The organism is Terribacillus saccharophilus (assembly GCF_002272745.1).
In the GTDB taxonomy this organism is placed as follows: Bacteria; Bacillota; Bacilli; order Bacillales; family Amphibacillaceae; genus Terribacillus; species Terribacillus saccharophilus_B.
This window is the reverse complement of sequence record NZ_NPBD01000002.1, coordinates 575,474-690,816: the sequence shown is the minus strand read 5'-3', so window position 1 is coordinate 690,816 and position 115,343 is coordinate 575,474. Positions and strand designations below refer to the sequence as shown.

The window sequence follows — 115,343 nt, the reverse complement described above, 5'->3', positions numbered from 1 at the left end:
CTATCATCTGGTTCCTCAGCTACCGTTATAAAAAAACAATGACGGTTGACTACGTTCGCAGAAAGAAAGTTTCAACAATGGCGGCTATCGCTGCTGTAGTAGTAATAAACATCGGACTTGCGGAAGCAGAACGCCCGCAGCTGTTTACACGCGGATTCGACCGGGAATATCTGGTCAAGAATATTGGTTTGTTCAACTTCCATGTATATGATGCAGTCATGCAATCAAAGACGGAAGCACAGCGCGTGTTTGCTGACGGAAATGAACTTCCTGAGATCCTTTCTTATGTAAATGAAGAAGTGGAAACAGAAAAATCAGCTAAATTCGGGCAGGCAGAAGGAAAGAATGTCATCTTCATCTCTCTTGAATCCATGCAGAGCTTCCTGATCAATAATGAATTGAACGGGGAAGAAGTCACACCATTCCTCAACAGCCTGACAGAAGACAAAGATACGTATTACTTTGAAAACTTTTATCATCAGACAGAACAGGGAAAAACCTCTGATTCTGAATTCTTAGTTGAAAATTCCATTTATCCGCTGCCCCGGGGAGCTGTATTTTTCACCCACGGTCAGAATGAATACAACGGAACACCTGAAATCTTAGGTCAGAGCGATTATACAACTGCGGTATTCCATTCGAACAACTCCAGCTTCTGGAACCGTGATGTCATGTATGACAGCCTTGGCTATGACACTTTCTATGATGAAAACAGCTATGACGTCATCACTGAAGGAGAAGATCAAAATACTGTCGGATGGGGTTTAATGGATAAACCATTCTTCGAGCAGTCGATTCCATATCTTCAGGAAATGGATAAGCCGTATTATTCGAAGTTCATCACCTTGACGAACCACCATCCGTTTGATTTGCCGGAAGAAGAAGCGACGATTGATCAGTTCGACTCCAATTCCCAGACATTAAATAAGTATTTCCAAACAGCTCGCTACACAGACGAAGCAGTACAGCAATTCTTTGAACAGCTGAAGGAATCTGGTGAATATGAAGATAGCATCATCGTGATGATGGGAGATCATTATGGTATCAGTGAATATCATAATAAAGCGATGAGCCAATACTTGGGCAAAGACATTACACCATACCAGCAAGTACAAAACCAGCGTGTTCCGTTCTTCATCCATATTCCTGGTGATGGAAACGGACAGGTAATGGAACAAGTAGCTGGTCAAATTGATGTGAAGCCGACCATCCTGAGCTTGTTGGGAGTCGACGCTGAACATGACATCCAATTCGGTAATGATGTGTTTGCAGAAGATCGCAAAGACTTCACGGCCCTTAGAAATGGAGATTTCATCAGTGATGAATATCTGTTCACCAATGATATGTGCTACGACAGGCTGACTGGTGAACCAGCTGAAGATATAGAAGGAGAAGAAGCAGAGATATCCGGTGAAACTGGTGAACATATTGAAAGTGTTTGCGAACCGATTCAGGAACAAGTAACGAAAGAACTGAACTATTCTGATCGGATTATCTATGGCGACTTGCTCCGGTTCTATGATTTCCAAGAAGGTAAGGAAAAAGCAAGTTAACAAAAAGGATCGCTGCTTCTGCAGCGATCCTTTTTACAATGAATTATAATAAGTTCACAATGGAAAGAAACGTAATGACAATCACAGAAATAAATGTAAAGATCGCCTGTTTCACTTGTCTTTTTTTGCATTCGGAAATAAGTGTGCAAACACAAATAAATGCAATAAAAAACAAGATGATGGAAAGAATCACTTGCTTGCCCTCCTATGAGCAAAATAATTGGTTTCCTGCTATACTTGTGATAGAGGAAGCTTGACAAACCTTCTATATAGTATTACACACATATATACTTGTCGAGCCTTTTTTTAAAGGCATTCATCGGGAAGGAGCAGATGAGTAAAAATGAAAATACATACATTAGGTCTTGGACCGATGGGAACGAATTGTTACATACTTGAATCAAAGAACGACTGCCTAATTGTGGATCCAGGCGGAGATAGCGTCAAACTAATCGAATGGATCAAACAGAAAGAGCTGCGTCCGCAGGCAATTCTCCTTACACATGCGCATTTCGATCATATCGGTGCTGTGGATGATGCGCGTGATATTTACCACATTCCAGTTTATCTGCATGAAGAAGAAGTTGATTGGCTGGGAGACCCAGGGAAGAATGGTTCAAAAATGTTCCCAGTCAAACAGATTACAGTACGAGATGCGGATGAAAATCTGAGACCGGGTAATATGAAGCTAGGTCATTTTGAATTTGAAGTACGTCATACACCAGGGCATTCTCCAGGAAGTGTATCTCTCGTTTTCCACAAAGAAAAGTATGTTATTGTTGGAGATGCGTTGTTCCAGCGAGGCATCGGGAGAACGGATTTGTATCGCGGAGATTTACCGACGTTGATGCAAAGCATCACAGATCAATTATTAACGCTGCCTGACTTCTATGAAGTATATCCAGGTCATGGTCCAGAAACGACGATAGGGGAAGAGCAAGCGAAGAATCCTTTCCTAATATAAAAGAAGATCCCGCCTGTATGGCGGGATCTTTTTACTGGGCTAGCTGGATTCGAACCAACGATAACGGGACCAAAACCCGCTGCCTTACCGCTTGGCTATAGCCCATCGTACATAGACTATTATGCACAAATTTGTAGATCTTATACATCATGTAGAATATTTTTTTACAATTCATTGGCGTTTAGCTTCCTCATACTTAATACTTCAATGTTGTTAAATGTACACTTTTACGAACACTCTCATTCTAATTAAATAATAACCAAAATGACGTTCAAAAACATACAAAATTTAGTTTTTGGACGTTCTTCATTTTACATACACTTTTACGAACGCTTTTGATAGAATTAAGATAGAATAAAGTGCTGAGGTGTAATAATATGGAAGTGAGAAAATTTGGATACATACGAGTAAGCAGCAAAGATCAAAATGAAGGACGGCAGAAGGAGTCAATGAATAATCAGGGCTTGGATGAACGAGACATCTTCATCGATAAACAAAGTGGGAAAGATTTTAACCGAGTTAACTACCAGCTGCTTAAACGAATCATTAGAAAAGGTGATATTTTGTATATCCACTCCTTGGACCGATTCGGAAGGAATAAAGAAGAAATTCTGCAAGAGTGGAACGACATTACAAAAAATATCCAAGCTGATATCATTGTGCTGGATATGCCTTTACTAGATACAACCCAATATAAAGATAGCATGGGCACTTTCATTGCTGATTTAGTATTACAGATACTTTCCTGGATGGCTCAAGAGGAACGCGATCGAATACGAAAAAGGCAGCGCGAAGGAATAGATGTTGCATTGCAGAATGGTGTGAAGTTTGGAAGACCAAGGATCGATACAACAGAAGAGTTTAGGCAAGTATATAAACTCTGGAAGTCTGGAGAGGTAACAGCTGTTACCGCAATGAAGAAACTTGATTTAAGAAAAACTACTTTTTATAGATTGGTTAAGGAATACGAGACCGAAGAGCATATATAATAGAAGAAACTAGTCAATATTTCAATGGGGTTCAGTTCCTCACTTGTTTTCTGTGTAACTGAATCTGTTGATGTCTACACTATTGTCGAATACATTTTTTCCTATATAGTGACTCCTCACCTCGTTATCTGTAAATTTTTCTTCCTTTTCCTAGTAGATAACTATATTATGTATTTAACTAGATTGCACAAGTGAATAAATGGGGTGGATATATGACTGGTGATTATGAAAAATTTTCAAAAATAAAATCAAACTATCTCAGCTGCGCTCAGGCTATGTAGATTCAGAACGCGAGAAAGTATTTGATCATTTATATGAAGGAATATTTAATAGTGAAACCCAAATAGCAATATTCTCTGGTGTACATAGTCAGATTAATGAGTTATTCAATTTTATGAACGATAAAAACTTCCGTGGTGTTGGCGGTCATTTTAATGCACACGAAAGTAGAATATTATTAGAACTAAGATTTCATAATTCTGCAGAGTGCAGTATTGTTCCAATAGTGTTAATACTTGATCTTCTGTAACATCTTGTTTTGTTGTAGCAATAAAAATATGTCTAACATTCTAATTACCGTCTTTCTATAATGAAATACACGTCACAAGTTTAATTGTTGACATAATAGATTTGATTTTAACAAGCTAGTAAGAGTGAGGAGTGGTTCTGAACTTGAGAATAGTGACGAAATTATCACACACTGCTCAGAAGGAAAACTAATAAGATAATTGAAATAATTTAACGTTAAGTTCTACCGGCAAACTGAAGGACACTAAATGACGCAAAAGCGTTGTTTGGTGTCCTTTTTTATTTGAGGGGGATATCAGATGGATCCTAAGCAGCTAACACTCCTTCCGGAGATAAATAAAAAAAGGTCCATCAGATTGTTATAAAGGAGCTTAAGCAGTTTCGGCCCTGAAGATTAAGATAGAGAGCAACAGGAAACAGGTGTAGTTGGTTTATTCCCTTCTTTAAGGCGTGCTGATCAATTGAATAGCTATAAAGGTGAGGCAGTTGGAGCGGGCTTTGGAATGATTGCTGGATTTTATAGAGCGGCAAATTCTCGAGATGAAGTATCTTAATTTGATGGAGATAAACGACCTTAATTTCTTCATCGAATTAGGCATAATAAAGCCTAATTATTATCCAAAGAAAAGAATGGCCTTATTTGGTTTGACGACAGCTGTAGGGGTAATCTGAGTTCTCTTTAATGATATGGGTAAAATACCTTTTTATAGAAGGGTATAAAGATTGAAGCTACTGATTAAATCTGTAGCACTCACTGTTAATTCACCTAAAATATAATTAGCAGAAGAATTGGCGCAACATGCTAGTAGAATGTCATCTGCCGCTAGTTACAGGATGTCATTCATTTATTACAATTAAAACTGTTCAGCTGGCAAGAATAGCGCACAACCACGATACAGTTTAAGCGCTGAAGGAGGCAAAGATGTATGACGGCTCATTCCATAGACCGTATAAAATTCCCAACAGCTTGGTGGGCTTTGTTGCGGCAATTAGAAATTGAACCTTTTGATGTTTTGCGCAAAGCACAACTGCCACTGTCGATACTCACTGAACCAGCTGAAGTAACGACTGCAAACTATTTTTCAATTTGGCAGGCTATTTCCGAACTTCTTGGTGATCCTGCTACAGGCACTATAAAGCTTACAACAACATCTGTTCCCGCACAGTGGTCACCCAGCCTTTTAGCGCCTTATCATGCGCGTAATTATCGTGATGCACTACTACGTATGTCCCGGTATAAACAACTGTGTTCTCCGGAGCGACTTCAGATTGCTGAGGAAGGAGAAACCTGTACTATCCAAATAGGATGGCCCTATTTGGAACAGCCTGCACCTCCTTTACTAGTTTATATTACAATGGTCACTCTGCTGGAACTTGGGCAGCAAGGTACAGGTCATCGTTTGAATGCCAGACTGGTTGAACTTACACATCCGATTCCTGCTGGAAAAGTAGAAGCTCTCAAAGAATTCTTCGGTTGTGAAATGAAATTTGGCGCTCCTTATAATCGATTAACATTAAATTCAAGCGATTTGGATCGTCCATTTAGATCGTACAATGCAGAACTGTTAGAGATACTCATTCCCGCCCTTGAAGACTCGTTAAATAAGCAGCTGCACAACAATTCCATTACTAAATCGGTGAAATGGATTGTAAAGAAAAATCTATCCGCTGGTCGTCCTGATATTCATTCTATCGCCAATGAGTTGGGAATGAGTGATAGAACCTTGCAGCGCAGACTTACGGAAGAAGGAACAAGTTTTAAGCAACTATTAACTGAATCCAGAAGAGAACAAGCACGCACATTTCTGTCCGACCCTTCGCTTGATATAAAAGAAGTGGCATTTCTTCTTGGATATGAAGATCAGAATTCATTTTACAGAGCATTTCGTCTGTGGGAAGGTGATACACCTTCAAACTGGCGTTCAAGAGCAACAGATGAATTCTATAATACCTCCAATTAACTGATGATCCTTCAGATTAGGACTTTACGCCTGCCACTCACTATTAAGTGGTAGTAAAAGCAATGATATATACAGTACAAATAGCACTGAGGAGGAATTACATTGAAAAAAGTCACTTTAAATAATGGTGTGGAAATGCCAATTATCGGATTTGGCGTTTTCCAAATCACTGATGAAAAAGAATGCGAACAATGCGTCTACGATGCCTTGATGGAAGGATATCGTCTAATTGACACAGCTGCAGCTTATCTAAATGAAGAAGCGGTTGGCAGAGCGATTAAGCGCAGCGGAGTACCGAGGGAAGAGATATTTGTAACAACAAAGCTCTGGATTCAGGATGCTGGTTATGAAAATACAAAGAGAGCATTTGAAAAATCATTACAAAGACTTCAACTTGATTATTTGGATTTGTACTTGATTCATCAGCCTTATGGGGATGTCTATGGTTCCTGGCGTGCAATGGAAGAGTTGTATGCGGAAGGGAAAATAAGGGCAATTGGTGTCAGCAACTTTGAGCCTGGCCGTCTGTTAGATCTAATTATGAATAATGAGGTTGTACCAGCTGTAAATCAGGTGGAGGTACATCCTTTCTTCCAACAGACAGAAAGTGCCGCGATTATGAAAGAGAACAATATTCAAATAGAGTCCTGGGGCCCTCTTGCAGAAGGAAAAAATGATATCTTCAAAAACGAAATTCTTGTATCAATATCTGAAAAATACAACAAATCTGTGACTCAGGTTATCTTACGATGGTTGACACAAAGAGGAGTAGTGGCTATTCCTAAATCAGTACGCAAGGAAAGAATCATAGAGAACTTTAATATCTTTGATTTTGAACTAAGTGATGAAGATATGAAAATGATTGCTACATTGGAGACGAAGAAGAGTTTGTTCCATGACGTCAGCGATTATGAGCGAGCAAAAAGTCTCAATAGCTTTAAAATCAACATTTAATCAAGGTGGGATAACATGGCGGATACAAACAATCAAGTATGGTTGATAACTGGAGCAAACAAAGGTTTAGGTGTTGCGATTGCAAAGGAAGCACTAGCCAAAGGCTATAATGTTGTGGCTACAGCGCGTAACACAGCAGGCATGGAAGATGAGCTTGGTAAATCGTCAAATTTACTGATAGCTACTCTCGATATTACGAATAATGAACAAATAAAATCTACAGTGGACACAGCTTTAGAACAGTTTGGACGAATCGATGTTTTAGTCAACAACGCGGGTTATGGACAACTCGGTTATTTTGAGGAAACGACCGAAAAGCAAATACGCGAGCAAATGGAAACAAATGTATTCGGGACTATGAGACTTACTCGAGAGCTATTGCCAATCATGAGAAAGCAGCGCTCTGGTTCTATCATTACCGTTAGTTCTGTTGTTGGAATCACAGCAACAGAAGGTGGATCTGTGTATAGTGCCTCTAAGTTCGCCCTAGAAGGTTGGATGGAAGGATTAAACATTGAGCTTAAGCCATTTGGAATCCGGTGCATGCTTGTTGAGCCTGGTCCTTTTCGGACAGACTTTTCTAATGCAAAGACTTCGGCAAAATTCTCTGATTTAGAGATCGAGGATTATAACGAGCAACGAGAAAAGATGCAGAATTTCTATAATTCCTTCCACAAAAATGAACCGGGCGATCCAGAGAGATTAGCAAAGGCATTGATATCGGTACTTTTGGATAGCAATCCTCCATTCCGATTTATTGGCGGAACTGGAATGGTAGATTTTATCAATCAGTATCTTCAAAGACGCCAAACCGAGTATAACAACTGGCGTGAAGTTTCCGACAAAACAAATTTTGAGTGAGTAATACACGTTTACAACTAGTTAAAATGCAAATACTTTAATCAGCTTTCATTTAGGAGGAAGAATAAAATGCAAAACAATAAATCATTGGAAGAAAAACTTAATGAATTAGAAAACGTAAGGGCTTTGAGAGATTTGGTGGATAATTTCTCGATATTGGCAGATGAGAAAGAAGTTTGGAAGCAAACTGAACTTTTCACGAATGATGCAAGTGTTGAATCCTATGTGAACGGAGAATTAACTTCAAGTTTGAAGGGGACAAAAGAAATAGGAGAAGCATTTGACGGTTACCTAGCAAATTTTGAAACAGTTTATCACAGCAATGGTCAACATGTTGTAACGATAAACGGAAATAAGGCTGAAGGAACTCTATATTGTCGTGTAGATCTCATCAGTTCCGAGAATGGAAAAAAAATAAATAACACTTCAGCTGTTTCTTATAAAGATGAGTACGTTTATGAAAACGGAAGCTGGTTGATTGCTAAAAGGACATCCAATTTTGTATGGAATGAAAGAAAAGAACTGAATCAGTAATTTTGAGGCATGTGCCTTAATACAGATGGGTTAGCCATTCCAATGTGTTGGCCCATCTTTTGTTTTCTATAAAGTAGAATACATCTTTTAAAAGAAGGGGATTGTGATGGAAGCAAATAAACAATACAACACTAGGGGTATTATGGCGTCATTGCTCATATGCGGTTTCGTTGGAATTCTCAGTGAAAATGCATTAAATATTGCGCTCAGTAATTTGATGGAAGTGTTCCAAATCTCGGCTGCAACCGCTCAGTGGCTAACAACAGGTTTCTTGCTTGTTCTTGGTATTATAAGTCCAATAAGCGGATTATTGCTGCAGAGGTTTACAACTAGACAGTTATTTATCACTTCACTCACAAGTACAATCATCGGTACATTGGTTGCAGCTATTGGTTTGAATTTCGAAATGTTGATGGTGGCACGCGTTCTACAAGCAATCGGTATAGGTTTACTGATGCCTCTTATTTTCAATACTGTATTATTTGTCTTTCCTAAGGAAAAGCGTGGAGCGGCAATGGGTTTAGTAGGGCTTGTCTACATGTTCGCCCCAGCACTAGGACCAACAGTGGCGGGAGTAATCATACAATATTTATCATGGCACTACATCTTCTGGCTATCACTTCCGTTTTTAATTATCGGGTTGTTGATAGGTCTAAAATATGTGGAAAATGTAACAGAGGTTACGAAGCTTCGTATCGATCCGCTATCCGTCACATTTTCAACTATCGGATTCGGAGGAATCGTTTATGGGTTTAGTATGGCAGGTGAAGGCTCTGAAGGCTGGACAGGTCCAATAGTAATGACCTCAATAGGCATTGGGTTTGTTGCACTCGTATTATTTATACTTCGTCAGATCTTTATGAAACAACCACTATTGAATCTGCGTGTTTTCAAGTTTCCTATGTACATTGTTGGAGTGATACTTGTTGTAATGAGTATGATGATTTTTATGTCAACTATGATTATTTTGCCAATGTATTTGCAAAATCAAAACGGATTAGGACTTTCAACATTAGCTGCTGGGCTAATGCTGCTGCCTGGTAGTGCATTGAACGGAATCTTATCGCCTCGGATGGGAAGTTGGTACGATAAATATGGCCCTAAGTTACTTGTGATTCCAGGAGTCGTTATCATGGCGGTCATGCTATGGTTCTTTTCCAACATATCTACCGCTTCATCCGTGACTCTGATTGTAGTTTTGCATATTGGACTCATGATCGGCTCTGCCATGGTGCTTATGCCTGCACAAACTAACGGCCTGAACCAATTGCCGCCAGAACTATACCCTCACGGCACGGCTGTTATGAATACTGTGCAGCAGGTGGCGGGTGCGATTGGTACAGCTGTATCAATTAGTATCCTGACGAGCGGTATGAATAATTACTTGCACGACTCAACCGCGCCTACGCAGACGACCGAGTTAGCAAAAGCAATGACCTTTGGATCACATAATGTATTCTTGTTCACGATGATAATAGCATTGGTTGGTCTGGTCACAGCGATTTTCATACGCCGTGGCGATGCTTATCAATCAGAGGTACCTTCTAAGAATTAATATTTTAATCAGATAAATCAATCTATACGGAGGAGAATTTGATTCAAATATGAGTGATGACAAAGAAAAAATCCTAGCCGTTTACCAAAGGATTAATGAGGCAATGGTCAATAAAGATACTGAAATGCTAGATAACATTTTTAATAACAATCATAAATTTGTACACATGAACGGCTATCAACAAAGCAAGCAAGAATGGCTTAAACAAATAGAAAAAGAAGAAATGAAATACTTCAAAACTATGCCTCAAAAAATAACAGTCACGTTTAATGGAAATACAGCTATTCTCATTTGTATAATAAGATTGATGCGAGAATTTACGGAATTAGAAACACTTGGAGTATGAAAGTTAGAATGTATTTTGAGAAACGAGGAGAAGAATGGTTTCCGGTACGTGCATCAGAATCAACAAGTATTTAGATTAACAAGAAGAGGAGTTCTAAAGATGACTAATATCTTAATTCTTGGAGCAAACGGGTCAATAGCCCGTGCTGCAATTGATTTATTCTTAAAAGAAACAGATGCACAATTAACGCTTTATCTTAGAAATCCAAGTAAACTCCAAAACTTTAGTTCAGATCGTGTTCGAATAATAAAAGGCGATGTTTTAGATAGTGAGAAATTGAAAGAAGCAATGTCGGGACAAGATGTTGTATATGCTAATTTAGCTGGATCACTCGAACAGATGGCTAGAAATATAGTGGATGCAATGAATATAATTGGGGTTAAGCGTTTAATTTGGATCAGTTCAATGGGTATTTATGATGAAGTCCCAGGGCAGAGATATCACACTATGTTAGACCCTTATCGAAATTCGGCTGAAATCATTGAAGCCTCTGACCTTAATTATACAATTTTAAGACCTGGTTGGTTTACCAATAAGGATGAAATAGATTATGAGATTACACAAAAAGGCGAACCATTCAAAGGACATGATATATCCCGAAAAAGTCTAGCACACTTGATTGTTAAATTAGCTGTAACGGATGGATTGGAAGTTCGACACAGCATAGGGGTAAGTAATCCTAATATATGAGGATTTTATCTGCCACAGTAGTGTATACAAAAAGAAGGGTGATCTAATTCACCCTTCTTTTTAAATCATAAGCTTGATTACTGTGTGTTCTGAAGAGTACGAATCTATAGAACATATATGATAGAAGGAACTAGTTGAGACCAGATAAAGCGATAAAGGTATTCAAAATTTAAGCTCACTTATCCAAGAGAGGTGAGCTTTTTTTCTTGCTCATTTTTCGACAACGTACTCCATAAGCTGATAACTTCGTAGTGAATTATTCGTAAAATGGTTATGTAACTGATTTGATTTAATATGGAAATAGTCGAACAAACGGATACCTACGCCAGCAATTTTAAAGGTTCTGTTAAACAAATTATGGAAGTTCCAGATATAATAGATAGTGTAGAAGCACTTTTTAAATAAGGAGCTGTCATTTATTGAAGCACTGTTTATTAAGAGCGATTGAGGATAAGCGACATGAAATGATGGAGCACGGATTTGAGTACGGTTTAAACGATGAGAATACAGTTCGCTTGAGTCAAGAACTTGATCAACTTAATTAGATAACATAAATAAACCTTAATATATAGATTTAAAAGGGCTGTACTCTTGGGTGTAGCCCTTTTAAATTCATTGTTAACTCTAGTAATATTCTAGGTTATATGGGTATTTTATCTTGCATTACCATATACCTATATATTATTATTATATTGGTACTAAAACAAATTTCTAGGGGGATTACATACATTGTCCAAAGAGAAGAAAAAAAAGCCATTTTATAAGAAATGGTGGGTATGGCTTATTGCTATTATAGTTGTGGCTGCCGCTGCTGGTGGTGCCGGTTCCGATTCCGATGACTCTGCAGATTCTGGAAAAAAAGAAAGTACTGAAGCAACAACCGCTTCCGCTGAAACTACTAAGGAAGATAAAAAAGAGGATACGCAAGCTGAAACTGAAAAAGAAGAAGCTGAGAATAGTCCTAAAATGACTAAAGATGAGTTTAGCCAGATTAAAAATGGTATGACTATAGAAGAAGTTACAAACATAGTTGGTGGAGAAGGAGATCTGATGTCTGAAACAGGGGCGGAAGGCGACCAATTCTACACTGCTTTGTACACATGGGAAGGGGAAGGTGGTTTCGGCGCGAATGCTAATATTACCTTCCAAGGAGACCCTGCTGTCGTACAATCAAAAGCACAGCTAGGATTAGATGATGATGCATCCGAAGAAGACAAAGAAGAGACTGAAAAAGCGGAAGCTGGAAGCAGCTCTAAAATGTCTAAGGATGAGTTTGGTCAAATCAAGAACGGTATGACAATTGAAGAAGTGACAAATATTGTTGGTGGAGAAGGAGATCTAATGTCCGAGACAGGGACAGAAGGGGATCAGTTCTATACTGCTTTATATACTTGGGAAGGGGAAGGTGGTTTTGGAGCAAACGCCAATATTACCTTCCAAGGAGATCCTGCTGTCGTACAATCAAAAGCACAGTTGGGATTAGAATAAAAGAGCTGCCTATAGGCAGCTTTTTGTTATTTCCACCCCACATCTTGATAAGTAATCTAATGGGTCTGCAACTCCTCCTTAAAAGAGTAGTATTACATAGGTAATTATAATTAAATGTGGTCAAAGATGGGTCATATGGTCTATAATAGTACCTGATTCCAATTACATCCAGAGGAGGGTTAATAGAAAAAATGAAGAAAATATTGGGTTTAATATTCATACTGAGTATTGTTTTTTTAAGTGCCTGTGGCGAAGAAGAGAGCGCAGAAGGAAAGAATATCGAAGAAGGTAGTGTATCTGCTAGTTCAACTACTGAAGATGTTAAAGCGGAACCAGCTAGTTTTGAGCTAGAAGAAAAGATAGATCAGTTTGGGGGAGAAAGTTTAGAGGATATATACCCTGGAGATACAGATTTTGAGATATTAAAAGATGGTGACTATACATATTTATTTCAATGGGAAGCTCAAGTTGTAAATCCTAGCAGTTATTATGTTTCTGTAGCAAAGGATAATAAATGGGTAACAATACAGAACGAAGTTAATATCGCTGATGATAGTAATCTTTCCAATCGTACACATAGTGAGCCAGAAATAAAGAAATCAGGTAATTCTATCTTATTATTACTAAGTACTTGGGACGAAACAAACGGAGATTACAATACTGCATATAAGTTGACGTTTAATCCAGACGGCACAATGAATGCCAAGCTTATTCTAGATAATCCAGCTGAAGATGGCGATGAATTTAATACACTTTCGTTGAGATTCGTCAAAGGTAGTAACGAAAAGGTATTTATAGCTGAGAGAAATTTGGATAATGTTGGTACTATTTATGACGATGAAGGTAATGAAAAATATGTAGTGAATAATTTGGACGCGTCTTCTGTATGGGATTCCTCATACATAGACGTAGAAAAAAACATTCTCTATTTCGACGGTGGATCAATGTATGATTTGAGTAAAGATGATTATATGTGGACTGACGCAGGGGATAAAAAGAGAGATTCATCTTACTTAGCTCCACATAATGATGGTAAGTATCAATTACTCAGTCCCCTTGGTGAAGGATGGTCATTAGATTATTCTCTCTTAGAAAATGAAGAGTTTAAGTCACAAGATTCTGTTAAGATACCAGATGAATTAGATGCCAAAGATGCTAAAATGGTTGTAAATGAAAAATCTGTTGATGTCTACACCACTGTTGAATACAGAGGAAAACCAACAATTCAAAAATACACTTATAACAGAATTGACTTATAATATCTTTAAAACCCTTCCATTTAGGAGGGGTTTTAAAGATATATTAGAAAATCGACACAGAGCTTATTATTAATAAGGCATTCGGAAGATGATACAGAGAAACAAGCAGAAGCGGAAGTTTAGCCGTATAGGGTGGTTAAGATATCCAAGTTTATATAATATAGTTATAGAATGGGGATTAATCTATGAAACGCTTTTGGGATTTTATATCAAAGTATGGATTTACAATGTTTGTCGTACTTTATCTTTTACTACGTGACTACCCGTTCGGTGACACTTTACAAACGGTAGGTGATATCACTTTATTAGTAGCAATTATATTGTCTATTATAAGTTGGGTTATGAAAAAGAAAGTAGACAATGTGACGGGTAATACAAAATAGGCTTAGATTTCAGGTATTTGATGAGAAAATCAGCATAATTATATATCTGTAAATAACAAGAACCCCCTTTTCTAATGGGGGGTTCTTGTTATTTATAAGTTATTAGAATTTAGTTAGTTCAACTAAATGCGGTGTAATGCCTTAATCATATGCAGTTTCCTTACTGTTCACCAGTTTCAGCGTGCCGCTAACTACGATAATCTCTAAAATATAACGCAGAAGTACTGGAAGAAGGCTCTATTAACCTTTGTACTAGCTTATGACTTAAAGTACTGTAAGGTCTGCAGCAATCAGATATGAAATCTAATTTTTATAATTAAAAGATAGACAAGTGATGTCGATATAAGAATAAAAGGGAGCTCTAACTTAATTAATTGAGTAAGTGAACTTAAAAAGATTGGAATGTTATAACGGATGGATGGGTTAAGCACCTTAATCACTGGTTTAGTAGTAATGTTAGTAATTTATTGGTCAGTATATTTTATTACCACCGGCATTAAGATTTCTAGGATTAAAAAGAGTGGGATAAAAGACATAGACAAGATGAGTGGATCAAATTTTGAATTCTACTTAGCACAATTATATAAGAGTAGGGGCTATTCAGTTAAGATAACCCCAGGAAGTGGTGACTATGGTGCTGATCTGCTTATATATAAAAATAACGAGTATCGTGCCATTCAAGCGAAGCGATATAGTAAGCCTGTAGGTGTAAGGGCAGTGCAAGAGGTTATTGCTGCAAAGGTTTATTACGAGTGCAATGCTGGTACTGTAATTAGCAATAATAATTACACAAAAAACGCTATTATAATGGCCAACAAAACTGGTATAGAGCTTATTGGAAGAAACGAACTTATGAACATGATAATTGAAATGAAAAACACTAAAGCTGGTTGAATCATTCCTGCAAGAACCTATTTAGAAGGAGCATAACCGAATGCCTAAAAGAAGTATTGAGGAATCTATGAGAAGAGCACAAGCATCTAATGCCTTGTCAGGGAAATATGCAACTGAAGAACAAAGGAAGTTAATAAAGGCTAACCTAGAAGGTAAAATCACGGACGAAGAATTCCTAAAGAAAGTATTGGAACTAGCCTTAAAGTAATTACATCGAAAGAGGAGGGTTTTTGTATTAAGAAGATTCTGTTAAACTTAGTTATCTTATTATTATCTGTACTGGATGCTTAAGCGCAAATAACCCAGATGAAGAAGAACTTAGAGAAGAAGCTTTAGAAGCTATACCAGGTGATACAAAGGGAACAGTCACGCATGTTACAGATGGAGACACTTTTACAGTCGAATTAGAAAGTGGAGAAGAAGAATATGTTCAATTAATTTCGGTTAATGCTCCGGAAACATGCCATTACAATAGCCTATCTAATTGCGAGCCGGAACCTTTTAGTGAGGAAGCTGCAGCTTTCGCGAAGGAAACCCTTCAGGATGAAACTGTTTACCTGGAACAAGATGAATTTGACCGTGATCAATATGGACATATGCTGTTTTATGTGTACTTAGAAAGTACCGAAATGTATCAGAGCATGCTTTTAAGAGAGGGCTTGGCCGAGGTTGCTGTTCATGAACCAAATATTAAATATCAGCAAGAGCTTAAGGAATCTGCAGAGCAAGCCAAAACAGATAGTAAAGGAATATGGTAACAGTAACGGAGGAGAATGTAATGACGGTTAGTGAAATGATTGAGCTGCTAAAGAAGTGTAATCAAGAATCTGAAATCAAGGTACTTTTTCCTTTTCCAAATAGACCAACTGGTGGCCAATTAGAAGATATTTACGGAGTAAAGTCTATAATTGATCAAGACTCAAATAAAATTCATTACACTATTGATACAGGTATTGGAGAAGAAGGTCGATATCGCGCTTACATTTCTAATAAAGGCAATTAACTATGCCATTGGGAGAGTTCTAGAATGAAAAAGAAAATGAACTATTTAGTCTTACTTTTAACAATCATCTTCATGGTTGGTTGTACCAATGTAGAAGATGCAGCCACTACCGATAAAGAAACAGATCCAAAAGTAGCAGCCACAGAGAATTCAGATATAAAAAGTGAAAAGGAAGAAGCCGCTACAGATGTTGTGGAAGAATCAGAAGAAGAGGAGCCTGAAGTAGAGGAAACCACAACCAGAGTAAATGAAGAAGAGTTTGCGGGATACGATATCCTTGAAGTCGATGGTGGTGATTTGTCTGGATCTCGACAACCGAACGTAGTCGTTGACATTGGTTTTGGGGAACGTGTATATTGGGCGTTTACTAACGAATACGGGCAATTGGTACGTGTAATTGCTGATGAAATTATTATACAAGATGACAGTACCGAACCTGTAACATCGTCTGGCAGATACTACTCAGATGAAGCAAAAGTTCCTGGTGTCGAAAGAGCAGATTTAGATGAAGGACATATTATTGCTGATTCTCTCGGAGGGGTATCGAATGCTTATAATATTACTCCACAAGAAAGTACGCTTAATCGACATGGTGATCAAGCGTATATGGAAAAAAGTATCCGCGACGCAGGTGGAGCCACTAATTTTGAAGCCATTATCACCTATCCGGATACGGAAACGCAGATTCCTTCAAGTTATCAATATACCTATACTTTAATGGGTAACAAGATCGTTGATACATTTGACAATGTAAACCCTGATGAAGTAAACGAATCACTTGGACTAACCGAAAATAAGGACTCCGAGTCCGAATCAGCAAGTTCCTCCACAAATGAAGAGGATATTTCTAGTGTTGATACAAACGGTAATGGACAGGTTACAATCGCAGAAGCAAAAGCAGCAGGGTTCAGTATGCCAATAACGAGTGATCATTGGTTGTATAAGTATATGAAAGATAATGATAACGACGGTATGGTAGGCGAGTAAGCCTCTAGAATTTTAACAAATTGGTTCAGTTCAATATACTTGAAAAATTTGGAGCAAACGCTAATATAACCTTCCGAGGGGATCCTGCTGTCGTACAATTAAAAGCATAGTTAGAATTAGATAATAAAAAGGACTAATCACTGTTTTAGCGATTAGTCCTTTTTCATTCTTTCCTGCCCACATTTTAATGAGTCGCATAATGGGTTTGCGACCCCTTCTTATAACCCGTCAATAGGGGTGACGGCTCCTGTCTTATAACCCCGCTTCAGGAACTAGCGGCATTCTTTCAGTTGGCATACACTTAGAAACAAGCTAACACTAGGTCTTTCAAGGAACCCAAACTTACGCAGAAAGTTTCTATAAAGCAGTATACTGTATTTTGAGTATATTTTCCAATTGTTTATACGATTTTTGGGTTATTCCAACTAACAAATGAAGGTATTCGCAAATATCCTTTGCTGGTTAGGTTACGGTATTTTACTGTTCCTTGCAGGACCGGATCCAGATGGATGAAATCTTTTGTATCCTTAACAATATATTTCTGATATTCCGCGTAGAATTTTTTCTTATCATTCGTACTCATGAATTCGAGAATTCCTGCTGACGTGCCATCTTTAAAAGACATTAGGACACCGAATTTATCTTTGCGAAGTCCTGTAAAATAAACTTCTTCGAATTGATAATTTATCACCTTTAACCAATGAGGAGATCTTGTGCCTGGTTTATATAGAGAATCAGCCTTCTTTAAGACAATTCCTTCAAGCGCTTGAGCCTCTATTAATTCGAATAACTCTGCACCTTGACCTTCAAAATGCTGTACATATACAAACCTTTCATCTGCTGGCAGCACTTCCTGCAGCAACATCTTCCGATCGATCAAAGGCTTAAACATTACATTGGTTCCTTTATAGTAAAGAATGTCAAATACACAGTACTGCACGTGGTAATCTGTCTTACTCGAAAGAAAACGAGCCATCATTGCTTCGAAATCTGGTTTATCTTCTTCTCCCGGAACAATAATTTCCCCATCCAGGACAGTACCGTCTGGGATATCTATATCCAGCAACTCTTTGAAGCGGCTGGTCACTTCATTATTGTGTCGTGTATAGAGTTTTACGACCCCATCCCATTTGGAAAGGGTTAAGCGTATACCGTCGTATTTTAATTCGCTTAGGTATTCACCATCTGAGAATGCTTCGTCTGCGTTGTGCAATAACATCGGTGAAATGTACATATACAAACCCCCCCATTATATTCTAATAGGGGGTGAGCTTAATGTATCTAGTTGGTTAAAGGTAAATCAGGAAAATATGAGTACAAATACTGGTTAGACTAGATGTTATTAGAAATCAGTTAATTTGATAGAGTGCGGTGTAATACCTTTATCATAGGCAGTTTCTTTGCTGCTAACCATTCCAAGAGCCCCGCTAACTACGATTGTGGTAATCAATACTACAACAAACAATTTCTCTTTCATAAGAATCACCTCATTGTTTAATTTTTCTTCTCCATTATAGCAAGGGCGATTTTGTTATAGTGATTTGCTTCCTCAAAATTTGAAATACTTTCATAATAATCGGCCAATAATTTTGCGTAAACCGGAATATCATGATCCTTTTCATTGTCCAGGAAGTAATTGACCGCTTGAGAGAGTGTTTCCTCAAATTCACCAACTTCAAAGTGTGTGACTAATAATACGTTATAACGGTGAATGAAGTCTTGATTATGTAGCTTCGTTGCTAACTGAAGCCCTTCAGCTACATGATTGCTAGCTTCTTGCAGGTTATTGTTATGAACAAGGCTTTCGGTAAGATGGTAAAGAGACTCCAGCAAAAACGGCGGCTCTGTCGCAATTACCTGGTTAAAATATCGGATAGCTGCTTCATACATTCCTTGTTTTTTGTATAATAATGCGAGGTTATGATAAGCAATATATTGATACGTATCCTGGTTTAACTCCATATAATGCTTCAATCCGCTATGGATATATTCTTCAGCAAGTTCATAAAATCCAATGTCAGTATAATTAAGTCCTAATGAAACCTCTGCGTGGGCCAGCTGTTCCTTAAATACAGGCAGTTCCTTATAAAGATGATAAGCTTTTTCCAAATGGAAGAGGGACTTAGAGTTTAGGTCCATATGGTAATAAACAGTTCCCATCTCATACCGGTAGTCAGCTTCATCTGCTTGGTCGGTGAAGTGTCCGCTCAACTCTTCAGCAAGCTCATATTCCTTCAAAGCAGCAGAGAATTCATGCTTTCTATCATAGTACATACCTAAGAAGTAATGGAAATAGAATCGGAGCGGATCCGGCGCATTATCTATATCCTTCTGCAGTTCTTTCAATATGCTGAAAGCAGTTTCCCTTTCATTGCATAATAAATGATAGCGGCTTCGCATTAGGTTATAAAGAATATTATCCGACTTATCTAAACCTGTCACCAAGCTTTCCAGTTCATCTAGAAATGCTTTGGAAGCATCTTTTTTCTTCTGTTTAATAAGCATGTGCCAAATTTGAACGCGTTCTTGGAATTCTTCTGAAGTGATAGTGTTTATCTCTTTCATATTATACTCCTCTTATAAGAATCGACATTGAAAGCATAAGTAAATGATACCACTTTTAAATTAACCAAAAGTTGGGAAAGTGTAGTACTATAAGCGACAATTATATGGTGATTACACACCTAAATTTCTAAATTAAAGATACCGCGTATAGCTTTGGCTATTCATACAATCATGGTATGATTAATAACAACTTACAAGCGGAACGGAGAGATCAGTATGGAGCGTATGAACGCTACTCAATTAGAGCAGTACCAGTCATTAAAGAACTCCTTGCTGCAGGCAACCAGTGAATCTGAGGTCAAATATTTCGAAGAGCAAATACATTCGTTTCTTGATGAATTAGGTTTTCCTCAATAAAATGAAGAATAAACAAGACCAGGAGATAATCACCTGGTCCTTTTTTTCAAGCAATTCTCTCTTAAATCAAAGCATAATCATAGCAGCTAGAGAGAGAATCCAGAAGATTACACTAGGTTCTACTGATACTACTACTCCATCTAATCCTTTTTTATAATACACATTTATACCCCCTTTATCTTTATACATTTAATTTACTATAAAAAAAACGAGCTACCGGTCACATTCTTATCAAGGAGAAAAAAACTTTTAATTTTTCTACATTATTAGTAAGATAAAGAAGTAAACTCTTTATTTTTTCATTTCATTGCGACCATTCTATGGTTAGCTGTATCACAAAACAAACTCAAAGCGATCTTTGGATCGATGTTTAAGCTTTTTTGCTTATGCATCCTCCTAGATCGCTTTTTTTGTTTTGCAGAAAGGAGGGGGCTTAAATGATCAAATTAGTACTAATGGCAGGAATTATAGGCGGGGTAACCGGTGTTATATCTCATCTATTGAGAAACGGTAGAGTCCTAATTTATCCAAAAAGAAAACAGAGACCGAAAGGATTATATCTCGGGTTTATTGCTGATTTTCTGTTTGGATCCGCGGCAGCTATTTTTGCTGTAACATACCTGGTTTCTGACTCATTTGATGTAAAAACTATAGTAGGAATTTCTATCTTAGCTGGACTTAGTGCAGAGAACATCCTTTTACAAAAGGAATTGAACACTGAGCGGACAAAGATAGAGAGTATGGACAGGATTAACGAACGATTAAGTAAATAAAATAAAGGGAGAGTTGAACATTGGTGAATAAAGAACTTAATCGAAGCGATAAGCAGAAGTTAAGAGAGTTAATGGACAAACTTCGGAACGCAAGTACTGTAAGGGAAATTGTTCAGTATGAGAATCGAATAAACAGTCTGCTGGACCAATCTAATACCAGGAAGTTCAGAGTTAGAAAGGCGTACTTTGAAACTCCTACATACAGCGAGGTTAATAATAACAATCTTGAAAGAGTATAGATAAAAAAGGCGGCTCACTTCATGTGTAGCTGCCTTTTTTGTACGGAGAGAAAATATGAAAGCAACAAATATCTATCAAAGATCAGGTTTCACAGACACTAAACTAATTAGATAAAGGGCCTAGAGAGAATCCAACACATTACACACCGCTATTACTCCTTGCTTCTTCTAATCTTGCATTTAATATGAAATTAATAGCATCTAAGCTTCGTTGCTTAGATAGATCTCTAATAGCTATTCTATCAATTGTTTTTTCAACGCTTCCTGTATTTATAATCTTGTAAGTAAATAACCCGGATAAAACGAACAAAATCATTAATAATAGTAGTAATAGAACCTGTACCGGCTCTGATAAATTTCCTATCGGGAACTTGCCGATTAAAGCAAAAGCAGGGATAGTAGCTGTGAATACAGTAGTTGCTAGTATTATTTTTGTAAGGACATGAACTGGTGCTATATATGCACTTAATCTTAACTTAAGGTCAGTTAAACGCTCCGAATCGAATTTTGATAAGTAGTCATATAATTCCTGATCAGTAAAGTTATGAGTTTGTAAATTACTCAATAATGTTTTCGTATCTAATGTTGTAGGGCTCTTCAAAGTCTTACCTTCCTTCTATAATTTTGCGTTACATATGTGTGTTGCTAGAACTTAAATTCTCATTTATTATTTAGGATATGGCAACCCATAAAGGTATGATTAATATCAATTTAAAGGACTAAGCTTTAATTATAGTGAATACTACGTAAGCCTAATCCAGCAATCACTGAAAATAGGATAATACCAACGACAATTATTAAAAGGGCACCTAATACAAAACCAGATACTACCTTGAAGAAACCCAGAGGTGCTTTAATGCATAACGCAATAGCAGAAAATATTGCTATTATATTTAAATAAAAGTTGAATTCATAAAAAAAGAATAAGTAAAGTGATGATATTAATGAGAATAATCCATAATATTTTTTCATGATAGTCCCTTCTTCATCCCACTATATCCAGATTAAACCATAATTTGAAATAAAGAAACAGGGAAATCTAAGTTCTCCCATATGGAGAAAAAACAACAATATGTGAACAGAAGCATTAACATAGGGGATAGGATATTCACTATGTTAGTTCATTTATATATAAATTACATACAATACCAAATCAAAATATAGTATAATCTTAGTAAATACATACGTTAGGGAAAAGCCCGATTATTGCATTCTATCCAATGCATTAATCGGGCTTTTTTCTATCTGTTAGGAGAGAAATAATGAAAAAGTTGAAAGTTATAGTTATGATTTTGATGGTAAGTGTCCTATGCGTAGCGTGTTCATCTAAAGAGAAGGAGGAACAAACTGCAGAAGCTGCTGCAGGGCAAGCAGAGGTTGATTATGGAAAACACCTGGGACAGGTATTTTCCACCTCAGAGAAGCTGTTATCTTCTCTCAATAGTGCTTTAGATGGTCTTTATAAGGGTACTACCTCAGAAGCTCAGCTAAAGAAGATATTATCCGATAACGTAATTGATGACTCCAGGGAACTAGTAAAAACTGTAGAATCATTCGACGTTGATCCGAGTTTCTACGCGGTGGATCAGCTTGTAAGTGAATATATCAACATGCAGCATTATTTATTCCAGGATGCGATGGAAATGGTCAATCAAGAGAAACTGGATAAGGATAAAATACGTAAGAGTGTAGAGGAACTTAAAGCGATGCAATCAGAAATCAATAACCAGTGGCAACAACTATAATCCATAAATCACCCATAATTGGGTGATTTTTCATTGCTGCAATCTTACAAATAACAGTTAATATTTAGTAATATTAAGCTAGAGTTAGAGAGGGGAACATTAGTGAACAGGGACACGATAGAGATATGTATAATTGACCCGCAACCATTGTATAGAGAGGGAATAAAACTAATTTTATCCAATTGCAAGAACATAGTCATTAAAGCTGAGGGAGGCAATATCAGGGACGTAGAAGAGATATTAGATTATAGCGGCTCTACCATACTCTTATTTGCTACAAAGCATTCACGCGATCTCCAGGACATTGAAGTTATAAAAAGATATAATCCACACTTTCGGATAGTTTCATTGTCGGAGTACATTAATGAGAATATTGTTACAGAAGCAATTAAAAAGGGAGCGGATGGATTTATAGTGAAAGATAAGGCTGGTTCAGAGGATCTTATTACTGCAATACATTCCTTACATAATGATGGGTGTTATTTACATCCTTGTATCACCAAATTTGTTATAGATGAGTATAGGAAGCTTGTATTTAATACCGACAAGGAAAGCTACGTTAATAGTGTTTTGGGAGGTCAGCCTAACCTGACTACGAGAGAGGAAGAGACTTTACAGCTCCTGGCAGAAGGTCTCACAAACAAAGATATTGGGGAGAAATTAAACATTAGCGAAAAGACAGTGAAAAATCATGTAAGCAACTTAATGAGAAAATTGAATGTTAATGATCGAACCCAGGCAGCAGTATTGGCATTCAAAAACAACTGGATATAAAAATGAAAAGTCTCTGCATATGTTTTAATTTTCCATTACAATAAATATATAGGGGAATTAAATAATTGATTCAGGAGATGGTAATTTGAGATTAGCATATTCAAAAGTTAAACCGGGTAGAGTGACCGCTGAAGAAGTCGACAACAACCCTCACCTTAGAGAACACTTAAAATGCCTTTATTGTCCAATTAAAGTTACGTTCAATAGGAGTCACGAACGAAGCGCGGGGAAAGAGAAAGTATTTGTACGAGCTACCTTTAAGAAAGATAAAGGTAAAGAACATGAAGAATGTCGATATAATGCTAAATACCAAATGGACATCCTAGCTAGAGAATCAGATAATAATGTCTTTAAAAGCCTTGAAAATAACCAATTTGAATTTAGGCTTAATATGATGCACAACGAAATTAATCTGATTAAAAATAATCCAACTGATATCAAATTTTCACCAACAGAACGCCCTGTTAAACAAAACTATGTTAGCACTGGAAGATTAGATTCATATTTAAGTACTATGAATAAGATTATAGAATTAAGAAATGAATTAGCAGATGATCATGAAGATTTAACTTCTATAGTAAAAATCAAATATAAAGATAAAAAAATAAGTTGGAACAATTTTTATTACGACAGGAATCGCTATTCAGAAGCTTTTAATTATCTATCTCAAAATAAGGTTCCTATATGTATTGAAGGGACGGTTCATAGTATTGGACCATCAAGATATGATTATGCTATAAAACTTGTTCATGGCAAGTGGATTAAAGAGGATGGAAAAAATCTAGTACCAACTGTCACAGTCTACTTTAAAGAGAGTTTAAAAGACAAATTCAATGTAAAAGAAGGAGATCATGTCGCAATATCTACGATTTTTAAAACATCCAAAGGTGAAGTAGGAGATAAAGCGTACCTTAACATCGTGGGTAATCTACATACTATTGGACAATTGCATGTATTTAAAGAAGAAGATCAATGACGCTAATTTCGTCATTGGTTTTTCTAGTTTACATAAGATATATTATCGGGAGTATTGAATTGGAAATAGAAATTATATTTTAAAATAGACCTATGCTATTAAAATATTTTGTAATATTGATATATTCTTCTTAACAATATTTTAACTAAAAAATATAGAATAGATAAAGTATAATTAATGCTGTTCCACCAAGACTTAAACCTAAAAGAATTAAGTAACACTATTAAATTATGTAATTGGGGGTGAACTGTGAGGTATAAATTGATCGAGACACAGAAAGAATACAATGACTTTCTCTTAAAGATATATGACTTAAAGAATGAACTACAGTTTAATTACTATCTTAGCGAACTACCACATGTGAAACTTCCACAATTTAAATCTTTCATACTTTTTCATCTAAAAGATATTCGCAACGGAGTATATGAAAAAGCTGCCCCTTAACGGAGCAGCTTTTTTCTTTAACAAAGAAATTTTGGTTACTGTTTTTTTATTGTAAATGTGTTGGATTCAACGTAACCTACATCTTTACCGTTTTTAGACAGATTAGCACCTACATATGCATTTCGATCTTGTTTTTTCCAAATGCCGACATTTAGTGTTAATTTCTTCACTGGTGTCTTATTGCTAAAGTATCCACTTACGTAAGGAACAGAATATGAGGTTAGTTGCCTTGGTTTAACCCCTGCAGTGTAATCCAATTTTCCACATTTTCCATTTTGTTCAATCGTGAAATCAACTGTAGTTGCACGTTTAGTATATGTAGAAGCATCATTCCATATTCTTACTTTACAACCAGAGCCTGCTGACGATACGCTTTGCCAAGATGATGTAGCAGCTTCAGAATTAGCTGGTGAGATAAAAAATGATACAGCAAGAACTGTAATCAGAACAGCTAATGTACTTTTAAATTTTTTCATAAATTAATCCTCCTTTTCCATTAATATAACATATTTATGGAAAACATATCAATATTTTTAGTGAAACAATTTTTTTGTATAGGAATAATCGTTTAGAGCTTATTTTAAATTTAAAATCATTTAACAAAATTTTTAGAAGATATATAGTTTATGTCATATTTTAAAATTTTAAGTAATATTACTACTCATCTTGAGTCGTTATAATTCTTTAGCATTTATTGGAGCGGGTTCATTTTTAATTAATTTAACCTAATTTCAATATGATTTGTATGGAAAGAAATGAAATTGGCTACGCTACAAGTAAAAGTAACAGGGGGCTATAACTCATGTCTTCGAATGATTATTTCCGATTCGTAACCCAGGAGCTGGTGAAAAAGATGGATGCACCGAAGCAAGAGAAGAAAGAGAAGGAAAAAGAAAAACACCAGCTGCACGGAAAGTGGTTTGGTGTTTTGCCATTTGCTTTCAAGCTGTTCTTCCGTAGTCGTAAAAAGTAAGAGGCCTGAACATAATTCAGGCCTCTTTTTTATGGAGCAGTTTCCGTGCAGTCTCTTCAGAGAGATAGAATATGCCGGCATTGATTGTCTCCATTTTAATGGATGGGACTAGTCTTTTATGCACTGCATCGAGCTCGTTTTTATACAATGCAGCTCTTTCTTCGAGGATTTCCGGTTCGAGTTCTTCCTGATTGCTTTGGTTGAAAAAATGCGCCAGTAAATCTTCTTCTTGTTTGAGTGTATCTTTTGTCTCCTTCACCCAGCTGTCATCGATAGTATCCAGATAGGTATGCATATAACTGCTTATTCTCTGGTAGCCGCTCTGATATCGGATGATAGGGGAGAGGCAATAACATTGATCACTAATTTGCTGTTTGAATTGCACCTGAGAGAAGTTCTCCATCCAATCAGTTGCGAGCTGTCCATTCAATAGCTGTAATCCAACAGAATGTGTTTCCGTACGCTTGCGTTTACCGGAGAAATGTACGCTCATATTGCGGATGAGCCATGGATACAAAGGTGTCCGGGAAGCTGTATCCACCTTTTCATAAAGACGAGCAACTTGGGCGGATTCGCGAATGAGACGGAAAATCTTATGCAGACGAGGGCTGCCGAAATGAATATGTTCTGCTTTTTCGGCTGTCTCGTTTGGGTCAGTTAAGAGGGTTAGCTCCATAGGATCGCCTTCTTGACCAAGTCTTTTCTTATATCGCCAATAAAACGGGCGATTCATCAATTCTTCATCCAGTTCTGGAGTCAGCAGGAAATGGAGTAGCCCTTCTTTTTCCTCTATTAGCTGACAGCCATTTGTAAGGAAGAATTTCTTCAGAAACTGATGGAGTGTGTGTCTATCCATGTAATTTATCCCTTTCCAGCTGTTCACCTGTCTCGGTTATAACCGCAGTCAGATTATCAAGTTTTACTTTAATTTCTCCTTCGGAACGGGAGTCGGCAAAAATTCGTTTGATCTCTTTTTCTACATCAGAAACTTGCAGTTCGGCAAGGATATGATCGAGATTTCCGATTACCCGCTCGAATAGGTTGATTTTCTTATAAAGCAATTCCAATATGTGCGCTTCGAGTGTGTTGCGTACGGCAAAATTATAGATTTGTACATCCTTTTTCTGACCAAAACGATGAATCCGGCCGATGCGCTGCTCCAGCCTCATTGGATTCCATGGCAAATCATAGTTAATCATATTGCTGCAAAATTGGAGGTTAATACCTTCGCCGCCAGCTTCGGTCGCAATCAGAACTTGTGCGTGTTTTTCGAAGAGCTCGCGCATCCAATCCTTTTTACCAGCCTTAAAGCCGCCTCGGAAAGGAACTGACGATATATCATGCTGCTTCAGTGTCCATTGCAAGTAAAATTGTGTTGCTCGATATTCTGTGAAAATGATGAACTTTTCACCTGGTGGGGCAGCTTTGATCAGTTCTACCACTTTCAGTGCCTTGCTATGCTGTGGCAGCTTTTCGATTTCTTTCATCACAGGCAAATAAGCATTACCTGTTTCCGGATTCTCCTCTACCATTTTTTTCATAGATAAGTATGCTGCTTCCCTGGAGCTGCATAGCTCGCGGAGTAGGGTTATTTTTGCAAAAGTCGCTGCGGCACTGGTGGAATCTTGCATATTCTCATACACTTGCCGCTCTTGTTCGGTAAAATCAATCCAAATAGTTTCCACTTTTCGCTTGGTCCATTGCAGTCCTGTTTCTTCCCGCCGGTTACGTACCATCACTTTGCGGATTAGTTCCTTTAAGTAATGATGCTCTTCTGCATCTCTTCGGTCATCTCCATATGTATCTTTGAATTGCTTATAGCTTCCAAGGTAGCCAGGCTTAAGCAAGGATACGAGATTATAAATATCACTCAGTTTGTTTTGGACAGGTGTAGCGGTCAGCAGCAGACAATATTTCTTCTTAAGCGATTGGATAAAAGCATAATTTTTTGTCTGGCTGTTTTTCAGTTTATGAGCCTCATCAATTAGCACGAAATCATAGTCCTGCTCCAGGATGATTTCCCTGTGAGGGGAGCGTTTTGCTAGGTCGATGGAGGAGACGATTACATCGTAATGCTCCCACACGTATTGTTTTCGCTGGGAGGCGGCAGGTATATGGAATTTAGAGTTCAATTCGTTTACCCATTGGTTAACTAGAGACGCCGGCACGAGCAGGAGTACTTTTTTCACCAATCCCCGAATCATCAATTCTTTCAATACGAGACCTGCTTCAATTGTCTTTCCAAGACCAACTTCATCTGCCAAAATGGCACGTCCGTTCATTTCTTCCACCACTCGCCGGCTTGCTTCCAGCTGATGGGGATGGAAGGTCATATGAGGCAAATACCCGGGTGCAACCAACCCGGTAAACGTATCAATATTCGTTTCTTTGGCTGCTGTATAAGCCATTTGGAAATGCTCCCATGAGGCTGTTTCTCCTTCTTGCTGCAAAACATCATCCATCATGTCGATGAAAGGTTTATCATCTTTTATATGCACCTGCATAGTAATTTCATCTCCTTATTCTTCGGAGTTTCATTTAAAAAGCCGAAAAAGATAGACACATTCTAAAAATGTTATGTTATAATGAGGCTGAAACCAGACATTATTAATATTTTTTATCAAAATGTTTGGATTTTGCTTTTTTATAGGTTGATTGTCTGTTAGTATGCCCGCGTTTTCCAATTTCATAAACCGCGAGTGAATGTTGGAGGAGAGACCGCTATATGCGGCGCCGAAGGAGCAAATATTGAGTGAATCTCTCAGGCAAAAGAACTCCAACAGGACGCAACTCTGGAGAGTGCTTCCGTAGTTGAAGCCACCCAAGAAGCAACTATGGTCCAAGGACGATAAGAAACTTTCTGGTAAATGGACAGAGCCCCTCAAAGCTTTTTCGAGGTGGCTCTGTTTTTTGTTGCGAGGTACATAAGAGAGGAGCAAGATGATGAGTGAGTTGAGAAGAACCCCGCTTTATCCTGCTTATCAGGCTAACAGCAAGACGATCGATTTCGGCGGATGGGAACTGCCAGTCCATTTTAGCAGTATCCAGGAAGAGCATCATGCAGTGCGTCAAGCAGCTGGCTTGTTCGATGTTTCCCATATGGGTGAGATTTTAGTTGAAGGACCAGCGAGTAAAGACTTCCTGCAGTATGTCCTGACGAATGACATTGAACTGCTTGTTCCGAACAAAGCACAGTACAGTGTGATGTGTTATGAAGATGGCGGAACAGTAGACGATTTAATCGTTTATATGCTGGAAGAGAACCGTTATCTGCTGGTGGTCAATGCTAGCAATACAGCAAAGGATCTGGAGTGGCTGCTAACGCAAAAACGAGATGGTGTCAGCATTGAGGATCAGTCTGAGGCGTATATGCAAGTTGCGCTCCAAGGGCCTCATGCGGAGCAAATCCTGCAGCAGCTGACAGATGAAAAATTGTCGGAAATTTCATTTTTCCGATTCGCTTATCCAGTGCAGCTGGAAGATGTGGAAGGAGATTTCCTTATCTCACGCACAGGCTACACAGGTGAAGATGGCTTTGAAATCTATGGACCGGCCGCAAGCGGGCAAGCTGTTTGGGAGCTGTTGCTGGAAAAAGGTAAGCAATTCAATCTTCAGCCTGTTGGATTGGGTGCAAGAGACACATTACGCTTTGAAGCGAATCTCCCGCTGTATGGAAATGAATTGTCGAAGGATATTACTCCGATCGAGGCAGGTATTGGATTTGCAGTGAAGACGAACAAATTTGCCGACTTCATCGGTAAAGAAACCTTAAAGAAGCAAAAAGAGAACGGAACAAAGAGAAAGCTTGTCGGCATTGAAATGCTGGAAAAAGGTATACCGCGCCATGGATATCCTATCTTCAGCGGCGGCGAACAAATCGGTGAGGTAACGACAGGAACGAAGTCACCGACTCTGGATAGCTATATAGGTCTTGCGCTCGTACAAGCGGATGCTGCCGAAGAAGGCAGTATTGTGAACGTGAAGATCCGAAAGAAACAGTTGCAGGCCAAGATTGTTGCAACACCATTCTATAAACGGAAATAGAAGGAGGATACAGCATGGATTTCAGGTACTTACCGATGACTGAGCAAGACAAAAAAGAAATGCTTCAAACGATAGGCGTGAAAGATACGGAGGAGCTTTTCTCTGATATTCCGGAGGAAGTTCGATTAAAGGGACCGCTTCAGATCAAAGAGCCGAAAAGTGAAGGAGAACTGAAAGCGGAACTTGCAGCTTTGGCAAGTCGGAATGTGACGATGAAGACACATGCTTCATTCCTTGGAGCGGGTGTATACGATCATTACATCCCTTCAATCGTGGATCATGTAATCTCCAGATCTGAATTCTATACAGCTTACACGCCGTATCAACCAGAAATTTCTCAAGGAGAGCTGCAGGCAATCTTTGAGTTTCAAACGATGATTGCCGAGCTGACAGGAATGGATGTAGCAAATAGTTCCATGTATGATGGCGGAACGGCACTGGCAGAGGCAGCGACATTAAGTGCTGGTCATACGCGGAAGAAGAAAATTGTTGTATCAGAAGCCGTTCATCCTGAATCTCGTCAGGTGATCGATTCTTACGGAAGAGGACAGCATTTGGAAATTGTCACAGTGCCGCATAAAGATGGCATGACAGACTTACAAGCACTGGAAGATGCAGTAGACGCGGATACGGCAAGTGTTATCGTGCAATATCCGAACTTCTTCGGACAGGTTGAACCGCTAGCCGATATTCGTAAAATCATTGATGCACAGCCGAAAGCGATGATGGTTGTCTCCAGCAATCCGTTGGCTCTAGGATTCTTGACACCGCCAGGCAGCTTCGGAGCAGATATTGTCGTTGGAGATACACAAGTATTCGGTATCCCGGCACAGTTTGGCGGACCACACTGCGGCTATTTCGCAAGCTCAGCAAAATTGATGCGTAAGCTGCCGGGAAGACTTGTCGGTCAAACGAAGGATGAAGAAGGCAGGCGTGGCTTTGTTCTCACACTCCAAGCTCGAGAACAGCATATCCGCCGAGATAAGGCGACATCAAATATTTGTTCCAATCAGGCATTGAACGCTTTGGCTTCTTCGGTGGCAATGAGTGCACTAGGAAAAAAAGGTGTAGCTGAGATGGCTCACTTGAATATACAAAAAGCACACTACATGAAAAAGCAGCTTGAAGCACACGGGCTGCAAGTCATCTTCCAAGGCGCATTCTTCAATGAATTGGTAATCAAAGTAGAAGACGATGCAGATGCACTGAATGATTATCTGGTTACACAAGGGTTTATCGGGGGGTATCACTTGGGACGGACGGATGATCGTTTGAAGAACCACATACTTGTTGCTGTGACGGAGCAGCGCACAAAGGAACAGATTGATACATTCGCAAGAAAGGTGGCGGCAGTCCATGCAAAACAATACTGATTTCCCATTGTTATTCGAACAAACGAAGCCAGGCAGAACAGGATACAGCTTGCCGCCGCTGGATGTTCCGGAAATGGATCTTTCGGAAGTTTTCGAGTCAGATTATATCCGCAGTGAGCCAGCAGAACTTCCGGAGCTGAGCGAGCTTCAAATCATCAGGCATTATACAGCTCTATCAAGAAGAAATTACGGCGTCGATTCCGGATTCTATCCGCTCGGCTCTTGTACGATGAAGTATAATCCGAAAATCAATGAAGATGTTATCCGAATGGAAGGATTCAGCCATGTGCATCCATATCAGGATACGAAAACGGCACAGGGTGCACTGGAGCTTATGTTCGATCTTCAGGAGCAGCTGAAGGAAATTACCGGCATGCACGAAGTTTCCTTGCAGCCTGCAGCAGGAGCTCATGGGGAATGGACGGGACTGATGATGATCCGTGCCTTGCATGAGAAAAATGGAGAGACGCAGCGTACGAAGGTTATCGTGCCGGATTCAGCGCATGGTACGAACCCAGCTTCTGCAACAGTTGCTGGATTCGAATCTGTAACAGTTAAATCCAATGAAGAAGGACTAGTAGATTTGGATGATTTGCGTCGAGTCGTTGGAGAAGATACTGCAGCACTGATGCTTACAAACCCGAATACACTCGGTTTGTTCGAAAAGGATATTTTGGAAATGGCCAGAATTGTCCATGAAGCGGGCGGTAAGTTGTATTATGATGGTGCAAATCTGAATGCCATCATGGGTTATACAAGACCTGGAGATATGGGCTTTGATGTTGTGCACTTGAATTTGCATAAAACGTTCACTGGTCCGCATGGCGGCGGGGGCCCAGGATCTGGTCCTGTCGGCGTTTCAGAAGAGCTCGCAGCCTTCTTGCCGAAGCCGGTCGTACGCAGACAAGGAGAAGAAATCATTCTTGACGAAGATCGTCCAGACTCTATCGGTCGCGTGAAACCTTATTATGGAAACTTCGGTATCAACGTTCGTGCTTATACTTATATCCGGACGATGGGACCAGAAGGGCTGAAACGTGTAAGTGAATATGCTGTCCTGAATGCAAACTACATGATGCGTCGCTTGAGTGAAGCATTTGATCTGCCGTATACACAGCACTGTAAGCATGAATTTGTTCTTTCCGGACGCAGACAGAAAAAGCTAGGTGTCCGTACGCTTGATATCGCGAAACGATTGCTTGATTTCGGGTACCATCCACCGACCATCTACTTCCCGCTTAATGTTGAGGAAGCACTGATGATTGAGCCAACCGAAACAGAAGCAAAAGAAACATTGGATAGTTTCATTGATACGATGCTGGAAATTGCATCGGATGCTGAAAGTCATCCAGAAATCGTGCAGGAAGCACCGCACACGACGGTAGTAAGCAGAATGGATGAAACGACTGCCGCCAGAAAACCGATTCTTCGCTATATACCAGAATAAAAAAAGGGCTTTGCACATCATGTGCAAAGCTCTTTTATTCGCCTTTTCGTTTGATCTTACCGCTCCAGGCTTTGAAACCGCCTTTTAGCTGATTAAGATCCTGATAGCCTTTTTTATGAAGCATTGCTGCAGTACGAACAGTACGTGTACCGTTTTGGTCATACATATAAACAGGCTTGTCCTTGCGGATTTCAGCCAAACGGTAGCGAAGCTGGGTTAACGGTATATTTCGTGCACCTAGAATGTGTCCGCCATCGAATTCCTTCGGTTCACGAACATCAATCAGCTGTGCTTTACGGTATCCAGCTTTGAATTCTTCCTCTGTAAGAGTTTTCAGGTGTTTCTTCTGAATGAAATAGCGGATTACACTATATGCGATGAATACAATCAGTGCAATTCCGATAACTAATACTGCTTCCATGTCATTTCCCCCATCTGCTGATACTCCAACTTACATTATAGCAAGCAAGCGCTTATTTTCAAAGATTTTTTAATAGCCGTTCATATAAGTGTAACACTTTTTACCTGCTTCAACTTTGTTGGCTTGTTTGTCCGCTCGAAAAGGTGTATCATGTAAAGATGTAGAAGTTGCAGTGGATTGAATGGAGGAATTTTATGCCTACACCGAGCATGGAAGATTATATTGAACAAATTTACATATTAATGGAACAAAAGGGATATGCCCGTGTGTCTGATATAGCAGAGAACCTGCAGGTACATCCGTCTTCTGTTACAAAAATGGTGCAGAAGCTGGACAAAGATGAATATCTGAAATATGAAAAGTACCGTGGCTTGATTCTTACTGATAAAGGAGAACAGGTCGGCAAACGGCTTGTCTATCGGCATAAACTTTTGGAAGACTTCCTGCGGATTATCGGTGTCGAGGAAGAGAATATCTATCAGGATGTAGAAGGAATTGAGCATCATATGAGCTGGAATTCCATCGAGCGGATCGGCAATCTTGTTCAGTACTTCCAGGAAGATAATGAACGGAAAGAAGCGCTAATCAAAATACAGCAAAAACAGAAGTCTTAACTCAAACCATCCATTTCGGATGGTTTTTTTGTTCTAAAAGAGCACTTTCCTGATTAGGTATATAAAAAGTCATCATGGAGCGTGCTTATGAAAATAGACGGCGTTTTCTCAGGTGGCGGGGTGAAGGCTTTCGCCTTCATCGGTGCTATTCAGGCTGTGGAGAATGAGAAATATGAGTTTGAGAATGTAGCTGGCACCTCAGCTGGTGCCATTGTCGCTGGTTTGCTGGCAGCGGGATATAGCGGAAAAGAAATGGAAGCATTATTACAGGAAACCGATATCAGTAAATTCACTGATCCTATTAAGCTTACTAGGTATATACCTTTTGCCAACTGGCTAACGCTTTATTTCAAGATGGGGCTGTACAAGGGCAATGCGTTGGAACGCTGGCTTTATGAAGCATTGGCAAAAAAGCAGGTATATACCTTTCAAGATTTGAAGCCAAGAACATTGAAAGTGATTGCTGCAGATGTAACTTTGGGACGCTTAATCGTTTTTCCAGATGATTTAGCTGAGACATATGGTATCGATGGTGGAAGTTTCCCAGTAGCACGGGCCATCAGGATGAGCGCAGGTATTCCATACATATTCATGCCGGCCAAACTGCTATACAAAAATCGAAAACGAAGTCTGCTGCTGGATGGCGGATTGTTAAGTAACTTCCCAATCTGGACACTTGATGGAGATGAACGTCTATTAAGACGCCCGATTTTAGGTATGAAGCTAAGTGAAGCAGTACAAAAAATTCCGGTTCAAAAAGTACACCAATCTTTCGATCTGTTTTATGCGCTTTTCAAAACGATGAAGGTAGCACATGATATGCGCCATATAAATCAGGAAACAGCACGGGATATCATATTTATTCCGGTAGAGGATATCGGAATGGCCGACTTTAATATATCGGCTATAGAAAAGGAGAAACTGATAACAGGCGGCCGAGAGAAGGCAGAGCACTTCCTGAAACGCTGGCCATAAAAAAAAGTCGGGCATCAAATGCTCGACTTTTTCCGTTTCTGTTTATTTCCTTCGATGACACGAAGCTGTGGACCGCGAGACCGATCTTTCACCGTTCGTTTTTTTCTAGCAACAGAAGCTTTCTTAATGCTAGCAGCTTGTTTCGCTGGTTTGTTGACAGGGCGGGCTTTTGGCTGCTTGTATTTCTGTTTGGATTGCTTTACAGCTTTCTTATATTTCTGCATATCGCTGCTGCTGCCACTCCCAGCTGCAGCAGTACGGCCGCGCATGCGTGTAAGTATAAAATAAAGCAATGCACCGAAAAGAACGGCACCTCCGATCCATACGAGCACATTTTGGAAGAATGCTCCTGGATTTGTCACGAGCTGCATGCTGACACCGATAACAGCAAGGCCAATTAGAACAAAGACAATGATGGAAGACCCAGATCTACGCAACCCATTTTCCTCCTTTCCATGCCTTGATGGTGACATGGTTTCTTTATCTTACTATCTTTATACCACTATTCACCTGTGCAGAATCATTTTCTAGCACTTTTTTGAAAGAAGCCAGTGCAACTTCCACTTGATCATCCTTTGGCTCTTTTGTTGTAATGAGCTGCAGCCAAAGACCTGGATAGCCGAGGAAGCGCAGAACAGGGATATCACGAACCTTGTTCGTCAGCTGAAGTACCTCAAAAGAAAGCCCGATGACAAGCGGCAGGAGCATGATACGGTTCACCATACGCCACCATAGCGGATCCGTTGCAACGAACATATACACAATCACGCCAACTATGACAGTGAACAGCATAAAGCTCGATCCGCATCGATAATGAAGCCGAGATTGCTTCTGGACATTCTCTACCGTAAGCGGCAGGCCGTTTTCGTAGCAGTTGATCACCTTATGTTCAGCGCCGTGATATTGGAATACCCGCTTGATCAATGGTGTCAGGGAAACAAGATAAACATAAGCGAGAAGCAAGATAAGCTTCAGGAAACCTTCCAGTGCAACCTGTTCGAATCTGGAAGGAAGCCACTTGTCGAAGAAATCCGCGACAAGTGCAGGAGTTAGTGTAAATATCAATTTTCCGAAAATGAAGGATAGTACTCCAACAGCACCGATACCGATAATCATCGCCAGCTTTGATTTTTTCTCCTCTGGAACAATCTGAGCATCGTCCTCCGGATTGACTCCATATCGTTCTGAGGAAAAGTTTAGATGCTTCGTGCCATTAGCACTGGCGTGTATGATCGCTGCGATCCCTCGCAGTATAGGTATCTTTTTCAGCTTGGATAATTTCGGATTGTCTTGGCGTTCGACAGTTAAGTAGTCGATGCTCTCGTCATTTCTGCGAACGGCAGTAACGAAGCTGTTTTTTCCCGCAAACATGACACCTTCAATGACGGCTTGCCCGCCATAGGTATTGGTTTGTTTATCTGACATTATTTCACCAGCCTCGTTTCGATTTCCTTCTATTTTACTAAAAAAATACAGATAACACTAGATGGCATCTGTGATTAAAATCGCTGTGTTAAGGAATGCTACGTATTGAGGTGAGTTTTATGCAGCAAAATCGGAAAACCGCATCACGTTTTAATAGAAGTGCCGTCGTGACCGGATTCGTCGGCGGCGTGCTTTGGTCAGCAATCGCATGGGTAGCGTACTTCTTTCATTTCACCGACTTGTCTGTGGCGGATTTCGTACTCCGTTCATGGGTTTGGATGCCTTGGGCACAGACGTGGGTGGCGGAGCTGATCAGCATATTTATAGTCGGGGTTCTATCCATCTTGATCGCTTGCCTGTATTTCCTGTTCTTGAAGAAACAGCAAGGCATCATTCCAAGCATTATTTTCGGTGTCGTGCTCTGGGTTCTTGTCCAGTTAGTGCTGGCCCCGATTATCCATGGAGTTGATAGTGCATTCCAAGCAAATCGGAATGCAAATATCACGACAATGTGCTTGTATTTGCTTTATGCTGTATTTATCGGGTACAGCATCAGCTTTGAATACCAGCAAAGCGAAGAATACCAGGATAATTAAGCATTTCGAATTTTCAATCACAAAGCCTGCGTCTTATGTTACACTATGTGAAAGTTAAAATAATGTAACCAAAGGATGAAGAACGTGAATCGCTTAATGTTGATCAATGGACCGAATTTAAATTTGCTCGGAACGAGAGAACCTGGTATTTATGGAAGTCATACGCTCTCTGATGTAGTTGGTGAAGTTAAAAAGGTGACAGACAGTTTTGGATATGAGCTGGAGGATTTTCAGTCAAATCATGAGGGAGCTATGGTTGATAAGATTCAGGAGGCCGGCCGTACATGCAGCGGAATTATCCTGAATGCTGCTGCTTATACGCATACTAGCATCGCAATCAGGGATGCAATTGCCAGTGTCCCGATTCCGGTTCTTGAAGTGCATATATCGAATATTCACACCCGCGAGGAGTTCCGTCATCATTCGATGCTGGCATCCGTATGTAAAGGGCAGGTCGTCGGTCTCGGGATTAAAGGCTACCGATATGCAGCGTTAGCACTGCTGGAGAAATAAAGGGAGAGGAAGAAACAGATGGAGAAAATAGAGAAATTACGCGCTTTAATGGAAAAGAAAAACTTGGACGCATTCATCGTAACGAGTGCCCAGAATCGCCGATACATATCAGGTTTTACAGGAAGTGCCGGACTGCTTATCATTACTAAATCTAAGCAGTTGTTCATCACTGATTTCCGTTATATTGAGCAGGCAACGGAACAAGCTCCTGATTTTGAAATCATTGAGCATAAACAGTCCATCATTCAGGAAGCGGCTGCACAGCTTCTTAAAGAAGGTGCTCAGCAAGCTGGGTTCGAGCATGAAGATGTTACTTTCGCACTATACCAACAGTTCCAGAATGCTGTACATGCAGACCTTATCCCTGCATCGGGCTTGATTGAGGAGCTGCGTCTGATTAAATCAGAAGCAGAGCTTGCTATCATGAAGACCGCTGCCGAGATTGCTGATGCAGCATACACCCATATCCTTACTTTCGTGAAGCCAGGCATGAAGGAAATCGAAGTTTCCAATGAGCTTGAGTTCTTTATGCGCAAGCAGGGTGCGACACAGTCCAGTTTCGATACGATTGTCGCTTCCGGATACCGTTCTGCATTACCGCACGGTGTGGCTTCAGATAAAGAGATTCAGAAGGGGGAATTGGTTACACTAGATTATGGTGCCCTTTACAATGGATATTGCTCGGATATTACCCGAACTTTCGCGGTAGGCGAGATAAGTGACAAATTACGCGAGATTTATGATATAGTACTAGAGGCGAATCTTCGAGGAGTAGCAGGCGTCAAACCGGGTATTACTGGTAAAGAAGCCGATGCGCTCACACGAGACTATATCAATGAAAAAGGCTATGGCCAATACTTCGGACATTCTACCGGACATGGTCTTGGTATGGATGTACACGAATCACCAGCTCTATCTTTCCGTTCCGATACGGTATTGAAGCCGGGAATGGTCGTTACAGTAGAGCCGGGGATCTACATACCGGAAGTAGGCGGATGCCGAATTGAGGATGATCTTGTGCTGACAGCTGATGGCAGTGAACGCCTGACGTTCTCCACTAAAGATTTAATTACTTTGTAACAGCCGTTTTCGAAGGAGGAAAACAATGATTTCAGTAAACGATTTTCGTACGGGCCTTACAATTGAAGTAGATAATGGCCTGTGGCAGGTTATCGATTTCCAGCACGTAAAACCAGGTAAGGGTGCGGCATTCGTACGTTCAAAGCTGCGTAATTTACGTAACGGTAACATCCAGGAAAAAACATTCCGTGCCGGTGAGAAAGTTTCTCGTGCACATATTGAACATAAAACGATGCAATATCTTTATGCTTCAGGTGATACACATACGTTTATGGACACCGACACATACGATCAGTTAGAGCTTCAGACACCACAGATTGAATACGAACTGAAATTCCTGAAAGAAAACATGGAAATCAGCGTTATGACTTTCGGCGGTGAAACACTTGGTGTAGACCTACCGAATAACGTAGAATTAAAAGTAATAGAAACAGAGCCAGGTATTAAAGGTGATACTGCTAGCGGCGGTACGAAACCTGCTATCGTCGAAACTGGCTTGAGTGTTCAAGTACCATTCTTCATTAATGAAGGCGATGTACTGCTCGTAAACACTTCTGATGGGAAATACGTTTCCCGCGCATAAGCTATTTAAAGAGTCTCTTCCTAACCATAGGAAGGGGCTCTTTTTTTGTGCATAAACAAACCCGAGGCACATACATTACAGTATGGACAACATGTCCAATCGAAGTCAGAGGTGAGCAAGGATGAAGGAAATCCAGAAATTGTTTCGACCGCCTTTACAAGCACTATTGTCAGAACAAGTAGGAGGACGATGGGATAAGCTGCAAGAAATTCGCTGTCGGACGAACCAGCAGCTTGAGCTTTGCTTCGATGACAGAACCGAATGGATAGAAGCATCGCTAATGGAGGCTGCAGATGCTCGGTTTATGCTGAATCAATTGAGTGATTTTTCTTTATATGCACTTGAAAATGAATTACGAGAAGGTTATATCACCATTGCAGGAGGGCATCGAGTTGGTTTGAGTGGGCAAGTCAATACAGAGGGTGGTATCGTCAAAGCTCTCAAGCATATATCCTCCTTCAATATAAGAATTGCAAAGGCCAGACCAGGAGCAGCGAGTAAGATTATGTCTTCTTTGTACAAGCCTGATGGCACTTGTCGCCACACGCTTATAATAGGGCCGCCGAAGTCCGGTAAAACGACCATTCTTCGCGATATAGTTCGTTCGCTATCCACCGGCTGGCAGCAATATAAGGCGATAAAGACAGCAGTCGTTGACGAACGCTCTGAAATTGGAGGCAGCATCAATGGCATTCCACAGCATGATCTTGGAAAAAGGACAGATATCATGGATGCCTGTCCAAAAGCAGAGGGATTGATGATGCTGATTCGATCGATGTCTCCTGATGTGATAGTGGCTGACGAGATTGGAAGTGAACGTGATGTACAGGCGCTGCTGGAAGCCTTGCATGCAGGTGTGAAGATCGTTTGCAGTGTTCATGGAGACAGCTTAGATTCCATCCGCCATCGTCCTTCCTTAAGGCCCCTTTTTGAACAGAAAGTGTTTGAACGCATCGTTATTTTGAAGAAGGGGATGTCCCCTGGCGTAGTACAAGCAGTGTTGGAAACAGCCAGCCCGGCAGGTGCAAACGCATGAAGTGGGTAGGAGCCATACTTGTGCTTATCGCCGCAACTTGGGTAGGTTTCGATTTATCCCGCAGACTGCAGCAGCGCCCGAAGCAAATCCGTCAGCTAATCAGCAGTCTGCAAGTGATGGAGGCAGAAATCCTTTATAGTCAGACAAGCATTATTGAAACAAGCGATAATCTAGCCAAGCAAATTCCACAGCCGACAGCTGCCTTTTTTCGATCCCTATCAGATAAACTGCTGCAGCACCCGGTAGATTTGTATGACTGCTGGGAAGAGACCACAGAATCTTGGATAGGCACAACAGCGCTAAAACCTTCTGAGAAGGATGTGTGGCTGCAATTCGGCCGTACACTTGGTCAGCATGATTTTGAACAGCAGCAGAAGCATATCCAGCTGGCCAGAACTCACCTGGAACGGGAGCTCGAGGAATCAGAAGAAGCGAACCAGCGGTATGGAAAAATGATCCGTAACCTCGGATTCCTGACAGGTTTGCTGATCGTACTACTGCTTATCTGAACGAGGTAAGAAAGGAGTCCGCTATGCTCGGTGAAGCAATGATTCTATTTCAAATCGCAGGTATCGGGATGATTGTCGCAATCATTCATACTGTACTGAAGCAAATGGGAAAGGAAGAGATTGCACAATTTACAACACTGATGGGATTTATCCTGGTACTGCTCATCGTCTTGGGCAAATTATCGGAACTGTTCCAGCAGATCAAGTCGGTGTTCTTATTCCAGGGATGAGGCGATTGAGATGGATATTATTATAATCGTATCCATTGGCATTGTAGCAAGTTTGCTTGCCTTGATTGTAAAAGAACAAAATTCATCCATTGCATTTTTCGTAGTAGTAGTGACAGGCATCATCATTTTCCTGTTCATCCTGCAAAAGATTACAGGCATCCTGCTTTTGATTGAGCAGCTGGGTGAACGAGCAAATGTGGAAGGTCTTTATATCAAGACGATTTTGAAAATCATCGGCATTGCTTATATCACGGAATTTGGTGCGCATTTAACACGAGACGCCGGATTGTCAGCAATTGCTGCAAAAATAGAGCTTGCCGGAAAGATCATTATCATAACGGTGGCCATACCGATTCTGACAGCGGTCATCGAGACAATCATGAGTTTCATGCCGGGCGGATAAGGAGCTGGATACGTTGAAACGCTGCTTGGTAATTCTTTTAGCTTTGTTTGGTGTACTTGCGGTTCCATCAGCTGCTTATGGGGAGACAGGTCAAGCGGAAGAAAAGGAAGTTGCGGTCACAGCATTCGATAGCCTTCCGACAGAAGAACTCACTGAGTATTGGGAGCTTTTATCTGATAAGTACGGCCAGTTTATCCCGGAACTGGAGAAAGGCTCTTTCGTTGATTTTATTAAACAGCAAGGAGACATCTCCATCCAATCATGGCTGAAAGGGCTTTTTGAATATCTGCTGTATGAGCTGCTGCTCAATGGAAAGCTGCTTGGTACTTTGATTCTTTTAACCTTATTCAGCAGCATCCTCCAGACAATCCAGACTGCCTTCAATAAAGGCTCAATCAGCAAAGTCGCTTATTTAATCGTATGTATGGTTCTTCTGACACTTCTTTTGAACAGTTTCCGTTTGTCAGTGAATTACGCAATGGAAGCTATCAATGGTATGAGTGATTTTATGCTTGCTTTGATTCCGCTGCTGCTTGGGTTGATGGCTTCATTTGGAAGTTTGTCTGCTGTTGCTTTCTTTCATCCGATAATCGTTTTCCTTATACATGCCAGCGGTCTATTGATCGCTAAGATAATAATACCGTTATTCCTAATGAGCGCCCTCTTGCATCTAGTCAGTACAATCAACAAAGAATACCCGGTTACCCAGCTTGCTGATTTATTGAAAAACATAGGGCTATGGCTGCTAGGGATTTTCTTTTCTGTCTTTCTTGGTGTCATCTCCGTCCAGGGTGCCGTTACAGCTGTCCAGGATGGTGTAGCGATGAAGACGGCCAAATTCGTTACTGGAAACTTCATACCCGTCATTGGCCGGATGTTCACCGATGCCACTGATACTGTGCTTAGTGCTTCACTTCTTCTGAAAAATGCAATCGGAATTGTCGGGGTGCTGATTGTCTTAGCAATCTCCTTGTTCCCTGCAATAAAGATTCTTGCCATCGCACTTATCTACAAAATTGCCGCAGCCTTGCTACAGCCACTAGGTGATGGTCCGATCATCAAATCAATGCAAGTGATGAGTAAATATATCCTTTATATTTTCGCTTGTTTGCTCGTTGTTGCGTTCATGTTCTTCATTGCTATTGTGATCATTGTCGCTTCGAGCAACGTTACATTAATGCTGAGATAGGAGCTGATCACTTGGAAGCTTTGCAATCATGGGTGATGCAGATCATTCTGTTCATCCTTCTCGCTTTTGTACTCGATATGGTTTTGCCCGACACCGATATCCGTAAATACGTCAAGCTGGTCATGGGGCTCATGCTGCTTCTGTTATTCCTTAAGCCTGTATTCGCATTATTCCAGGTCGATTCAACGAGAGCAGTGCAGGAAGCAATGGAAGGCTTTGCTGCCCTTACTGAAGCCCCTTCGATAGAAAATTCAATAGAAGAGAAGAAAAGTGAAATAGATTCCATACAGCGCGCATATATTGAGGAACAGATGGCTGTCCAATTGAAGGACCAAGCAAATCCAACGCTGCAAGAGAAGTTTCATATGCAGATTACTGACATCGCAGTGGCCTTTAAGGAGGGAGAGGATGAGGAAACGACCGAAGCAATCGATTCCATCCAAGTAAAGGTGCAGAGTACCGACCAGGAATTACCGGAAGGAAAAATCAGCGACGTCGACATCGACAGTTCCCGTCCAATAGAAGCAAATGAACAGACTGAGGATATGGGGAGAGTGAAATCCTATCTGGCCGAAATCTGGGAGCTTGAGGATCTGCCGCTTGAGGTCACCCAAAAAGGGGGGACAGGATGAAAAAATTACTAGACAAGCTTTCCGAACAGTGGAAGCTGAAAGATTCTCAGAATAAGAAACCGACAAAGCTTGGATATTTGGTCATTGTCGGACTGCTCGGTGCCTTACTTTTACTTGTAAGCGGCTTATTCACGGAACAGAAAGAGCCGGATAGACAAAACACCCAGCAGACTCAAAATTCAACAGCAGCAGAAACAGAAGAGACTTTCGCCAAGAAAGAAAACGACGCTTCTTCTTCCACTACAGATTTGGAAGCAGCATATGAGCAAGACCTGGTTGGGCTTCTGGAAAAAATCAAAGGTGTTTCCGAGGTGGAAGTAATGGTTAATCTGAACAGCACCCACCAGAAAATTTATGAAAAGAATCTGATCATCGGTCAGCAAACATCTGAAGAAACCGACCAAAATGGCGGCGAACGGGTAGTGGAAGATGAAAATGAGGAACAGCAGGTAGTGCTTGTCAGACAAGGAGATCAAGAAGTACCGCTGCTGGTCGAAACAAGAAAGCCAGAAGTAAGAGGGGTGCTTGTTGTTGCAAAAGGAGCAGAACAAGCGACAGTTCAGGAATGGGTTGTACAGGCAGTATCACGCGTGCTAGATGTACCGACACATCGAATTTCGGTTATGCCGAAAAATTAAGGGGGAATTGAGATGTTGAAGAAACAAACAGTATGGCTATTGACGATGCTGAGCTTGCTAATCGTATTGAGTGTCTATTATATGACTTCTCCGAACGGGGACGAACTGGCTTTTATAAATGACAAAGCAGATGAAAATGGGACAAGCACAACTGCTGGTGACTCCGAAGAAACTGAGTCCAAAGAAGAAGGAGAAGCAGATGTTACGACTGAACCAGCTAATGTCGATGAACTATTTGCCAGTATCCGGATGCAAACGATGGATCAACGAAGCGAAGCAAAAACCAGACTTGAAGAAATCGTTGCCAACTCCTCTACAAGCACAGAAGAAAAGAATGATGCAGTCAGCCAAATCGAGCTAATGGAGCAATTCGCGTCAAAAGAATCCATCCTGGAAGAATCAATCATCGCAGAGAAGGACTATGAGGAAGTGCTTGTTCGAGCAGAAGATGGACATGTGCAGATTACCGTTAAAGCGGATAAAATGACAGCTCAAGAAGCTAACAGCATTATGCAGATGGCTGCTGATGAATTCAACGGTGCCAACGTGGATGTAAAATATATTCCGCAGAAATAAAAAGTGAGGAGCATTCGTGGAATGCTCCTTTTTCTATGGGAGGGTGTTTAGTACGATTTTGTTTGAAGTGATGGTATGCTAGGGTATGATTAGCAGCAGGCTATACATAAGCAGGGAGAAGGCGTAAGCAGTGAAGACAGTATTCAGTTATCTTAAACCTTATTGGCTCATAATCGTAACTTCATTGGTCTTTATTATGATGGAGCTTTCCGTCGAACTTGTGCAGCCATTTCTCTTACAAAAACTCATTGATGATGGCATTGCTGCCGGAAATAATGAACTTGTAATTGAGCTTTGTCTTGGAATGGTGGCCATTGCAATCGTCGGTTTCGGAGCTGGAATCATCAATATTTTCTTTGCCGACCATCTTGGTCAAAGTGTTGGAAAAGAGCTGCGTGATCAGATGTATGAAAAGGTTCAGCAGGCAGAGCTTCAAGATATCCAGCGCTTTGGTACGAGCACACTCTTAACCAGACTGACAAATGATGTAAACCAAATTCAGTTGACACTTGTCATGTTCTTTCGATTCATGATTAGGGCTCCTTTCCTGATTATCGGCGGAACCGTCATGGCTTTTGTAGTGAATGCACGGATAGCACTTATCTTATTGATCGTCATTCCCATACTGCTGATTTTTCTTCGTTTCATCATGAAAAGGAGCATCCGTTATTTCGGAACTGTGCAGCGCAGTGTCGATAAAGTCAACCATGTGATGCGAGAGAACCTTGTCGGACTCCGCCTTATCAGGATATTCGTCCGTGAGCAGCATGAACAGAAACGCTTTGAGCAGACCAGCAATAAGCTGCGTCAAAATATGCTGAAAGCATTTCGTTATACAGAATTGTCTGTGCCTCTGCTCACCTTGGTGATGAATATCGCCATTCTGGCAATTTTATATATTGGTGGAATGCAGCAGCAGACGAATGTCGGAGATATAGTCGCAATCATTAACTATGCAACAAGGATTACCGGTGCATTGAGTGTTGTCGGCATGCTGATCACGTTTTATGCGCGAGCAAAAGCATCCAGTACTAGAATTGCTGATATTCTGGATCTAGAAACTCCTGAAGATGACGGTGATACAACATCAGATACTTTCCGCGGAAAAATAGATTTGGAGCAGGTAACCTACCGATACCCAAATGGCAAAGTACCGGTCATCGAAGATTTTACGATGGAAATCAATTCCGGAGAACGTGTTGCAATATTAGGGGAAACAGGGTCCGGTAAGTCAACTTTATTACATCTTATGATTGGCTTATATGAACCTGATAAAGGTCAAGTATTGGCAGATGATACGCCATTACAAAACCTGGACAGCAAGTCTTTTCGCCGACAAGTAGGATTTGTATCCCAGGATGTGCAGTTGTTTTCCGGTACAATCCGTGAGAATGTCGCCTGGGGAGTACCTGATGCAAGTGAAGAAGCGATTGTCCGTGCTGCAAAGGATGCGCAAATTTATGAGACGATTAGCAAATTGCCAGATAAGCTTGATACAAGACTTGGTCAAAATGGGATCAATCTTTCAGGCGGACAAAAACAGCGGCTGACGATTGCAAGAGCATTGCTGTTAAAGCCTTCACTTCTGCTCTTAGATGATAGTACAAGTGCGCTGGATTTGCAGACAGAACGCAAATTATTGGAGGCGCTCAAGCGGTATGAATGTACGACAGTGCTTGTCACACAGAAGCTTAGTACGGCGATGCAATGTGACCGGATTTTAATCGTAGAAGAAGGAAAACGAACTTCATATGGTACAGCAGATGAGCTTCTGGAGCAATCAGAGCTATTCCGCGCGATTCAGGCTTCTCAAGCGCAGCGGGAGGCGACATCATGAAAAAGTTATCCGAAGCGTTCCGTTATAAGCGGCCGGCATATACGACAAGTGCTCGTAAACAAAAAGCAAAAGTAGAAAATCCTAAAGGCACACTACTTAGAATCTGGCATTACATGCTTCGTGAAAGACGACTTCTTTTCAGTACGCTCGCTATGATTATTGTAAGCTCTATACTAGCGTTGGTTGGTCCTGTCATTCTTGGGCATATCGTTGACCGGTTTGTAAGTGGGGAGTATACGGCAGGATATCTTCTGCAGCAAATAAGCTGGCTGCTGCTAATTTATTCAGCTGTGGCTGTAATGACCTTTCTGCAAGGATATTGGATGATTACCATCTCGCAAACTGCTGTGTACTCAATCAGGAAGGATCTATTTGTTCATCTGCAGAAATTGAAGCTTGCTTTCTTCGATAAACGGCAGCATGGAGAGCTAATGAGCCGGATGACGAATGATGTGGATAATATCTCAACAACGCTCAATACGTCGATGGTTCAGATTGTTTCCAGCATCATCACTTTTATCGGCATATTGGCAGTCATGGTCATTCTTAGCCCGGTACTTACAATCATCACACTGCTCGTTGTGCCAATCATGTTCATCGGCATCAAATGGATCACCAACCGTACCCGGTATGCTTTCAGAACACAGCAGCAAGCTGTCAGTAAGGTGAATGGTTATGCAGAGGAAAGCATATCCGGCCAAGCAGTCATTAAAGCATATGCCCAAGAAAGCAAAGTTATCGATACCTTCCGTGGCAAGACAGAGGAGCTGCAGCATGCAGGCTTTTGGGCTCAAACGTTTTCTGGTTTCATTCCAAAGTGGATGAACATGCTGAATAACATCAGTTTTGCGGTCATTGCCGGCGTTGGAGCTCTCTTAATCGGGTATGGACGTGCAGGTATAACTGTTGGTACGATTGTCATCTTCTTGGAATACTCAAGGCAGTTCACACGTCCGCTGAATGACTTAGCCAACCAATTTAACTCCTTGTTCTCGGCACTTGCTGGAGCAGAGCGAGTTTTTGGAATCCTGGACGAGCAGGAAGAACACCAAGAGACGGCGAAACAAACAATATCAAAACTTCGAGGAGACATACACTTCGAAAATGTCACATTCACTTATGAAGGAGAACCGGCTCTGAAGAATATCAGTTTCTCTGTTCAATCAGGACAAATGGCTGCTTTTGTCGGCCCGACAGGGTCTGGGAAAACGACGATCATGAATCTGATTGCCGGCTTCTATCAGCCTGATAAAGGCCAAGTTACAATCGATGATATGCCGCTACCTGAGCTCGATTTAAGCAGCTATCGCAATCGAATTGGGGTTGTTTTACAGCAGGATTTTCTGTTCAAAGGTACGATCCTGGAGAATATCCGCTATGGTAAATTAGATGCTACAGATGACCAAGTGATAGAAGCGGCCCAAGCGGCCAACGCTCACCGTTTCATCACCAGACTGCCTGATGGATATGAAACGATAGTCGGACAGGATGGCGGCGGTCTTAGTCATGGGCAGCGTCAACTGCTGTCCATTGCCAAAGCATTATTAAAGGATCCGGATATCCTCTTGCTGGATGAAGCTACATCCAGCATTGATACGATTACTGAACTTAGAATCCAGCAAGCAATGAAAGCATTAATGAAGGGTCGTACAAGTATTGTAGTGGCGCATCGTCTCAATACGATAGAACAGGCAGATAAGATATTTGTACTGCAGGATGGCGAAATAAAAGAACAAGGAAGCCATCATGAATTAATAGAGCAAAAAGGCTTCTATTCTGCACTGCAGAACGAGAAAAAGCAGCATAGCTCAACCAGCTGATGCTCCCAGGTAATCGTTAGGTGTTGCGATTTTTTTAACGTTTGCGTAAAATATGTTAGTGATTAAATCTGTAGGAACCATTTTGCAGGACCATTGTAAAGGAGTGCCAATATGCTTAAATTAGAAGAATTGAAAGAACTTATTACCTTAATTGACCAATCTTCAATAGATGAATTCGATTATGAAACAGAAGGGGAAAAAGTATCCCTTCGCAAAAACAAGGAAGTTGTACAAGTAGCAGCGGCACCAGCACCAGTTCAGCCGGCTGTGAGTGCTCCACAGGCTCAAGTCACTGCTGCACAGCCTGAGCCGGCAGCACAAGCTCCAGAAGCAGCTGCAAAGAATTATGATTACGAAATTACATCATTGATGGTCGGAACTTTCTACAGCAAACCAAATCCAGATTCTGATGATTTCGTTAGCGTCGGTGAACGGGTGGAGAAAGACACAGTAGTTTGTATCGTGGAAGCGATGAAACTATTCAACGAAATCACTGCAGATGTATCTGGTGAAATCGTCGAAGTACTAGTGGAAAACGGAGAGCTTGTTGAGTATGGACAACCTCTGTTCAGAGTGAAGGCTAACTAAGGGGTTGACTCGTTGTGATTAAGAAATTATTGATTGCCAACCGTGGAGAGATTGCTGTCCGGATTATCCGTGCTTGTAATGAGCTGGATATTGAGACGGTCGCAATCTATTCGGAAGCAGATAGAGAAGCATTACATGTACAGCTGGCGGATGAAGCATATTGTGTCGGTCCGGCGGCAAGTAAAGATAGTTATTTGAATTTCTCGAATATCATTAGTGTAGCGACGCTGACTGGTGTCGATGCTATCCATCCTGGCTATGGATTCTTAGCAGAGAATCCTGATTTTGCAGAGCTGTGTGCAGAATGTAACATCACGTTCGTCGGTCCTAGTGCGTATGCCATCAATAAGATGGGAACAAAAGACGTTGCGCGTGAAACTATGCGTGAAGCTGGTGTTCCAGTCGTACCTGGTTCAAACGGCATCGTAGCAGACGCAGAAGAAGGCAAGCAAGTTGCGGAAGAGATTGGCTATCCTGTCATCATCAAAGCAACAGCAGGTGGCGGCGGTAAAGGTATCCGAATCGCCCGTACAGAAGAAGAGCTTGTAAAAGGAATCAGTGTAACGCAGCAGGAAGCAGCAACAGCTTTCGGCAACCCTGGTGTCTACTTAGAGAAGTACATAGAAGATTTCCGTCATGTGGAAATCCAGGTGCTTGCGGATAACCACGGCAATGCTATTCACCTTGGAGAACGTGATTGTACTGTACAGCGCCGTATGCAAAAGCTGATCGAAGAATCTCCTTCACCAGCTGTTTCACCGGAAATCCGTAAGAAAATGGGTGCAGCAGCTGTGAAAGCAGCGCTAGCGGTTGATTATTCCGGTGCCGGAACAATCGAATTCATTTTTGACCGAAAAGATCATACATTCTATTTCATGGAAATGAATACACGTATTCAAGTAGAACATCCAGTTACGGAGCTTGTGACAGGCGTGGATCTTATCAAGGAACAGATTCACATTGCCAATAACGAGCCATTACGTTACGCGCAGGAAGATATTACATTTAACGGATGGGCTATCGAGTGCCGTATTAACGCAGAGAATCCGTTCAAAAACTTCATGCCTTCACCAGGTAAGATCGATTTATACCTTGCACCAGGCGGTTTCGGTGTACGTGTGGACGGAGCAGCTTATCAAGGCTATTCTATTCCGCCATTCTATGACAGTATGGTAGCGAAGCTGATCACGTTCGGTAAAACACGTGAAGAAGCAATTGCTCGCATGAAGCGTGCTTTGGGCGAATTTGCTGTCGAAGGTGTGCATACGACGATTCCATTCCATTCTCGTATGATGGAGCATCCGGTATTTGTAGAAGGGGATTTCAACACGAACTTCCTTGAAAACTACACAATCATGGAGTAAATAACCTAAAGGATGTGAGATCTTTGCAAGAGCAATCTTTCGTATCGATTGGTCATAAGGGGGCACTTGGCAATGTCATGCTTTCTCCTGCTGTAATTGAGGTCATTGCCGGAATTGCAGCAAGCGAAGTGAAGGGTGTTATGGCAATGCGGGGCGGATTTGCCACTGGTGTGGCAGAGAAGCTCGGCAAGAAGGCACATGGTAAAGGTGTCAAGGTTGAACTTACAGAACAAGGAGTTGCAATCGACGTCTTTATCACGGTTAGTGCCGATTGCAGGATGCCCGAGGTAGCCAGAGACATTCAGCAGCATATCCGTCAGGCGCTGCAGACGATGACGGCACTTGCGACCAAAGAGATCAATGTCCATATAGTAGGTATACAACTCGATCAAAAAGCGGACACTGTCGAGTAGACTGTTTTCGTTGGAAAAGACCTTGGCTGGTTCGGCCCTGAGGTCTTTTCTTTTGTTCAAAGATAGATTTAAGCCTATATATCATGTTATGATTTGATGAGATGAGTTAAAAGGAGATAGAATATGAAACGACGTACGGCACGGGAAACTGCCTTCCAAGTCCTCTTCCAGATGGACATGAACGATATTCAGCCAGAAGAGGCTGTGGAAAATGTATTAGGAGAGCCGTTGCAGAATGCTTTTTTGGCGAGTCTTATTAATGGCGTAATAGAGCATAAAGCTGCAATCGATGCAAAAATTGCCGAGCATTTAGAGAATTGGTCATTCGATCGGCTTGCGAGTGTAGAGAAGACAGCATTGCGTATCGCTGTATATGAGCTTCTTCATCATTCAGATGTACCACAAGGCGTAGTCATCAACGAAGCAATTGAGATTTCGAATCTATTCGGTGATGAAAAATCGGGCAAATTCGTTAACGGCGTACTATCAAGAATAATCAAAAAATAAGGGAGCGGATGAGCATGACAGCAGAATTAATCTACGGAAAAGAACTTGCAGCAACGATTCGGGAAGAACTGAAACAAGAAGCAGCAGCACTGAAAGAACAAGATATTCTGCCTCATCTGACCGTTGTTATAGTCGGAGACGATCCCGCCTCCAAATCTTATGTAAAAGGAAAAGAAAAAGCATCAGCCGAAATTGGTATCAGTTCTGATCTGATAGAACTTCCAAGCTCGACGACACAGACGGAGCTATTGGACCTTATTCAGCGATTGAACTTGGATACAAATGTGAACGGCATTCTAGTCCAATTGCCTCTTCCGGCACATATCGACGAACAAGCTGTCATTGACAGCATTGATCCAGAAAAAGATGTAGACGGCTTCCACCCTGCTAATGTAGGTAAGATGATGCTTGGAGAAGATACATACTATCCATGTACACCGTACGGAATCATTCAAATGCTGAAGTCGAAGGATGTTGAGATTGCAGGTAAAACTGCTGTCATAGTTGGCCGAAGCAATATTGTAGGTAAACCGATCGGGCAATTGCTTTTAAATGAGCATGCAACTGTTATCCATACGCATTCACGCACCCCGGATCTTAGAAGCTTTACAAAACAGGCAGATATCCTTGTTGTGGCAGTTGGACGTGAGCATATGATCAAAGCTGAGGATATCAAAGAAGGTGCTATCGTCATTGATGTGGGTGTGAACAGGAATGCAGCAGGCAAGCTGACAGGAGATGTCGATTTCGAACATGCGAAGGAAGTTGCCTCTATTATCACACCAGTGCCGGGCGGTGTAGGTCCAATGACAATTACAATGCTGATGCTTAACACAATTAAAGCAGCTAGACGTCAAGCAGCAGCGGTAGTGTAAGGAGCAGGAAAAGTATGAGTGATGACCGTTATTTGACCGTGACTGCCTTGACCCGCTATATGAAGCGGAAGCTGGAAACGGACAAGCATTTGAAGGATATTTGGCTAAGAGCTGAAATATCAAACTTCAAGCATCACAGTCGCGGTCATATGTATATGACGTTGAAAGATGATGGGGCACGGATACAGTCTGTCATGTTTGCAAGTCAAAACAAAGGAATGAAATTTGTTCCGGAAAACGGGATGACCGTTCTGATCCGCGGAGAAATAGGCTTATATGAGCCGCAGGGCCAATATCAGCTTTATATTCAGCATATGGAGCCAGATGGAGTAGGAGCGCTGTATCAAGCTTATGAACAGCTAAAAGAGAAGCTGGAAAGAGAAGGGTTATTTTCTGCTGCTCACAAGAAACCGCTCCCGGAATATCCGGAGCATATTGGAGTTATTACTTCCCCGACTGGTGCTGCTGTAAGGGATATTTTGACGACGATCAAAAGGCGGTATCCGATTGTTAAAGTGACGGTTCTGCCTGTATCTGTCCAAGGTGATCGATCAGCTCCGTCGCTTGTACAGGCTCTCACCTATGCGGAAGAACATGATTTCGACGTGCTGATCATAGGAAGGGGAGGCGGCTCCATTGAAGAGCTTTGGAGCTTCAATGAGGAAATCGTCGCACGCGCTATCCACAGGGTAAGTATCCCGATTATTTCCGCTGTTGGTCATGAAACGGACTTCACTATCAGTGATTTCGTTGCCGATGTCAGAGCAGCTACGCCGACCGGTGCAGCTGAATTGGCTGTACCAGCACGTGAAGAACTGCTGCATCGTTTAGTGCAACTGTCTAACAGGATGCATTATGTTGTCCGTCAAGGCTACAGTCAAGAAGCGAACCGATTGGCAAAACTTCGAGGTTCTTATGCATTTCGCTATCCTGAGCAGCTTCTCAGGCAGAAAGAAATAGAACTGGACAAGCTTTCCGATCGATTAAGCAGAGCAGGTACGACTGCTGTGTCGGCAAGGCAACAGCAATTTACCACATTGGTTAATCGTCTTTCGCTTGTTCATCCTGGTAAACAGGCTCAAAATTATAATCAGCAGCTGACTGCCTTGCAAGCTAGATTAAAGCAAGCTATGGAAAAAAGGCATGAAAGAGAACAGCAAAAGTTTCTTCATCAAATCAATAAGCTTTCTTTATTGAATCCATTGGAAACGATGAAGCGAGGATATAGTATCTCGTACAAACAAGATACCCTTTTAAAGAGCGTGGATCAGGTTACTAAAGGCGATGATGTGCAAATTCATCTGGAGGATGGCACGATAGATTGTATCGTCAAGGAAGTGAAGGAGGATACAAATGGCTGAGGAGAAAAAACAGAGCTTTGAAGAAGCAATGCAGCAGTTGGAGGAGATTGTGAGCAAGCTGGAGCAAGGAGATGTCCCGCTTGAGCAGGCGATCGGCTATTATCAAGAAGGTATGAAGCTTTCCAAAATCTGTGGCGATAAGCTTGAGCAAGTCGAGAAGCAAATGGTGGAAATTGTGAATAATGCCGGCGAAACTGAGCCATTCACTGTACAGGAGGAAGAATAAGTGAGTGAATCGTTACAGGGTTATTTGAAAGCAGAACAGCAGCAGCTAAACGAGTACATGATGAATTTGCTCGAAAATGACAACATGCTTCCACACTCTTTAGCTGAATCTGTTTTATATAGCATGCGAGCTGGAGGCAAGCGACTGCGTCCAATTCTCATGCGGGCTGCATTTGAATCTTTCGGCGGACGTGGCGATAAAGTCCTTCCAGTCGCTGCTGCGCTTGAAATGGTGCACACCTACTCTTTAATTCATGATGATCTGCCTGCGATGGATGATGACGATTACCGCCGCGGACAGCTGACAAACCATAAGAAATTTGGGGAAGCAACAGCGATACTTGCTGGTGATGCACTCCTGACAAGAAGTTTTTCTGTCATCGGGCAAGCCACAGGGATTCAGCCGGAGGAAAAGGTATACCTAATGTCTTATTTGTCTGAAGCTGCTGGTTCAACCGGCATGATTGCTGGACAAACTTTGGATATGGAAGCAGAAGATAAAGAAAGCACGTTGGATGAATTAGAGCAAATACATAATCTAAAAACGGGTAAGTTATTAACATATGCAATTGTTGCCGGTGCCTATTTAGCCGGCGTAAAACCGGAAACGCTGGAGCTGATGAAACAATTCGGCACCTACATTGGTCTAATTTTCCAGGTGCAGGATGACATCCTGGATGTAACAGGGGACGCATCTGTCCTTGGAAAACCAGTCGGCAGTGACGAAGAAAACAAGAAAAGCACGTATCCTAAGCTGCTTGGACTTGACGGAGCGAAGGCGCAAATGGACAAATACGTCAAACTGGCGCATCAGTGTTTGGAACAAGCGGAAATCAAGGATACCAGATTGCATGAGCTCACCGTTTATTTGAGCAGAAGGACGAGCTGACTGTTATTGATTGTAAGCTTATAGCCAACTGTGATATATTGCTACTAGGAATATAGGACAGAACTGATACGTACGAACATAGAAAACGCCGTTATCACATATGTGCTAGCGGCTATTTTTAAATAGGCTCCTGCACGGACGAAGTGCAGAAATTGTCTGAAATTGATGTTGGAGAGATAGAAACAGGGTATAAACCTACAGGATTGATTTCTTCGTCCGGCGCAGAAATGTACCTATTCATACTATGCTGTCAGGCTGATCAGGCCGGTGACAAAAGGGGAAGGTTATATGGATTTAACAGCAATTAAGAACCCGGCATTCTTGAAGGAAATGTCGAATGAGGAGCTAAGTGAACTTGCAGCTTCCATCCGGACATTTCTGATTGAAAAGCTGTCCGTCACAGGAGGGCATCTTGGTGCAAATCTTGGTGTCGTGGAACTCACGCTAGCACTGCATAAAGCATTCAATAGTCCGCAGGATAAATTTATCTGGGATGTAGGGCATCAAGCATACATTCACAAGATATTGACCGGCAGAACCGCTGACTTTGAAACATTACGCCAATATAAAGGCATGTGCGGCTTCCCGAAACGGATCGAGAGTGAGCACGATGTATGGGAAACAGGACATAGCTCTACATCCCTTTCTGCTGCGATGGGAATGGCGTCAGCAAGAGATATGATGGATGAGAATTATGAGGTCGTGCCGGTTATTGGAGATGGTGCCCTCACTGGCGGAATGGCATTGGAAGCGCTGAATAATATCGGCGATGAGAAAAAGAACATCACCGTCATCCTTAATGATAATGAAATGTCTATTGCGAATAATGTCGGTGCGCTGCATCATGTTTTAGGAAGAATGCGCAGTGCAGGTAAGTACAAGCGTGCAAAAGATGAAATGGAAACGCTACTTAAAAAGATTCCTGCTGTTGGCGGCAAGCTTGCTACCGCTGCAGAAAGAATGAAAGATAGCATGAAGTATTTCATGGTTCCTGGCATGTTTTTCGAAGAACTAGGGTTCACCTATTTCGGACCTGTGGACGGCCATAATTTCCAAGACCTTGAAGAAGCAATACATTACGCTAAAAAGACCAAAGGACCTAAAATCATCCATGTGGTTACCCAAAAAGGAAAAGGGTATCAACCTGCTGAAAGTGATAAAACAGACAATTGGCATGGAGTCGGACCATATAAAATTGAATCCGGTGAAAAGATTAAAAGTTCCGCTACTGCACCTGCTTGGAGTAAGGTGATCAGTGAAGCTGTTCTTGAGAAAGCGCGAACGGATAAACGGATTGCAGTCATTACTCCAGCAATGATTCTCGGTTCCAAACTGGAAAACTTCAAAAAAGAAATGCCTGATCGTCTTTTTGATGTTGGAATAGCTGAACAGCATGCCACAACGATGGCAGCTGGTATGGCAACGCAAGGTGTAAAACCTTTCCTTGCCATTTATTCCACTTTCCTGCAGCGAGCTTACGATCAACTGCTTCATGACATTGCCAGACAAAACCTCAATGTATTTGTCGGGATTGACCGCGCAGGTTTTGTCGGAGCTGACGGGGAGACGCATCAAGGTGTATACGATATATCCTTCCTCCGAGCAATGCCTAATTTCACCATAATGATGCCAAAGGATGAAAATGAAGCGCGGCACATGGTTCATACTGCTTTGGCACATGAAGATGGCCCGATTGCTCTGCGTTATCCACGTGGAAACGCACTCGGTGTTCCTGTAGATGATAAAACGTATGCATTACCAATCGGAAGCTGGGAAGTGCTAAAAGAAGGAACGGATGCTGTTATCCTAACATTTGGGACAACGATTCCGCTGGCAATGGATGCAAGTGAGTCGCTCGCTGCGGACGGTATTTCTGTTCGTGTTGTGAATGCTCGTTTCATCAAACCGATGGACGAAGCGATGCTGCATGAAATTTTCGCTTCCGATTTACCGATCCTGACGATTGAAGAAGCTGCGCTAAAAGGCGGTTTCGGCAGTGGTGTAATGGAATTCGCTGAGGAGAACGGCTACAATGCATCTTCTGTCAGACGAATGGGTGTACCTGACTACTTTGTTGAACATGGAAGTGTACCAGAACAGATGGAGGAAGTTGGATTAACGAAGGAAAATACAATCGACAGACTCCGTAAGATAGTAAGAATGAATGAAGAGCAAAGGGCTTGAGTGAATGGCAAAAGTGAGATTGGATGTTCTCCTCGTTGATAGGGGACTTATAGAAACAAGAGAAAAAGCAAAGCGGACAATCATGGCTGGACTCGTATATTCCGGCAACGATCGTCTTGATAAACCTGGTATGAAGGTTGACGAAACAGCTAACCTTACTGTGAAAGGCAAAGTCATTCCTTATGTAGGACGTGGCGGCCTGAAACTGGAAAAAGCTTTGGATTATTTTGAAATCGATGTTGAAGACCGGACAATGGTTGACATCGGTTCTTCTACTGGAGGCTTTACTGATTGCGCTTTGCAGCGTGGTGCAGCTCGCAGTTACGCAATCGACGTCGGTTATAATCAGCTCGACTGGAAGCTTCGGAATGATCCACGTGTTGTTGTTATGGAAAGAACGAATTTCCGTTACGTAACACCTGATATGCTGACAGAGGGACTGCCGAATTTTGCGTCGATTGATGTATCTTTCATTTCCTTGCGATTGATTTTGCCTGCATTGAAGGAGATATTAGCGCCAGGCAGTGATGTTGTCGCGCTCATTAAACCGCAGTTCGAAGCAGGACGTGAGCAAGTAGGCAGAAAAGGAATCGTACGTGATAGGAAAGTGCACTTTGAAGTACTAGAGGATACACTGAAATTCAGTGAATCGCTCGGTTTTCAGTATGAAGGACTGACTTTTTCGCCAATCACTGGAGGAGACGGCAATATCGAATTCTTGGCTCACTTAGCTTGGGATAAAGATACAGCAGCTGATTTCCCTGATACAGAAGCGATTCAATCAGTCGTCGACGATGCGCATCAGCAATTAACTGCGAAAAAAGCCGTGTCGGAGAAAGCGATGGAGGAAGACAATGAGTAAAATTCAACGACATATCAAAATTCGCGAGTTGATCACAAACAACGATATTGAAACACAGGATGAGCTAGTAGACCATTTGAAGGATTTAGGATTCAATGTGACACAGGCTACCGTTTCCCGAGATATTAAGGAATTGCACCTTGTCAAAGTTCCGACCTTTGAGGGAGCATACAAGTACAGCTTGCCTGCAGACAATCGGTTTAATCCGCTTGAAAAACTGAAGCGGCTTATTATGGATGCTTTTGTCAGTATCGATACGACAAGTCATTTTATTGTACTCAAAACACTTCCAGGTAACGGGAACGCGCTTGCTGTTCTTTTAGATAACCTGGATTGGGATGAAATTCTCGGAACGATTAGCGGAGATGACACGATTCTAATCATTTGCCGTACGGAAGCTGATACAGAATTTGTAAAAGACAAACTGCTGGCCATGCTTTAAACGGAAGTGAAATGAGGGGATACCATGCTTACAGAACTTTCGATTAAGGATTTTGCAATTATTGACCATATACGGATACATTTTAAAGAAGGGCTTACTGTGCTGACTGGAGAAACGGGAGCAGGTAAGTCTATTGTCATTGATGCAGTCCAGCTGCTTAGCGGCGGAAGAGGGTCGGTTGAATTCATCCGCCACGGTCAGAAAAAAGCAGAGCTGGAAGGCCTATTTATCATTGACTCACCTGATCATCCTATTTATACTGTAGGTGCTCAATTTGGTGTAGATATTGATGATGGAATGGTTGTTATGGAGCGTACCATGACGACAAGTGGGAAAAGTATTTGTCGTGTAAATGGCAAGCTGGTGACTTTGGCTATATTACGTGAATTCGGAAAATCATTGATCGATATTCATACGCAGCACGAAACCCAATCTTTGATGGATGCAGATAAGCATATAGAGCTCTTGGATTTGTACGATGCAGAAGCAATCGGCAAAGCAAAGGAAGCTTATACGCTTCAATTCAAAGAACTTCAAAAATTGAAAAAACGCTACAAAGAATGGAATACGAATGAACAGGAAATGGCCCAGCGTCTTGATTTGCTTAAATTTCAATACAACGAATTGAAAGAAGCGGAACTTCAGCCTGGTGAAGATGAACAACTTACAGAAGAGCGTACAAAGTTGATGAATTACGAACGAATTTATCAATCGCTCCATGACGCCTATAATGCACTTTATGGGGAACAGAAAGGTTTGGACTGGGTAGGGCATGCTTTGGCCAGTCTTGAATCGGCTAGTTCCTATGATGATGATATACAGAAGCATCATCAGATGATTAGTGAACAATATTATCTGATGGAGGATCTCACATTCCAGCTGAGCAGTCAGCTTGATTCACTTTCTTATAATCCAGAACGCTTGAATGAAATTGAAATGCGTTTGAATGAAATAAGCCGATTGAAAAAGAAGTATGGCCAATCGGTCGAAGAAATTTTAGAATATGCAGCGAGTATTGAAGATCAGATTGATCAGATTCAAAATCGCGACTCCCACATTCATCAGCTGGAGCAGCAAATTGCGGATCTTGGTGAGGACACAATGCTTGAGGCGAAGCAGCTCCATGACCTGCGTTTACAAGCATCTGTCCAGTTAACAGACGCCATCCATGATGAGCTGAAGGATCTGTATTTAGAGAAAGCACGTTTCCATGTTGACGTACAGTTAAAGAATGGAAATTCTGGTGATCCAGAATTGAATGGAAAACCTGTCCAGTTGACGGCAGATGGTTTTGACGCGATTACATTCCATATCTCTACAAACCCGGGAGAGCCTTTGAAGGAACTGCATAAAGTCGCTTCAGGAGGGGAATTATCTCGTATCATGCTAGCTCTGAAACGTATTTTCTCAAGGCATCAAGGTGTGACGAGTGTCATTTTTGATGAAGTGGATACAGGTGTCAGCGGCCGTGTTGCCCAGGCAATAGGAGAGAAGATATATGGTATCTCTGTTGGGTCGCAGGTATTGTGTATTACCCATCTACCACAGGTTGCCTCCATGGCGGATACGCATTTATTAATTGAAAAGCATGTTGAAAACAACAGTACGCATACGTCAGTGACTGAGCTTGGTCAGGACACTGCTGTCGAAGAAATCAGCAGAATGATGACCGGAACAGTGCTCACCGAAAAGACCAAAGAACATGCAAGAGAACTGATAACACTTGCCGGACAATACAAACATTCATGATCCTGCCATATATGGCAGGATTTTTTTCGTTTTAAATAAAGGAAAAGATAGGCGCTTTTTCTGATGTTTTCTGGGTTTAAAAAGCCTCTGTGAAAGTCAAACTAGAAGTACATAAACAAGCATGAACTGCTGTGGGGTAGGACTTCTAGGAGATGAGAAAATGAAGAATAAGGTAGCAGCACTGCGCATCGCCATTGGTCTTTGTCTGCTGGCTGTATTATTAGCCGCGCCATTGACAAAACCAGTACAGTCCTTTTTGAGCATACCCAAAACATTGACTTTGTTTTCAAATAACGATCTTTCTGATGCTCTTCCGGTTTTTGGTGACGGAGAGGCTGTAGAAGCTATTGACCAAGAGGCCTTTCAGGGGCAGTCAACAGGCAAACAAGAACTTGTTTATACGGTAGGCAGTATACCTGTCAAAAAGGTAGCTGTTGATGTATTGTCAGATATCCGCATTGTTCCTGGAGGGCATTCAGTAGGAGTCAAACTTCATACATTAGGTGTTCTTGTTGTCGGTCATCATCAAGTAAGAACTGCCGAAGCAAGTGTATCTCCTGGAGAAGATGCAGCTATCTATACTGGGGATATTCTTTTGAAAATCGATGAAAAAGAAATCCACAGGATGGAAGAAGTTGCTCCGCTGATTGAAAAAGCTGGTAAAGCGGGTAAGCCTGTCAGCATTGAAGTAAAACGCGGCAGCCAGACATTGACTGCAGAACTCAATCCTGCACTGGACGACAAGGATAAGCAGTACCGAATGGGTCTCTATATCCGTGATTCAGCAGCTGGTATCGGTACGATGACCTTTTATGATCCGGCATCAAAGAACTATGGTGCATTAGGCCATGTTATATCGGATATGGATACACAAAAGCCTATTGAGATTCATGACGGTACAATCGTCAGATCTAATGTTACAAGCATTCAAAAAGGAAACAATGGCAAACCAGGGGAAAAACTCGCTGAATTCAGCATGAACCGCAATTATATCGGAACTATCACGAAAAATAGCCCTTTTGGTATTTTTGGCAAACTGGAAAGTGATATGCGTCAAAATGAGGAAGCAAAAGCACTTCCAATTGCTTTAAGCGAGGAAGTTAAAAAAGGACCAGCAGTTATCCGAACTGTAGTGGATGGCGAAAAGATTGAAGAATTCGAAGTGGAAATCGTCAATAGCGTACCGCAGGATCATCCCGCAACAAAAGGTATGATCATCAAGGTGACAGACAAGAGGCTGCTTGCTAAAACAGGCGGAATCGTCCAAGGGATGAGCGGAAGTCCAATCATTCAGGATGGTAAACTTATTGGTGCTGTTACACACGTATTCGTTAACGATCCGACATCCGGTTACGGTGTACACATCGAATGGATGCTGCAGGAAGCAGGTATCGACATTTACAAAAGTGATAAAAAAGCAAGCTGAAAAAGGCAATTCCTGTTCGTTTACGAATAGGATTGTCTTTTTCTTTTTCAAGTCATACGGTATACTGTAAAGACAAGAAACACCTGTTCGGAACGCGCTGCGTCGCAATTTGTCGAATGATGGGCAGGATTTCATACTCTGGAAATAAAAGTGTGGTTTTTTTCAATTTGGCAGGAATTGACCTTGATGTGTCGAAACTATAACGTGGAATCATAAGGGATATTAAGGGAGGAAGCTGGGAATGGATAAGATAAAAGCAGTTTTGGTCGATGACAATCGAGAGCTTGTGCAGCTTATGGAGGAATATTTTGAAGACCAATCCGATATAGAGGTAATTGGAACAGCTTATAATGGAAAAGATTGTTTAGATATGCTGGAAGATATCCAGCCGGATGTCGTCGTACTCGACATCATCATGCCGCATGTCGATGGACTGGCTGTTCTTCGTACATTAAGAGAAAGAACATCCGCACCGATGCCGCATGTAATTATGCTAACAGCCTTCGGTCAAGAAGAAGTAACTAAGAAGGCAGTCGATCTCGGCGCTGCTTATTTCATCCTTAAGCCCTTCGATCTTGAGAACCTGGCAGCACAGATCCGTCAGGTAAGCGGATATGGCGGAAGCTATGAGTCAAGTCCGATTCGAGTAAAAGAGAAAAAACGTGATAAAAAACCAAATCTGGAAGCGAGCATCACTAATATCATTCACGAAATTGGTGTGCCGGCACACATCAAGGGTTATATGTACCTTCGCGAAGCGATTACAATGGTTTATAATGATATTGACTTGCTCGGTTCTATTACCAAGGTTCTTTATCCGGACATTGCCAAAATATACAATACGACAGCTTCCCGAGTGGAAAGAGCAATCCGCCATGCTATCGAAGTAGCGTGGAACCGTGGAAATATGGATAGCATCTCCTCCCTATTTGGATACACTGTCAGCATCTCCAAAGCAAAACCGACAAATTCTGAATTTATTGCAATGGTAGCAGATCGCCTGCGGCTTGAGCACCGTGCCAGTTGAGGCTGAAATAGATTGATCGTAATATAAATAAACCTAGAACGGTTTTGCTTTAGCTATAAATCCAATTTTCAAGGTTTTAACGCTTCTGTTTATCGATCGACGATAAGGGAGGCGTTTTTATTTTGTGTTATCATTACGACTGCAACTGGAACAGTTGACTAACTGCCACTTCAAGGGTATACAATAGAACTATCATCAGGGAGAGGAAGATACATACGAAGAACGGTTACTATAATTCATTACCTCCTCCTTATTTTGTCAAACATAGTGATAAAATAATTTTCTTGAGGAGTTATATTTTATGATTACTGCATTAATAGGAATTTTAATAGGTACGGGATTGTCATTTCAAACTGCTGTGAATTCACAGTTGAGAAAATTTGTTATCTCTCCATATTTAGCTTCCATGATCTCATTCGTGATTGGGGCTCTATCTTTGGCCGTTATAACTTTGATAACAGGTTCACCGCTTGGAATATCATGGGGATTCATCTCCCAACAGCCAGTTTGGATTTGGCTTGGCGGGGTGCTCGGTGTTATTTTTCTTACTGTCAACATTTTGTTATTCCCTAAACTGGGTAGTGTACAAACAGCCATAATGCCTATTTTAGGGCAAATCATCATGGGAATGCTGATTGATAATTTTGGATGGTTCCATTCTATGAAGGAACCATTTGATACGTATCGAATAATAGGAATAGCTTTAGTTATAATTGGTGTGTTTTTTGCTATTGCTATACAAGAAGTCAGATCACGACGGGAAAAATCGAATGAAAGAAATCTGAATCTGTGGATTTGGCGTCTAGTCGGAATTGGATCAGGGATGTTGATGTCTACACAGGTGGCGATTAATGGACAGCTTGGCATTGTCCTTCATTCGTCCATACAAGCGGCTTTTGTCTCTTTCTTTATCGGCGCACTTACATTGATCATTGTAGTTGCCTTAAAAGAACGCACTTTTGCGGGAGTAAGAAATCCGATAAAACAAAAAGCAGCATGGTGGGTTTGGTTAGGTGGTTTTTTAGGAGCAGCATATGTATTAATTAACATTTATTTAGTAGGTCAAGTGGGGACAGGACAAACCGTTGTTTTAGTCTTATTTGGACAGATTGCAGGAAGTCTGCTGATCCAGCGCTTGGGATTGATGGGTTCTTACAAAACTCAAATTGATTTTATACAGATAGTTGGTCTTGTTTTGATCTTGGCTGGAGTAGTCTTGATAAGGATGTTTTAATTCAAGGAAATAGTTATGCTCAGAGACTGTACTATATTAGCAGCGCTTTAAAGCTTGCATTATCATGTAATTGATAATGCAAGCTTTTTTATATACAGATAGTTTATCGTAATATAATTATGTAAACTTAATACTTCTTTTAGTATTGAAGGGTAATCCAACAATAAAACAAAGCAAATAAAGACAATTAAAGACAAACAAAATAATATAGTGTATAATCCAATCATAAAGTATGGTGTAAGCGCTTTATTTTAGGTGGTCTTAATTACCGCTGTAATACATAGGGGGGAAGAATAGTGGCAGCAAAACAAGGAAGTTTAAAGGCTACAATTACAGTTGCAATGTCCAACTACTTGGAGGCGGGTTCGATTGTTGCCGGAGCTGGCGGATTGACTTTATGGATGGAGTACCTGAATCTGAATGATGCAAAGCTTGGACTTCTCGGTGCATTGAGTGCCAATGGCTTCGGGTCGGCGATTGGAGCATTTCTTGGTGGTATCCTGGTGGATAAGTTCGGCAGAAAATTCATTTATAAGTATGATTTGCTTGTGTACATGCTGGGGATTTTGCTTATTATGTTTTCATTCAATTTCCCGATGCTGCTCGTTGGTTATGTGGTGACAGGAATCGCTGTCGGAGCTGCAATACCAGCAGCTTGGACTTACATAGCGGAAGAAGCGCCGAAGGGGGAGAGAGCAGCACGAGTCGGCTGGGGGCAGTTTGCTTGGTCGATCGGACCAGCGATTACGCTGTTTCTATCAGTTTTATTGGCTCCCTTAGGTTTGCTTGGCAGCCGAATCATCTTTGCTCAGCTCTTCGTCGTGGCTCTCATTACGTGGATTATGCAGCAGCAGATCAATGAGTCAACCATATGGACGGAGGAAAAAGAAAAAAGCCGAAGAGAAGTTGGGAAACAAGATGTGTCATGGAAACAACTGTTTACCGTTAAAGCAAATCTTAAAGCAATCGTACTGCTTATTGGCATATATGTGTTCTGGAATCTTGTTGCAGGTGTTATGGGCTATTTTATGCCTTATATTTACGAAACAGTCGGCGGATTATCTGCATCTCAGGCAAACTTGCTGCAAGGCTTCCTTTGGACGTTAACCGTGGCAGCTACTTATTTTGTCTTCATTAAGCTCGGTGACCGGGTAAATCGTAAGCTTCTTTATGGAGTAGGTGCGGGTATGGGAATTGCTGCTTGGCTGGTTCTTACGTTTGGCGGAATGGGAATGTTCGAGCTGTTCACATTTGTCGTCCTTTGGGGGATTGCGGCTGGATTCGGGGCCCAAGCATTTTATGGGCTTTGGGCTGGAGAACTTTTCCATACGCGTTACCGGGCAAAAGCTCAAGGTTTTATCTTTGCCTTGGCGCGAATAGCGGTCGGATTGATTTCGCTTGTTGTACCTTTAATGATAACTTCACTCGGATTCCAGGCAGCAGGTATGATCATGATCGGATTCCTTGTTATAGCGGCGGTTGTTGGTTTGATTATGGCACCAGAAACAAGAGGGAAGTCATTGGAGGAAATCCAGGAAGATCGGTATGGGAGTGTAGAAGAAAGACAGCGGGAGGCAAGAAATTAATAAAACAAAAATAAACAAATAAAAATAAAGATAAACACACAAATATGTTTGTGTTTAATGTATAATGAGTTCATGAATTGAAAGCGCTTCATCAAATGTAGAAGGAGTGGTAGAATTGGTACAGAATAAATGGGATGAATCGAATGCAAATCAGTATGAAGGATTAGGGGAGCTAGTTTACCGATCAAATTTGATTGGAAGTGACCGTTCTGTTTGTAACTGGGGCGGCGGAAATACATCTATGAAAACTACGGTTGAGGACTTCCGCGGACGCCCGATTGAAGTTATGTATGTTAAAGGCAGCGGGTCTGATTTGGCAACAATGGGTGCACATAATTTCACCGGTTTGCGTATGGAAGATATTTGCCCATTGATTGAAAGGGAATCTATGACAGATGAGGAAATGGTCGCGTACTTAAGTCAATGCATGATCGATGCCAGTCATCCGCGTGCCTCAATAGAAACGCTGCTGCATGCGTTCCTTCCATTCAAACATGTTGACCATACTCATCCTGACAGCATTATCAGTCTATGCTGTGCAGACAATGGACAGGAAATAGCTAAAGAGATCTTTGGTGAGCGATTCGTCTGGGTTCCTTATATCCGACCTGGATTCACTTTATCTAAAATGATCGCAGAAGCAGTAGCAGCAAACCCGCAGGCAGAACTTGTTCTGATGGAGAAGCATGGCTTGGTCGTGTGGGGAGAGACAGCGAAAGAGAGCTATGATCGGACGATTGCTGTCATTAATGAAGCAGAAAGCTATATTTCTCAAAAGCAGCAGTCAGAAACAAAAGCTTTCGGCGGAGAGAAATTGTCAGTTTTGGACAAAGAAAAACGAAATCAGCTTATTACGAAAGTGATGCCAGCCATCAGAGGCGCAGTAAGCGGAGAAAAGAAAATGATTCTAAGCTTTGATGACAGCGAAGATGTGCTTGAATTTGTAAACAGTGAACAAGCGCAGCAGCTGAGTCAGGTAGGTGCGGCTTGCCCTGATCATCTTGTACATACAAAGCGTACGCCTTTGTACATCGCATTCGATCCGTCTGCTGACAATGCTGATGACCTGCTTCGAAAAGTAGAAGAAGGTATCCAAAACTTCGCTAAAGATTACGAAGATTATTTCAGTCGCTTTGCGTCTGAGGAAGATGTGATGTTCGAACCAGTGCCTAGAGTAGTGCTCATACCTGGTGTAGGTATGGTGACGACTGGTAAGGACAAGAAATCTGCTGATATTAGTGCTGCTTTGTATCATCGTGCAATTGCAGTGATGAAGGGAGCAACAGCACTCGGTGACTTTGTTTCCTTGTCCGAATCGGAATCATTTGCGGTGGAATATTGGCCACTGGAGCTGTATAAGCTTTCCTTGGCACCACCCGAAGCAAGATTCAGCCGCTCAGTCGTTCTCGTCACAGGCGGAGCTGGCGGTATTGGCAGTGCAACATTGCGCGTCTTCCTGGAAGGCGGAGCTCATGCGGTTGTGACCGATATCAATCTCGAAGGGGCAGAAAAGATCGCCCAGGAGCTAAACGGAACGTACGGGGCAGGACGTGCGATAGCGGTCAAAATGGATGTAACGGATGAAAGTGCTATCGCTGAAGCCTTTGAGAAAGCAGTCCGACAGTTTGGCGGAGTGGACCATATCGTCAATAACGCAGGGCTTGCTACAAGCAGTCCATTTGAGGAAACAACATTAAAAGAATGGCAACTTAATATGGATGTTTTAGGTACAGGTTATTTCCTAGTAGCTCGTGAAGCCTTCCGTTTGATGAAGCAGCAGGGCATTGGCGGAAGCATGGTATTTGTAGGATCGAAAAACAGCGTTTATGCAGGTAAGAATGCAGCGGCTTATAGTGCAGTGAAGGCGATGGAGATGCATTTGGCTAGATGTATTGCTGCTGAAGGCGGAAGCTATGGCATCCGAGTGAACGGCGTCCTTCCTGATGCCGTGCTGCAAGGGTCAGCAATTTGGGGCTCCAAATGGCGTGAGGAGCGGGCAGCAGCTTATAATATTTCACCAGATGAATTGGAGGAACATTATCGCAAACGGACGACACTTGGTGTCAATATCTATCCAAGTGATATCGCTGAATCCATTGCTTTCTTTGCCTCAGATGCAGCACTCAAGACAACAGGCTGTATGATAACAGTGGACGGCGGCGTACCGGCTGCCTTCACTAGATAGGGGGATATCACATGCATATTGCGGCAGATATCGGAGCATCAAGCGGCCGTCTCGTCTCTGGTGAATTAAAAGATGGGAAGCTTGTCATACAGGAGATCCACCGTTTTGCGAATGGCTACCAGAAACAAGGAGACCACCACTACTGGGATATTGATCATTTAGAAGAGCAAATATTGCGAGGCTTGGAAATTGCCAAGCAGCAGGGGATCACATCATGCACGCTCGGAATCGACACGTGGGCAGTGGACTACGTGTTACTTGGGAAGGATGGTGAGCGGCTGCGTGATGTAATCGCTTACCGGGATTCCCGGACAGATGGTGTGATGGAACAGGTGTGGGAAAAGGTTTCTAAAAGTGAAGTTTACCGAAAGACAGGTATCCAGTATCAGTCTTTCAATACAATCTATCAGCTCTTCACAGAAAGTGAGGAGCTGATTCAAAAAACGGATACGATATTGCTTGTACCGGATTATCTGCACTACAGACTTACCGGAAAAAAAGTTATGGAAGCGACCAATGCTTCTACGATGCAGTTATTAGATCCACACACCAAGGATTTTAACGCGGACCTGCTTGCTTTAACAGGCTTTCATTCTAAGCAGTTTGCTCCACTGATTAAAGCGGGAACGATTATTGGAGAACTCAATGAGATGTTAAATGAACAGTATGACCTGCCCATTTGTACTCTTATTGCTGTCGGATCACATGATACAGCTTCTGCAATCGCTGGTGTGCCTGCGAGTGGGAAAGAGTGGGCATATCTTAGCAGCGGCACCTGGTCTCTGATCGGGACGGAGCGAAAACAGCCCATTCTTGAGGACAGCAGTTTAGAAAAGAACTTCACCAATGAGTGGGGCATCAACAACACATATCGTTACTTAAAAAATATTATCGGTATGTGGGTTATCCAAGAAATCAGAAGAGTATATCCTGTTGATTATAATTTTGGTGAGATGGTTGAAGAAGCAAAGCAGACTGATCTGAAACAAGTAGCTTCAATCAACTTAAATGATGCAAGATTTTTAAAGCCGGACAATATGATTGAAGAAATCCAGGACTATTGCCGAGAAACGGATCAATATGTACCTACTAGTATTGGGGAGCTCAGTCTGACGGTATTTCATAATCTAGCTATTGCTTACAGCGAAGCTTTAGAGGAATTGGAAGCATTGACAGGAGAGAGCATTCAAACTCTGCATATTGTCGGCGGCGGGTCGCAGAATGCCGTGCTAAATCAGCTGACAGCAGATTACAGCGGATTACAAATAGTTGCTGGTCCTACGGAAGCGACAGCTCTCGGGAATTTGATTGTACAAATGATAGCTGCAGGAGAGCTGGATTCCTTGGATGCTGGCAGACAGCTTATTCGTAAATCGTTCCCAGTTGAGATGTTCACTCCAGCCAGTCGAGATATAACAGACAAAAATAGGAGGACAGTCCATGATTCGTAAAGCTAGTGTCATGTATGTTTATCGTGATAAATTCGATGAATACAAGCGGCGCCATGATCAGCTTTGGCCAGAGATGGAGCAAGTTTTGAAGGAGCATGGAGTCAGCAACTATAGTATCTTTCTGCATGAACCGACTGCTATGTTATTCGCCTATTTGGAGGCTGAATCAGAAGAAAAGCATGCTCGTATAGCCGAAACGGAAGTGTGCCAGCGATGGTGGGCATATATGCAGGATATTATGCAGACAAATCCTGATCATAGTCCGGTCAGTGAAACGGTGAAAGAAGTATTCCATCTAAATTGAGGAGGAAAATATATGACAGTGATCAAAGCATATGAACTAGCTAAAGCGATGTACGAGGGATTAGGAGTCGATGTTGAAGCGGCATTGGATAAATTGAAAACGGTACCAATAAGTATCCATTGCTGGCAGGGGGATGATATCGGCGGTTTCGAAGTGCAGCAGAATGAGTTGTCAGGTGGAATTGATGTGACAGGTAACTATCCTGGTAAAGCGACAACCCCGGAAGAACTGCGCGCAGACCTTGAGATGGCATTGCGTCTCATTCCAGGCAAGCATCGTATCAATTTGCATGCTATCTACGCAGAGACTGACGGTCAGCATGTCGAGCGTAATGAAATCAAGCCAGAACATTTCCGTAATTGGGTGGAGTGGGCCAAGAAGCATGATCTTGGACTTGATTTCAATCCGACAATCTTTTCTCATAGTAAAGCTGCTGATGGATTAACTCTTGCGCATCCAGATGAGGAAATACGTCAATTCTGGATAGAACATTGCATCGCTTCACGACGGATCGGGGAGTATTTCGGAAAAGAACTCGGTACAGCGAGCCTTACAAATATTTGGATACCCGATGGCTACAAAGACGTACCTAGTGATCGTCTGACACCGAGAGAACGCCTGAAGCGCTCACTCGATCAGATCTTTGCTGTTGAAATTGATGAAAACTACAATATTGATGCTGTGGAAAGCAAGTTGTTCGGCATCGGTTCTGAGTCTTATGTTGTCGGCTCTCACGAATTTTACATGGGATATGCTTTAACTCGCGGTAAGCACTTGCTCATGGATACCGGGCATTATCATCCGACGGAAATGGTTTCGAACAAACTCAGCGGCACGCTTCCATTTACAGATAAGATTGCGTTGCATGTATCACGGCCGGTTCGCTGGGACAGTGATCATGTGGTGACATTTGATGATGAACTGAAGGAGATTGCGCATGAGCTAGTTCGTAATGATACGCTTGATACAATACGAATCGGGCTCGATTTCTTTGATGCTAGCATAAATCGTGTAGCTGCGTGGGTAATCGGTACCCGCAATATGCAAAAAGCGCTTCTATATGCTTTACTGACACCGCATGCGGAGCTAAAGGAATATCAAGAGAAGGGACAATTCACTGAAAGACTCATGCTGATGGAAGAGCTGAAGAGCTATCCGTTTGGTGCAGTGTGGGATTATTTCTGTCAGGAGATGCAAGTTCCGCGCGGGACAGCTTGGCTGCAGCATGTCCAGGAGTACGAAAGAAACGAAATGGCGCATCGGTAACGCGTTAGATTATGCTACACTATAATCAAAACTTGATAAAGGCAGGAAAAGGGATGTTAGTTGTAGAAAGACAAAGGAAGATTGTAGAACTGGTTAACGAGCGAGCCAGCGTCCGGGTTACTGAACTCAGTTCTCTCTTTCATGTGACGGAGGAAACGATACGCCGTGACCTTGAGAAGCTGGAAAAGGAACAGCTGCTGCATCGCAGTCATGGCGGAGCAGTTCGCATCGAGGAAGGGGCAACTGAGATTGCCCATGAAGCGCGTGAAGTGATGCGAATGCAGGAAAAACAGGCAATTGCCAAGGCAGCAGTTTCAGAAATCCAGACTGGAGAGCGGATCATTCTGGATGCCAGTACGACAGCATGGTATATGGCAAAGGAATTACCAAACATGCCGCTGACGATCATTACGAACAGCATCAAGGTGGCACTCGCCTGCAGTACGAAGGATCAAATACGAGTCATTTCGCTTGGCGGACAGCTGCTATCGAAATCTTTATCCTTCGTCGGTCCGCTGACAGAGAGGTCATTGACGACTTATTATGTAGATAAAACCTTCCTTTCTTGTAAGAGCGTGCATCTCGAACACGGCTTGAGTGATTCGAATGAACAGCAGGCTATCGTCAAGAAACAGATGATAGAGATAGCGGGCCAGACTATTTTGCTCGCTGATTCAAGTAAATTCGGAAAGCGTGCTTTTGCAACGATCACTGATCTTGGGCGTATTTCGAAGGTCTACACAGATATAGGAATTGATTCTGTCACAAAAAGCTATTTTGAAAAACAAAACATGGAGTTCCAAGCTGTGAACTAATCAACCGACCCCGCAAAGCAATGCTTGCGGGGTTGCTGAGGATGATATTATGCAAAAGAAATCACTTGTCCTGCTTATTCTGTTGATTTTTGTAAGCGCTTGCAATAAAAAGGAGATACTCTATGTGCAGGAAACGCCGCCATCAGAGTCACATCCAGAGCAAACGGAACAAATCGATATTGCCATTGTGCCGAAAGTGATGGAAATTCCCTATTTCCAAGCAGTTCAACAGGGAGTGGAAGAAGCGGCTAAGTCCTCGGGCGCTACTGTTCATTTCAAAGGTCCGACAACAGCAGATCCTGCTCAGCAAGAAGAAATCATTCGTACTTTTATAAAACAAAAGGTCGACGTTCTGGCGGTAAGTGTTATAGATCCAGATCGACTCTCACCTGTACTAATAGAGGCTAGACGGCAAGGTATAACGGTTCTGACATGGGATGCAGATGCTCATCCAGAAGCTAGAGACTATTTTATCAATATGGTAGATGCTGAAATGCTAGGTGAGCATTTGCTGGACAGCCTGGCTGCACAAATCGGCGAGGAAGGCGAGTATATTATTCTTTCTGGGTCGCAGTCATCGCTCAATCAAGAAGAATGGCTGCATTGGATCAAGCAGCACAATCGAGCTTATTATCCGAATTTGATACTTCGAGAAGTGGCTTATACAAATGATAGTCCTGTCACAGCTTATCAGGAATCAAAACGAGTGGTGAAAGCTTATCCGGATTTGAAGGGCATTATTGGGATTGCCTCGCTAGGTCCGCCAGCTGCAGCCGCCGTTCTAAAGGAAGAGAATGTATCAATATCAAATGATATCGTAATAGTCGGTTTGGCATCTCCACGTGATATGAACGCGCATTTAAAGGAAGGAGATGTCCAAGGAATCACTTTATGGAGTCCTAAGAAACTCGGTTACTTGACTGTCATGATTGCAAAGCTGATGCAAGATGGTACGGTAATCGAGGACGGGATGTTTATAGAAGATGTTGGGAGGATTCAAGTAAAGGGAGAGCAGATCATTATGGGGGAACCGATTGATTTTACGGCGGAGAATGTGGATCAATATGATTTTTAAAAAGAAATTCCGCAATCTTTCGTTAATGCATAAGCTGCTGCTATCTTATACACTGCTTACCATCATACCGGTCGCACTGCTCGGTTTTTTCATATATACAACATATACAAAAGCAGCAGAAGAGCAAATCGGGGCGCTGGTACCGCAAATGCTGGAACAGGCAAGTCAGCAAATTGATCGGAATGTACAGGATGTAACGAATATGCCCGAAAGACTATATCAATCACAGCAGATGATCGAGATATTGAGGCAGGATAGCTTCCAGTCACATGCGGAAGCGATGCAGCAGCAATACACGATGGAGCGTTATCTTTCCAGCAGTTTTCTTCATAGCAGTTCTTCTGATTTGCTCGGTGTGTTTGTCTTCTCTAAAAATAGAGTTTTCGCAGCCGCAGCCAAAAATTACAGCGGGTTTTCTAAAGGTGAAGCAGCTGTTTACGGCCAAAGCTTGGAGCTGGAAAAAGGAAGCATGATTCTTCTTCCGCAAGATACAAATCTTGTATTTGAGAATAATGCTGATTATCTGTTAATCGGTGTGCCGCTGCAGGATCGTGATAACCAAGCTTATCTGGGTACAATGTTTTTGGCATTGGATGTAGCATTTGTCGACCGCATTACAGGTACGATCAAAGAACATAATGCTGCCAGAATCATGCTTTTGGAAAAGGAGTCTGGGAGAATCGCATATGATTCGAAAAGGGAGAAAAGCGACCAAGTTCTTCCAGACGATTTTTATCCAATCGAGAATGGAAGCTTTCTGCAGGACGGTAAACTGGTTGGTATCACTCCAGCCATACAGCAGGAATACGCGTTAATTTATGAAATACCTACAGAAAAGCTGTTCGCTAAACAGCAGCAAACCCGAACCATCTCGATTGTTCTTTTTCTTCTATTCATTATATTCAGCGTGTGTTTGTATACATTTGTGGCCTATAATGTCTCGCAGCCTATTAAGCGTCTAATAGAAAACATGCGAAGCGTCCAAGGCGGAAAGTTTCAGCAAACGCTCCCGGTGACAAAACAGGATGAGGTTGGCAGACTGACGGAGAGTTATAATCACATGATTATTGAAATACGGGATCTAATTCAAAAGAATTATATGATTAGGCTCAAGCAGCAGGAAGCCGAATTATATGCACTCCAAACGCAGATCAATCCACATTTTATCTTCAATACGCTGGAAACGATCAATTATGCTGTTGAAGCAGGAGAACAGGAGGAAGTTATCAATATTATCACGACTCTTGGCAGAATGCTGCGGTATTCCTTGGATAATGGCGTAAAATTCGTCTCTCTTACAGAGGAAATCATACATGTCGATGATTTTCTGTCAATCCAGCAGTTCCGTTTCCATGACCGGCTTACTTGGAAGACCGATTATCCTGAAATCTCCACTGATGTGCAGGTTCCAAAATTCATACTCCAACCGATTGTCGAAAACAGCATTAAATATGGCTTGGAAACCAAGACTACCATTCATATCGATATCAAAATTCATCAAACACCTGATATGCTCATTTTGAGTATAAAAGATGATGGACCAGGCTTCGACCCGATAGTTAAAATGGAGCTGGAAGAAGAGCTTAGTCTGGAACCAGGCATAACCTCAAAATCTGCGCATTATGGGTTAAGCAATGTTGCCAATCGAATCAAAATGCTGTACGGAAATAACTATGGTGTTTCACTGGAGAACAATCATAGGGGTGCAACTGTAAGGCTTTACTTGCCATTTCGTCATGTTTCAGAAAGGGGAAGTCTTGATGCAGAATTTGCAAATCATGATCGTAGAGGATGAATATCGAATCCGTATGGGACTAGAGCGTTTTATCAGCAATCAGCCGCAATGCGCGGTTATTGGCACGTTTGCTAATGGGCAAGAAGCATTGGATGGATGGAGATCTGGTAAGAAAGCTGAAGTCATTCTGACAGATATCAAGATGCCGATCATGGATGGATTAACGCTCATTACAGAGTTAAAAGAAGCAGGCTACACAGGAGAATTTCTTGTTTTGAGCGGTTTCGATGATTTTCAGTATGTGCAGCAAGCATTACGAAATCAAGTTGCCGATTATCTTTTGAAGCCAATCGATAGGCAGCAGCTGCAGGATCGGCTTCAGCAGCTGTATGAAAAAAAACAAGAAATAGAAAATGTGCGAGAACGGGCGAGTCAGAAACAAGAGCAGCTTCAGTTGCTGCGTGCTCTTTCGAGTGAAAACAGCCTGGCTGATACACAATGGACAGAAATATTCCCATCAGGAACGTATTACATGTGCCGTTTGCAGCTTCAAAACTTTCATCAGCAAAAAGCTAAACGAGATCCAGTTCGTTTTCACCAGGAGCTTAGTGCAGTTGTCCGGATTTTTAATGCAGAGCTGTCACATCAATGGTCAGATTCATCCTTTTGGTGGTGGTGGGATCAGGAACAAAGCTTTGGTCTGCTTGTACATACAGAAAAGAAAAATTCATCTCTATTTATCGATCGTATTGCTAAAACTCTGTCTCACCGTACTTTCTTCAAGCTAACAGCTTCACCAGGACAAATACTGTACGAATTGGAATTGCTGCCGGCGGCAATGGAAGCAGAGCAGATGGAAATAAAGCTCCTGCCTGTTCCTGCAGAAAGTCAATACACTGAAGCCATTAATGTTAACATCCAGAATATCTTGCATACCCTCCGATTTGCTTTTAAGCAGTTTTTATTCGACGGTATGAACGCTGCTTTATATAGGTTAAAAGAAGAGCTTGCACCAGCAGAGCCACTGGACTCGGTAATGGCGCTTCTTCAATCCTCAGGTATTGAAATGCTGCATGATGTTAGCAAGCGATTGCCCGTCAATGATGTTAACCGTATGCTTCAGAAATTAGGAAGGAACACGAGCCAAACCTTAACAGCACCAGAATTGCTTCAAGGCTTTGAAAATTGGACCAAAGATCTGGCAGATATGTGCATCAGATTGGATCAACATTCAGATCGAACAGCGGTGGAGCGGGCGAAAGCATTTATACATCATCATGTACAGGAAGCGATAACGATTGAACAAGTAGCAGCACATGTCTATATGAACCCAACATATTTTTGTGCTTATTTCAAAAAGCATACAAAAGAAACCGTACTGCAATATGTTACTAAACAGAGGTTAGAGCTTGCCAAGCGCAAGCTGGAGGATACAGATGACAAAGTAACGATAATCTCTGATTCTGTCGGATACCATGATCACAAATATTTCAGTAAGCTATTCAAGAAACATACAGGATTTGCTCCATCAGAATATCGGCGTTTACGCCGATAAGACAATAACAGAAGAATAACCTCCTATTCCGAAAGACGTCCCCTTCTCGAAGCGGGACTTTTTTCATACCCTTTATGTAAGCGCATTCAGTAGTAAAGGAGGGCAAAAGATGACATACGAATATGTACTCGAAATGAAAGGGATATCAAAAGCCTTTCCTGGTGTAAAGGCTCTGAACGATATGCAGTTCCAACTGAAGAAGGGGGAAATCCACGCTTTAATGGGTGAAAATGGCGCAGGGAAGTCCACTTTCATCAAGATCATTACAGGCGTCCATCAACCAACAGAAGGCGAGATGCTCTTGCTGGGTGAAAAAGTGTCTTTTCAAAATCCTAAACAAGCTCAACAGCAGGGAATTGCGGCTATTTATCAGCACGTAACCAGTTATCCCGACTTGTCTGTCACTGAAAATATCTTTATGAATCATGAAATTAGGCACCAAGTATGGAAGACGCTGAATTGGCGGGAGATGCATAAACAGGCTCGGCAACTGCTACGGGAGCTGGGCAGCAGTTTAGATCCTAAAGCTCAAATGAATACGCTGAGCGTGGCGCAGCAGCAAATCGTCGAAATCGCTAAGGCGATCAGTACAAAGGCAAAAATCATCATCATGGATGAACCGACCGCTGCACTGACTGCCAGAGAAAGTGAAGAGCTGTATCGTATTACCGAAAAGCTACGGGATGAAGGCACTTCTATCATCTTTATTTCCCACCGTTTCGAGGACATGTACAGACTCGCCAGCCGTGTTACGGTACTTCGCGATAGCAACTACATCGGAACTTGGGATGTGGAAGACATATCGAATGAAAAGTTGATTGTCGCAATGGTCGGGAGGGAAATTAATCAGATTTTCCCTGATAAAAAGACGAGCGCAGGAGATACAGTTCTGGAAGTGAAAAACTTGTCTAAGCTAGGAGAATTCGACGATATAAGTTTTTCGATTAGAAGCGGCGAAATACTCGGTATGACTGGATTGGTTGGAGCTGGACGAACAGAGGTATGCCAAGCGATATTCGGCATAAATACCTTTGACAAGGGAGAAATACTGCTGAGCGGCAGCTCGATTCGCAATAAAAATCCACAGGCAGCTATGAATAATGGTATCGGATATTTAGCAGAAGATCGATTAGATCAAGGTCTGCTCGTAGATTGGAGTATCGAAAAGAACATAACGTTAGCAAACTTATCCGATCTATCATCCTTTACATGGATCCACCGTGATAAGGAAAAACGGCAGGCCAAAGAATTCGGTGAAAAAGTGCATATAAAAGCTACAAGCATCTTTGATTCGGTCAATTCTCTTTCAGGTGGAAACCAGCAAAAAGTAGCCGTTGCGAAACTGCTGACAAAGGACCTTAAAGTGATTTTGCTGGATGAACCGACGAAAGGTGTCGATATCGGAGCAAAGGCGGCCATATATGAAATTGTCCAGCAGCTGGCGGAAGTTGGATATGCGGTTCTTTTCGTCTCTTCTGAAATGCCCGAAATCCTAGGTATGAGCGATCGAATCTTAGTAATGAAAGAGGGCAGGGTTGCAGCCGACTTTGTTAACAGGGGGATCACCCAGGAGATGATTTTGGAAGCAGCAATGGGCGAAGAGCAAGTACAAGAGAAAAGCGGATAAAGAAGGAGGGCCAAAATGAAAATCAAAACAGAAAATCTAGATATGGAGAAGAAAAATCCGCTGGCACTGTTTTATCAATTCCGAGAGCTTGGGCTGTTTTTCTTCATCGTTATTTTATGTATCGGGGTACAATTGCGAAATCCTTCATTTTTGACGGGAGAAAATATCCTTGACATGGCAACCAATACATCGATCCTGGTCATCCTTGCACTAGGGATGATGATCGTTCTGATTACCAGGGGAATCGATTTGTCAATCGGAGCTGTGATTGCGCTTTCCGGTATGCTGACAGCGCAGCTTGTTGCAGCCAACCCGTCAGTCAATCCGTTCCTATGCTTGCTTATCGGTACCGTAATCGGAGCTTTGTGCGGGATGGTCATCGGTATGCTGATTGCTAAAGTCGGCTTGCTACCAATCATAGCTACACTAGCTTTAATGAACATTTTCCGTGGTCTTACGTTTTTAGTGAGTGATGGGGAGTGGGTTAGTTCGTATCAAATGTCGGAAAGCTTCGTGGAAATTGCAACCGGAACTCTCCTTGGACTGAATCATCTAATCTGGATTGCGGTTATTTTCTGCCTCGTATTCTTTTATTTTCTTAATTACACACGTACAGGACGCCAGATCTATGCGGTCGGCAGTAATCCGCAATCTGCAGCTGTGAGCGGTATTAAACAGGGGCGAATCTTGTTCCTTGTTTATACCATCATGGGCGGATTATCCGGTCTGTGCGGCGTCTTGTGGGTATCCAAGTTTGCATCGGCTCAAGGAGATACAGCTTCGGGTTACGAACTTACAGTCATTGCTGCGTGTATATTGGGCGGTGTCAGCATCGCTGGTGGTTCTGGAAAGCTAGCAGGCGTACTGCTCGGAGCAATATTGCTCGGGATTCTGAACAATGCACTGCCGCTTTTGAATGTATCACCATTCTGGCAAAACGGTATTCAAGGCTTTATCATCCTGCTTGCCGTTATCGTCAATGCCATCGTGAAACGCCGTGTCGAACGAACTCATCTGCTTAGGAGGGCTGGCTGATGGAACAAAAAAAGCAAACATATCAACCTCGTACTTTAGAAACAAATCTGCCGTTCTCCTGGAAGCGTCTCTTCTTCCAATGGGAATGGATGCTCTTGCTCATATTGGTAGCCGTGCTCCTGCTCGGAAGCTATGTGTCACCTTATTTCTTGAATTATCCGAGTTTGCGGGACGGGACGATGGTCTTCCTGGATAAAGCATTGATCGTCTTTCCAATGGCGATGATTATGATCATGCGCGATATCGATATTTCTGTAGGTTCAACAGTTGCGTTATCGTCTGTTGTCATGGCCACGCTTTATACAAGTGCAGGTCTGCCGATGGAAGTAGCCATCATTGCTTGTCTAGCAACTGGCGCTATATGCGGACTGATCAATGGACTCTTGATTGTGAAGTTCAAAGAGTTATCAGCGGTTATCGTTACGCTCGGAACTATGATTCTCTATCGTGGAATTGCTTACATCATTTTGGAAGATCAGGCAGCAGGAGGTTTTCCTGAATGGTTCGGATTCTTTGGATGGGGTTATGTTTTCGGAATACCGTTTCTGCTGATTGTATTCGCAGCGTTGGCTCTACTATTCGGTATCGTGCTGCACAAGACGACTTTCGGAAGAAAGGTATTTGCTATCGGTAACAATCCGACTGCCAGTCGTTTTTCAGGTATCAAGGTAGATAAAGTCAAAGTGATCGTCTTCATGCTGGCAGGATTGCTAGCTGCTGTGACGGCGATTTTCCTTACATCAAGGATGGGCAGCACACGGCCGAACATTGCTACCATGTATGAACTTGACATCATTGCGATGGCAGCACTTGGTGGAGTCAGCACAGCTGGCGGAAAAGGACGGGTGTTAGGTGTCGTCATAGCTGTTTTCATCATCGGCTATTTGCAATATGGACTCGGGCTTATCAATCTTCCAAGTCAAATGTTTTTAATTATTGTAGGAGCATTGCTTATCCTGTCAGTTGCCATTCCAAAGCTTGGCGGCATGATGAAAAGAAAGTGAGTATTCCAGCGCTTGCTGATACTAATAGATTATAAGGGGAGACCGAGATGAAAAAGTGGAGCAAATGGATTGCTATGATGCTGTTAGTATTGTTGCTGGCTGCCTGCAGCCAAGGAGCACCGGAATCCAGTGGTGCATCTGGTGAAGCGTCAGATGACGGACCAAAGAAATATGCTTTCGTATTTAAAAATACAGGAAATCCGTATGGTGAGAAAATGTTGGATGGTTTTGAAAGTACGATCAAGGAACTGGGCGGAGAAGTAATTCTGCGCTCACCAGATCAGCCAACTGCAGAAGGACAAATTCAGATAATCGAACAGCTGATCACGCAAAAAGTGGATGTTATCGCGGTAGCTGGTAACGATCCTGATGCTTTGGAGCCAGCATTGAAGAAGGCAAAAGATCAGGGAATTAAAGTTTTGTCAGTCGATTCAGCAGTGAATGCTGCCAGTCGTGATATCCATGTCAACCAAGCTAACCCAGAACGTATCGGCCGGGTACAGATCGAAGCAGTTTCTGAAATGATCGGCGGCGAAGGCCAGATTGCAGTTCTGAGTGCAACAAGCCAGGCTACAAACCAGAATACATGGATCGAGTGGATGAAGAAGGAACTCGAGAAAGATGAATATAAAGATATTGAACTTGTAAAAGTAGCTTACGGAGACGATTTGCGTGATAAGAGTGTATCAGAAACGGAAGCATTGCTTAAATCTTACCCTGACTTGAAGGCAATCATTGCACCTACGACTGTTGGTATTGCTGCAGCAGGTAAAGTGCTCACAGATAAAGGTTTGGAAGGCCAAATCGCTTTGACAGGTCTTGGCTTGCCAAGTGAGATGGCGACCTATATTGAAAGCGGTGTTAGCCCTTGGATGTACTTGTGGAACCCGATTGATGTTGGTAAAGGAGCCGCTTATGCTGCTTTTGAACTGGGTGAAGGCAACATCACTGGCGAACTAGGAGAAAAAGTAGATTTGCGTGATCTTGGTGAAGTGGAAGTGGTCGAGGACGGAGAAGGTACACAGATTATGCTCGGAGATCCGTTCAAATTCGATGAAACCAATATCGATGAATGGAAGGATGTATATTGATGGAACGCCGGCCGGGGATTTTTAATCCTCGGTTTTTTTGTTTCATTATTCGTTTAAACCCGGTTGAATACCATATTCCTTGCATATCAAACTAAAGCGTATAACATGGAACTAATAAAAAGGAGGATGGTAGAAATGGATTTAGGATTAAAAGGTAAAAAAGCGCTGATTACTGGCTCTGCGTCGGGGATTGGAAAAGCAATTACCATTATCACTCGCTGCAAAAGGAGCAGAGGTTATTATTAATGGCAGAAAATTGACCAAACCATCCGTGAAATAAAGGAACACTATTCTAATGCCGTGTTACATCATGCACAGGCAGATCTTGGTACTGCGGAAGGCTGTGAAAAAATAATACAACACTATCCCGTAAAACATACATCTTAGATTGTATGCATATGATTTACGTTATAATGTAAGCGCTTTATTATAAGTCGGACGAAAGGAGGGATTGGATGAAGAAGGTCAGAAGAGCAATTATTTCGTATTTAAGATTCAGGAAAATGCGTCATCGGTATTTTGTTGCAATAACGATTATTTCAATCATCCCCTTAGCTGTTCTTGGTATAACATCCTACTACATTGCAAAAACAACATTAATGCAGCATCAAATTAACACGATGCAGATTCAAGTAAAAGCATCCAGCGAACGCGCTGATGTGCTGCTGAAAAATGTCATCAATATGCAGCGATTAATCGCTTGGAATAGTGATATGCAAGCCGAATTAAAGAAGAGCGCAGAAATAACTTCCGATTCCTCTCAGGAGATAGAAAAGAATATGGAGAAAAGGATGGAGCATTTATTGTACAGCTATTTTATTGATACGCAGGACATTGATTCTGTGTGTTTATTCGATAAGCATTTTCGAGCATTTTGTTATGGCAACAGCACCAGTATGGGAAAGTACGATACAAGTGGAGGAGCAGTTCATGAAATCGGTACGCAGGATTGGTACAGACAAACAGAAGCAGGGCAAGGAAAAGTATTGTTTTTCAGCCGGAATATTTTGCTGGATGATCCATCCTCGAATACGTTCTCATCTGTAAAGCTGCTCCGTGATTCGGATAATGTGTTTGAACAGCAAATTCTTGGTGTACTGGTTGTGAATATTCATAAATCTATTTTCTCAAGAGTTATAGATGAGAGCCCAAATAATGAATCTGCCATTCTGGATCAAGCAGAAACATCAAATCGGATGGTTTATACTGTGCCAATTGCCGATCCGGAAGAGAAAAGTATGCTACCGCTTCTTCAGAGAGAGAACTTACCAGCAGAAGATTATTTAATTAGCAGCTATCAGAATGAAACGACAGGTTGGGATTTTGTTCATATTATTAAAAAGGACGTATTACTAAATGAAACCTATTATATACGGAATGTAACAGGGGTAATCGTTGGACTGATGGCAGTCTTTGCGCTTATTCTTTCCTTTATTGCTTCTAGCAGAATTACGCATCCTTTGACACAGCTGAAAAAGTTGGTAGTGGAATGGATGAAAACGTCAAAAGAAAGCAAAGCAGAAATACCTTCTGATGATATAAGTTTGATAAGCAATACATTTAAGCAAGTGGCATCCGAAAACATTGAGCTGAATCATTTACTGATACGTTCAAAATTAGAGACGAAAGAAGCGGAGCTTAGCCTGCTGCAAGCCCAAATAAAGCCGCACTTTTTGTACAATACACTTGATTCTATTTATTGGATGGCCATCTTAAATAAAAATGAAGATATTGCCAAGATGACGAATGCTCTTTCGGAGACTTTTAAGCTTAGCTTGAGCAAGGGGAAAGAGATGATTACGGTAGCTGATGAATTAGCTCATATACGTCATTACATAACAATCCAGCAGCTTCGATTCCCTGAGCGGATTTCATACGAAGAACATGTTGACGAGGCATTACATGATATGGAGATATTAAAGTTATTGCTGCAGCCGTTAGTAGAAAATGCAATCTATCATGGGTTAGAGCCAAAAATGGATCCAGGACTTGTGCGCTTAACCGGAAAGATCGAAGACGAAAGAATAATTTTTATCATTGAGGACAATGGGGTTGGAATAGAGGATATGTCCAATACGACAAAGGGTTTCGGACTGAAAAATGTGCAACAGCGAATGGAATTATATTATCCTTCCTCTGCATTTTCCATTTCGACCGAAAAGGATTGTGGTACTACTGTAGAGCTTCATTTTCCAATAAAAATGAGGGGTGATTCGTAATGATGCGAGCGGCTCTTTTTGATGATGAATTCATTGTTATACAAGGGCTCCAAACAATGGTCTGCTGGGAGAAATTTGGAATTGAACTGATTGGTACCGCTCAAAATGGGTTAGAGGCACTTGACTACTTTGAAGCAAACAAGCCAGATATAATTCTTACGGACATTCGAATGCCCGGTTTAGACGGTCTAGCTCTTATTGAACGGATACTAGAATTAGAGTCAACCACATTATGTATTGTATTTAGCGGATTTAACGATACAGCATATTTAAAGAAGGCGATTAAGCTGGGAGTCGTTGATTATCTTGAAAAACCGGTAACACTGTCAAAGGTAGAAGATGTTTTGGCGCGAACAATCAAAAAAGCGAATGAAATTAAACGAATAAAAACACTAGAGACTGAATGGGAAATAAATAAGCAGGAACGATTAAAGCAAGTCCTTCTTCAACTGATGCTTCACCATGAAGAAGGAGAGAAAAACTGGGAGCAAGTGATGCAGAGTTATTCAAAAAAGGTATACGGTTTCACGGTTCTTGCACTTGCTTCTAAAGACTTTATTCAGAAAGAGAAACCAAACCTCAAAAGTATCCCTATCCGTTCTGGAAATGAGTATTTTCTCGTCCTTCTTCATCTTACAGCTTTATCAAGTCAGCATAGTAAAGACTTGGTCACCTCCAATGTAAAGGGTCAGGTTGGAATAGGCCGAACCTATACGGAACCGGGAGATTTATTTAAAAGCTACCAACAAGCACGAAAAGCATGTCGTTATGCAAAGTTCTTAGAAGTGTCCGCCCTTCATTATGAAGACATCGAGACGTATAATACTGCTCCGCAAGACGTATCAAGCATTGAAAAGGCTATTTTTGCTAGTATGCGGACAACCGATGAAGCGAATTTGAAAGAACATGTAATGAGTTGGATGAAGGAACTCCGTCAAACACGGCAGCTTGAATTAATGGAAAGAGAAATTGCTCGTATGGTTTATCTAGGATTGGAAGTTGCTAAAGAACATGGGGCTCAAGATCCTGGAGACGATTATGATTTTCATCAAGAAATTAGAACATTGAACACAAGTGAAGCAATGGAGAATTGGCTGTTATTTAAGATGATCAGCTTTTTAAATGGCATTCAGCAAGCTAAGAATAAGGAAAGCCAAGGGGCGGTAGAGCGGGCTGAAGTGTTTATCGAAAATTACTATCATAAAGATATCACACTGCAGGATGTTGCAGCGCGAGCAGGGATGAGTGCCACGTACTTTAGCATGCTGTTTAAGGAAACAACTGGCACCACCTATATTAAATACTTGACCAATATCCGGATTGAAAAAGCGAAGAAATTACTGCTTAACGGAGGGAAAGTGAAGGAAGTCAGTGAACAAGTGGGCTATCATAGCTATCGTCATTTTACTGAAGTATTTAAAAAACATACTGGAGTGAGTCCTGGTTTGTACAGAGTGAAGAAGTAATAGCAGTACGTGAAAAAAACGGACATCAACCTAAATAATCCGGACTTAAATTTTAAATTGTAAGCGTTTACAATTGAGGTGTAAAGAAATTCATTACATGCAATGGAGGGATAAAATGAACAAGTTTAAGAAGTTTCTTTCCTTGTTTTGCGTAACAGTGCTCCTTGTTGGCTTATTAGCTGGATGCGGAGGTGCAAATTCTTCATCAGCTTCAGAGGAAGAGGATACAGTAACCGTCCTTATTTCAAATGATTCATCAAGAAATGCAATTGAGGCAGTAACAGATTATATAGAAGAAGAGCATGGAATCAAAACAGTGTTCGAAACAAGACCTGGCGGGACTGAAGGCGATAATATCATGAAAACACGTCTAGCCACGGGTGATATGGCTGATATTGCATTCTACAACTCAGGCTCTTTGCTGCAAGCATTAAATCCAGCACAAAACTTCGTCGATTTAAGCAAGGAACCGTATATGGATAAAGTACTGGATACGTTTAAAGAAACTGTTTCTGATGATAGCGGCGCAATTTACGGTATTCCAGCTACTTCGGTCATGGTAGGTGCCTGGTTTTATAATAAAAAAGTGTACGAAGAGCTTGGCTTAGAGATACCGAAAACTTGGGATGATCTCATGGCAAATAATGAAAAAATAAAAGCTGCAGGTAAAACGGCTGTAATTGGCTCTTACAAAGAAACGTGGACCAGTCAGCTGATTGTATTAGGTGATAATTACAATGTGCTGGCAGAGGATCCGACATTCCCAGAAGAGTATACTGCCAACAAAGCGAAATTGGCCACGACTCCTGGTGCTCTTCGCAGCTTTGAAAAATTACAGGAAGTCTATGACAAAGGATATATGAACGACGATTTTCTAGCAACTACCTATGATACAGGAACTAAAATGCTAGCTGAAGGTACTGGTGTTCATTATCCAATGCTGTCACAGGTTTTGCCGCTTCTGGAGACAAATTATCCAGATCAGTTAAATGATATTGGTGTATTTCCACAGCCAGGTGATAGTCCGGATAAAAATGGATTTACCGCTTGGATGCCACATGCTTTCTATTTAAATAAAAATGGAGAAAAAGTAGAGACAGCGAAAAAATGGGCAGAAGCTTTTCTTTCTGATGAAGGAGTGAAGAGATTTGTCGATGCAACTACGCTGGACGGACCATTGGCAGTTGAAGGAGTAGATCTTCCGGAAGATGTGCCGCAAGCTGTAAAAGATATGCTTCCGTATTTTGAAGAAGGTAACACAGCTCCAGCTCTAGAGTTTCTTAGCCCGCTTAAAGGACCAAATCTTGAGCAGATTACAACAGAAGTAGGAAGCGGTGGAAAAACAGCAGAAGAAGGTGCGAAGCTCTACGATCAGGATGTAGAGAAACAGGCAAAACAACTTGGTTTGGAAGGATGGTAGGCATAAATAGCAAGGGTTCCTCGTTTCACACAGGGGCCCTTAAAAAAGAAGGAGAGACTTGCTCGTGCGAAATATCAAATCGAATCCTTACACGTACTTCTTTTTACTGCCGGCAGGTGCTATTTATCTTATCTTTTTTATCCTGCCGACTATATTATCCTTTTTCTTTAGTATGACATGGTGGACATTGACTGATTGGAAGTTCATCGGACTTGAAAATTTCAAGGTATTTTTGTCTGAGCCTTCCATGAACATCGGATTTCGAAATACAATCATCTATGCCATCGTTACGAGTGGCTTGAAGGTCATTTTAGGTTTGCTGCTCGGAGTATTCCTAAGTATGCGTCTTCGATCGGTAGGCTTCATCCGCTCTATGGTCTTTTTTCCGGCACTTCTTAGTACCATAGCAGTTGGTATTGCATTTTCCACACTGATGCATCCATCGCAGGGGATGATTAATACCGCACTTTCTTTCATTGGTTTTGTAGGTCCTGATTGGCTTGGCGATACAAAGATTGCACTACTTTCAGTTGCTTTAGTTGATGTGTGGAAAGGAGTCGGCATCGCAACGGTGATCTTTATCGCCGGTATCATGTCCATTCCGCAGGAGTATCACGAAGCGCTCTCGATTGATGGAGGGAATGCATGGCATCGTTTTCGTAATATCACGCTTCCGCTCAGCCGTCCAGCTATGAATACCGTGATTATTTTATCTTTTATTGGCGGTCTTCGTACGTTTGATTTGATATGGGCGATGACAAAGGGAGGTCCGGGCTTCAGTACAGATATCATTGCTTCTATCATTTATAAGCAATATCAAGCAGGATTCTACGGAATCTCCACAGCAGGTAATGTTATCTTGTTCATAGTGGTAGCTGCGCTGGCATTTCCGTTGTATCTCTATTTAAACCGAAAAGAGGTGGATTTATAATGGAAAAAATGATAGCGCCTTCACCTATGCCGAAAGAAAAAATGTATGCACGTAAAAGACCAAAACAGAAAAGAAATAGAACGGCAGGGCGGTTGATCACAGAGATATTTGCGGTGGCTGTAACAATTGTATTATTTGGCATACCATTGTATTTCATATTTGTAAATGCTGCCAAAGATGCAAAGGAATCCTCTTTGCTTAATATGTCATGGCCAAGTACGTTTCAGCTGATAGAGAATATTCAACTGGTCTTTGCAGCAGAAAACGGGATGATTCTGCGGGCCTTTTTCAATAGTGCCGTCATTACAATCGCTTCAATCATATTGCTCATATTTTTCGGTGCAATGGCAGGTTACGTGCTACACCGAAAACGTACAAAAAGCACCCCAGTCATCAATTTTTTGATTTTGGTAGGTCTTATTATACCGCCTGCTGTTGTACCAACCATTTGGGTGTTGGAAAGTATCGGTCTTTTCAAGACGATGCCAGGCATCATTCTGGTTGAAGTCGCACTGCATCTGCCATTCACCGTTATGCTTTATCGCAGTTTTATGGCAACCATCCCGAAACAGCTGGATGAAGCGGCTCTTATAGATGGATGCGGAAAGCTGAGGCTGTTTTTCTCAATCATTCTGCCGCTGTTAAAACCAGTGTCGGCAACGGTCATTGTACTTACGGCCGTAGGGGTTTATAACGATTTTGTTAACCCGTTGTACTTTTTCCCAGGAGCAGATAATGCTACCTTGCAGCTTACGCTATATAACTTTATGAGTTTGTACAGCACTCAGTGGAATTTGTTGTTTGCCAATATTCTTATCATTTCATTGCCTCCGCTTATCATGTTTATTTTCTTTAATAGACGAATAGTTGCGGGCATGACAGCTGGATCAATTAAGTAATCATTCTAAAGGGAGGATTCTTTTATGAGTCTACAAGCAACAGCTATTAGTAATTTAAGAGTAGAATATCGAATCAAGCCAATGGGAATAGATGCAGAAAAACCACGATTTAGCTGGAATATGACAGCTACTGGAGTAGGGCAAAAGCAAACTGCCTATCAACTCTTAGTTGCACTAAGCCCAGATAGCTTAACTCCTCAGGCAGCAGATTGTTGGGATAGCGGGAAAGTACCATCCGGGATATCTGTTGCCGTGCCGTATGCTGGTAAGGTTCTCCTTCCTTCTACCAAGTACTACTGGAAGGTTCTCGTCTGGGATAGAGAAGAAAACCTGATAGAGTCAGAGGCAAGCTTTTTTGAAACAGGACTGTTTAGTGAAGATTCAATGGATAATTGGAGCGGAGCCAAATGGATTGCTATGGAAGGGAAAAAGGATAAAAAAGCTAGTGCCGTAATGTTTCGAAGCGAAGTGAAGCTTTCGAAAAAAGTGAAAAAAGCCAGACTCTATGTCACTGCACTTGGTGCTTACACATTTTTTGTGAACGGAAATAAAGCAGGGTATCTGCGGGAAGATGGAACTGTTGCTGAGGAACTGCTGACACCGGGCTGGATGAATTATGATAAAACCCTGCATTACTTCACCTATGATGTGACAAAGCATCTTGCCATCGGAGAAAATGTATTAGCTGCCCAAATAGGGAATGGCTGGTATAACAGCAGAATTGGGGAAGGAAGTACTTATTATAAGGAGAGTGGGAACGACCTAGGGCTGCTTGTGAAATTAGAAGTGACCTATGAAGATAATTCAACGGAAAATATTATCTCTGATACAAATGGCCAATGGAAAGCAACAGATCAAGGACCCATTCGAGAAAATGATATTTATGATGGAGAAGTATACGATGCAACGATGGAGCCGGATGGATGGCTGGATAAACAGTTTGATGACGCTGCATGGTTTACTGTTAAGGAGCATTCATATAGAGCATCTTTCCCCAGTGCTAAGCTGCAAGCTTATCCTGCGAAACCTGCTCAAATACTGGAAGAGCTTGAACAGCACCCGGAATCGATTATTGTTTACCAAGGTATTCTGCCGGATTATGAAGGTAAATACGGACGTGGAAAAATTAAGGTAGTAAAAGAATATCAGCCTTCCGATTTAAGCAGTGGCTTTACTTTAAAGAGTGGAGAAACAGCAATCATTGATCTTGGTCAAAATATGGTCGGTGTACCAAACTATGCAGTGAAGGGTGAAGCTGGCACACAGATCCAAATTCGTTTTGGGGAAATTACAAATGATGATAGTAAAGGTGCGGACGGCCCAGAAGGCTCTGTCTATTTTGAGAATCTGCGAACAGCTAAGCAAACAAGTCTTTATACGTTAAAAGGCGATGAAAAAGGAGAAATGCATCAGGATTCGATGACCTTTTATGGTTTCCGGTTTGCAGAGATTAAGGTACTGACCAGTGATTCTTCCGTCCAAGTTTTACAGTTTACCGGGAAGGTGGCATCCTCGTCTATTGATGAAACAGGCAAACTCTTAACTTCTAGTAAAGCTGTAAATCAGCTTTATCAGAATGTCATTTGGGGACACAGAGGAAATTATTTTTGGGTTCCAACCGATTGTCCGCAGCGTGACGAGCGTTTAGGCTGGACTGGAGATACGCAGGTTTTTGCTAATACTGCTCTGTATAACGCAGAATCTGTTTTGTTTTTAGAAATCTATATGGATACCCTTGTTGATTCTCAGGAATTGTATGGATTTGATCAAGCTTCATTTACCTCCGTAGCTCCTGGCGGCAAATGGGCGAATCTCAACAGCTTCGCAAGAACTGGAAAAGGGCCAAAAGGGCAAGCAGGCTGGGCGGAAGTGGGTATAATCATCCCTTGGACACTTTGGCAAATGACAGGAGATGACAGCAGTATCACGAAGCATTATGCTTCTATGGTGAGGTATATGGATTGGCTTTACAGCTTATCCGGTGAAAGTTATAGAGGTGCTGCGGGAATTGGTGATTGGCTGGCGTTCCAAGGAAGCGGCAACCAGATTGTAAGTGATATTTATTATGCTTATGCTGCTGACTTGATGAGTAGCATGGCGAAACATATTGGAAAAGTAGATGACGCGAAGAAATATAATGAGCTGTTTCAGAATATCAAAACCTCTTTTAACAAGCATTATGTTGCTAATGATAATCAAAATAATCTCGTAATCAAATCATCTTTAACGGAAAATCCAGAAGATATCTTTGAAGAAGGAATCGACGTATATAAAGCAACAAAAGAGGATAACAGCCAATTTGCGTTACTTTGGATATTAAAGCTTGGCCTCTATGAGACTGAAGATCAAAAAACAAAGTTAATGAAGTTATTAAAAGACAATATTAAAAATGATGTAGCATACAAAGCTGAACATCCGGACAGTACTCGCGTCAACTATGCCGAAAATACTTTATCTGTAGGTTTTCTTGGTGTTCATGTGATAGCTCCTGTTTTATCTGATATTGGCAGTTCCGATCTTGCTTATGCGTTATTATTGCAGGATCAAATGCCTTCCTGGCTGTATTCTGTTAAAAATGGTGCTACAACGATTTGGGAAAGATGGAATTCCTACTCCAAGGAAGATGGATTTGGTTATGTAGGAATGAATTCATTTAATCACTACGCGTATGGAGCTATTGCAGAGTGGATGTATAAATATATGGCAGGTATCAGCTATGATCCAGAAAAGCCAGGATTCAAACATATCCTGTTGCAGCCTACGTTTGATGAACAAAAACGAATCACAGTCGTTCAAGCGGAATATAATTCTGTTTATGGAGTCATTAAAAGCGGGTGGAGAATTGATGGCGATAGTATTTATTATAAAGTGACAATCCCAGCCAATACGACAGCAACTTTGTACCTCCAAACTGGAAAAGATACAGGGAAAGATGTTGCAGAAATAAATGCAGGCGTGTCCTATATAGGGAAGCAGGAAGAGAAGACTGTGTACGAAATGGACTCAGGAAGTTACGAATTTAAAGTGAAACTATAACAAGAAGAGGGCTGTCGATCATTCGACAGCCATTTTCTTATTTATTTGCTTTTGTAGAATGATGAAAAGTTACATAATGAGGACAACGCACTTGGTAGAAAAATACTTATCAGATGGATTATTGCTCCTTTATCGGTACACGAATCTTGCAGACAAAAAGGACATGGAAGAAAGCTTATCGAAATTATAGAAGAAGACGACTATAACTCTAAAACCGTCCCAAAGGCTTTGAGATACTGATTGATATAAGACTGAGAATAGAGGAGGGAAAATAATTGGGATATGAACTAAAGACAAAGGAAACAGACAATAGTGTGCTAGATTTTATTGAAGCTGTGGAAAATCCTAAAAAACGAGAAGATGCATACAAGCTTCTGGATATTTTTACAGAAGCAACGGGATATGAAGCCAAAATGTGGGGAACGAGCATCATTGGCTTTGGTTCTTATCACTACCGTTATGCAACCGGACACGAAGGAGACGCACCGCTTGTTGGGTATTCCCCGAGAAAAGCCAATATCAGTCTCTATCTGGCACCAGGTGAAACAAACAGAGAAGAGCGCTTGCAGAAACTGGGTAAGCATAAGACCGGGAAGGCATGCGTGTATATTAATAAAACAGCAGATATTGATGAAAACGTCTTGAAACAATTAGTACATGACTCAGTCACTTTTCTAAGAGAAATGTATCCAGAATCATAATGAATTTAAGACGGAGAAAGATTCAGCCAGCTCGAAGGACTGGTAATGTAATTTGAAAGCGATATCATTAATCTAAAAAATCAACTAGACGGAGGATATTATTCTGGGTCCTTTAGGAGGAGAGTATATGAGGAAAGCGAAAATCGGTTTATATTCTGTGGGGTTGGAGGCTTATTGGGATCAGTTTCATTCCTTGAAGGAACGTTTGTTAGGATATAACCAGCATGTAAAGGACCAGATTGAGCAATGGGCAGATGTATGCAATTTTGGTCTGGTAGACTCTGAGCGAGCTGGAAGGACGGCTGGAGAATACTTTCAAAAAGAGCAGGTAGACCTTATCTTCTGTCATGCTGCAACTTATTGTACGAGTGCTTCCATACTGCCGATTCATCGTATGTGTACTGTTCCAGTCATTTTCCTCAATCTTCAGCCGACTCGCCAAATCAATTATGCAGAAACGTCTACCGAGGAATGGCTCGCACATTGTGGCGCTTGTCCAGTACCTGAGTTTGCGAATGCATGTCATCGAGCAAGCATTCCATACCATGTTGTGAATGGTTTGCTTGGGCTCAGAGAAACTCCATCTGTTTCTATAGCAAATGAAGTGACAGCGGAGGAACCGGAGGCAATTGCCGCTTGGGAGCAGATTAAAGAATGGACCGTTGCTGCGTCTGTGAGGCGCAGTCTGCAATATAGTAATTTCGGTTTTCTCGGAAACACATACAGCGGCATGCTGGATATGTACAGTGATTTTACTATGCTGCAGTCACAGCTGGGTATCCATGTAGACGTATTAGAAATTGGAGACTTAAAGGAACAATTAGAGCAAGTTTCGGACGAAGAAGTGGAAATAAAACGGACCGAAATAGAAAATGTGTTTACAATCAGTGACGATTCGCACAGTGACCCGATTGCTAAAAAACCGACAGAAAAACAAATGAATTGGGCGGCAAAAGTGGCTGCAGCGGAGGAACAGCTCGCTGATCAAAGGAATTTGGCTGCTTTGACTTACTATTATCATGGTGCGCTAGGCAGTGAGGAAGAAGAATTGCAGGCAGGAATGATTGTCGGCAACAGTCTGTTAACGGCTAAACATATTCCATGTGCCGGAGAAGGGGACTTAAAAACAAATATTGCAATGAAAATCTGCGACTTACTCGATGCAGGCGGCAGTTTTGCCGAAATTGTGCTCACGGACTACGTAGAAGGAACGATATTGCTTGGGCATGATGGTCCTTTCCATATAGCTATAGCAAAGGACAAGCCTATATTGCGCGGGATGGGCCTATATCATGGAAAGCAGGGATCTGGAGTGGCTGTGGAAGCGAAGGTGAAAGCCGGTCCGGTTACAACATTGAATGTCACCCAGACAGTGGAAGGGAAAGTCAAATTCATTATCAGTGAAGGAAAAGCAATTGATGGTCCAATCATGCAAATTGGAAATACACAGACACATGTCAGCTTCGATGAGCATCCTGATGGTTATATGACAAGATGGTTCAAGGAAGCCCCAACACATCATTGCGCGCTGGCGGTCGGGCACATTGCTTCTCAGCTGGAGAAGATATCTATATTGCTTGATGTAGAGTATGTCATTCTGTAATTATTTGCCTAAGAATTGCTTCAATCTATCTTTAGTGACCACTCTAGTTAACTGTATTATTATTATGTCAACTTATGAAGTCGCTTTTTTCTCAAAATTATGTCTTTCATCTAGCCAGCAGAAGAAACTCTGTGATACTATTTTACCTATGTAAAGAAAAAGCGTAATGGAGAGGGACACATGAAGGTAGCAAAATTTGGTGGTAGTTCAGTAGCAAGCGCGGAACAGCTCCGCAAAGTAGCACAAATCGTGAAAGGTGATCAGGAGCGGAAAATCATCGTCGTTTCTGCGCCAGGTAAACGCGGCAAATCAGATACCAAGGTAACGGATTTACTCATTGCTATAGGAGAAGCACATAGCAAAGGGGAAGACGTCAGTACACAGGTAGAAAAAGTTCTGTCACGTTTCCGGTCCATTGTTGAAGAACTAGAGCTCGATAATAATTTGATTGAGCAAATAGCGGATCAACTGAAGGGTATCCTGTCCGATTCAATCCCTGCAGTTAATAAAATGGATGCGTTGAAGGCGACAGGGGAAGATTCCCTTGCCAAGGTATTCAGTGCTTATCTAAATAAATTAGGCGTGCAAGCAGCCTATGTGAATCCTCAAGAAGCAGGTTTGCTTGTAAGAGAGGAATTAGGCGGTGCACGAATTTTGGATGAGAGCTTCGAGCTTTTATACAAACTGCGCGATCGTGATGGAGTACTTGTCATTCCGGGCTTCTTTGGCTACACAAAAGAAGGCAAGCTTGCAACATTCCCAAGAGGCGGGTCGGATATTACTGGTTCTATCGTAAGTGCAGGCGTGAAAGCTTCTTTATATGAGAACTTCACTGATGTGGATAGCGTATACAGTGTAAATCCTAATATCGTCGATCATCCAAAAGAGATCAACACGTTGACATACCGGGAAATGCGCGAGTTGTCTTATGCAGGCTTTTCTGTCTTCCATGACGAAGCACTGATTCCTGCTTTCCAAGCAAAAATACCAGTATGTGTGAAAAATACAAACAACCCTTCTGCACCTGGTACGATGATCGTTGCCGAAAGAGAAGTATCAGGAAATCCGGTCATCGGAATCGCCAGTGATACAGGCTTCTTGAGTATCTATATCAGCAAGTACTTAATGAACCGTGAGCTAGGGTTCGGACGGAAACTGCTGCAAATACTTGAAGAAGAGAATATTTCCTTCGAGCATGCGCCATCCGGAATCGACGATATGAGCGTAATTCTCCGTGAAAGCCAGCTGCCGCCTGACAAAGAAGCAATTGTCGTTCGCAGACTAAAAGAAGAACTGCAAGCGGATCAAGTATCGATTGACCGTGATTTGGCCATGATCATGATTGTTGGTGAAGGAATGATCGAGACAATCGGTGTATCCAGCACAGCTACAAAAGCATTTACTGATGCAAATGTGAACATCGAAATGATTAACCAAGGATCCTCTGAAGTATCTTTGATGTTCGGTGTCAAAGCACATCAAATCAATGAAGCAGTACAATCTTTGTATTCAGCATTTTTCCAGAAATAAAGAATCCGGGCAGCGTCTTTTCAGACGTTGCCCGGATTTTTAGCTTTAAATCTATAGAACTGCTGTTTAGTATATCCTTATCCTGCTTTCAGGGACCCTTAAAACAATAGTACAAAAGTGTTTTCAATCTTTTGAAAGGGCTTTCTATTACTTCTTTGCGCATCAATTCCTCTAAGTCTCCAAGAATGCTCGTTCAGTCTGCAAAAAACTCTGCTCGATAACCTGATAGTAAGTATAATCAGTAAAACTGAAGATCAGTTCTACGATATTCCCTTACACAGACGCTTTCAGTTGCTGAAAAAAGAATGCGTTGTCTGTTATTCAGAGGACTGATACTTTAAAATGTTTCGATTTATTCTGCATTGGTAATCCTGTAAGGGAATATGAACTTTATGCTGCTTAATGCATTAGAACTGCAGGTTAAAATATCCAACTCGGATAGCATTGTTGAAACAAGGTGACTATGTAAATAGGAGAGTGTACTAAATGGAAACTTGTTGCCTGTTTTATAAATGAAATTCTTTGCAGAACCCACTACGAAATAATGCACACATATATAGTTGGAGTTTTCTTATGCAGTAAGGATGTGTTCAATCAACGGAAAAACCTCATTTTCTGCCTATATGAATATGAATGTTGCTCAGAGAACTCTATGAGCGTGAAGGAAAGATAAGAGGCATGGTTTAGAATGAACTGATGAAAAAGTCACTCCTTGCATGTCATAAATCTTATTATTGCTAATTTCTGCAGACTAGTTTACGCTATATATGTGCAAAACTTTGCAGGATGTGATCATATTGAAACAATTACTTATTGTTGGAGCAGGAGAAGAAGCAGTTGAATTCATCAAACTGTTCCAACGGAAAAAAGGCTTTCGGATAGTCGGTTTGCTAGTCAAACAGCCTAGTGCAATCGTGAAATATCAAGCTGAACGATTGGATACCCCACTTTGGAAAGACGTGACGGCGCAATCGCTTGATCATGTCGACTTTGTGCTGGAAACTTCAGAAAGATTAGCAGACTACCTTGAACCTACTTCCTGCAAAGCGGAAATCATTTCCGGTCAAAGCGCACATCTGATGCTAGCATTCGCATCTCAAGAAGAGACAGAGAAAACTTCTACATATAATAACCAGCAGTTTCGCAGTAAAACGCTGGAGTACTTGCATGAGGGGGTCCTGTGTGTCAATCGTCAGGACGAGATTATATATATAAACGAAGCAGCTGAAAAACTGCTTGGCAGCAAGAAACACCGACTAATAGGGCAACCAATCACGCATGTTCTGCCCGACTCAAGGCTACCTGAAACCATTCGAAAAAGAGAGCGTTATGTGGATGAACAGCTAAGACTTCCTTCTGGTATTGAGATTGTCTATACTTGTGCTCCGATGGAAAATGACCAAGAGGAAGTAACTGGTGCTTTTACTGTAATGAAGAAAACAATTGATATAGTTGCTTTGGCAGAGAAACTTACTGATGCCAGAGAAGTGAAGTCAATGTTGGAAGCGATTATCGATTCCTCGCAGGAGGCAATCAGCGTAGTAGACGAAAATGGCATCGGCTTGATTGTCAATCCTGCTTATACACGGCTAACCGGATACACTTCTGAGCAGATAGTCGGGAAACCAGCGGTGACGGATATCATGGAAGGGGAGAGCTTGCATATGCAGGTTCTTCGGACACGTAGACCAGCCACGGGTGCCCGGTTGCGTGTCGGGAAGCACGGTAAAGAAATGATGGTCAATGCGGCACCGATCATTGTTGATGGGAAGCTTCGCGGAAGCGTTGGTGTCCTGCATGATATCTCTGAACTGCACGAACTGCAGGATGAAGTGCAACGAGCCCGAAAGATTATCCGTAGTTTGGAAAATAAATACACGCTGAATGATGTTATATCTGATTCGGAAACGATGCAAGTCACACTTGAACAAGTCAAATTCGCTGTAAATGCAGATGCGCCGTGTCTGTTGCGCGGAGACGCAGGTGTAGGCAAGGGCATGTTTGCAGCTATTATCCATAATGAAAGTAAACGACGTCATCGGCCGTTTATGCGAGTCGATTGTACAGTTGGTGATGAAGAAAGTTTAGAAAAACAGCTGTTCGGATCACTGCGTAACAATAACGTTACTGGGATGATCGAAAAAAGTGACGGCGGCACACTGTTTCTAGATGATATAGATGGTATGCCGATTCGTGTCCAGGAAAAGCTTTCAGACTTCATGACTACAGGTAAACTGCAGCTCACCTCCGGGAAATCGAAACAAGTGGACGTTCGGATAATAGTTAGTGCGCGTCATCCTTTAGAACGCGCGGTTTTCGAAAAACGATTTTATGAACCGTTCTTCGAGAGGCTGAAGCGTATAACAATCTATATACCAGCTTTAGTCGAGCGGATGAAAGATTTTGAGGGACTGTTATCCACAATTGTCCACAAGCAGAATCAGCTGCTGCAATGTTCAGTTCAATCTGTTTCTGATGCATCAATCAGTGTATTGAAAGAAAAGAAATGGTCCCATAATGTGAAAGAGTTGGAAACAACAGTAGCCCAAGCAATGACATTCCTGGAAAAGACGGAACGTGTCATCCAGCCTAAGCATCTGCAGATTCCTTCCTTGGATCAGCAATCCTTAGCGGGCACATTACAGGAACAGGTGGAGAACTTAGAGAAGCAGCTGATTGAATCAGCGCTTCGGGCGAATGACTTTAATAAAAAAGCGACGGCAGATCAGCTTGGAGTGTCGATTCGTAATCTTTACTATAAGATGGATAAATATGATTTTGATAGAAGTGGCATGCAAGATTTTTCATAATGGGGAAGGAAGAATACGATGCATAAGTTTACCGCTCTTGAAAAAATGGCAGCTTTGAAGCGGGGTTTTACTATTGCAATAGCAGCTGCGGATGACCCTTCCATTCTTAAAGCAGTAAAGAAAGCGGCCGATCAGCAGATGGCAACATTTCTGCTGTATGGAGATATTGATCGGCTAAAGCAGTTTATGAAGGAAGAACAGCTGACAGAAGATAAAATAACCTGCATTCATGCACCATCCGCAGACAGAGCCGCAGATATGGCATTAGAAGCCTGGAAATCAGGTAATGCTAATCTCCTGATGAAAGGAATTGTCAGTACAGATGTGCTGGCTGGCAAGATTTTGAAGGATAAAACGACGCTCAAACCAGGCAGCATCCTGTCACAGCTCGCTATCTTCGATATTCCTTCTTATCATAAGTTGCTGTTCCTGACGGATGCAGGTATTAATATCGCACCATCCTTAGAGATGAAGAGGAAAATCCTGGACAATGCCGTATCTGTTTACACAAAGATGCTCCACGCAGAACCTAAAGTCGCCGCACTTGCCGCCACTGAGAAAGTGAACGCTGCCATGCCAGCAACGACTGATGCTGCGCTGCTTTCTGTCATGCAGCATCGCGGGCAGGTTACAAATTGTCAAATTGATGGTCCGCTCGCACTTGATAGTGCTTTATCGGCTCAGTCGGCTGCTATCAAAAAAATTGATTCAACTGTTGCGGGAGATGCGGATATCCTATTGGTCCCGGAAATCGAAAGCGGAAATATGCTATATAAATCCTTTACCTATACAGCAGGAGCTGTAAGTGCCTCCTTGCTTGTCGGAACAAAATCACCTGTTATCCTCACATCACGTGCGGACGACAGCACTAGTAAATATTTTGCAATATGCTTCGCAATAGCGGCAGCATCACTTGCCTAGGAGGAAATAAGATGAAAATCTTTGAAACGTTGGAACAATACGATTATGAACAGCTAGTCCTTTGCCAGGATAAAGAATCCGGTTTGAAAGCAATCATCGCAATCCATGACACAACACTCGGTCCGGCTCTTGGCGGCACAAGAATGTGGACATACGCAACAGAAGAAGAGGCAATCGTCGATGCACTGCGGCTGGCAAAAGGTATGACTTATAAAAATGCTGCTGCAGGTTTGAATCTTGGCGGAGGAAAGACTGTTATTATCGGGGATCCGAAAAAAGACAAAAATGAAGCGATGTTCCGTGCATTCGGACGTTATGTACAATCTTTGAATGGCCGCTACATCACAGCAGAAGATGTTGGCACGACAGTAGAGGATATGGAGCTTATCCATACAGAAACGGATTTCGTTACTGGTATCTCTGCTGAATCTGGATCATCAGGCAATCCATCTCCAGTGACAGCTTATGGCGTATACAAAGGAATCAAAGCGTCTGCTAAAGAAGCATTCGGTGATGACAGCTTGGAAGGAAAGACTATTGCTGTACAAGGTATCGGTAATGTTGCTTATGCTTTGTGTGAACATCTTCATGCAGAGGGTGCCAAACTGATTGTGACTGACATTAACAAGGAAGCTGTCCAGAAAGCAGTTGAAGCGTTCGGAGCAACTGCGGTAGATCCGGACGATATTTACGGTGTTGAATGTGATATCTTTGCTCCTTGTGCTCTTGGCGCAGTAATCAATGACGATACTTTGCGTGTGTTGAAAGCGAAAGTAGTAGCTGGAGCTGCAAACAACCAGCTGAAAGAAGAACATCACGGACAAATCCTGTTCGAACGCGGTATCGTTTATGCACCTGACTACGTGATCAACTCTGGCGGTGTTATCAACGTTGAGGATGAATTACACGGCTACAACAGAGAGCGTGCGCTTCGTAAAGTAGAGACAATCTATGACAGCTTGCAGCGCGTATTCGAAATCGCTAAACGTGATGACATTCCGACAAGTATTGCTGCTGATAGAATGGCTGAAGAGAGAATTGAAACGATGCGCAGATCGAGAAGCCAATTCCTGCGTAACGGCCATCATACTTTAAGCAGAAGATAATAACGAGGGGGAAACCGCGTGCACACAGCAGAAAACCGTATTTTAGCTATTAATCCAGGTTCTACTTCTACGAAAATCGGTGTGTTTGATGACGAGCATAACATTTTTGAACGAGTGATCCGTCATGATTTAGAAGATATCGGCGGATTTGAAAGAGTGATGGATCAGTACCAGTTTCGGAAACAAATCATTTTGGATGCATTGGATTTCGAAGGTATCAACGTATCGAAGCTAACTGCGGTCTGTGCACGCGGCGGACTGCTCCGTCCGCTTGAGGGCGGTACATATCGTGTGAACGAAGCAATGCTTGCTGATCTTAAAGCAGGCTATAATGGCGAACACGCCTCCAATTTAGGAGGATTGATTGCTTATGAAATTGCAAGCAGCCTTCATATTCCTGCCTTCATCACTGACCCTGTTGTGGTCGATGAATTGGATCCGCTGGCACGGCTTTCTGGATTGCCAGGAGTGGAAAGAAAGAGCATCTTCCATGCATTGAACCATAAAGCTATTGCGCGCAAAGCGGCAGCTGCCAAGGATAAGAGCTACGAGGAAGCGAATATTATCGTCGTGCATCTTGGAGGCGGAATTACTGTTGGTGCACATCATCATGGACGCGTGATCGATGTGAACAATGGATTGAGCGGGGAAGGGCCTTATACACCCGAACGCGCAGGGACAGTTCCTGCCGGTGATTTGATTGAGCTGGCGCTAACCGGTGAGTACACGAAGGATCAGCTTCTAAAGATGCTGACGACCAAAGGTGGTTTCATGGGTTATCTTGGCACGAATGATGGAAGACTTATTGCCGACCGGATCAAAAAAGGCGATCAAGAAGCAAGGGTGATTTTTGAAGGCATGGTGTATCAGACAGCGAAAGAGGTTGGGGCTATGAGCGTTGTTCTCTCTGGAGAAGTCGATGCAATCGCAGTAACTGGCGGGCTTGCAAATGATGAGCTGTTCATCTCCATGCTGAAGGATCGGGTGAGCTGGATTGCAGATGTGCTTGTGTATCCAGGTGAAAACGAGCTTCGTGCTCTGACTGAAGGCGCGCTTCGTGTCATGCGAAAAGAAGAAGCGGCAAAAGTTTATGTCGTATAGGAGGCAGAAACAATGGTAAGAGAATATGACATTGTCATCTTAGGAGGCGGTACGGGCGGATACGTAGCCGCTATCCGTGCTTCCCAATTAGGTTTAAAGACAGCTATTGTGGAAAAAGCAGAGCTTGGCGGAACTTGTCTGCACCGAGGATGCATCCCATCCAAGGCATTACTCCGTTCCGCTGAGGTTTACCGGCAAACAAAGGAAGCAGCAGCTTTCGGTATACATACAACAGATGTACGTCTGGATTTTTCAGGAGTACAGCAAAGAAAAGAAAAAATTATCGATCAGCTGCATCGCGGGGTTCAGCATTTGATGAAAAAAGGGAAAATTGATGTTTTCCAAGGATACGGCAGAATCCTCGGACCTTCTATCTTCTCTCCGACGGCAGGAACGATTTCTGTGGAATTTGCCGACGGCAGTGAAAATGAAATTCTTCTACCGAAAAACGTAATCGTTGCAACTGGTTCCTCTCCGCGTTCCTTACCAGGTATCGACTTTGATGAATCGAAAATTCTTAGCTCTGAAGGTGCTTTGGCCATGCAGGAGCTACCGGAAAGCATAACGATTATCGGCGGAGGTGTTATCGGGATCGAGTGGGCATCGATGCTCCATGATCTCGGTACAAAGGTTACCGTACTCGAATACCAGAATCGTATCTTGCCTACAGAAGACGAACATATCAGCAAGGAAATGTTCAAGCAGCTCAAAAAGCGCGGTATCGTTATCCATACGAATGTGCAAGTGGAGAGCGCTGCAACTGATGAAAGTAAGGTAACGGTCAAGGCGCAGATGAACGGAGAAGAGCAAGTTTTCGTTTCTGATAAGATTCTAGTCTCTGTTGGACGTACGGCGAATGTAGGGGACATCGGGCTGAAAAATACTGATATCCAGTTATCAGAGCAAGGGTTCATCCAGACGAATGCTTTTTATCAAACGAATGAATCTCATATTTATGCCATCGGTGATGTGATTGGCGGTATGCAGCTGGCGCATGTTGCTTCCAGAGAAGGCATGATTGCGGTAGAGCATATTGCAGACGTTCAGACAGAAACCTTGGATTACAGCATGGTTCCGGCTTGTGTCTACAGCTTCCCGGAGACTGCAAGTGTTGGTTTGACAGAGGCACAAGCGAAAGCGGAAGGTTATACGGTTAAAACAGGAAAAATGAGTTTCCAGGCAATCGGTAAAGCATTAGTATACGGCGAATCTGAAGGCTTTGTGAAAATAATAGCAGATGAGAAGACAAACGATCTACTTGGCGTTCACATGATTGGTCCACACGTGACTGACATGATCTCAGAAGCTGCGCTTGCCAAGCTGCTTGATGCGACACCTTGGGAAATTGGTCAGACGATCCATCCGCATCCGACACTCTCGGAAATTATCGGAGAAGCGGCACTTGCGGTCGATGGAGAGCAAATCCATGGCTAAGATATTGAAGAAAGGGGGAGCGGCGATGTCAGAAACAAGACATGCTTCTCTTGGAATATCAGACGAAAAAGTATTGGAAATGTATAAATGGATGCTTCTGGCAAGGAGAGTAGATGAACGTATGTGGCTCTTAAACAGAGCTGGTAAAATACCGTTTGTTATCTCTTGTCAAGGACAGGAAGCAGCGCAGGTTGGTGCTGCAATGGCGTTGGATAGAGATATTGATTATCTTTTGCCTTATTATCGTGACTTAGGCTTAGTAATGCCATTTGGTATGACTGCGAAAGATTTGATGCTATCTGCATTCGCAAAAGCGGAAGATCCTAACTCCGGCGGACGTCAAATGCCAGGGCATTTCGGTAAAAAGTCTTCTCGAATCGTAACTGGTTCTTCACCAGTGACAACACAGGTGCCGCATGCTGTCGGTTTTGCACTAGCAGCCAAAATGGAAAAGAAACAGCTGGTCAGCTTTGTGACACTAGGTGAGGGTTCCTCAAACCAAGGTGATTTCCATGAAGGTTTGAATTTTGCAGGTGTTCATAAATTACCGGTAATTACGATGGTTCAAAACAATAAATACGCCATCAGTGTGCCCCAAGAAAAACAGCTCGGCTGCGTGAATGTGTCTGATCGAGCTCAAGGGTACGGCATGCCAGGATTTACGATTGATGGTAATGATCCTTTAGCAGTATATCAAACTGTGAAAGAAGCTCGTGAGCGTGCACTGAATGGAGAAGGACCTACGCTAATTGAGACAGTAGGATACCGTCTCACACCGCATTCCAGTGATGACGATGATATGACATACCGGGAAAAGCAAGAAGTCGAGGAAGAACGTAAGAAAGATGGCTTGCTGACATTCGGTGCCTATCTACGTGAATCTGGAGTTCTGACAGAAGACTTGGAAAACCAAATGGAAGAAGAAATTAAGCAAATCGTAAATGAAGCAACAGACTATGCTGAGCATGCTGAAGATCCGGAACCGGAATCCGCACTGCTTCATGTGTATGCCGATTAAGGGGGAGAAACAATGCCAGTAATGTCCTATATCCAGGCAATTACGCAGGCGATGCGTGAAGAAATGGAAGCAGATGAAAAAGTATTCGTTTTAGGAGAAGACGTCGGAAAAAAAGGCGGGGTGTTCCGAGCTACAGATGGCCTATATGATACATTCGGAGCAGACCGTGCACTGGATGCACCTCTTGCAGAATCGGCAATCGCCGGTGTTGCAGTAGGTGCTGCGATGTATGGGTTAAAGCCGATTGCTGAAATGCAGTTTGCTGACTTTATCATGCCGGCGGTTAACCAAATCGTCTCAGAGGCAGCAAAGATCCGCTACCGATCGAATAACGACTGGACTTGTCCAGTTACGATACGTGCTCCATATGGCGGTGGCGTCCATGGTGCTTTGTATCATTCCCAATCCGTAGAGGCGGTTTTCGCTAACCAGCCTGGCTTGAAAATTGTTATGCCTTCCACGCCTTATGACGCGAAAGGTCTCTTGAAAGCAGCTATCCAGGATCCGGATCCAGTTTTGTTCTTTGAACATAAACGTGCTTATCGTCTTATCAAAGGTGAAGTGCCAGCTGACCCGTACACATTGCCGATCGGAAAAGCAGATGTGAAACGCGAAGGTTCCGATATAACGGTTATTACGTACGGATTATGTGTGCATTTTGCACTGCAGGCGGCTGAAAAGCTTGCTGCTGAAGGTATCGAAGCACATATCCTTGATCTGCGGACTATTTATCCGCTTGATAAAGAAGCGATCATCGAGGCTGCTTCCAAGACAGGAAAAGTTTTGCTTATTACAGAAGATAACAAAGAAGGCTCGATTATTGGTGAAGTTGCAGCGATCATCGGAGAGAATTGCCTCTTCGACCTGGATGCGCCGATTCAGCGACTGGCAGCACCGGATGTGCCAGCGATGCCTTATGCGCCTAGTACAGAGAAATACTTCATGGTTAATCCTGCTAAAGTGGAAGCAGCCATGCGAGAATTAGCGGAATTCTAAACGAGGTGTAATGATGACGATAGAAAAAATAACAATGCCAAAACTTGGTGAAAGTGTCACAGAAGGTACGATTAGCACGTGGCTCGTCAAACCAGGTGACCAAGTAAGTAAATACGATGCCATCGCAGAAGTGATGACAGATAAAGTCAATGCAGAAATCCCAAGCAGTTTCACTGGTGTGATCAAAGAATTGGTCGTGTCCGAAGGTGATACGGTTGAAGTAGGAACGTTAATTTGCACAATTGAAACGGAAGAGGCGGGAGAGAAGAAGGAAACAGATAATCCTTCATCTGCTGCAGCTGAAACAGAATCAAGCAGTACTGCTACTGATGATACAGCGATGAAATCACGTTATTCCCCAGCAGTTATGCGGCTTGCACAAGAAAATGACTTGGACCTTTCCGCTATTGCAGGCACCGGGAAAGGCGGGCGGATTACACGCAAGGACGTTGAAGCAATCATCGCGTCTGGTGAAAAGCCGCAAAAACAGGAGCAAAAGCAAACAGCAACTGCCGAGACACCATCACCTGAACGTGAACAAACAACTGAACCAGCACAAGTAAATCAATCAGACGCTGCTGGTAAAGCTATACCGGTTACCGGTGTTAGAAAAGCTATTGCAAATAACATGGTTAAAGCAGCAACTGAAATTCCGCATGCATGGATGATGGTGGAAGTGGATGTTACTGACCTGGTTGCCTACCGTAATAAGGTGAAGGATACATTCAAAGAAAAAGAAGGTTATTCGCTAACTTTCTTTAGTTTCTTCGTAAAAGCTATCGCACAGGCACTGAAGGAATTTCCGCAGCTGAACAGCTCATGGGCAGGCGATAAAATAATCCAGCATGATGACGTAAATATTTCTATTGCGGTAGCAAAAGAGCAGGAATTATTTGTCCCGGTCATTCAATCTGCCGATGATTTGAGTGTAAAAGGTGTAGCAAAACAAATTACAAACCTTGCTAAAAAAGCTCGTACGGGTAAATTAACAGCAGCTGACATGCAAGGCGGAACATTTACGGTGAACAACACTGGCTCCTTTGGTTCAGTCCAAAGCATGGGTATCATAAACTATCCGCAAGCCGCAATTTTGCAAGTGGAATCGATTGTAAAACGGCCAGTCATCATCAATGATATGTTCGCTGCTAGAGATATGGTGAATCTATGTCTCAGCCTGGATCATCGAGTTCTTGATGGTTTGATCTGCGGACAGTTCATGGCTAGAGTGAAAGAGATTCTGGAGAACGTATCCGAATCAACGATGCCGGTTTACTAAGAAGTTCATAGAAATTGAAAGAGACTGAAATTGCTGATACACTTAAAATAGTGTAAAAGGAGGAATACCGATGGCAGATTTCAGAATGTTTATGAACGATATTGTAACGACTGCTAGGAAGGATCTTACCGATGCAGGATATACAGAATTAACAACACCGGAGGACGTGGATTCCACGCTTAAAAACTCCGGAACAACACTAGTAATGATTAACAGCGTCTGTGGATGTGCCGGCGGGATTGCTCGCCCGGCAGCTGCGCATAGTCTGCATTATGACAAGCGCCCTGATCAGCTTGTGACGGTTTTCGCAGGTCAGGATAAAGAAGCGACAGAGAGAGCTAGACAATATTTCACAGGCTTCCCGCCAAGTTCTCCGTCATTTGCTTTCTTAAAGGACGGCGAAATTGTTACGATGATCGAACGTCATGATATCGAAGGTCATGAGCCGATGGAGGTAGTCAATAGACTGCAATCATTGTTCGATGAGCATTGTAAAGAAGTTTGACAGAAGAGGTCCCCATCCATTGGATGAGGGACTATTCTGCTTTTGACCACTTTTGATAAGGAGAACCATTGTGAAAATAGGTTACCGAACGATTAAGACTGCGGTAGCAACACCGCTCGCGATATGGATAGCGGAGCTTCTGCAGCTGGAAAACAGTGTATCAGCAGGTATCCTGACGATTTTGTGCACGCAAGTAACTAGAAAAAAATCTTTTCTGGCTGCTTGGCATCGAGTGGCGGCCTGTTTGTTGGCAATCGTGCTGTCTTTTTTGATATTCGAGACAATTGGCTTCCACCCGATTAGTATAGGCATCTTGTTGCTTGTCTTCATTCCGATTACTGTCATGCTGCGTGTCTCGCCGGGAATCGTATCAAGTGCTGTTATCATTTTGCATTTATATAATTCTCACCATATCACGCTGGATTTGATCATTAATGAAATTATCCTCATAACTGTCGGGATAGGCGTGGCACTCATTGTGAATTTGTATATGCCGAGCTTGGATGCTACGATCCGACGTAAGCAGATTATTCTTGAACGGAATTTCACGAAGATCTTAGAAGAGGTTGCGCTGTATCTTCGAGAAGGGGACCAGTCTTGGTCAGGGGAAGAAATCACTCAGACCGAAAAAGTTCTGAAGGAAGCAAACCAGCTTGTCGGCAGGGATGTGGAGAATCATGTGCTCAGGTCAGAGCACCCGTATTATGATTACTTCGAGATGCGAACGAAGCAATTTGCAATACTGAAACGGATTCTGCCGCTTATCAGCAGGCTTCCGGAGACGTCTTATTCGCAGTGCGAGCAGCTGGCTCATTTCTTTTCTGGCCTTGCTGATTCAGTACACCCAGGTAATACGGCTGTACTGTTCCTGGAAGAACTCGAGTCGTTACGGCAGACCTTCGATGAAGATCCGCTTCCAAAGACAAGAGAAGAATTCGAAACGCGTGCTCACTTGTTACAGTTATTGTACGAAATGGAAAACTACCTGGAACTGAAACAATCGTTCAAAGAAAGCGATGTACAACATAGAAATAGACAGAGGAAGCCACAATAAGAGCATAACCACCTTGAAGGAGATGTTCTTATGCGTACGCTGCTTGTGGCTTTCACTTGTCTGTCTATACTTTCTCCCTTATGGCCGTTCGGGGAGAATCCAATGCCGGGAAGACCGCTTATCATCGTCAATAAAACAACGAATCAGCTTGCTTTTCTAGATGAGGGTGAAGTGATTAAGGTATATCCGGTTGCCACAGGAAAGACACCTGAAGCGACACCTGAAGGATTGTTTATGACATTGTTTAAAACGGAGTACCCTGCCTATACCCGTAAACAGATTGCTGGTGGTGACGAGGATAATCCGCTCGGGAGCAGATGGATCGGATTCAATGCTAATGATACGCAAGGACGCACTTTCGGAATTCATGGGACGAACAGACCGGAGTCCATCGGCAGTCGAGTCTCAGCAGGTTGTATACGAATGCGGAACAAAGATGTCGAAGAATTGTTTGAGCAAGTTCCCGTCGGGACGAAGGTAAGAATTATAACAGGCTGGAAGACGTTTGAGGAAATTGGGATAGAAGATGGAGCTATTTTGTCTCCTAAAAGACAAAATAGCTCAGGGTAATTGCGAGTGTAGAGATAAGCATTGTGAATATCATTAAGTAAACCATGAATTTCATGGCAATATTTTGCTTAGATCTTTTTTTGTTATGCTTGGCCAATGTAGCGGACCCCCCTTATCTGTTTATGTCCATTGTACAGGGAAGCAGGTAAGGGGACAAGGAGAAACCAACAGATAGAATAGGAGTACATAATATGATTAAAATGAATGAAGATCGTTTAGTCGAAGAGTTCTTCGAATTAGTCCAAGTTGATTCGGAAACAGGGAATGAAAAAGAAATCGCTGAAGTGCTGAAAAGAAAATTCACCGAACTAGGTGTGCAAGTACAAGAAGATGAGTCAATGGCGAAAACTGGCCACGGAGCAAACAATTTGATTTGTACATGGAAAGGTAATGTCGAGTCAGCTGAAACAATTTATTTCACTTCTCATATGGATACAGTGGTTCCTGGCCAAGGAATCAAACCGCAGATCAAGGACGGATATATTACAAGCGACGGAACGACTATTCTCGGTGCCGATGATAAAGCTGGACTGGCCGCAATCCTTGAAACTATCAAGGTTTATAAAGAGCAGGAATTGCCGCATGGCACTGTGCAGTTCATTATCACAGCAGGTGAGGAATCCGGACTTGTCGGAAGCCGGGCGTTAGATCCATCCCTGCTGACAGCTTCATTTGGGTATGCAATTGACAGCGATGGCCCTGTTGGTGACATTGTCGTGGCAGCTCCAACGCAAGCAAAGGTGCTGGCCAAGATTTATGGAAAGACTGCACATGCCGGTGTGGCACCTGAAAAAGGGATTTCTGCTATAACGTTAGCAGCAAGAGCAATTTCGAAGATGCCTCTTGGAAGAATTGATGAAGAAACAACCGCGAATATTGGAAGCTTCGCTGGTGGTAAACAGACAAATATAGTTTGTGATTACGTCGAAATCCTGGCAGAAGCAAGATCCTTGGAAACAAGTAAGATGGAAGAGCAAGTTCAGAAGATGAAACGTGCTTTTGAACAGACTGCCGAAGATATGGGCGGCCGAGCAGAAGTAGAAGTAAAAGTCATGTACCCAGGTTATAAGCAGCAAGCTGGAGACCGTGTTGTCGAAGTTGCTCGTGCTGCGGCGAAAACCATTGGGCGTGACAGTAACTTAACAAGAAGTGGCGGCGGCAGTGATGCGAATGTAATTGCAGGCTTTGGAATTCCGACCGTCAACCTGTCTGTCGGCTATGAAGAAATCCATACAACTAATGAGCGTATTCCAGTAGCTGAATTGGTTAAAACAGCTGAACTAGTAGCAGCCATCATCCGTGAAGTTGCAAACAACTGATAAGTAGGAGGCACATGCCTCCTACTTTTTTTGCAAGCATGGTATAATAAGAACGACAGTTCGTATCGAGAGGAGGGACAGCATGCAGCCAAAAGGAAGGGCGATTTTCCATGTGGATATGAATAGTTTTTATGCTTCGGTTGAGATGGCATATGATCCATCGCTCCGTGGAAAGCCGCTCGCCATATGCGGAAATCCTGCCGAGCGGAAAGGTATCGTCGTAACAAGCAGCTATGAAGCGAGGAAAAAGGGTGTTCGAACGACAATGACGCTCTGGGAAGCGAGGCGCTTATGCCCCGAATTGCTCGTGCTGCGCCCGAACTTTGAACGGTACCGGAAAGCTTCCAGTGAGATGTTTAAAATCCTGCAGGAAGTGACGCCAGTTATTCAGCCGGTTTCCATAGATGAAGGATATATGGATGTAACGGATTATGCTCATCTGGGATCTTCCTTGGAAATTGCCCAAACAATTCAGGACCGTATCTTGAAGGAGTTGGATTTACCTTGCAGCATCGGGATCGCTCCGAATAAATTTCTTGCCAAGATGGCCTCAGATATGAAGAAACCGCTTGGCATCACTATATTGCGAAAGCGGGATATTCCTGAATTGCTGTGGCCGCTTCCAATTGAAGAAATGTACGGTGTCGGAGAAAAGACTGCAGAGAAAATGCGGTCGCTCGGTATTAAGACAATTGGTGACTTAGCTCATAAGGATATATACCAGTTAAAACGCGTCTTTGGTATAAACGGGGAGAGACTGGCAAATAGGGCCAATGGTTTAGATGACAGACCAGTTGATCCAGAAGCGGTAAACAGTTTCAAAAGTATCGGAAGCTCGCAGACACTTCCACAGGACACAACCGATGATAAAGAATTGGATAAGCTACTGAGGGATTTATCTAGAAGTGTGGAGAAACGTATGCACCGGAAAGAAGCGATTGCAAAGGGTATACAGCTTATGATCCGTTACCATGATCGTAAAACAATCACTCGAAGTATGAAGCTGCAGCATTTTATGGAATCAGCGAATGAGGTGTTCAATCATGCGCAATCCTTGCTGCAGAAGCATTGGAACGGGGAACCGATTCGTTTGTTAGGTGTCAGTGTTTTTGATGTGGCGGAAAAAAAGGAAGTTGGCAAGCAACTTGATTTGTTCACATATGAAAAAGAAGCATCAAAAGAGGGATTATATCAAGCAATCGATCAACTGACAGCTAAATTTGGGAAAAACCCTTTCCGAACTTTACATTCATCATCTTCAGATAGTATGAGAACAAGCTTCCAAAAGGATTTTCTTGATGACTATAAAAAATAGCAGCGATTCTCATGAATCGCTGCTATTTTTAGGTATATCGAAGACACGCATATCTTCTGCCAGCTCTGTTTCAGGGAAAACGGTCCGAGCTTGTTCTGCTAATATCTGTGCATCGTCTTGGTGATATCGTGCCGAGATATGGGTTAAGATTAATTTTTTTACATTGGCATCGCTAGCTAAGCATGCTGCTTGTAAAGCTGTGGAATGGCCATAAGCCTTCGCCATTTCTGGTTCATCTGCGGAAAAAGTTGACTCATGAACGAGGATGTCAGCGCCTTCCACGTTATCCTTAAGCTCAGGCAGATAGGTTGTGTCACCTAAAATAGCTATTTTTCTGCCCGGCTTGTCCGGGCCGACAACATCAGATCTTTTAATTTGCTGCCCATCAGGCAATTCAGTAATTTCCTGGTTTTTGATTTGACGATAAATCGGGCCAGGAGAGATACCCAAATGTCTGAGTTTCTCTACTTTAAGTTCCCCTTGCACTGCTTTTTCTTCCACAATATATCCGAGGCAGGGGATGCCGTGAGAAAGCTGTACGGCATCGACTGTCCAGCCTTCATCTTCGAAAATTCGCCCTGGTTCAATCTCGTGGATGATAAGGGAGCTTGCCACATTACTTCCACTGACGCGCAAGGAGACTTCGATGAATTCCTTGATGCCTAACGGTCCGTAGATTTCCAGCTGCAGATCGGATTGCTGGAACGAGCGGGTCGATAACAAACCAGGCAATCCATATATATGATCCCCATGCAAGTGAGTGATAAAGATTTTTTCGATTTTACCAGGCTTTAACGGTGAATAAAGCAGCTGATGCTGGGTCGCCTCGCCGCAATCAAACATCCAGACTGCTTGCCGTTCTTGCGGCATCGACAGACAGATGCTCGTTACATTTCGATCTTTTGATGGCAATCCTGCACCTGTTCCTAGAAAATGTAGTTCCATAATAAAAAGCCTCCTGCAGTTACCAGCCTCGCTTGTAAGTGGCCGGCGCTTCCAATCTATAGTTCAACTGTTCGGCTGCTTCGAGCGGCCAATACGGATTTCGCAGCATTGCGCGCGCGACAAAGACAAGGTCTGCCCGTTCATTTTGCAATATTTCCTCAGCCATTTGTCCGTTAGTAATTAAGCCGACAGCTGCAGTATCGACAAGAGCATGCTTTCGTATCCGTTCTGCATGAACTACTTGATAGCCTGGGTATACAGTGGATGGACCCTCAGGGACTACTCCTCCTGTGCTGCAGTCGATCAAATCGACACCTTGTCGTTTCATTTCAATGCTGTAGTAAATAAAATCATTTATGCCATTACCGCCGTCTGCATATTCATCAGCTGAAATACGGACGAATAATGGACCATCCCATACTTCTTTGACTGCATCGAGCACTTCCCGAAGGAAACGGTATCGATTTTCGCGTGCTCCTCCATAGGCATCAATTCGCTTGTTTGTCAGTGGAGAGAGAAACTGATTGATTAGATAGCCGTGAGCAGCATGAATCTCAATTACATCGAATCCAGCTTCCTTTGTACGGCTGGCAGCCTTACGATAAGCGTCGACCAATTCGTTTATCTTTTCTTCTGTCAAAGCTTCTGGTGCGATGGATTCACCATCCCATGGCAAATTACTTGGTGCGACAATTGGATTCTCCGCTCTTGATTTTCTGCCGGCATGACCAAGCTGAATACCACTTTTGCTACCATGAGCTTGAATTCTTTTACTGACAGTCCGAAGTCCTTCTATATGATCATCAGACCAGATGCCAAGATCTTGATCTGATATTCTTCCTTCTGGTGTAACAGCCGTAGATTCCAAGAAAACAAGTCCAGCTTGCCCAATCGCCCTGCTTTCATAGTGGGTGATATGAAAAGGAGTGACTTTGCCATCTTTTTCTTCGACGCTGTACATACACATCGGGGAGACGACAATGCGATTTTTAAAGGTACGGTTTTTGTAAGTGATAGGCTGAAATAATTTAGGTGTAGCCATTGTAGGACCTCCGATTGTTTGATTAACTAGTAATATAGCCCTTTTGCAATTCTAGTGCCCGATCTGGGACATCCGAGATGATAACATCACAATTCGCTTCAAGAGCACGCAGTATATAAAGTGGCTGGTTGACTGTATATACCCGAATGGGCACGTAATGCTGCAAGCAATCCTGAATAAGTTTCTTATTCAGCAAGCGGTATTTCGGGTGTAAGGCCTTCGCTCCTATTTCTTCCATCAAGGAGAAAAGCTGACGGGGCCGTCTTGATGTAAGGAAGCCTGTATCTATAGCGTCATCCAGGTCAGAAATACGGCGAATAGTATCTGTGTTAAAGCTTGATAAGGTCGTCCTATCTTTCATCCCATGGTCCGTGAGGCGCTGTAAGACTATTTCCTCGATACCAGGGTAAGGATACTTATTCGTCTTAAGCTCCAGGTTGAGAAGCATAGGGGTCTTTTTTATCCATTGCAGAAAAACATCTAAAGAAATGATTCTCTCACCGGCATAGTCACGGGAGAACCAGGCGCCGGCATCTGCTTGGCTTAGTTCTTCATATGTAAGATTCCGAACCAATCCACGTTTGTTCGTCGTGCGATTGATTGTTTCATCATGAATGATGACAGGTACTTGGTCTTTCGTCAGCTGCACATCGGTTTCGATGCCGTCAGCCTGCATCAGTTCTGCCAGTCGAAAAGCGGCCATCGTATTTTCCGGTGCATATTTGCTGGCACCGCGATGTGCAAAGATTTTGGTAGACATGGTTTCACCCCGAACTTGGACGTATAGTTGAATTGTGCGAGAAAAACTGGCAAAAGTCAATTTGAAAGGACGTGCATGCATGAAACAGTGGCAATCGAAGGACGAATTAGTTTCATTACTGGCAGAGCTTGTCGAAATCGAGAGTATTACAGGTTCTCCCGAAGAGATCCGTTTTCCGGAGCATGTTCATGCCCTTCTGGAACAAAAGCATTACTTCCAGCAGCATCCAAGTCATTTGCAGCTTTATCCGTTGAAGGACGGGCGTCAGCTTCTAACGGCACTAGTAAAGAAATCTGACAAAAAAGATACTATTATCCTGCTCAGTCACTTTGACGTCGTTGGGACAGAGGACTTTGGCACGTTCCAGCATCTAGCCACTAAAGTGCATGACCTGACTGCGGCTTATCTGAATGATGAAGTAGAACTGCCAGCGTATATTAAAAGCGAAATTCAGCAAGGAGAATGGCTTTTTGGGAGAGGGACGATGGATATGAAGGCGGGGCTGGCAATCCATCTTTCCATGTTAGAGCGTGCAATGGATGATAGTTTCGACGGAAATATCCTATTGTTGACAGTACCGGATGAAGAGGTGAATTCTGCCGGTATGCTTCGAGCACTCGAAGTGCTCCAGCAGCTGCAGACCACTGAGGAGCTGGTATATAAATTATGCATGAACGGTGAACCTGTGTTCAGCAAATACCCAGGTGATACAGGTAATTATATGTATAGCGGTTCCATCGGTAAAGTACTGCCCGGATTCTTTTGTTATGGCAAGGAAACACATGTGGGCGAGCCCTTTGGGGGACTGAATGCTAACCTGATGATCAGTTATCTGTCACAGGAATTGGAGCTGCAGGAGTCTTTCATTGAAGAAGTGGACGGAGAAGTGACTCCGCCGCCGGTAAGCTTAATGCTGCGTGATCTGAAAGAGGCATATTCTGTGCAGACTCCTGTATCTGCAGTGACGATGTACAATGTGCTGTTTTTGGAACAATCCATTCAAGAGATAAATACAAAATTAAAGCAAGCAATGGAGCGTGCTGCTAGGAAAATAGAAAGACATTATCAGCAAAAAGCTAATCTTTCTGCGGCAAAATCGAATGCTTTTCAGCCAATAGCTTTCAAAATTAAGACTATGTTTTATGAGGAACTTTATGCGCATGCTGTTAATCGGTTTGGTAAGGCAGAAGTGGAAAGAAGGCAAAACCGGCTCGTAACGACTCGGAAGGAAGGGGACCGTGATTTTTCGACTAAGCTTGTCAAAGAACTGGTGAGTATGTGTCATGATCTAGCTCCTGTTATTGTTCTTTTTTACAGCCCGCCATTTTATCCTGCCGTTTCATCTAAGAAGGATACTTATATACAGAAATTGATTGCTGATATTCAGTCTGATGCAAAAGTTAGATTTTCTACGGATTTGACAGAAGTACAGTTTTTCCCGGGTCTATCTGATTCCAGCTTCATTGGAAAGCCGACTTCAAGAACGGCAATACAAGATCTGATCTCGAATATGCCATTGCAGCAGAAAGGATTCACGCTGCCGGCTGACCTGATGAAAGGGTTGCAAATGCCAGTTTTGCATCTGGGACCTTACGGTAAGGATGCACATCAGTGGACAGAGCGTCTGGAAGTAAACTATAGTTTTGGCAAGCTGCCAGACTTAATGGAACGTGCCATTCAGTTTGCATTCCGTACATAAACATATTGAAAGATGGGTAAACAGAAAGAGGTACAGCATATGGAAGCAAACAAGAAAAGCCTGTTGATTACCGGAGCTTCAAGTGGACTTGGAAGAGAACTGGCTGTTCAAGCAGCAGCTGCTGGCTATCAATTGCTGCTCGTCGCAAGATCTGAGGATAAACTGAAGCAGATAGCAGTAGAGCTTAAAGAACGATTCCAGACGAATGTAACGTTATACATGGCAGATCTGAATAACCCCGTGGAATGGCAATTGGCCTTGCAGCAGATTGTTAGGGAAAATCAGCGTATTGATGTATTGATAAATAATGCGGGCGTCGGTTATTTCCGTCTTTTCACCGATACAGAGCCAACGCAAATAGAAACGACCATGCGAGTTAATTCCTTGGCAGCAATGGAAGCTTCAGCAGCAATACTTCCAGTTATGCTGAAGCAGGGGACAGGACATGTAATTATGATCGGTTCGATGGCTGGTAAAGTAGCCACGCCAAAGGCGGCAGTTTACGGCGCAAGTAAACACAGTATCATCGGCTTCAGCAATGGATTGCGCCAGGAGATGAAGCCATACGGGGTTCATGTGACAACGGTAAATCTTGGACCGATGAACACAAACTTTTTTGACACAGCTGATCCAAGCGGACGTTATCGCGAGGCAAGTGCTCGCTATATGCTGCAGCCTGATAAAGTGGCCCGTAAAGTCATTTCTAGCATCGGAAAGAACAAGCGTGAAATCAACCTTCCTAGCTGGATGGGCATCGGCAGCAAGATGTATCAGCTAATGCCGGGTCTGGCGGAGAGAATGCTCAGCGGACAGTTCAACAAGAAATGAAGGAGGAAGACAATATGAAATTAACGGTTACAGAAACAGCTTTAGAAAAAATACAAGCATTACAAGATGAGACACATCGTTATCTTGTTTTATTTTACGATACAGTAGGAATCGGCTGTAAGGTGAATGGCATCCCGACAGTCCGTCTTGCAGAAGAACCGCGAGCGCGTGATATTGAAGTTGAGAGTGAAGCTCTACCCGCATTGATAGACCAACAGCAGGAAGTGTTTTTTGCCGAGGAAGTGAAGCTGGATTTCAGTAATAATGTATTTCGTTTATCCAGTAAAGAAGGCTACTTGAACGCACTGATTCCGCAAACACACCTGACTCAGACGGATTTTATAGAGAATAAAACAGAAGCTAGCAGAGGAGATTCCTGCTAGCTTCTAATTTGCATTATCGATGGCTAGTATAAGTGATTTGCCGAGTGAATTGCTGAAGCTTTTCGTACGTTGCATCAGGCAGCTGATCAGTAGAGAGTTCGGCATTCTGCTTTACCTGCTCCAAAGAACTTGCTCCCATAACGGCACTGGCCAAAGAGGGGTGCTGCAGCACATAACGCACAGCTAGCGAGGTGGCGGAAGTATGTTCCTGCTCAGCCAGCATACTCAGTTTTTCACTGGCAGTCATCAGCTCCTCGTAGGTGTGAGTCAGATAGCCATCTGCACCTTTTTGTTTTACCTTCTCGCTGGCTTTGTCACTCAGCATCCCTTTGGCAACACTGCCGCGGGCAAATACACTGATATTGTTTTCTGTCAGAAAATCGAGTACTTGCTCTTCTGGTCGTCTGTCCAGTAAGCTGTATTGCATCATAATACTGACGATATTCGAACGCTTCACATATTCACGGATGACATTCGGACGGATGGAGGAAATACCGTAATAACGGATCAGGCCTTCTTTTTTCAACGTTTCGAATGCGTCGATCGTCTCGTCGATATTGTCGTCCATCGTTCCTCCGTGAAGCTGGTAGAGATCCAAATAATCAGTCTGCAGTCTGCGAAGGCTTTCTTTAATCTGTGACACAATATATTCCTTACTCGCATCCCAATGCCACGACTCACCTCCAGGATCTAGCCTGTTCCCGACTTTGCTGGCAAGAATCACTTTGTCTCTTCTGCCTTTAAATGCTTTTCCGACAATCTCTTCATTTTTACCCTGATCATATAAATCTGCTGTGTCGAAGTAATTGATACCTAGATCCTGCGCTTCGTGAAGCAGCCGGATT

Annotated in this window: 111 protein-coding genes, 1 tRNA gene, 1 pseudogene and 2 riboswitches (2 of these 115 running past the window's edge); of the genes and pseudogenes, 96 read left to right on the top strand and 17 right to left on the bottom strand. The window is 42.3% G+C overall.

What is annotated here, in order from left to right; all coding sequences use genetic code 11:
* Both CHH58_RS05275 and CHH58_RS05270 read left to right on the top strand, forming a co-directional pair.
* On the top strand, positions 1-1,553 hold the 3' portion of the coding sequence (locus CHH58_RS05275) for an LTA synthase family protein (RefSeq protein ID WP_249275035.1). The gene continues 382 nt to the left of window position 1, outside the view; the window shows 1,553 of its 1,935 coding nt (coding positions 383-1,935); its start codon lies off the left edge, out of view; the stop codon is at positions 1,551-1,553.
* A 343-nt stretch (positions 1,554-1,896) separates the two neighbouring features.
* The gene (locus CHH58_RS05270) at positions 1,897-2,517 is read left to right on the top strand and encodes an MBL fold metallo-hydrolase (RefSeq protein ID WP_095262139.1); all 621 of its coding nucleotides are present in this window, start codon (positions 1,897-1,899) and stop codon (positions 2,515-2,517) included.
* 34 nt (positions 2,518-2,551) lie between these two features.
* Here the strand turns inward: CHH58_RS05270 and CHH58_RS05265 are convergent.
* Positions 2,552-2,622: transfer RNA gene (locus tag CHH58_RS05265), tRNA-Gln, on the bottom strand.
* Positions 2,623-2,894: 272 nt separating this feature from the next.
* Between CHH58_RS05265 and CHH58_RS05260 the strand changes: the two genes are divergently transcribed.
* The 16 genes from CHH58_RS05260 to CHH58_RS05185 all read left to right on the top strand — a co-directional run bounded on the left by CHH58_RS05260 (position 2,895) and on the right by CHH58_RS05185 (position 16,949).
* The gene (locus CHH58_RS05260) at positions 2,895-3,506 is read left to right on the top strand and encodes a recombinase family protein (RefSeq protein ID WP_095262138.1); all 612 of its coding nucleotides are present in this window, start codon (positions 2,895-2,897) and stop codon (positions 3,504-3,506) included.
* A 1,454-nt stretch (positions 3,507-4,960) separates the two neighbouring features.
* Positions 4,961-5,995 carry an AraC family transcriptional regulator gene (locus tag CHH58_RS05255; protein ID WP_095262137.1) on the top strand — a complete coding sequence of 345 codons (1,035 nt, stop codon included), beginning with the start codon at positions 4,961-4,963 and terminating at the stop codon, positions 5,993-5,995.
* Between the two features lie 102 nt (positions 5,996-6,097).
* Complete coding sequence (locus CHH58_RS05250; protein WP_095262136.1) at positions 6,098-6,949, top strand: aldo/keto reductase; 852 nt, start codon at positions 6,098-6,100, stop codon at positions 6,947-6,949.
* Positions 6,950-6,964: 15 nt separating this feature from the next.
* On the top strand, positions 6,965-7,810 hold the full coding sequence (locus CHH58_RS05245) for an SDR family oxidoreductase (protein WP_095262135.1): 846 nt from the start codon (positions 6,965-6,967) through the stop codon (positions 7,808-7,810).
* A 69-nt stretch (positions 7,811-7,879) separates the two neighbouring features.
* Positions 7,880-8,344: a nuclear transport factor 2 family protein gene (locus CHH58_RS05240; protein ID WP_095262134.1), complete on the top strand. Its 465-nt coding sequence runs from the start codon at positions 7,880-7,882 to the stop codon at positions 8,342-8,344.
* Between the two features lie 106 nt (positions 8,345-8,450).
* Complete coding sequence (locus CHH58_RS05235) at positions 8,451-9,899, top strand: MDR family MFS transporter (protein WP_095262133.1); 1,449 nt, start codon at positions 8,451-8,453, stop codon at positions 9,897-9,899.
* A 49-nt stretch (positions 9,900-9,948) separates the two neighbouring features.
* Positions 9,949-10,245 (top strand): nuclear transport factor 2 family protein, encoded by a 297-nt coding sequence (locus tag CHH58_RS05230; protein ID WP_095262132.1) that lies wholly within the window; start codon positions 9,949-9,951, stop codon positions 10,243-10,245.
* A 99-nt stretch (positions 10,246-10,344) separates the two neighbouring features.
* On the top strand, positions 10,345-10,935 hold the full coding sequence (locus tag CHH58_RS05225; protein WP_095262131.1) for an NAD(P)H-binding protein: 591 nt from the start codon (positions 10,345-10,347) through the stop codon (positions 10,933-10,935).
* 419 nt (positions 10,936-11,354) lie between these two features.
* Entirely contained in the window at positions 11,355-11,480 is a 126-nt protein-coding gene (locus tag CHH58_RS18585; RefSeq protein WP_095262130.1) for an aspartyl-phosphate phosphatase Spo0E family protein, read from the top strand.
* 184 nt (positions 11,481-11,664) lie between these two features.
* Entirely contained in the window at positions 11,665-12,423 is a 759-nt protein-coding gene (locus CHH58_RS18580) for a hypothetical protein (protein ID WP_095262129.1), read from the top strand.
* Between the two features lie 191 nt (positions 12,424-12,614).
* Positions 12,615-13,682, top strand: a complete 1,068-nt coding sequence (locus CHH58_RS05210; protein ID WP_095262128.1) for a hypothetical protein — start codon at positions 12,615-12,617, stop codon at positions 13,680-13,682.
* Positions 13,683-14,479: 797 nt separating this feature from the next.
* A complete protein-coding gene (locus CHH58_RS05200; protein ID WP_095262126.1) occupies positions 14,480-14,959 on the top strand; it encodes a restriction endonuclease in 480 nt (159 codons plus the stop codon).
* A gap of 40 nt (positions 14,960-14,999) precedes the next feature.
* Positions 15,000-15,167 carry a hypothetical protein gene (locus CHH58_RS18320; RefSeq protein WP_170937528.1) on the top strand — a complete coding sequence of 56 codons (168 nt, stop codon included), beginning with the start codon at positions 15,000-15,002 and terminating at the stop codon, positions 15,165-15,167.
* Between the two features lie 58 nt (positions 15,168-15,225).
* Complete coding sequence (locus CHH58_RS18895; RefSeq protein ID WP_095262125.1) at positions 15,226-15,717, top strand: thermonuclease family protein; 492 nt, start codon at positions 15,226-15,228, stop codon at positions 15,715-15,717.
* A gap of 20 nt (positions 15,718-15,737) precedes the next feature.
* Entirely contained in the window at positions 15,738-15,962 is a 225-nt protein-coding gene (locus CHH58_RS05190; protein ID WP_095262124.1) for a hypothetical protein, read from the top strand.
* Between the two features lie 24 nt (positions 15,963-15,986).
* Entirely contained in the window at positions 15,987-16,949 is a 963-nt protein-coding gene (locus CHH58_RS05185; RefSeq protein ID WP_095262123.1) for a DNA/RNA non-specific endonuclease, read from the top strand.
* A 400-nt stretch (positions 16,950-17,349) separates the two neighbouring features.
* Here CHH58_RS05185 and CHH58_RS05180 read toward each other — a convergent pair whose 3' ends face one another.
* From CHH58_RS05180 to CHH58_RS05175, 3 genes are all read right to left on the bottom strand, one after another.
* Entirely contained in the window at positions 17,350-18,183 is an 834-nt protein-coding gene (locus CHH58_RS05180; protein WP_095262122.1) for an RNA ligase family protein, read from the bottom strand.
* A gap of 108 nt (positions 18,184-18,291) precedes the next feature.
* Complete coding sequence (locus CHH58_RS18740) at positions 18,292-18,426, bottom strand: hypothetical protein (RefSeq protein WP_283162797.1); 135 nt, start codon at positions 18,424-18,426, stop codon at positions 18,292-18,294.
* 17 nt (positions 18,427-18,443) lie between these two features.
* Positions 18,444-19,514 (bottom strand): tetratricopeptide repeat protein, encoded by a 1,071-nt coding sequence (locus CHH58_RS05175; RefSeq protein WP_095262121.1) that lies wholly within the window; start codon positions 19,512-19,514, stop codon positions 18,444-18,446.
* A gap of 216 nt (positions 19,515-19,730) precedes the next feature.
* Between CHH58_RS05175 and CHH58_RS18315 the strand changes: the two genes are divergently transcribed.
* The gene (locus CHH58_RS18315) at positions 19,731-19,871 is read left to right on the top strand and encodes a hypothetical protein (protein ID WP_170937527.1); all 141 of its coding nucleotides are present in this window, start codon (positions 19,731-19,733) and stop codon (positions 19,869-19,871) included.
* Between the two features lie 437 nt (positions 19,872-20,308).
* Positions 20,309-20,644 (top strand): DUF4257 domain-containing protein, encoded by a 336-nt coding sequence (locus CHH58_RS05170; protein WP_095262120.1) that lies wholly within the window; start codon positions 20,309-20,311, stop codon positions 20,642-20,644.
* A gap of 378 nt (positions 20,645-21,022) precedes the next feature.
* On the opposite strand, the gene CHH58_RS05160 is transcribed toward CHH58_RS05170, so the two are convergent.
* Entirely contained in the window at positions 21,023-21,484 is a 462-nt protein-coding gene (locus tag CHH58_RS05160; RefSeq protein ID WP_095262118.1) for a hypothetical protein, read from the bottom strand.
* 125 nt (positions 21,485-21,609) lie between these two features.
* Positions 21,610-21,855 carry a hypothetical protein gene (locus tag CHH58_RS05155; protein ID WP_095262117.1) on the bottom strand — a complete coding sequence of 82 codons (246 nt, stop codon included), beginning with the start codon at positions 21,853-21,855 and terminating at the stop codon, positions 21,610-21,612.
* A gap of 290 nt (positions 21,856-22,145) precedes the next feature.
* On the opposite strand from CHH58_RS05155, the gene CHH58_RS05150 reads away from it, so the two are divergent.
* From CHH58_RS05150 to CHH58_RS05140, 3 genes are all read left to right on the top strand, one after another.
* Entirely contained in the window at positions 22,146-22,628 is a 483-nt protein-coding gene (locus tag CHH58_RS05150; RefSeq protein ID WP_095262116.1) for a hypothetical protein, read from the top strand.
* A gap of 102 nt (positions 22,629-22,730) precedes the next feature.
* Positions 22,731-23,402, top strand: coding sequence for a response regulator transcription factor (locus CHH58_RS05145; protein ID WP_141235084.1), 672 nt, complete (start codon positions 22,731-22,733; stop codon positions 23,400-23,402).
* Between the two features lie 85 nt (positions 23,403-23,487).
* A complete protein-coding gene (locus tag CHH58_RS05140; RefSeq protein WP_095262114.1) occupies positions 23,488-24,378 on the top strand; it encodes a hypothetical protein in 891 nt (296 codons plus the stop codon).
* Positions 24,379-24,857: 479 nt separating this feature from the next.
* Here the strand turns inward: CHH58_RS05140 and CHH58_RS05130 are convergent, their stop codons facing one another.
* Positions 24,858-25,298 (bottom strand): cell wall-binding protein, encoded by a 441-nt coding sequence (locus CHH58_RS05130; protein ID WP_095262112.1) that lies wholly within the window; start codon positions 25,296-25,298, stop codon positions 24,858-24,860.
* A 326-nt stretch (positions 25,299-25,624) separates the two neighbouring features.
* Here CHH58_RS05130 and CHH58_RS05125 point away from each other — a divergent pair.
* Positions 25,625-25,811: pseudogene (locus CHH58_RS05125) on the top strand (YqzE family protein); the annotation flags it as partial.
* Here the strand turns inward: CHH58_RS05125 and CHH58_RS05120 are convergent.
* On the bottom strand, positions 25,812-26,651 hold the full coding sequence (locus CHH58_RS05120; RefSeq protein ID WP_095262111.1) for a YqhG family protein: 840 nt from the start codon (positions 26,649-26,651) through the stop codon (positions 25,812-25,814). It lies immediately after the preceding pseudogene.
* On the bottom strand, positions 26,644-28,299 hold the full coding sequence (locus tag CHH58_RS05115) for a DEAD/DEAH box helicase (RefSeq protein ID WP_095262110.1): 1,656 nt from the start codon (positions 28,297-28,299) through the stop codon (positions 26,644-26,646). The genes CHH58_RS05120 and CHH58_RS05115 overlap by 8 nt, the downstream gene beginning before the upstream one ends.
* A gap of 195 nt (positions 28,300-28,494) precedes the next feature.
* Positions 28,495-28,582: riboswitch (glycine riboswitch) on the top strand.
* Between the two features lie 3 nt (positions 28,583-28,585).
* Positions 28,586-28,672: riboswitch (glycine riboswitch) on the top strand.
* 66 nt (positions 28,673-28,738) lie between these two features.
* Here CHH58_RS05115 and gcvT point away from each other — a divergent pair.
* From gcvT to gcvPB, 3 genes are read left to right on the top strand one after another with little or no spacing between them, the layout of a single operon-like run.
* Complete coding sequence (gene gcvT, locus CHH58_RS05110) at positions 28,739-29,839, top strand: glycine cleavage system aminomethyltransferase GcvT (protein WP_249275034.1); 1,101 nt, start codon at positions 28,739-28,741, stop codon at positions 29,837-29,839.
* Between the two features lie 14 nt (positions 29,840-29,853).
* Complete coding sequence (gene gcvPA / locus CHH58_RS05105) at positions 29,854-31,212, top strand: aminomethyl-transferring glycine dehydrogenase subunit GcvPA (protein ID WP_095262108.1); 1,359 nt, start codon at positions 29,854-29,856, stop codon at positions 31,210-31,212.
* On the top strand, positions 31,196-32,659 hold the full coding sequence (gene gcvPB, locus CHH58_RS05100; RefSeq protein WP_095260685.1) for an aminomethyl-transferring glycine dehydrogenase subunit GcvPB: 1,464 nt from the start codon (positions 31,196-31,198) through the stop codon (positions 32,657-32,659). Before gcvPA ends, gcvPB begins: the two co-directional genes overlap by 17 nt.
* A 34-nt stretch (positions 32,660-32,693) precedes the next feature.
* Here the strand turns inward: gcvPB and CHH58_RS05095 are convergent, their stop codons facing one another.
* Positions 32,694-33,080 (bottom strand): rhodanese-like domain-containing protein, encoded by a 387-nt coding sequence (locus CHH58_RS05095; protein ID WP_038561256.1) that lies wholly within the window; start codon positions 33,078-33,080, stop codon positions 32,694-32,696.
* Between the two features lie 194 nt (positions 33,081-33,274).
* Between CHH58_RS05095 and mntR the strand changes: the two genes are divergently transcribed.
* Together mntR and CHH58_RS05085 are read left to right on the top strand one after the other, a co-directional pair.
* Positions 33,275-33,694: a transcriptional regulator MntR gene (gene mntR / locus CHH58_RS05090; RefSeq protein ID WP_095218033.1), complete on the top strand. Its 420-nt coding sequence runs from the start codon at positions 33,275-33,277 to the stop codon at positions 33,692-33,694.
* A gap of 87 nt (positions 33,695-33,781) precedes the next feature.
* Positions 33,782-34,669 carry a patatin-like phospholipase family protein gene (locus tag CHH58_RS05085; RefSeq protein ID WP_095226940.1) on the top strand — a complete coding sequence of 296 codons (888 nt, stop codon included), beginning with the start codon at positions 33,782-33,784 and terminating at the stop codon, positions 34,667-34,669.
* Between the two features lie 14 nt (positions 34,670-34,683).
* Here the strand turns inward: CHH58_RS05085 and CHH58_RS05080 are convergent, their stop codons facing one another.
* Positions 34,684-35,106 (bottom strand): SA1362 family protein, encoded by a 423-nt coding sequence (locus CHH58_RS05080; protein WP_249275033.1) that lies wholly within the window; start codon positions 35,104-35,106, stop codon positions 34,684-34,686.
* Between the two features lie 43 nt (positions 35,107-35,149).
* Entirely contained in the window at positions 35,150-36,094 is a 945-nt protein-coding gene (locus CHH58_RS05075) for a DUF1385 domain-containing protein (RefSeq protein ID WP_095262107.1), read from the bottom strand.
* Between the two features lie 119 nt (positions 36,095-36,213).
* Between CHH58_RS05075 and CHH58_RS05070 the strand changes: the two genes are divergently transcribed.
* From CHH58_RS05070 to CHH58_RS04765, 62 genes are all read left to right on the top strand, one after another.
* Positions 36,214-36,690 (top strand): YqhR family membrane protein, encoded by a 477-nt coding sequence (locus CHH58_RS05070; protein WP_170937526.1) that lies wholly within the window; start codon positions 36,214-36,216, stop codon positions 36,688-36,690.
* 84 nt (positions 36,691-36,774) lie between these two features.
* The gene (aroQ, locus tag CHH58_RS05065; protein ID WP_095262106.1) at positions 36,775-37,203 is read left to right on the top strand and encodes a type II 3-dehydroquinate dehydratase; all 429 of its coding nucleotides are present in this window, start codon (positions 36,775-36,777) and stop codon (positions 37,201-37,203) included.
* Positions 37,204-37,221: 18 nt separating this feature from the next.
* The gene (locus CHH58_RS05060) at positions 37,222-38,283 is read left to right on the top strand and encodes a M24 family metallopeptidase (protein ID WP_095232812.1); all 1,062 of its coding nucleotides are present in this window, start codon (positions 37,222-37,224) and stop codon (positions 38,281-38,283) included.
* 25 nt (positions 38,284-38,308) lie between these two features.
* The gene (gene efp / locus CHH58_RS05055; protein ID WP_095232811.1) at positions 38,309-38,866 is read left to right on the top strand and encodes an elongation factor P; all 558 of its coding nucleotides are present in this window, start codon (positions 38,309-38,311) and stop codon (positions 38,864-38,866) included.
* A 121-nt stretch (positions 38,867-38,987) separates the two neighbouring features.
* Complete coding sequence (spoIIIAA, locus tag CHH58_RS05050) at positions 38,988-39,902, top strand: stage III sporulation protein AA (RefSeq protein ID WP_095232810.1); 915 nt, start codon at positions 38,988-38,990, stop codon at positions 39,900-39,902.
* Positions 39,899-40,411 (top strand): stage III sporulation protein SpoIIIAB, encoded by a 513-nt coding sequence (gene spoIIIAB / locus CHH58_RS05045; RefSeq protein ID WP_095226947.1) that lies wholly within the window; start codon positions 39,899-39,901, stop codon positions 40,409-40,411. The genes spoIIIAA and spoIIIAB overlap by 4 nt, the downstream gene beginning before the upstream one ends.
* Before the next feature lie 23 nt (positions 40,412-40,434).
* The gene (gene spoIIIAC / locus CHH58_RS05040; RefSeq protein WP_038561221.1) at positions 40,435-40,641 is read left to right on the top strand and encodes a stage III sporulation protein AC; all 207 of its coding nucleotides are present in this window, start codon (positions 40,435-40,437) and stop codon (positions 40,639-40,641) included.
* A gap of 4 nt (positions 40,642-40,645) precedes the next feature.
* Positions 40,646-41,044, top strand: a complete 399-nt coding sequence (spoIIIAD, locus tag CHH58_RS05035; protein WP_249275050.1) for a stage III sporulation protein AD — start codon at positions 40,646-40,648, stop codon at positions 41,042-41,044.
* Positions 41,045-41,057: 13 nt separating this feature from the next.
* Positions 41,058-42,233 carry a stage III sporulation protein AE gene (spoIIIAE, locus tag CHH58_RS05030; RefSeq protein ID WP_095226948.1) on the top strand — a complete coding sequence of 392 codons (1,176 nt, stop codon included), beginning with the start codon at positions 41,058-41,060 and terminating at the stop codon, positions 42,231-42,233.
* A gap of 11 nt (positions 42,234-42,244) precedes the next feature.
* Positions 42,245-42,865 (top strand): stage III sporulation protein AF, encoded by a 621-nt coding sequence (spoIIIAF, locus tag CHH58_RS05025; protein ID WP_095226949.1) that lies wholly within the window; start codon positions 42,245-42,247, stop codon positions 42,863-42,865.
* Entirely contained in the window at positions 42,862-43,503 is a 642-nt protein-coding gene (gene spoIIIAG / locus CHH58_RS05020) for a stage III sporulation protein AG (RefSeq protein ID WP_038561211.1), read from the top strand. Before spoIIIAF ends, spoIIIAG begins: the two co-directional genes overlap by 4 nt.
* Before the next feature lie 12 nt (positions 43,504-43,515).
* Complete coding sequence (locus CHH58_RS05015) at positions 43,516-44,079, top strand: SpoIIIAH-like family protein (RefSeq protein ID WP_095226951.1); 564 nt, start codon at positions 43,516-43,518, stop codon at positions 44,077-44,079.
* A 130-nt stretch (positions 44,080-44,209) separates the two neighbouring features.
* Positions 44,210-45,916, top strand: a complete 1,707-nt coding sequence (locus CHH58_RS05010) for an ABC transporter ATP-binding protein (protein WP_095262105.1) — start codon at positions 44,210-44,212, stop codon at positions 45,914-45,916.
* Entirely contained in the window at positions 45,910-47,736 is a 1,827-nt protein-coding gene (locus CHH58_RS05005) for an ABC transporter ATP-binding protein (protein WP_095262104.1), read from the top strand. The genes CHH58_RS05010 and CHH58_RS05005 overlap by 7 nt, the downstream gene beginning before the upstream one ends.
* Before the next feature lie 111 nt (positions 47,737-47,847).
* Positions 47,848-48,324, top strand: coding sequence for an acetyl-CoA carboxylase biotin carboxyl carrier protein (gene accB / locus CHH58_RS05000; RefSeq protein WP_095226954.1), 477 nt, complete (start codon positions 47,848-47,850; stop codon positions 48,322-48,324).
* A gap of 14 nt (positions 48,325-48,338) precedes the next feature.
* On the top strand, positions 48,339-49,688 hold the full coding sequence (accC, locus tag CHH58_RS04995) for an acetyl-CoA carboxylase biotin carboxylase subunit (protein ID WP_095226955.1): 1,350 nt from the start codon (positions 48,339-48,341) through the stop codon (positions 49,686-49,688).
* A 23-nt stretch (positions 49,689-49,711) separates the two neighbouring features.
* Positions 49,712-50,101, top strand: a complete 390-nt coding sequence (locus CHH58_RS04990; protein ID WP_170937525.1) for an Asp23/Gls24 family envelope stress response protein — start codon at positions 49,712-49,714, stop codon at positions 50,099-50,101.
* Positions 50,102-50,224: 123 nt separating this feature from the next.
* On the top strand, positions 50,225-50,608 hold the full coding sequence (gene nusB, locus CHH58_RS04985; RefSeq protein ID WP_038561192.1) for a transcription antitermination factor NusB: 384 nt from the start codon (positions 50,225-50,227) through the stop codon (positions 50,606-50,608).
* Between the two features lie 14 nt (positions 50,609-50,622).
* Positions 50,623-51,483, top strand: coding sequence for a bifunctional methylenetetrahydrofolate dehydrogenase/methenyltetrahydrofolate cyclohydrolase FolD (gene folD / locus CHH58_RS04980; protein ID WP_095218014.1), 861 nt, complete (start codon positions 50,623-50,625; stop codon positions 51,481-51,483).
* Between the two features lie 14 nt (positions 51,484-51,497).
* Positions 51,498-52,844 carry an exodeoxyribonuclease VII large subunit gene (gene xseA, locus CHH58_RS04975; protein WP_095234026.1) on the top strand — a complete coding sequence of 449 codons (1,347 nt, stop codon included), beginning with the start codon at positions 51,498-51,500 and terminating at the stop codon, positions 52,842-52,844.
* Entirely contained in the window at positions 52,837-53,070 is a 234-nt protein-coding gene (locus CHH58_RS04970) for an exodeoxyribonuclease VII small subunit (RefSeq protein ID WP_038561183.1), read from the top strand. Before xseA ends, CHH58_RS04970 begins: the two co-directional genes overlap by 8 nt.
* Positions 53,071-53,958 carry a polyprenyl synthetase family protein gene (locus tag CHH58_RS04965; RefSeq protein WP_249275032.1) on the top strand — a complete coding sequence of 296 codons (888 nt, stop codon included), beginning with the start codon at positions 53,071-53,073 and terminating at the stop codon, positions 53,956-53,958.
* Positions 53,959-54,246: 288 nt separating this feature from the next.
* Positions 54,247-56,142: a 1-deoxy-D-xylulose-5-phosphate synthase gene (dxs, locus tag CHH58_RS04960; protein WP_095262103.1), complete on the top strand. Its 1,896-nt coding sequence runs from the start codon at positions 54,247-54,249 to the stop codon at positions 56,140-56,142.
* Positions 56,143-56,146: 4 nt separating this feature from the next.
* Entirely contained in the window at positions 56,147-57,004 is an 858-nt protein-coding gene (locus CHH58_RS04955; RefSeq protein WP_095226958.1) for a TlyA family RNA methyltransferase, read from the top strand.
* Positions 56,997-57,446: a transcriptional regulator AhrC/ArgR gene (ahrC, locus tag CHH58_RS04950; protein ID WP_038561172.1), complete on the top strand. Its 450-nt coding sequence runs from the start codon at positions 56,997-56,999 to the stop codon at positions 57,444-57,446. Before CHH58_RS04955 ends, ahrC begins: the two co-directional genes overlap by 8 nt.
* 24 nt (positions 57,447-57,470) lie before the next feature.
* A complete protein-coding gene (gene recN / locus CHH58_RS04945) occupies positions 57,471-59,195 on the top strand; it encodes a DNA repair protein RecN (protein ID WP_095226959.1) in 1,725 nt (574 codons plus the stop codon).
* Positions 59,196-59,355: 160 nt separating this feature from the next.
* Complete coding sequence (spoIVB, locus tag CHH58_RS04940) at positions 59,356-60,621, top strand: SpoIVB peptidase (RefSeq protein ID WP_095226960.1); 1,266 nt, start codon at positions 59,356-59,358, stop codon at positions 60,619-60,621.
* A gap of 241 nt (positions 60,622-60,862) precedes the next feature.
* On the top strand, positions 60,863-61,648 hold the full coding sequence (spo0A, locus tag CHH58_RS04935) for a sporulation transcription factor Spo0A (RefSeq protein WP_095226961.1): 786 nt from the start codon (positions 60,863-60,865) through the stop codon (positions 61,646-61,648).
* Positions 61,649-61,949: 301 nt separating this feature from the next.
* Complete coding sequence (locus CHH58_RS04930; RefSeq protein ID WP_095226962.1) at positions 61,950-62,882, top strand: DMT family transporter; 933 nt, start codon at positions 61,950-61,952, stop codon at positions 62,880-62,882.
* Positions 62,883-63,223: 341 nt separating this feature from the next.
* Entirely contained in the window at positions 63,224-64,468 is a 1,245-nt protein-coding gene (locus tag CHH58_RS04925; RefSeq protein ID WP_095227132.1) for an MFS transporter, read from the top strand.
* A gap of 115 nt (positions 64,469-64,583) precedes the next feature.
* Entirely contained in the window at positions 64,584-66,653 is a 2,070-nt protein-coding gene (locus CHH58_RS04920) for a bifunctional aldolase/short-chain dehydrogenase (protein ID WP_095262102.1), read from the top strand.
* A gap of 11 nt (positions 66,654-66,664) precedes the next feature.
* Positions 66,665-68,104 (top strand): rhamnulokinase, encoded by a 1,440-nt coding sequence (gene rhaB, locus CHH58_RS04915; RefSeq protein WP_095226964.1) that lies wholly within the window; start codon positions 66,665-66,667, stop codon positions 68,102-68,104.
* Positions 68,094-68,408, top strand: coding sequence for an L-rhamnose mutarotase (gene rhaM / locus CHH58_RS04910; RefSeq protein WP_095262101.1), 315 nt, complete (start codon positions 68,094-68,096; stop codon positions 68,406-68,408). The genes rhaB and rhaM overlap by 11 nt, the downstream gene beginning before the upstream one ends.
* Positions 68,409-68,420: 12 nt before the next feature.
* Positions 68,421-69,674: an L-rhamnose isomerase gene (rhaA, locus tag CHH58_RS04905; protein WP_095226966.1), complete on the top strand. Its 1,254-nt coding sequence runs from the start codon at positions 68,421-68,423 to the stop codon at positions 69,672-69,674.
* 53 nt (positions 69,675-69,727) lie between these two features.
* The gene (locus tag CHH58_RS04900) at positions 69,728-70,489 is read left to right on the top strand and encodes a DeoR/GlpR family DNA-binding transcription regulator (RefSeq protein ID WP_095226967.1); all 762 of its coding nucleotides are present in this window, start codon (positions 69,728-69,730) and stop codon (positions 70,487-70,489) included.
* Positions 70,490-70,538: 49 nt separating this feature from the next.
* Positions 70,539-71,564: an autoinducer 2 ABC transporter substrate-binding protein gene (locus CHH58_RS04895; protein ID WP_095262100.1), complete on the top strand. Its 1,026-nt coding sequence runs from the start codon at positions 70,539-70,541 to the stop codon at positions 71,562-71,564.
* Positions 71,524-73,359, top strand: coding sequence for a sensor histidine kinase (locus tag CHH58_RS04890; RefSeq protein ID WP_141235083.1), 1,836 nt, complete (start codon positions 71,524-71,526; stop codon positions 73,357-73,359). Before CHH58_RS04895 ends, CHH58_RS04890 begins: the two co-directional genes overlap by 41 nt.
* The gene (locus CHH58_RS04885; RefSeq protein WP_170937524.1) at positions 73,325-74,854 is read left to right on the top strand and encodes a response regulator transcription factor; all 1,530 of its coding nucleotides are present in this window, start codon (positions 73,325-73,327) and stop codon (positions 74,852-74,854) included. Before CHH58_RS04890 ends, CHH58_RS04885 begins: the two co-directional genes overlap by 35 nt.
* Before the next feature lie 109 nt (positions 74,855-74,963).
* Complete coding sequence (locus tag CHH58_RS04880) at positions 74,964-76,481, top strand: sugar ABC transporter ATP-binding protein (protein WP_095226971.1); 1,518 nt, start codon at positions 74,964-74,966, stop codon at positions 76,479-76,481.
* Between the two features lie 15 nt (positions 76,482-76,496).
* Complete coding sequence (locus CHH58_RS04875; RefSeq protein WP_212551788.1) at positions 76,497-77,516, top strand: ABC transporter permease; 1,020 nt, start codon at positions 76,497-76,499, stop codon at positions 77,514-77,516.
* Positions 77,516-78,520 (top strand): ABC transporter permease, encoded by a 1,005-nt coding sequence (locus tag CHH58_RS04870; protein ID WP_095226972.1) that lies wholly within the window; start codon positions 77,516-77,518, stop codon positions 78,518-78,520. The genes CHH58_RS04875 and CHH58_RS04870 overlap by 1 nt, the downstream gene beginning before the upstream one ends.
* Before the next feature lie 47 nt (positions 78,521-78,567).
* Positions 78,568-79,611, top strand: a complete 1,044-nt coding sequence (gene rhaS, locus CHH58_RS04865; RefSeq protein ID WP_095226973.1) for a rhamnose ABC transporter substrate-binding protein — start codon at positions 78,568-78,570, stop codon at positions 79,609-79,611.
* 455 nt (positions 79,612-80,066) lie between these two features.
* Positions 80,067-81,830 carry a cache domain-containing sensor histidine kinase gene (locus CHH58_RS04860; RefSeq protein ID WP_249275031.1) on the top strand — a complete coding sequence of 588 codons (1,764 nt, stop codon included), beginning with the start codon at positions 80,067-80,069 and terminating at the stop codon, positions 81,828-81,830.
* Positions 81,830-83,296: a response regulator transcription factor gene (locus CHH58_RS04855; RefSeq protein WP_095262098.1), complete on the top strand. Its 1,467-nt coding sequence runs from the start codon at positions 81,830-81,832 to the stop codon at positions 83,294-83,296. The genes CHH58_RS04860 and CHH58_RS04855 overlap by 1 nt, the downstream gene beginning before the upstream one ends.
* 115 nt (positions 83,297-83,411) lie before the next feature.
* Positions 83,412-84,716, top strand: coding sequence for an ABC transporter substrate-binding protein (locus tag CHH58_RS04850; RefSeq protein WP_095262097.1), 1,305 nt, complete (start codon positions 83,412-83,414; stop codon positions 84,714-84,716).
* Between the two features lie 64 nt (positions 84,717-84,780).
* Positions 84,781-85,647, top strand: a complete 867-nt coding sequence (locus tag CHH58_RS04845; protein WP_095226976.1) for a carbohydrate ABC transporter permease — start codon at positions 84,781-84,783, stop codon at positions 85,645-85,647.
* A 41-nt stretch (positions 85,648-85,688) separates the two neighbouring features.
* The gene (locus CHH58_RS04840) at positions 85,689-86,546 is read left to right on the top strand and encodes a carbohydrate ABC transporter permease (protein WP_095227135.1); all 858 of its coding nucleotides are present in this window, start codon (positions 85,689-85,691) and stop codon (positions 86,544-86,546) included.
* A 24-nt stretch (positions 86,547-86,570) separates the two neighbouring features.
* On the top strand, positions 86,571-89,582 hold the full coding sequence (locus CHH58_RS04835) for an alpha-L-rhamnosidase (RefSeq protein WP_095262096.1): 3,012 nt from the start codon (positions 86,571-86,573) through the stop codon (positions 89,580-89,582).
* Positions 89,583-89,857: 275 nt separating this feature from the next.
* Positions 89,858-90,283, top strand: coding sequence for a DUF1801 domain-containing protein (locus CHH58_RS04830; protein WP_095262095.1), 426 nt, complete (start codon positions 89,858-89,860; stop codon positions 90,281-90,283).
* A gap of 127 nt (positions 90,284-90,410) precedes the next feature.
* Positions 90,411-91,886 (top strand): L-fucose/L-arabinose isomerase family protein, encoded by a 1,476-nt coding sequence (locus CHH58_RS04825; protein WP_095262094.1) that lies wholly within the window; start codon positions 90,411-90,413, stop codon positions 91,884-91,886.
* Positions 91,887-92,066: 180 nt separating this feature from the next.
* Positions 92,067-93,416, top strand: a complete 1,350-nt coding sequence (locus tag CHH58_RS04820) for an aspartate kinase (RefSeq protein ID WP_095262093.1) — start codon at positions 92,067-92,069, stop codon at positions 93,414-93,416.
* Between the two features lie 797 nt (positions 93,417-94,213).
* On the top strand, positions 94,214-96,226 hold the full coding sequence (locus CHH58_RS04815) for a sigma 54-interacting transcriptional regulator (RefSeq protein ID WP_170937523.1): 2,013 nt from the start codon (positions 94,214-94,216) through the stop codon (positions 96,224-96,226).
* Between the two features lie 18 nt (positions 96,227-96,244).
* Positions 96,245-97,147: a phosphate acyltransferase gene (locus CHH58_RS04810; protein WP_095260664.1), complete on the top strand. Its 903-nt coding sequence runs from the start codon at positions 96,245-96,247 to the stop codon at positions 97,145-97,147.
* Positions 97,148-97,158: 11 nt separating this feature from the next.
* Entirely contained in the window at positions 97,159-98,253 is a 1,095-nt protein-coding gene (locus tag CHH58_RS04805; RefSeq protein ID WP_095222588.1) for a Glu/Leu/Phe/Val family dehydrogenase, read from the top strand.
* Positions 98,254-98,271: 18 nt separating this feature from the next.
* Positions 98,272-99,354 (top strand): butyrate kinase, encoded by a 1,083-nt coding sequence (gene buk / locus CHH58_RS04800; protein WP_095226983.1) that lies wholly within the window; start codon positions 98,272-98,274, stop codon positions 99,352-99,354.
* Between the two features lie 12 nt (positions 99,355-99,366).
* A complete protein-coding gene (gene lpdA, locus CHH58_RS04795) occupies positions 99,367-100,788 on the top strand; it encodes a dihydrolipoyl dehydrogenase (protein WP_095226984.1) in 1,422 nt (473 codons plus the stop codon).
* Positions 100,781-101,806, top strand: coding sequence for a thiamine pyrophosphate-dependent dehydrogenase E1 component subunit alpha (locus CHH58_RS04790; RefSeq protein ID WP_373554090.1), 1,026 nt, complete (start codon positions 100,781-100,783; stop codon positions 101,804-101,806). Before lpdA ends, CHH58_RS04790 begins: the two co-directional genes overlap by 8 nt.
* Before the next feature lie 12 nt (positions 101,807-101,818).
* Positions 101,819-102,802 (top strand): alpha-ketoacid dehydrogenase subunit beta, encoded by a 984-nt coding sequence (locus CHH58_RS04785; RefSeq protein WP_038561108.1) that lies wholly within the window; start codon positions 101,819-101,821, stop codon positions 102,800-102,802.
* A gap of 13 nt (positions 102,803-102,815) precedes the next feature.
* On the top strand, positions 102,816-104,078 hold the full coding sequence (locus CHH58_RS04780) for a dihydrolipoamide acetyltransferase family protein (RefSeq protein WP_095262092.1): 1,263 nt from the start codon (positions 102,816-102,818) through the stop codon (positions 104,076-104,078).
* A 70-nt stretch (positions 104,079-104,148) separates the two neighbouring features.
* On the top strand, positions 104,149-104,583 hold the full coding sequence (locus tag CHH58_RS04775; protein WP_095217983.1) for a BrxA/BrxB family bacilliredoxin: 435 nt from the start codon (positions 104,149-104,151) through the stop codon (positions 104,581-104,583).
* A gap of 70 nt (positions 104,584-104,653) precedes the next feature.
* Complete coding sequence (locus tag CHH58_RS04770) at positions 104,654-105,637, top strand: aromatic acid exporter family protein (protein WP_373554089.1); 984 nt, start codon at positions 104,654-104,656, stop codon at positions 105,635-105,637.
* 30 nt (positions 105,638-105,667) lie between these two features.
* Positions 105,668-106,207: a L,D-transpeptidase gene (locus CHH58_RS04765; RefSeq protein ID WP_095234040.1), complete on the top strand. Its 540-nt coding sequence runs from the start codon at positions 105,668-105,670 to the stop codon at positions 106,205-106,207.
* Here the strand turns inward: CHH58_RS04765 and CHH58_RS18890 are convergent.
* Complete coding sequence (locus tag CHH58_RS18890) at positions 106,182-106,241, bottom strand: hypothetical protein (protein WP_366249913.1); 60 nt, start codon at positions 106,239-106,241, stop codon at positions 106,182-106,184. The two genes, CHH58_RS04765 and CHH58_RS18890, sit on opposite strands and share 26 nt — an antisense overlap.
* A gap of 157 nt (positions 106,242-106,398) precedes the next feature.
* On the opposite strand from CHH58_RS18890, the gene CHH58_RS04760 reads away from it, so the two are divergent.
* A complete protein-coding gene (locus tag CHH58_RS04760; protein ID WP_095226987.1) occupies positions 106,399-107,526 on the top strand; it encodes a M20/M25/M40 family metallo-hydrolase in 1,128 nt (375 codons plus the stop codon).
* An 82-nt stretch (positions 107,527-107,608) separates the two neighbouring features.
* Positions 107,609-108,841 (top strand): DNA polymerase IV, encoded by a 1,233-nt coding sequence (locus tag CHH58_RS04755; RefSeq protein ID WP_095260659.1) that lies wholly within the window; start codon positions 107,609-107,611, stop codon positions 108,839-108,841.
* Positions 108,842-108,850: 9 nt separating this feature from the next.
* On the opposite strand, the gene rnz is transcribed toward CHH58_RS04755, so the two are convergent.
* Genes rnz through CHH58_RS04740 form a run of 3 tightly spaced genes read right to left on the bottom strand, consistent with a single transcriptional unit; the run spans position 108,851 to position 111,588 of the window.
* Complete coding sequence (gene rnz / locus CHH58_RS04750; RefSeq protein WP_095262091.1) at positions 108,851-109,786, bottom strand: ribonuclease Z; 936 nt, start codon at positions 109,784-109,786, stop codon at positions 108,851-108,853.
* Between the two features lie 19 nt (positions 109,787-109,805).
* Positions 109,806-110,828, bottom strand: coding sequence for an NADPH dehydrogenase NamA (gene namA, locus CHH58_RS04745; RefSeq protein WP_095226990.1), 1,023 nt, complete (start codon positions 110,826-110,828; stop codon positions 109,806-109,808).
* A gap of 22 nt (positions 110,829-110,850) precedes the next feature.
* A complete protein-coding gene (locus tag CHH58_RS04740; protein ID WP_095232786.1) occupies positions 110,851-111,588 on the bottom strand; it encodes a glycerophosphodiester phosphodiesterase in 738 nt (245 codons plus the stop codon).
* Between the two features lie 79 nt (positions 111,589-111,667).
* On the opposite strand from CHH58_RS04740, the gene CHH58_RS04735 reads away from it, so the two are divergent.
* From CHH58_RS04735 to CHH58_RS04725, 3 genes are read left to right on the top strand one after another with little or no spacing between them, the layout of a single operon-like run.
* On the top strand, positions 111,668-113,287 hold the full coding sequence (locus CHH58_RS04735) for a M20/M25/M40 family metallo-hydrolase (protein ID WP_095226992.1): 1,620 nt from the start codon (positions 111,668-111,670) through the stop codon (positions 113,285-113,287).
* 39 nt (positions 113,288-113,326) lie between these two features.
* Positions 113,327-114,115, top strand: coding sequence for an SDR family NAD(P)-dependent oxidoreductase (locus CHH58_RS04730; RefSeq protein WP_170937521.1), 789 nt, complete (start codon positions 113,327-113,329; stop codon positions 114,113-114,115).
* 14 nt (positions 114,116-114,129) lie between these two features.
* Positions 114,130-114,498, top strand: a complete 369-nt coding sequence (locus CHH58_RS04725; RefSeq protein ID WP_170937520.1) for an iron-sulfur cluster biosynthesis family protein — start codon at positions 114,130-114,132, stop codon at positions 114,496-114,498.
* A 13-nt stretch (positions 114,499-114,511) separates the two neighbouring features.
* Here the strand turns inward: CHH58_RS04725 and CHH58_RS04720 are convergent, their stop codons facing one another.
* Positions 114,512-115,343: the 3' portion of an aldo/keto reductase gene (locus CHH58_RS04720; RefSeq protein ID WP_095262090.1), read on the bottom strand. The gene runs 89 nt beyond the window's last position; 832 of the gene's 921 nt are visible here — the last part of the coding sequence; the start codon falls outside the window, past its right edge; it ends in the stop codon at positions 114,512-114,514.

Coding starts and splice junctions, on each gene's coding strand:
- CHH58_RS05270 (WP_095262139.1), top strand. CDS start 1,897: ATGAAAATACATACATTAGGTCTTGGACCGATGGGAACGAATTGTTAC.
- CHH58_RS05260 (WP_095262138.1), top strand. CDS start 2,895: ATGGAAGTGAGAAAATTTGGATACATACGAGTAAGCAGCAAAGATCAA.
- CHH58_RS05255 (WP_095262137.1), top strand. CDS start 4,961: ATGACGGCTCATTCCATAGACCGTATAAAATTCCCAACAGCTTGGTGG.
- CHH58_RS05245 (WP_095262135.1), top strand. CDS start 6,965: ATGGCGGATACAAACAATCAAGTATGGTTGATAACTGGAGCAAACAAA.
- CHH58_RS05240 (WP_095262134.1), top strand. CDS start 7,880: ATGCAAAACAATAAATCATTGGAAGAAAAACTTAATGAATTAGAAAAC.
- CHH58_RS05235 (WP_095262133.1), top strand. CDS start 8,451: ATGGAAGCAAATAAACAATACAACACTAGGGGTATTATGGCGTCATTG.
- CHH58_RS05230 (WP_095262132.1), top strand. CDS start 9,949: ATGAGTGATGACAAAGAAAAAATCCTAGCCGTTTACCAAAGGATTAAT.
- CHH58_RS05225 (WP_095262131.1), top strand. CDS start 10,345: ATGACTAATATCTTAATTCTTGGAGCAAACGGGTCAATAGCCCGTGCT.
- CHH58_RS05210 (WP_095262128.1), top strand. CDS start 12,615: ATGAAGAAAATATTGGGTTTAATATTCATACTGAGTATTGTTTTTTTA.
- CHH58_RS05200 (WP_095262126.1), top strand. CDS start 14,480: ATGGATGGGTTAAGCACCTTAATCACTGGTTTAGTAGTAATGTTAGTA.
- CHH58_RS18320 (WP_170937528.1), top strand. CDS start 15,000: ATGCCTAAAAGAAGTATTGAGGAATCTATGAGAAGAGCACAAGCATCT.
- CHH58_RS05190 (WP_095262124.1), top strand. CDS start 15,738: ATGACGGTTAGTGAAATGATTGAGCTGCTAAAGAAGTGTAATCAAGAA.
- CHH58_RS05185 (WP_095262123.1), top strand. CDS start 15,987: ATGAAAAAGAAAATGAACTATTTAGTCTTACTTTTAACAATCATCTTC.
- CHH58_RS05180 (WP_095262122.1), bottom strand. CDS start 18,183: ATGTACATTTCACCGATGTTATTGCACAACGCAGACGAAGCATTCTCA.
- CHH58_RS18740 (WP_283162797.1), bottom strand. CDS start 18,426: ATGAAAGAGAAATTGTTTGTTGTAGTATTGATTACCACAATCGTAGTT.
- CHH58_RS05175 (WP_095262121.1), bottom strand. CDS start 19,514: ATGAAAGAGATAAACACTATCACTTCAGAAGAATTCCAAGAACGCGTT.
- CHH58_RS18315 (WP_170937527.1), top strand. CDS start 19,731: ATGGAGCGTATGAACGCTACTCAATTAGAGCAGTACCAGTCATTAAAG.
- CHH58_RS05170 (WP_095262120.1), top strand. CDS start 20,309: ATGATCAAATTAGTACTAATGGCAGGAATTATAGGCGGGGTAACCGGT.
- CHH58_RS05155 (WP_095262117.1), bottom strand. CDS start 21,855: ATGAAAAAATATTATGGATTATTCTCATTAATATCATCACTTTACTTA.
- CHH58_RS05150 (WP_095262116.1), top strand. CDS start 22,146: ATGAAAAAGTTGAAAGTTATAGTTATGATTTTGATGGTAAGTGTCCTA.
- CHH58_RS05130 (WP_095262112.1), bottom strand. CDS start 25,298: ATGAAAAAATTTAAAAGTACATTAGCTGTTCTGATTACAGTTCTTGCT.
- CHH58_RS05120 (WP_095262111.1), bottom strand. CDS start 26,651: ATGGATAGACACACACTCCATCAGTTTCTGAAGAAATTCTTCCTTACA.
- CHH58_RS05115 (WP_095262110.1), bottom strand. CDS start 28,299: ATGCAGGTGCATATAAAAGATGATAAACCTTTCATCGACATGATGGAT.
- gcvT (WP_249275034.1), top strand. CDS start 28,739: ATGAGTGAGTTGAGAAGAACCCCGCTTTATCCTGCTTATCAGGCTAAC.
- gcvPA (WP_095262108.1), top strand. CDS start 29,854: ATGGATTTCAGGTACTTACCGATGACTGAGCAAGACAAAAAAGAAATG.
- gcvPB (WP_095260685.1), top strand. CDS start 31,196: ATGCAAAACAATACTGATTTCCCATTGTTATTCGAACAAACGAAGCCA.
- CHH58_RS05095 (WP_038561256.1), bottom strand. CDS start 33,080: ATGGAAGCAGTATTAGTTATCGGAATTGCACTGATTGTATTCATCGCA.
- mntR (WP_095218033.1), top strand. CDS start 33,275: ATGCCTACACCGAGCATGGAAGATTATATTGAACAAATTTACATATTA.
- CHH58_RS05085 (WP_095226940.1), top strand. CDS start 33,782: ATGAAAATAGACGGCGTTTTCTCAGGTGGCGGGGTGAAGGCTTTCGCC.
- CHH58_RS05075 (WP_095262107.1), bottom strand. CDS start 36,094: ATGTCAGATAAACAAACCAATACCTATGGCGGGCAAGCCGTCATTGAA.
- CHH58_RS05070 (WP_170937526.1), top strand. CDS start 36,214: ATGCAGCAAAATCGGAAAACCGCATCACGTTTTAATAGAAGTGCCGTC.
- CHH58_RS05060 (WP_095232812.1), top strand. CDS start 37,222: ATGGAGAAAATAGAGAAATTACGCGCTTTAATGGAAAAGAAAAACTTG.
- efp (WP_095232811.1), top strand. CDS start 38,309: ATGATTTCAGTAAACGATTTTCGTACGGGCCTTACAATTGAAGTAGAT.
- spoIIIAA (WP_095232810.1), top strand. CDS start 38,988: ATGAAGGAAATCCAGAAATTGTTTCGACCGCCTTTACAAGCACTATTG.
- spoIIIAB (WP_095226947.1), top strand. CDS start 39,899: ATGAAGTGGGTAGGAGCCATACTTGTGCTTATCGCCGCAACTTGGGTA.
- spoIIIAC (WP_038561221.1), top strand. CDS start 40,435: ATGCTCGGTGAAGCAATGATTCTATTTCAAATCGCAGGTATCGGGATG.
- spoIIIAG (WP_038561211.1), top strand. CDS start 42,862: ATGAAAAAATTACTAGACAAGCTTTCCGAACAGTGGAAGCTGAAAGAT.
- CHH58_RS05015 (WP_095226951.1), top strand. CDS start 43,516: ATGTTGAAGAAACAAACAGTATGGCTATTGACGATGCTGAGCTTGCTA.
- accB (WP_095226954.1), top strand. CDS start 47,848: ATGCTTAAATTAGAAGAATTGAAAGAACTTATTACCTTAATTGACCAA.
- nusB (WP_038561192.1), top strand. CDS start 50,225: ATGAAACGACGTACGGCACGGGAAACTGCCTTCCAAGTCCTCTTCCAG.
- folD (WP_095218014.1), top strand. CDS start 50,623: ATGACAGCAGAATTAATCTACGGAAAAGAACTTGCAGCAACGATTCGG.
- xseA (WP_095234026.1), top strand. CDS start 51,498: ATGAGTGATGACCGTTATTTGACCGTGACTGCCTTGACCCGCTATATG.
- CHH58_RS04970 (WP_038561183.1), top strand. CDS start 52,837: ATGGCTGAGGAGAAAAAACAGAGCTTTGAAGAAGCAATGCAGCAGTTG.
- dxs (WP_095262103.1), top strand. CDS start 54,247: ATGGATTTAACAGCAATTAAGAACCCGGCATTCTTGAAGGAAATGTCG.
- CHH58_RS04955 (WP_095226958.1), top strand. CDS start 56,147: ATGGCAAAAGTGAGATTGGATGTTCTCCTCGTTGATAGGGGACTTATA.
- ahrC (WP_038561172.1), top strand. CDS start 56,997: ATGAGTAAAATTCAACGACATATCAAAATTCGCGAGTTGATCACAAAC.
- recN (WP_095226959.1), top strand. CDS start 57,471: ATGCTTACAGAACTTTCGATTAAGGATTTTGCAATTATTGACCATATA.
- spoIVB (WP_095226960.1), top strand. CDS start 59,356: ATGAAGAATAAGGTAGCAGCACTGCGCATCGCCATTGGTCTTTGTCTG.
- spo0A (WP_095226961.1), top strand. CDS start 60,863: ATGGATAAGATAAAAGCAGTTTTGGTCGATGACAATCGAGAGCTTGTG.
- CHH58_RS04930 (WP_095226962.1), top strand. CDS start 61,950: ATGATTACTGCATTAATAGGAATTTTAATAGGTACGGGATTGTCATTT.
- CHH58_RS04925 (WP_095227132.1), top strand. CDS start 63,224: ATGTCCAACTACTTGGAGGCGGGTTCGATTGTTGCCGGAGCTGGCGGA.
- rhaB (WP_095226964.1), top strand. CDS start 66,665: ATGCATATTGCGGCAGATATCGGAGCATCAAGCGGCCGTCTCGTCTCT.
- rhaM (WP_095262101.1), top strand. CDS start 68,094: ATGATTCGTAAAGCTAGTGTCATGTATGTTTATCGTGATAAATTCGAT.
- rhaA (WP_095226966.1), top strand. CDS start 68,421: ATGACAGTGATCAAAGCATATGAACTAGCTAAAGCGATGTACGAGGGA.
- CHH58_RS04900 (WP_095226967.1), top strand. CDS start 69,728: ATGTTAGTTGTAGAAAGACAAAGGAAGATTGTAGAACTGGTTAACGAG.
- CHH58_RS04895 (WP_095262100.1), top strand. CDS start 70,539: ATGCAAAAGAAATCACTTGTCCTGCTTATTCTGTTGATTTTTGTAAGC.
- CHH58_RS04885 (WP_170937524.1), top strand. CDS start 73,325: ATGCAGAATTTGCAAATCATGATCGTAGAGGATGAATATCGAATCCGT.
- CHH58_RS04880 (WP_095226971.1), top strand. CDS start 74,964: ATGACATACGAATATGTACTCGAAATGAAAGGGATATCAAAAGCCTTT.
- CHH58_RS04875 (WP_212551788.1), top strand. CDS start 76,497: ATGAAAATCAAAACAGAAAATCTAGATATGGAGAAGAAAAATCCGCTG.
- CHH58_RS04870 (WP_095226972.1), top strand. CDS start 77,516: ATGGAACAAAAAAAGCAAACATATCAACCTCGTACTTTAGAAACAAAT.
- rhaS (WP_095226973.1), top strand. CDS start 78,568: ATGAAAAAGTGGAGCAAATGGATTGCTATGATGCTGTTAGTATTGTTG.
- CHH58_RS04860 (WP_249275031.1), top strand. CDS start 80,067: ATGAAGAAGGTCAGAAGAGCAATTATTTCGTATTTAAGATTCAGGAAA.
- CHH58_RS04855 (WP_095262098.1), top strand. CDS start 81,830: ATGATGCGAGCGGCTCTTTTTGATGATGAATTCATTGTTATACAAGGG.
- CHH58_RS04850 (WP_095262097.1), top strand. CDS start 83,412: ATGAACAAGTTTAAGAAGTTTCTTTCCTTGTTTTGCGTAACAGTGCTC.
- CHH58_RS04840 (WP_095227135.1), top strand. CDS start 85,689: ATGTATGCACGTAAAAGACCAAAACAGAAAAGAAATAGAACGGCAGGG.
- CHH58_RS04835 (WP_095262096.1), top strand. CDS start 86,571: ATGAGTCTACAAGCAACAGCTATTAGTAATTTAAGAGTAGAATATCGA.
- CHH58_RS04825 (WP_095262094.1), top strand. CDS start 90,411: ATGAGGAAAGCGAAAATCGGTTTATATTCTGTGGGGTTGGAGGCTTAT.
- CHH58_RS04820 (WP_095262093.1), top strand. CDS start 92,067: ATGAAGGTAGCAAAATTTGGTGGTAGTTCAGTAGCAAGCGCGGAACAG.
- CHH58_RS04810 (WP_095260664.1), top strand. CDS start 96,245: ATGCATAAGTTTACCGCTCTTGAAAAAATGGCAGCTTTGAAGCGGGGT.
- CHH58_RS04805 (WP_095222588.1), top strand. CDS start 97,159: ATGAAAATCTTTGAAACGTTGGAACAATACGATTATGAACAGCTAGTC.
- lpdA (WP_095226984.1), top strand. CDS start 99,367: ATGGTAAGAGAATATGACATTGTCATCTTAGGAGGCGGTACGGGCGGA.
- CHH58_RS04790 (WP_373554090.1), top strand. CDS start 100,781: ATGGCTAAGATATTGAAGAAAGGGGGAGCGGCGATGTCAGAAACAAGA.
- CHH58_RS04785 (WP_038561108.1), top strand. CDS start 101,819: ATGCCAGTAATGTCCTATATCCAGGCAATTACGCAGGCGATGCGTGAA.
- CHH58_RS04780 (WP_095262092.1), top strand. CDS start 102,816: ATGACGATAGAAAAAATAACAATGCCAAAACTTGGTGAAAGTGTCACA.
- CHH58_RS04775 (WP_095217983.1), top strand. CDS start 104,149: ATGGCAGATTTCAGAATGTTTATGAACGATATTGTAACGACTGCTAGG.
- CHH58_RS04765 (WP_095234040.1), top strand. CDS start 105,668: ATGCGTACGCTGCTTGTGGCTTTCACTTGTCTGTCTATACTTTCTCCC.
- CHH58_RS04760 (WP_095226987.1), top strand. CDS start 106,399: ATGATTAAAATGAATGAAGATCGTTTAGTCGAAGAGTTCTTCGAATTA.
- CHH58_RS04755 (WP_095260659.1), top strand. CDS start 107,609: ATGCAGCCAAAAGGAAGGGCGATTTTCCATGTGGATATGAATAGTTTT.
- rnz (WP_095262091.1), bottom strand. CDS start 109,786: ATGGAACTACATTTTCTAGGAACAGGTGCAGGATTGCCATCAAAAGAT.
- namA (WP_095226990.1), bottom strand. CDS start 110,828: ATGGCTACACCTAAATTATTTCAGCCTATCACTTACAAAAACCGTACC.
- CHH58_RS04740 (WP_095232786.1), bottom strand. CDS start 111,588: ATGTCTACCAAAATCTTTGCACATCGCGGTGCCAGCAAATATGCACCG.
- CHH58_RS04735 (WP_095226992.1), top strand. CDS start 111,668: ATGAAACAGTGGCAATCGAAGGACGAATTAGTTTCATTACTGGCAGAG.
- CHH58_RS04730 (WP_170937521.1), top strand. CDS start 113,327: ATGGAAGCAAACAAGAAAAGCCTGTTGATTACCGGAGCTTCAAGTGGA.
- CHH58_RS04725 (WP_170937520.1), top strand. CDS start 114,130: ATGAAATTAACGGTTACAGAAACAGCTTTAGAAAAAATACAAGCATTA.